The organism is Bacillus cereus group sp. BfR-BA-01430, from assembly GCF_022663115.1.
In the GTDB taxonomy this organism is placed as follows: domain Bacteria; phylum Bacillota; class Bacilli; order Bacillales; family Bacillaceae_G; genus Bacillus_A; species Bacillus_A cereus_BD.
In genome coordinates this window covers 115343-197630 of record NZ_JAKUEW010000007.1, presented here as the reverse complement: position 1 = coordinate 197630, position 82288 = coordinate 115343, and the positions used below count along the sequence as shown (strand labels likewise).

The window sequence follows — 82288 nt, the reverse complement described above, 5'->3', positions numbered from 1 at the left end:
TGATTTAGTAAAGAAAATGAATCGTCCGGATCAAGATGCCGATTTGAAAGCTGAAATTAAAGCGATTTATGAGGAAAATGAAGGTCGTTATGGCTACCGTCGCATTCGTGATGAGTTAACGAATCGTGGTCAAAAAGTGAATCACAAGAAGGTTCAGCGCATTATGAAAGAGCTTGGATTAAAGTGTGTTGTGCGTATGAAGAAATATAAATCCTATAAAGGGAAAGTCGGTAAAATTGCACCTAATATTTTAGAGCGTAATTTTTATACAGATGCCCCGAATCAAAAATGGGTAACGGACATCACAGAGTTTAAATTGTTTGGAGAGAAACTGTATGTATCACCTGTATTAGACTTGTATAATGGTGAAATTATTACCTATACAATTGGTTCTAGACCGACGTATTCACTTGTTTCAGAGATGTTAGAGAAAGCATTAGAACGTTTACCTGAAAACCACCAGCTACTAATGCATTCGGATCAAGGATGGCATTATCAAATAAGACAATACGTCCGTACACTTGAATCAAGGGGTATCGTACAGAGTATGTCTCGAAAAGGAAACTGTTACGACAACGCAGTAATAGAGAATTTCTTTGGGATTATGAAGTCGGAGTTCCTCTACATAAAAGAATTTGAAAGTGTAGAGCATTTTAAAATAGAATTAGAAAAATATATAGATTATTATAATACGAAACGGATTAAGGCAAAATTAAAAATGAGTCCGGTACAATACCGAACTCATTTTTATCAAGCTGCCTAATGAAATAACCGTGTCTAACTTTTAGGGGTCACTTCAACTCTCGCTCTTTTTTTGTTATGTACATTTATTTACTATTCTAATTCAATTGAAACATTCTTTTGAGGCATAAATGTAGAAATGGCATGTTTATAAATAAGCTGTTGCTTACCTTCTGTTTCCAATAAAACTGTAAAGTTATCAAATCCTTTAATTAATCCACGAAGCTGGAAACCATTTAATAAGTACAGCGTCACAAACGTATTTTCTTTACGTAGTTGATTTAAAAATTGATCTTGAATATTGATTGATTGCTTCATGTCGAATCCTCCTCTTTTTCTCTACTTAATTATTATTCGACTTTAGTTGGTGCTTTCCTTCTACATATCGCAAAATTTCTGCTGTTTTTTCACCATCTGTAACATCAAACCATGCCACATCCATTTTATTACGAAACCAAGTTAATTGACGTTTCGCATATCGACGTGAATTTGTTTTCAGTTGTGATATCGCCTCTTCTAACGAGACAGCTCCTGCAAAATAACGATATAGCTCTTTATAACCAATTGCTTGAATCGATTGACAATCTCGTACACCATTTTGATATAAGCGTTTCACTTCTTGCTCTAACCCTTGTCCCATCATAAGATCAACACGTAAGTTGATGCGATCATATAGCATTGTACGATCCATTGTCAAGCCAATTAAGACAACATCATATAATAATTCATGTTTTTGTTTTTCAAGTTGCTCACTCATTTTTTGCCCGGTTGTATGGAAAATTTCCAGCGCTCGAATCACGCGCCTTACATTGTTAGCATGAATACGCTTTGCACTTTCTGGATCTACTTCTTCTAACTTTTTATGTACAAATTCTGCACCTTGTTCTTCAGCTAACTTTTCCATTTTCTCTCTGTACGCAGCATCTCCTGCTTCATCTGTAAATTGATAATCATATAGAACAGATTGGATATAAAGGCCCGTTCCGCCAACAATAATCGGCAATTTCCCACGTTTTGTAATTTCTCGAATATGTCCGCGAACAAGCTCTTGAAATTCCGCTACAGAAAACGAATCTTCCGGATCCTTAATATCAACCATATAATGCGGAATCCCTTCCATTTCATCAGCTGTTACTTTAGCGGTCCCAATATCCATCGTACGATAAATTTGCATAGAGTCTCCGCTAATAATTTCACCATTCAATGCTTTTGCAAGTTCAATACTAAGCTTCGTCTTTCCTACAGCTGTCGGGCCAATGATGACAACAACTTTCTCACGTTGCTTTTCTCCCATATATTTCAACTCTCTTTATGTAATATACTCCATTTCGTCATTATATCCAATCTTACCAATTTTAACTGCTAAAATGCAAGGTCTTTCACTACGGTAAATGAAATTACATTAATAAAACTCTTACAATAGACATAATTTCTCCACTTCTTCATATATATGATAAAAAATATGATCGGAGAGGATAGTATGAATGTAAGACAAGCCCCTATTGATTTTGCAAAATTAACAAACGAACTTATTCTTGCTACATCAACAAAAGAAAAAGATTGCACCAAGGAAGAATTATATTTTGCGTTAAACTGTCTGCTTCGTTCCTTTCATACAGTAATTGATGAAGATTCATTATCCCCCCATTCACTACAATATATACAAAATCAATTTTGTAGCATGTATAAAATTATTACCGGTCGAACTATATATCCCTTTTAATATACCAAAAAATCTGTCAGAAAATTTCTGACAGATTTTTTCATTATATATTATTTTATAATTTTCACTTTCACATGTTTACGTCCCCATTGATCAGCAGTTCCATCAGAGCCAACTAACACATCAATACGGTTGCCTTTAATTGCACCGCCAGTATCACCAGCAATCGCTTCTCCATACCCTTCTACCCATACTTTTGATCCTAACGGAATTACATTCGGATCAACAGCAATCACCTTCATATTCGGGTTGGCTGTTAAATCATGACCCATTGCTGTTAATACTCGACCGCCATATGTACCATTTTCACTTGGATGAGCTGTATATGCTGTAGCTTCAACCGTTAGTTCACGTCCACCTGAAGGTGTACTTGTAGCTTTCGGTTTTGATTGCGCTACCTGCGTCTGTTCTTTTTCTTGTACCACCGGTTTTGATTGTGCTACTTGTGTCTGTTCTTTTTCTTGTACTACTGGTTTTGATTGTACTACTTGCGTCTTTGTTTGCACTTGTTTTACTGGCGCTTTTTCCTTTACAGGTGTTACAACTTTTACAGGCGCTTTCCCTGTTAAGAAAGGAGCATAAACATAAGCTGTTTTTCCATTATAATTAAATTGTAGCCAACCATTTTGTATTTGATTCGTTGTTTCAATCAAATCATCTTTCTTTAACGTACCGAGAATGTCTGAACTTGCGCTCATTCCTGCACGTACGTTCAATGCATTTGCAGTTACATAATAAATATTTTTCGTAAACGCTGCGCTTACGAATACATCCTTCCCATTCCATTTAATTTGTGACCATCCGTTTTCTGTATTTGCAACATGTAGTTCATGACCTTTTAATACTTTTCCTACAACTTTTGATTCCGTGGTTGGGTTTTCTCGTACATTGAGTACATCTGTTGTTACAACCGTTTCCGCCTTAGCAGAAGAATCATAAATTCCAAAACCAAAAAACGCCGCTATTGCTATACCAACTAATTTTTTCATGAATAGCCTCCATTCGCTTTGTTTTTGTGTCCTCATTATAACAACAGATTTTTTTTAATGGAGAAAATCACACAATTACAAACGATTCGTAACAAACTATTAATAGTCTGTAATATACATTTGAATATAAAAAATTACCTTTCTACCTTGTTTCACATCACTTTTAATAGATTTCCATCCTATTTTTTTACATATTTTTTTACATGAAACAAAACATTATTACCTTTTTATTACAAACCAAAAGGAAAATATTACATATGCAGTTACAAAAAGAACAGCTACTTTACTAAATAGCCGTTCTTTGTATTTTTATTATATTTTCTTTTTCTCTCTTCCTATCATAAGAGCGGAAATTATAGATTCCATTATGCTAGAAAGAATATATAACGGCAGTTTATTCATGAACATAATAACAAATGAACCTTCTTCTTTATTAAAAACAGCTATACTTTTGCATATCCCCTTTTTTCTTATCGTTCAGAATATTCTCTTTCCACAAAAAAATCTCAGCCTTTTCAATAGCTGAGATTTTTTATTAATAATAAGGTGAAATCATTAAGTACACAATAACACCCGAAAGACTTACATATAACCAGATTGGCATCGTCCAACGTACAATTTTACGATGGCGTGTTAATTGGTTTGTAAACCCGAACACAAGTGAGAATAAAGCGAGTGGTACGATAATGGCCGCCAGAAAAATATGTGTAATTAAAATAAAGAAATATACATATTTAATGACACCTTCTCCTCCAAAATGTGTTGCTGGCGCTAAGTAATGATACGTTAAATACGATACACAAAATAGCAAAGTTGTCGTAAATGCCGCAAGAATAAAGCCGCGATGCATTTTTACATTTTTCTTAATAATGGAGAATAATCCTGCTAATAAAAAAACAAATGTAAAACTGTTAAAAATGGCATTTAACATCGGTAAAATCGTTACATCAAAATGGACTTCTCCTTTATAACCTACAGGTCCAAAAAATAAAAATAAAATAATCGCATTAACAACTATAGAAAGCGTTATCACAATAGAAGCATAGCTTTTCTGATTTGTTGAATGATCCGCCAATTTGTTCACTCCCTCTTCTTTTCCATATGTATCATGAACTTCACTATTTTAACATATTATGCACAGTGAAAATGTGACAATACTTTGACACAAACAAGTTCAAGAAAGAAAAAAATCCTTCTTAACTCTCTTTCTTAAGAAGGATTTTATCGCTTATGAGCTGAAATAGCAATGCGATTAGTTTTTATTAAAAAACATATCGCTATACGCTTGAAAAATTTCAGACACTTGATATCCCATTAATAAAATGGCTGTTGCTGAAAAGAAACCAATCATAAGAAATCGAAACCACATGTAAATCTCCTCCTCATATTTAAGCTTATAAAGCATGCGCTATATTACAAGGCGGATAATCACAGTCTTCTTCTTCGCTTTCCTTTTTCTTTACAATTGCTGTGATAAAGCGAATCATAAAGAATAGGATAAACGGCTGTTCCCGATTACGTATATTGACATACTTGAAAATCGGCTCCTGCTGTAAATCCGACAGGGATGAGAAAGAATAGAACATATTATGCTCTTCCATATATAAAAGAACAATCTTCATACAAAACAATATTCCCAGAAAGGAAATAACATCTTGCCAATCTGTCGTATATAACATGTTATAGAGCTCTAATACGCACTCTTCCATCATCATCCCCCCTTCTTTTCAACTATTTTCCTCATATCTACATAAAAAGTCAAGAAAATTGCCTTATATCCACTATGAAAATATTGTTTTTATATCCTCCAACTGCACCTCTTGTTTTTGTAACAATTGCACTCTTAGCTCTACAAACATCTTTTGTTTCATTTGATACCTTTGAGCATATTTTGAATGCATTTTGTAATCAATCTGTTGCAACACATATCCTTCAATCCAAAGCTTACCTGCTTTCATTTTATTTACATATTTATGTGACCTAAGTTTTTCTTTTGGAATAAATTCACTGCTCGTTACAACAATATTCTTTGAGATCCCTCTTATTTCTACCTTTCCAGGAAATGTTACCGTTTCTTCTAAGGCTAACTCTATTTTATAATCTCCTAACAGAACTGGAAGCCTTGTTGCGAGAAAATAAAGATTTTTTTCTTCATTTTCTTTTGGCGGAACAATCTGATGTAGAGAAGTTAAAGACGATTGTTGCACTTTTTCTGTATTTATATTGTTTGTAGTACAATCATTTGCAACTTCTATAAGAGATCGGTCTTCCACAATTTTTGTAGATTTCAAATAGCAATGCGGCTGTTCAAAATATTGTTGAATCGTAATTACCAACCGTGAATCTATTTCATTGGATATTTGATTTTTATATACAAACATTTCTTCATCAATCCAATTTATAATGGGAGGCATAAGAAAATCTTTTATATCCCTCATAATCGAAAAAGGAGTTTTAACAAATTTAGAGTACCCCTCACATCCTGGATACATTTTTTTGTCTGCGAATTGTACAACTTTACATACAGCAGCTTGCTTAGAAATGATGTTGCTCATCTCTTCATAATTCATCCATGGTTTATTCATCATGTATCACTTCCTAACTGATGAATGAAATCGCATCTTTATCATTATGTATATATTTATTGTCAACGTTATATATGCCCTCTCTGCAAAAAAGGACATTCTCTTTTCACAAAAAGAGAATGTCCTTTTTCATTATAACCCTGTTACTTGTACTTGCTGTGTTTGTAATACTTTTACAGTAAGGTCTAAAACGATTTTTTCTCGAAGCTCTGTGAACGTCTCATTCAAATTAGTTGGGCAAGGTGAATAATCTAATTCAAAGAAAGCCGCACTAATTAATTCACAATATGGCTGTTCATTATAAAAAACAGTATTTTCGAAGTAGTATTTGTCAAGTCGCGACAAATCTCCATTATGAGGGTTGATAAAGCGAGAAGTAGCTTCAGACGAAGATGCGATAATTGGCAGTGTCGAAAAGTCTGCTTCTGTTAAATCAGCAAAACCAGAAAACGGAATATGTGCAATTCTATCAAGTAGCGCCGCATTACAATCACCAGAAGCATATTCAATATTTTTTCGAATGTAACCTTCTACAAATAGTTTCGCTCTTGTCACTTGACGAAAATTCGTACCAGGAATAGGAGTAAAGGCTACTGGTACTAATTTACATTGTGTTAAAAATGCATTTTTTAACACACGCTTAATCTCCGATGCTGCTGGATCTAATGGAACATTCGCTTCAACAACAATTTGAAGTGTTCTTTCCGCTAATACAACTGGAACTTTTACAATCGGTGTTCCTGGAGTAAGAATAGGCGTTGCTTCGGAATCTGACAGTGGAACTCTATTTTGCCCTGTCACTTCGCAAGGTACTTCAATTGGACATGGGTCTTCATTTTGGAAATTATTCATACTGATTCTCTCCTTTGTATCTTTTTAACCATAAGACTGGCTATGCTACTAACATATGTATTTTTTCTAGCCATGCATGGGTTAATAGCATAGTCACTTTTATCAAATTCGTTAGTAGAAAAGTCCATGAGCTCTATCTTTACTCTCTATTGTCTTCAATTAAAAACAATTCTTGATAAAATTTCGTTCCACCTTACATGAAATAGAATTTTAAGATACACTATACAAAACATAAAGATAATACATCTAGACAACTTTTTTTAGAGGAGTGTGATTTGCATTGAAGACTTTGAAGTTTTTCTTATGTACTGTACTGTTTATACTCAGCCTCACGACTATCCCTTTACAACCTACAGCATCTACTTTATCTTCTAAATTACTTGTTGGATACTGGCACAATTTCGACAATGGAACGGGCATCATTAAGTTAAGAGATGTTTCCTCGAAATGGGATGTTATCAATGTTTCCTTCGGGGAGACGGGAAGTGATCGTGCGACGATTGAATTTACACCAGCATATGGCAGTGAATCTGAATTTATAGCTGATATCGCTTATTTGAAAAGTAAAGGGAAAAAAATCGTCCTTTCTATCGGGGGACAAAACGGAGTCGTTTTACTACCTGATGTCGCTGCTAAACAGCGTTTTATCGACTCAGTACAAAAAATTATTGATAAATATGGATTTGATGGTATCGATATTGATTTAGAATCAGGAATTGTATTAAATGGAGATGATTATGACTTTAAAAACCCAAAAACACCTCAAATTATTCACCTCATATCAGCGATTCGGTCCATTTCTGAACATTATGGTCCTGATTTTCTACTAAGCATGGCGCCAGAAACAGCTTACGTACAAGGAGGTTTTAGCGCCTACGGAAATATTTGGGGCGCATATTTACCAATTATTTATGGTGTTAAAGATAAATTAACTTACATTCATGTTCAACATTATAATGCTGGCAGTGGAATAGGAATGGACGGAAATCATTATACACAAGGAACTGCCGATTATGAAGTTGCAATGGCAGACATGCTATTACACGGATTCCCGGTAGCAGGTAACCCAAATAACTTTTTCCCGGCTCTCCGAACAGATCAAGTGATGATTGGTCTTCCTGCAGCTCCTGCAGCAGCTCCAAGCGGAGGATATATTTCACCTAACGAAATGAAGAAAGCGCTGGATTATATTATAAAAGGCACCTCTTTTGGTGGGAAATATACATTATCTAATCCTGAAGGATATCCTGCTTTCCGCGGATTAATGGCCTGGTCAATCAATTGGGATGCAAAAAATAACTATGAATTTTCCAATACTTATAGAACATACTTTGATACACTTCATAATCTAAAATAATGTGAGTTACAACTCTAGAAACTTTTCTCTATTTATATTCATAACATACTTTCTTTATATCTCAGCATGTTAAAGTTTGCTACAACATATTGTCTCGCTACAAGTAAAACTCAGTTTAGTAGATTTTATCCGATATTTTAAGGCAGACTCATAATCGGTGGGGGAGAAAGCCCCCGCTGATTAAAGTTTCACTTGCATGATGTTATAGAAAAATTGCATAAAACAGTATTCTCTCCTCATTTTTTACCGACCTAACAAGATTGACAAATTTATACATATTTTATAACATATTGAATGATGTCTTTCTTATTCAATAATTTGTTCTATATCATAACGTATAATCATTATGAACAAATACATTATTCATCTCGCTAACTTATAGCATAGATACAAATTTTATATAGAATAATTGAAAAGACATCATTGTTATTTACAATCCTTTTTCATATCTTCTAATAATTCATGATGATTATGCGAAACAACGGAGGGATTTTTTATGTCTGTTTATGCACCTCATGAAATTGCCAATTTAGCTGCTGATTCAGGTAAGAAGAAAGCATTACTACCTCTATTTCCAATGCTTATTCTCGGCTTTTTTGGTGGCGCTTTCATAGCGTTAGGGTATTTGCTTGATATTCGTGTGATTGGGACAATGCCAAAAGCGTTAGGGTCATTTTCTACTTTTCTAGGGGCAGCTGTTTTCCCAGTTGGTCTTATTCTTGTTATTCTTGCTGGTGGCGAATTAGTGACAGGTAATATGATGACTATATCAATGGCTTGGTTTCAAAAGCAGATTACTTTTTTTAACGTTGTAAAGAACTTATTTATTATTACAATCTGTAACTTTATTGGCGCTGTCTTTGTTGCTTATTTCTTTGGACATATCGTTGGACTAACTGAAGGACAATTTTTAGCAAAAACGGTATCTATCGCACAATCAAAACTTCATGATACAGCTATACAAGCATTTTTTTCTGCTATTGGATGTAACTGGCTCGTTTGTTTAGCTGTTTGGCTCAGTATGGGAAGTAAAGAGTTTAGTGGGAAAATTATCGGCATTTGGTTTCCTGTTATGACCTTTGTCGCAATAGGCTTTCAGCACGTTGTTGCAAATATGTTTGTCATTCCAGCTGCGATCTTCGCTGGTCATTTTACTTGGGCAGACTATTTTCCAAACTTTATTGTTGTCTTTTTTGGGAATTTAGTAGGAGGTATGCTATTTGTAGCTCTTCCTTATTTCCTAGCTTATAAACAACAATCGAAAATAACAACGGCATCTACTGAAAAAAAATCGGTATCTGTTTAAATACAATCATCTATGCTTTATAAACAGCAATTTTACATCATGGACATAAACTATCGTATGGTAAATCGTATATCATACTTATAAAATATTGGATCAAATGGTATAATTCTCTTTATGAATGGGGAAAATAGTGCTGTTTTCAATACAAACAATGTATTTTTTGTGAATCTATCAGCGTACACTTGTTCTCCACACTTTTATGCGTTATAATAACAACTCAAATACAAATAGTATTACATACGAGGTGAAAAAAATGAATAAAACAGAATTAATTAAAAACGTAGCACAAAAAGCAGAAATCTCTCAAAAAGAAGCTACTGTCGTTGTACAATCTGTAGTAGAATCTATTACAAATACTTTAGCTGCTGGCGAAAAAGTACAACTTATCGGCTTTGGTACATTCGAAGTACGTGAAAGAGCTGCTCGCACAGGTCGTAACCCACAAACAGGTGAAGAAATGCAAATTGCAGCTTCTAAAGTACCTGCATTTAAAGCTGGAAAAGAATTAAAAGAAGCTGTAAAATAATCAGTAAAAAAACGAGCTAGTAAAGAACTAGCTCGCTTTTTTTACGCTTTCGAAAACCTTTCAAACACTCTCATTAGCTCTTCTATTGCCTCATCCCCATTGCCATCTTGAATTGCATGAGAAACACAATGATGCGTATGATTTTTGAGAATACTCATTCCGACTTTCTTCATCGCTGCATTAATGGCGGAAATTTGCACTAAAATATCCACGCAATATCGATCATTTTCAATCATATTTTGAATACCTCGAACTTGTCCTTCAATTCTCTTTAATCGATTCATAATTTGTTCTTTTTCTTTATCCGATCTATGCGTAGTAGCTGCTTTCTGTTCATTATGGCTCATTTTATCACCTTCTTAAAGTTTCAATTGTATTAACAAATAGATATTCATTCATACATTTATTTTCCAATCCATCTATATTGTAATATCATCTACTCGGAGTATAACATTTCTAGTATAAAATATACATACAGATATACTCTAATAAACATCTTCAATTCAATACTTCATTCCTATTATTAAACCTTAATAAGACTCTTCATACAAGTTTCCTTCTATTATATACATCCACGTTTTCAAAAATAGTTGTATGATTCATATTGGTGGAGAGCAAGAACTTATGATCCTTGTCAAAAGAATCATTTCATTCCTTCACTTACTATTCCATAAAACCCTTCATCAATTGGGCTTTTACGGGAAGCCCTACTTACTTCTATTTCGTTTCTTTGCTTGAGATGGGAATATAACTTCTCACAAATAGCGGAAGAAACGGGAACGATATTTTTCCTCAAAAAGAAAAAACGCTTCATCTTCCCCTTACTTCTTTTAAAAGTGGAAGATAAAACGATTCAAATAAGAAAATCGACTCGCTTGTTTCAAAGTTTCTAGTTAATAGATTTATAGCACGAAAGGTATAATGATTATATATAACTCACACATCTCTTAGTTATTTAAAGGAATAACTAAAGGATATTACTTACAAAGCGCAATCCTTTACTTAAAACCGCTGGGACTACTGATGCATGATTCTCTCCTTCTGCTTCATAAAAAGCAAATTGAAGCTTATGATTGTCCAGTTTGGATAAACGTTCTGATAATGCATTTGCATCTTGAAGCATATGGCCTCTTTCCGCTCCGCCGACTGTAAGAAAAACTCGAACCTCATCACTCATTTGATTCCATTTATCTATAAATTTCAATTCATTTTCAAGAATCAATTGATTGTTCCACCAAATGGAGGGACTGCTGATGAAATAATTTTGGAACGCACTGGTTTTTGTAAACAGAATATGCAGTGCAAATAATCCACCAAATGAATGTCCAAATATCGTCTGTTTTTTTTGATTAATAGTAAAGTTTTTCTCAATTTGTGGTTTCAATTCCTCTTGAATAAATGCTAAGAACTTACTTGCTCCTCCCGACTTCGGCCACGGTTTCCCATCAGGCTTCGGCGGTGCATCTACTGAGAGTGGATAAGGAGTAAAATCGTAACACCTTTCTGCACCCGCAAACACCCCTTCAATTGGATAGCCAATCCCAACAATAATAGAAGCGGGAACTCCTGTTTTTTCAGCCCTTCCTGACTGAACTTTCATCGCCTCTTGAAATGTTTGAAAGTATGCATTCCCATCTAATACATAAATGACAGGATATCCATTGTCTGGAGCTGGCTGCTTAGGCTTTGAAATATAAATTCGATATTTACGCTTCCCAATATCCGAATACATCTCCCATTGCTCTGCTCCAGAAACGATAACATCTTCTCTTTCTATATGTGTATTCATACGATTATCGCCTCTCTTTTTTCTTTTCTTAACTTGTCGCATATAAGTCTGTATCTTCTTCTTTCGTAACACTATCATACCCAAAACATACAGGGGCGCCATTGTAAGGATCTATCATAACGCGTGCATCAATATGAAACACACTTCTTAATACGTCGTTTGTAATGATTTCTACAGGGCTTCCCGTCTTCATGATTTTCCCATCTTTCATCGCAATAATCTCATCTGAAAACCGCGCCGCATGATTAATATCATGTAAAACCATTATAACCGTACAATGATGCTCTTTATTTAATCGTTCCACAATTTGTAGCACTTCTAATTGATGAGACATATCAAGATAAGTTGTTGGTTCATCTAATAAAAGAATTTCTGTCTCCTGTGCTAACGCCATCGCTAACCATACTTTTTGTCTTTGACCGCCTGATAAATTTGCAATTTGACGATTGCGAAATGCTGCTGTTTTTGTAATTTCCAAAGCCCATTCAATCATTTCTGTATCCTTGGATGATCGTTTATTCACATTGTTTCGGTGTGGATAACGACCATAAGAAATCAACTCCTCTACTTTCAGCTCTCCTGGCGCAATCGGATTTTGCGGAAGTAAAGCGAGTTGCTTTGCGATTTCTTTCGTTGGAATCGTATGTAAATCTTGATCTTGCAAATATACTTTACCGCTTTTTTGTTTTACAATACGTCCCATTGTTTTTAATAAAGTAGATTTCCCACAGCCATTCGGTCCTATAATGGTTGTTACCTTTCCTTTTTGTATTTCTACGTTTAAATCACGAAATACTATCAATTTCTCATAACTTGTTTCTAAACGTTCTGTACGTAATACTTTCACAATTTCTCCCTCCTCTTACGCTTTTGCTTTGTATAACAAATAGAGAAAATATGGTACACCAATAATGGAAATGACAATTCCAACTGGTAACTCTACAGGTGTAAAAATTGTTTTGGCAATAAAGTCTGAAACAATGACAAGTAACATGCCAATTGCACCGCATGTAGGAATGACATGCTTATGTTGAATGCCGACTAAACGTTTTGCAATATGCGGTGCCATTAATCCTACAAATCCAATACTTCCTGCAACAGAAACACAAGCGCTTACTAAGCCAATACTACTTAATAGTAAAATTGATTTTTCTCTCTCTACCGAAACTCCTAAACTCGTTATACTTGTTTCTTCTAATTGAAATAGGTCAAGCAAGTACGCTTTTCTTTTCACAATTGGAATTAAGATAATTAGCCACGGCAACATCGCAACAATATATTGCCAGTTTGAATTATATATACTTCCAGAAACCCAAACAGCAGCCATTTCAAAGTCCGTTGCTTTCATTTTTAACGATACATACGTAGAGAAAGCTCCAAATCCTGATCCGATCGCAATTCCTGTTAATAACAGACGCTGTGAATCCAATCTTCCATTTCGCCAAGAAAACATATAGATTAATATAGCTGCTCCTAAGCCGCCAACTAATCCAAACAATGGCATCATCATAATAGAAACCCAATCTGTACTCTTCATTTGTCCTTGAAAGAAAAACATAAAAATAACGATTGCCGTTCCTGCTCCAGCATTAACTCCTAAAATACCAGGGTCAGCTAATCCATTTCTTGTAATCCCTTGAATCACTGCGCCGGCAATCCCAAGACCTAGTCCTACGAATGCCGCAATTATAATTCGCGGAAGCCGAAAATCAAATATAACTAAGTCATGTTCAGGTACAGGATTAATCCGAAATATTGTTCGGAATACATCTATAATGGAAATATCAAAAGTTCCATTCGTTACACTCATATAAATGGCACTCAAAATAAAAAATATCGTAATCCCCATTGTCATGACATAACGCTTATGTAATCCTCTAAGCATGTTTCTCTCCTCCTCTTGTATGAATTAAATAAAGGAAGAAAGGAATTCCAATTAGAGAGGTAACAACTCCGATTGGTGTTTCAAATGGGTAATTTACAAATCTACTTACTACATCGCATAAAGCGAGAAAAACACCACCAATGACTCCTGCACAAGGAATAATCCATTTATAATCCACTCCGATTAAAAAACGGGTCATATGTGGAATAATTAATCCTACAAATCCGATTTTTCCAACCAGTGCAACAGCTGTCCCTGTCAATAATACAACTGCTATAATTGCAGTTATTTTTACAAAGTTTGTTCGTTGTCCTAAATTAATAGAAACCTCTTCTCCTAATGAAAGAATCGTAATAGATTTTGAAATGATGAGCGCTAACATAATCCCAACTATCCCGAAAGGAATTGCTAATTTGATTACATTTGGATCTACTTGATGCAACTTCGCGTTATACCACATACTAATATTTTGGGAAATTTGAAAATATGATGCAATTGCAGCCGAAGCACTACTTAAAAAGGTGCCTATAACAGTTCCGATAATCGCTAATCGAACTGGTGATAAACCATTTCGCAATAATGAACCAAAGCCGAAAACCATTCCTGCTCCCAGCGCCGAACCAAGCATAGAACATAAAATCATTTGAACAGAAGACATTCCTGGTAAAAACACCATACAAATGGTAATGACAAATGCAGAACCATCTGTTACACCCATAATAGAAGGGGATGCAAGATAGTTCCTTGTCATCCCCTGCATAAGTGCTCCTGATATGGCTAAAAATGCTCCTACTAAAAGAGCTGCAACTACTCTTGGTAAACGAGAAGTAATAATAATATTATGGTTTACATTGCTTGAATCGAAATGAAATAATGCATTCCAAGTTGTTTCAAAATCAATATTTTTCGCCCCATAAAAAATAGAAAGCATCATTGTAAATAAAATAAATATGGGTGCGAAACATAAAATTATCATTGGTACTGAATTTATTTTCCGCATATCATTCAACGCACCTTACTTATTGAATTATTTAGATAAATTTTTGACAGCTTCTTTTAAAAACGTTGTTTTACTCCAAGCAGTACCACCTTGTGCCATTGGATCAACAGCATTTATAAATACCTTTTTATCTTTTACAGCATTGATACTTTGCCAAATTGGATTACTTTGTAAGTCTTCTAATACTTGTGGTTTATCTTTATTCTCGCTCTTTTCAAATTGTAAGAAGATATAATCTGGATTGCTCTGAGCTAATTTTTCTAAAGAGATTGCTTCTTGTGCTTTTACAGACTGAATTTCTTCTGGAACAGTTAATCCTAAATCTTTATAAATAACAGGATTGAAGTATACACTTTCTGGATAAAGATATAAGTTACCAGCTCTTAGTCTAATAACAAGAATCTTTTTATCTTTTAATGTATCACCAATTTGTTCTTTCGCTTTTGCGGCATCAGCTTTGTAATCTTTAATAATTTTTTCCGCTTTATCTTTTTTACCAGATAAATCTCCCATTAATTTCAAGTTTTCTTCCCAATTTGTTGAAATATGTGACACTGGGAATGTTGGAGCAATCTTTGTAAACTTCTCAGCTGTTTCCGGCGGGAATTTTGAACTAGACGTAATTACATCTGGTTTTAGTTGAAGTAACGTTTCGAAATTCGGTTGCATTTTCTCCCCAACAGACTTCGCACCTTCTAAATCTTTTTCTAAATACTCAGGCAATTTCCCGCCTACTGTTATTGCACCTACTGGCTTAATACCAAGAACAGCTGCATCTTCCATTGACTCTAAGCTAGATGTTACGATATTTGTCACTTTCGCAGGCACCGTATATTCTTTCCCTAAATATGTAATTTTTCGTTTCTCATCTTTTTTTGTTTCTGTTGCTTTCGATGTTTGCTTCTGTTCCCCTGAACTTTTGTCTGCACTGTTACAGGCAGCAAGACCAATACTTAATACTGTCACCATTCCTAGTGTAAATAATTTCTTGTTCATTTGAATACTTCTCCTCCCAAATATTAAATATCACAAAAAATTGATATACTTTGCATTCTATATCTTTTTTCTAATCACACATCCCCTACCATACAATAAACTGCATGTATCCCACTTCCTCTATTCCGTAATCTTTTATTCTAATTGATAATGATAATGATTATCGTTATTAAGTATATATTCAATACAAAAATATTTCAAGAATGATTTGAAATATTTTAATAAAACACACAAAAAGAAACCTATTTATCTTTCTTTTCAGATAAATAGGTTTCTTTTTATTCTTTATGTAAAAACTTCACACATACTGGACTAGGTACAATTACATTCGATTGTACAAGTGTTAATTGTCCAGTATTCTTATTGCGAGAAAATAAAATAAGATTGTTAGAGCTTTCATTCGCAACAATAACAAAATGTTCTGTAGGATCAAGTGTAAAATCTCGTGGCCAATTCCCTTCCGTTGATATAGCCTCTAAAAATGTCAATTTTCCAGAATATTGATTGACTCGAAAAATTGCAATACTATTATGCCCACGGTTTGCTGCATATACAAATGCCCCATCAGAAGAAATTTGAATCGCACTTCCGTAGTTACTTCCGCCATACGCTTCAGGCAAAGCTGAAATAGATTGGATTTGTTGAAATTTTCCACTTTGTTTATCATATGTCAATACGATGACTTCTGAACTCAGTTCAGTTAATACATATGCATAGTTACCATTTGGATGAAACACAAGATGCCTTGGACCACTTCCTGGATGGACCGATAAGCTCTGTACCTCTGTTAACCTTCCCTCTTTTTCTTTATAAGTAATGAACTGATCGCTGCCTAAATCAACTGCTACGACATATGCTTCGTTAGGGGAAAATCCAGCATAATGAACATGTGGTTTTTCTTGCCTCTCCTTATTTGGACCAGAACCACTATGGTAAATAATCGATGCTTCTTCTACTATTCCATTTTCTCGATTCACCACATAAGATTGGAGTGTCCCTTTATGGTAATTTGCAGCCATCACTCTATTACCCTTTGAATTTATACTCACATGACACGGCGATGCTCCTTCAACCATTTGTCTATTTAATTCGGTCAGTTGTTTTGTGTTCGTGTCAATCAAAAAACTAACCACTCCGCCTAATTCATTGTTCTTTGCAACAGAATATAAATATTGATTATCATGACGAATCGCAAAATAAGTCGGATCTTCTATATGTACTACCACTTCTACATCTCTTATTTCCTTTGATTTCACATCTAAAATAAACCGATAAATCCCTTCGCTCTCTCCCTTTGTATACGTACCAATAAATCCAATTAACTCGTCTTGATTCATGGTCCCTATCCCCTCTGTATATGGTAAAAAATCCAGATAGCAAATTTTATTTTACTACCTGGATTCCTTTCTTACGCTCGTTCTTCAAACAATCGTGCTATTTCTATAATGACATGAGTAGCTTTTTCCATATTATCTACAGAAACGTACTCAAATTTCCCGTGGTAATTTTCTCCCCCTGTAAAAATATTTGGAGTCGGTAATCCCATATATGATAATTGAGAACCGTCTGTTCCCCCGCGAATCGGCTGAATATTTGGCTCGATATTTAAATTTTTCATCGCATCATAAGCAATATCCACAATCTCTTTTACTGGTTCGATCTTCTCAAGCATATTATAATATTGATCTTTCATCTCAAGAATAATATTTTCTTCGCCATATTTTTCTTGCATTTTCTCTGCAATTTGCTTGATTTTATTTTTTCGAGCTTCAAAATTAACACGATCAAAATCGCGAATGATGTAATATGCTTTACTTTGCTCTACATCTCCATTTAAAGAAAGAAGATGATAAAATCCCTCATACCCCTCTGTATACTCAGGTGCTTCTTCGGCCGGTAACTGACTGTGGAATTCCATCGCTACCTTACTAGCGTTTAACATTTTATTTTTTGCTGTACCTGGATGCGTATTATTCCCTTTAAAGGTGAGCTTAGCACTTGCAGCATTGAAACTCTCATATTCTAATCCTCCAAGTGGGCCTCCATCCATTGTATAAGCAAAAGATGCTCCAAACGCTTTCACATCAAAATGAGAAGGTCCGCGCCCAATCTCTTCATCCGGTGTAAATGCCACTCTAATCTTTCCGTGCTTAATTTGTGGATTATGTATCAAATAATTCATTGCAGTTATAATTTCTGTTAAACCAGCTTTATCATCCGCACCAAGAAGTGTCGTTCCATCAGTTGTAATAAGGGTATGTCCTTTATAAGACGGCAACTCTGGAAACTGCTCTGGTGTTAACACGACATTTAATTCTTCGTTTAATGTAATAGCTTTCCCATCAAAATTTTCATGAATTTGCGGCTTTACATTCTTCCCTGTAAAATCAGTTGCTGTATCTAAATGGGCTAAAAATCCAATTACAGGAACAGCTTTATCTGTATTTGCAGGAAGTGTTGCCATGACATATCCATTTTCATCCATCGTTACTTCAGTCAAACCAATTTGTTTTAGTTCTTCAACTAATTGTTTTCCAAACTCAATTTGCCCTGGTGTGGATGGTACTGTATGACTTTCTTCATTCGATTGTGTATCAATTTTTACATATCGTGTAAATCTTTCTATTAATTCTTGTCTCATCTATCATCACTCCCTTTTTTCTCCATCTCCTTCTATTATAATCCTTAAAACTAAATTTTTTAACTTTTTTGACTGTATTTATCTCATTTTTCCACACATATGCAACTTTTATTTTAAAAAGTAGAAGAATCCACTTTCTAAAATAAAAGTGGATTCTTCGCTACTGCTGATTCATGCAAACCATTCCATCATATGTCCTTCTACTCTTCAACTAGAAAAGTATAAACATCATTATAAATACAGCCATTCACTCGAACAATGTATTGGCCAGGCTTTTCAAATTGGATGGTATATTTATTTAACATAACTGCTTCAACATCACCTGAAAGAATATCAATACTTCTCCCACTCAGTATATACTTCTCATTTTGCTTCAAAGAGACTGTAATTGCGTTAAAGTTTTCATCCTCAAGCTCCGGTATTTTTGCAGCACTCACATTCGGTTCTAAAAAAAGTAATCCACTTAACCCAATTATTCCTGCTAAAGCCACCCCAGCAAATTTTTTCATTTTTTTCATTTTTATAACCTCCTTATCATTTTTATATAAGGGATAGACGCCCTTACACCACAAAGACTATACAGAATCCGCTCCAATGTAAACGTCTATTATATGACAGGTTTCTACACTATTTTTTATATTTGTATATAAATCCATCGTTTGGAATTTTGTCAAATTTAAAAGTTTTTTCTCCCCAAAAAATAAGTAACAATTATTCATATACCGCATAATTAATTATTAATTTAACATTCTAACAATAGTTGATAAAATGTAATTACCTCTTCAAACTTATCAGTTGGACATGCAATTCTAAATTGAACCCAATTCTTCATTATCTCTTCCCCTTCATGCAAATTTTATAACGCTTCTATCCATCCCTATACAAATATGCTACTACATAGATGAAATCCTTCATTCTTATGATGAAAAGATCGTACAAAAGAGTGTGAACGATTCACTCCCTTTGAAAAACACTTCTCATTTATTCTTTCTATATGTAATAGCATAATAATACCTGGATATGAACGGGGGATTAGAATGAATCAGAACAAATATAATTTCGACTGGAATCGACCTTCCAAAACAATTCCACTCTCCCTTATCGCAATCAAAAATGAATTGCAGAAAAAAAGCCAAATAAAAGCACCTTTACCTCCTGTATCAAAGTTAACCCAAGAGGAAAAATGGATGATTCATTATATTCAAGAGCAAACAAAACATTTAAATAAAAACAATGTAACGAGAACACGGGCTTATTACCAATTTTATGTAAAGTACCCTGAAATACAATGGGCTTTACTTGGACATATGGTCTCGCGCAATGGCGGCTGGAATATGACAGATTTAAAGGGGGATTTATATACAAGGCTATTATCGGAAAAGGATCAATTTGTCTTCTTCTCTTTCTTAGAGCGAGGAAACTGGTTCATCTTCCAAGATGTATATCCACAATTTTTATTGTACGAACAAAGCTTGAAACGGTCGAAAGCTCTCTTTTATCTCCTGCCTTATTTAAATGTTTCAACGTTTATGGAAACAATGTGGAACCATTTTTGGAAAACAGGTAACCGCTATACATTAGCCATAGCAACCATTATTAATGAACAAAGTTACTTAGAAAGACGAGTCATACAAAATGCTCATTTTAAAAAGATTGTCTTAAATAGCGTTGCATTTAAGCTTTTTGATTTCTTCCGTTTTAATCATATTCTTTTCCCATACTATGAAGATGCTACTCACAAAAAGACATTGCTTCTTGGTGACACGATGAAACATTTTACCTCTTTACATGAGAGAATTATGCTCGGTAAACGGCTATATACATTGCTATTTCATAATAAACAACGCTTAGCCAAAATTATAACTTGGGCACACAATCATCCACATACAGGATCTCGAAAAGATTACTGGCCACATTTATTTTCTAATGTAAATGAGTCTTTTTATCGGAAACTTTATCGACGTCGCATAAAAAAATGTCAATTACGGAAAGGGGCACATCGTGTATATAGTCCGGAATTACTATATGCTTGGCAAAACGTTACACATACAGAAGCTGAAAAAGGCGATTGGTTTACAGATTGGAGAATTGTGAACTACTTAATAGATAAAGGAGAACCTAACAATGGGGAAATTATGGATGACTATTGTAAAACACTTAAAAAAATTGAATTGGCTATTATGGCAAAGAAAAATATTTTTCTTAGAGAAGAGGAAGAATCAGAAGCATAATCATCTAGCGCTTATCGCTACAGTCATCCTCTCTTGTTTCATTGGAACGTATTTAGATTTTTTCTTCGTGCAAAAACAAATGTATCATTTTCCGATAAGACCTTTCCCCACCCTCTTTACAATGAATATCGCTTTTACATGTTTTCTCTTACCAACCTTTACTGTCATCTTCCTATATATATCCACCAATCTATCAACTCTTTCAAGAAGTCTCTTCATTATGTTTATTGGTATTTGTGCCAGTCTCTCTGAACGAATAGCTGAACATTTGGGATTGTTTACTCATAATGAAAACTGGCATCATTCGTATTCTCTTTTTGGATATATGCTGTTCTTTTTTCTCATTTGGAAATGTTATCAATGGCTGCGTGAATAAACTTATGTCCATTGTATATTCTATTTTAAGATCATTTTCTATAGGAATGACATGAAAGGGGGAAACAAACATAGTATCGCCTGCAAATAGCAACATACATTTAATACGCTTAAAAAGCATGGCAGTGATACGCCATGCTTAAAAAATCGCTGTAAACATATTGCTCTCTTTATTATTTTATCTGTAAATTCTCATACTTTTTCGATAACACGATCATTTTATTCACAATGTACTGTTCATCAGCATGTAGAGACTCAGTTGCAATTGATCGCAATATTTTATGATTCCCGATACAAATGCCTTCTTTCGCACGTAAAATCATAGATACCACATTTGCACCGTTACCAAATGCTATAAAGCGAAAATCAAACATGATGTTTCACTCTCTTTTTCTCAATCTAAACATTATTAGACGCAAACCATATTATTGATTCATCATTCCATCTTCCTCTTCTATTGCAATCCGTTTTCCTATTCCAAAAGCGTAAAAACTAATGACAACAATCGCTAAGAAAATTACTCCTACAATGAGTGAGACTCTTGTATCGTCATTAAACCACATTCCAATTAATACCATAATTAAAAAGGCAATTGTGACATAATTTGATACAGGTGCAAATGGCATTTTAAATGGATGATTCTCTATTTCATGCCCTTTTACTTTTCTAAACCGAATTTGACTTATTAAAATAACAAACCATGGAATCATACCAGGAAGTACACTTGCACTATAGACATATACAAATAAGTTTTTCGGTGCAATGTAACTTAATAGAACGCCAATTGCTAATCCAATTAACACGCCTATTGTACCGAATAAAGGAACACCATTACGAGAAATCTTTGTAAAATATTTTGGTGCTTGTCCGTTCCTTCCTAACGTATAAAGCATTCGGCCTGCACTGTAAATGCCACTATTACAACCAGACATTGCAGCTGTAATAACAACAAAGTTAATCAGTCCCGCAGCTGCTGTAATTCCAACTTTGGCAAATGTTGCAACAAATGGGCTTCCAATTGTATTTAATTGGTCCCAAGGATAAACCGTTACAATAACGAAAATAGCACCAATATAAAAGATTAAAATGCGCCAAATGGTACTTTGAATTGCTTTTGTTAATGTTTTCTGTGGATTTTTTGCTTCTCCAGCAGTAATCCCTATTAATTCAACACCTTGATAGGCACCAACAACAAGCGATAAAGCAAAGAAAAATCCTGACAGGCCACCTGTAAAGAAGCCACCGTGTTCCCAAAGATTCGATAATCCAATGGCACTCCCACCGTTACCAAGCCCAAAGAAAATAAGCCCAAATCCTGCAACAATCATTAATACAATCGTTACAATTTTAATCATCGCAAACCAAAATTCAAATTCACCAAATGATTTCACTGAAATTAAGTTTGCAGATCCAAGAATGACCATTGCGACCACACCTGGTATCCACGCTGGAAGATTGGGAAACCAATACTGCATATATGCTCCAACAGCTATAATTTCTGACATTCCGACAATAACCCATTGAAACCAGTTACTCCATGCTGTCATATAACCAGCTAATGGATGGATATACTTATGACCAAATGTCGCAAACGAACCTGTTCCAGGCTCTACATATAACATTTCTCCCATCGCACGCATAATAAAAAATATAAAAATTCCGGCAATTCCATAAGCAAGCATGACTGATGGGCCCGTCCATTGAATCGTGCTGGCTGATCCCATAAATAGACCAACGCCAATCGTACCTCCTAAAGCAATCATCTGAATATGACGCGCTTCCAATCCTCTTTTCAGTTCTGTATTTGCCACTTTCTTTCCTCCTCACCTATCATTTATAAGCAAAATATGGTATAACAAAAAATAAAACAAGCGTCATCTTCTCTCTTTTTCAACAAACAACTCAATAATTTAAATAATCAGAAATTTAATCCCTTATCTTCTTTTTCTAAAATACTTATTTTATAATAAGTTATTTATCTGAAAAATACAATTATTTTTTAGTTAGGAATCCGTATATCAAGAAACTAGAAAGTGTCATTAGAAATTCGGAACCTTTAAACCTTGTATTTATGTTAGTTATCTAAAATAAAGAGCAGTATTGAAAGTGGTTAATTATATATGTAAATGTGGGGGATGAATTTGAAAAATTTAACCTTTGTATATTTCCAACCAGTACTAGCCTCAATTGTAGTTTTACTAGTTTGTTTATTCTTATTTTTACTTTTCAAAAAAAACTTCGAAAAAAGCACAAAGATTTCTTGCATCATTTTTTCTATTATCGCTCTATACTTCAGTGGACTTTTAACTATTATTGAGGGAGCAATGATAGATGAATTTAACCTTAAAGGTAACCCCATTTCTTTCTATTTATCGCTCTCATGCATCATAATTTCTATTATGACATTCGTCTTAGCAATCATAAAATCAAAAACATACTAAGATTAGTAGGACAGAACACAATCATAGTCTGTCCTACTTATAAATGTAAGTTTAATGAAGGTGATGAACACTAATGGGTGTTTTTACAGCTGTTTTCGTAACAGGGGCAATTTTATTCCTTGCATGGAAAGTAGGAAAAAGAACTGAACAAATGTAAGTTCATTAGGCGTTGTCCCCGCAGCTCCTTTTAATAACGAAACCCCAAGGAGAAAATACATTTTTTCCTTGGGGTTTCGTTATTTTTAGATTATCTTCCTCAAACAAGCTGTTTTGGAAAAGAATACGTATTGACATTCCCTTCTATTTTCGTTCCATGCTAAAAATTAAGATGTCATCAAACAAAAAACAAACACCTTATTTTTTATAAATTAACATTAAGTTTCTATAATTTAATATTTTATGATATGATATTGATTTTTTATCACAGCAAAAGCAATTTTAACTCCTGTACAACCCACCTACATCACCCGCTTAAACATTTTCTCCAGTTCATAGGTCGAATGATGCACAATAATCGGTCTACCGTGCGGGCATGTGTAAGGGTTGCTTGTTGTGCGTAGTTCTTCTAGAAGTGCGAAGATTTGATCGTTCGTTAAATATTGATTTGCTTTAATAGACGCTTTACAGCTCATCATAATGGCTGCTTCTTCACGCAATTTTTTAATGTCTACTTTTTTCAATTTCACAACTTGTTGCATCATTTCATCAATGATTTCCGTTTCTTGCCCTTTTGGAAACCATATTGGATGCGAGCGAACGATAAAAGATTGATGGCCGAATTGCTCTAGGAATAATCCTACCTTTTTCAATTCTTCTAGTTGTTCTTCAACGCGTAAAAATTCGTTTAATGATAAATCAATACGATATGGGACAAGTAATTCTTGAACTTCTTGCGTTACTCGTCCTACTTTATCACGGAAATATTCATAGTTAATTCGTTCTTGTGCCGCATGTTGGTCAATCATATATAACCCTTTATCATTTTGAGCAAAGATATACGTTCCATGCATCTGTCCAATTGGATAAAGAGGCGGTAAATCATTCCCGTTCATTTCAATTTCTTCGATATTCTGCACGTCGGCCAATTCTTCTAATTCAAATTCTTCTTCATGATGGTCCCATTCTTGTTCGTTATGAGCCGTCTTTTCTTCGATAAGCGGTTTCGAAGTTAGTTGCCAATTTTCTTCTTCTCTTACAAGGGATTGTGGCGGTTGCCATTCTTGTTTTGGCTGTTGCCATAATTGCGGCGCTACTGTTTGTTTTTCTGCGCTTTCCTCTTCTTGCTTTTCATCCATTCCAGTCGGTAAGACGATATTAGGCATAGATGGTTCTTTTTGTTTTGTATGTTCAAAATGAAATTGTTCTTGAACACTCTCATCTTTTGTTTTTTTCTTCGTTGTTACGCCGGCATCTGGAATGAGCTGAACTTTTTTAAAGGCATCTTGCAATGTTTGTTCAATTAATTGCAGAAGTTCTTGTTCTTTACTGAAACGCACTTCCAATTTTGCCGGATGAACGTTAACATCCACTAACATTGGATCCATCTCAATGGACAAGAAACCAATCGGATAGCGACCGACTGGAAGCAATGTATGATATCCTTGCTGGATCGCCTTCATTAATACATAGTTTCGCACGTAACGACCATTTACAATTGTTGACATGTAATTGCGAGAAGCTCTCGTTACCTCTGGCAAAGTTACATATCCGCGAATGGTAAAATCTAATGACTCCGCTTCAATTGGAATCAACTTTTTCGCAACTTGAATACTGTAAATCGCTGCTAGTACTTGTCTTACATCACCATTCCCAGATGTGTGAAGTAATTTTTTCGCATTATGGAATAATTTCAACGACACTTCTGGATGAGACATGGCAATGCGGTACACAATATCTGTAATATTTCCGAGCTCTGTATGAATGGTTTTCATATATTTAAGGCGTGCTGGTGTGTTAAAAAACAAGTTTTGAACCGTAATATCCGTTCCTTTACGGCTCGCCGTTTTCTCCTGTTTTATAATCTCTCCACCTTTAATAATAAGATGTGTACCAGGTGCGTCTCCTGTACTTGTAACTAACTCTAATTCACTGACAGATGCAATACTCGGTAATGCCTCTCCTCGGAAACCGAGCGTTCTTATGCGAAACAAATCATTTTCATCTTTTATTTTACTTGTCGCATGGCGTTCAAATGCGACAATGCAATCTTCTTCAGCAATACCGTCTCCATTATCAATAATGCGAATTTTTGATAACCCAGCTTCTTCCAAGTGGATTTCAATAGATGTACTATTCGCATCGATGGAATTTTCCACAAGTTCTTTCACGACAGAAGCAGGACGTTCTACTACTTCCCCAGCGGCAATTAAGTTAGAGAGTTGTTCATCGAGTTTGCGAATTTTCCCCATCTACTTACTCATCCTTTCTTTAATTTCTTCTGTAAACGATACAGTTCATTTAATGCTTCTAAAGGTGTCATATCAAGTAAATCAATTTTTTTAATTTGTGCTAACACAGCGGTTTCCTTAGAATCAAGTACAGGTTTCTCTTGTTTTTCCTTTCGTTCTTCAGCTGCAAAGAATGAAAGCTGCGATTCTTCTACGATTTCTTCGCTCTCTTGTTGCATTTCTACTTCTTCTTTTATAACTGGTTGTTGCATACGTTCCGGCTGTTCTTTTATTTCCGCGCGTTTTGGAATTGTAATTTCTTCTTGTCCTTCTAGCTGAGCTAACACTTCTTTCGCGCGAGCGATTAAACTATCTGGAAGTTCTGCAAGTTGTGCAACATGAATCCCGTAACTTTTATCCGCTGCACCTTCTTGAATTTTATGCAAGAAGACAACTTTTCCGTCTTCTTCAATAGCGGAAACATGTACATTTTTTAAATGAGGCAAACTTTCTTCTAACACTGTTAATTCATGATAGTGCGTAGAGAATAATGTTTTTGCACCAATTTGGTCATGAATATGTTCGATGATTGCTTGTGCAAGCGCCATACCATCATATGTGGAAGTACCGCGACCAATTTCATCAAATAAAATTAAACTTCTTTCCGATGCATTTGCAATCGCATTTTTTGCTTCTAACATTTCAACCATAAATGTACTTTGACCGGAAATTAAATCGTCCGCTGCACCAATTCTTGTAAAGATTTGATCAAAGACTGGTAATACAGCTTCTGTTGCCGGTACAAAACAACCGATTTGCGCCATAATCGTAACAAGAGCCAATTGACGCATATACGTACTTTTCCCTGACATGTTTGGACCTGTAATTAAAAAGACATCCATATCTTCTGGCATCATACAATCATTTGGAACATACAGCTTGCCATTTAATACTTTTTCAACAACAGGATGACGCCCATCTTTTATAAAGATTTCACGTTTATTTGTTAATACAGGTTTTACAAATTGTTCTTCTTCGCTCACTGTCGCAAAGCTTTGTAATACATCTAATTCACTAATTACTTTTGCTAGATGCTGTAATTTTGGAATAAATACTTTCACTTCTTCGCGAAGCGCAGTAAATAGATCATATTCTAACTGAACAATTTTTTCTTCCGCTTCTAAAATTAATGTTTCTTTTTCTTTTAATTCATCTGTAATAAAACGTTCTGCATTCGCTAATGTTTGCTTTCGCTCATAACGTCCTTCTGGAAGGAAAGAAAGATTTGCTTTTGTGACTTCAATATAATAGCCAAAAATACGGTTGTAACCAATTTTCAACGATTTGATTCCTGTTATTTCACGTTCGCGTTTTTCAAGCTCTGCAATCCACGTCTTACCGTTTTTACTTATATAACGGTATTCATCAAGCTTCTCGTTATAGCCATCCTTAATGATATCTCCATCTTTCACAGACAAAGGTGGATTTTCTTGAATACTTCTACCTAGTAGCTCTGTTAGGGCTTCGCAAGGATCTGCCCCTTCAATTAGCTTTGCAGCATAAGAGTTGTCCAATAAGCTAATCGCTTCTAAAATAGCTGGTACTTGTTGTAATGAACGTTTTAATTGGAGTAAATCCCGTGCGTTTACACTACCGTAGGCAACTTTACCTGCTAAACGCTCTAAGTCATATACTTCTTTTAATTTTTCTTTTAAATCTTCACGTAAGAAATAGTCATTTACAAATGTTTCAACCATTTCTAAACGCTCTTCAATTTTTTCTTTTTGAATAAGCGGACGCTCCATCCACTGTTTCAACATACGACCACCCATAGCTGTTTTTGTTTTATCCAACAGCCATAGTAAAGAACCTGTCTTCTCTTTCGTTCGCAATGTTTCTGTTAACTCTAAATTACGTTTGGAATGCACATCAATTTTCATAAACTGATTTGTATAATAAATCTCTACCGGCTGCAAATGATCTAATGATCGTTTTTGTGTTCGAAGTACATAGTTGAATAACCGTCCGACTGCTGTTACTAACTTTGCTTGCGTTACTTTTTTAACAAGAGGTTCTAATCCTTCTGGAATTTTCGTTTCCTCTTCATATGAAACTGTCATCTTTAACGTGTCGGTCAACTTATTTAATTCATCTTTTGAAAATGTTGAATCTACAACAATTTCTTTTGAACCCGTTGCATACACTTCTAATAAAACATCTTCTACAGAACCTGTTAATAAAGTTACTGTATTTTGTCCAGTTGTTAAATCATTACAAGCTAATGCATATGAGCCATCCTCAAAATGCGTCAATGCCGCTAAAAAGTTATTTTCTTTTTCGTCAATTGTACGCCCTTCCATCATCGTCCCTGGCGTAATTAATTGGACAACTTCACGTCGAACGACACCTTTTGCTGTTTTTGGATCTTCTACCTGCTCGCAAATTGCAACTTTGTATCCTTTTTCAATGAGCTGCTCAATATAATTTTGCGCTGCATGGTACGGGACACCACACATTGGAATCCGCTCACTGCTGCCGCCATCACGACTTGTCAAAGTAATTTCTAGTTCATGAGCTGCTTTAACCGCATCTTCAAAGAACATTTCATAAAAATCACCTAATCTAAAAAATAAAAAGGCATCTTTATAGTCTGCCTTGACCTTTAAATATTGCTGTATCATTGGGGTATACTGCGCCATTTGTTTCCTCCATACTTTATTAAAAATGTGCTATATCTCTATATGCCGCACTTCACGGACAATGTTATCTCCTCTTTTAGGAGTCTTTCTTCATTATAGCATATTTTAATGAGGAATCATGTCCCTATAGCTTTCATACGTAAAAAGCTAGGAAGAACATTCTCCCTAGCTTTCCATTATTCTTCCTCTGCGTCAACAATAAAATTTGGATCTAATTCTTCAAATTCATCATCACTAACCTCAAATTCACTATCATCTTCTTGACATCCATTTGGATTTATACTCACACAAACTTTAGTCTCCCCGACTACTTCTGTAACAAATTCACGTTCTACCGTTACAACAATTTTGTTACCATTTGGCGAAATGATTGCTTCTAAACAATTTGGATGTTGAATGACACGAGCAATAATTTCGGAATCTTCCCCAGAAAAGTTTTTATCTCGATACCCAACATTTACTTCATCTGTGTAATTGATTCGTTCTGTTACCACTTCTGTTTTCGTATTTTCAGCAAATGAGTACCATGTATTCACATCATAATACCCTTCAATTTCTACGATTTTCCCATTTTTTCTCGCTTCATATGTGTGATTTATTACCCAACATCCGAGAATACTTGTCGGTTCATGATTCGATTCACATGTATGAGTCGATTTTGTATACTTACGTCCTTTTCCAACTACCGCCTTTGTAATGATCTCTCTGAATTCGGACATTCGGAACCCTCCTCAATCGCTATTCATTTAATCATATGCGGGACAATCGCGGAATGTGTCATTCTTTTTTTGAATCTGCTACTATAACTTGTGCTAGTCTTATTCGTTACCTTTTCACTACCTTCATTCCCTCCAACTTTCTGCAAATAAAAAGAGATGCCACTCGGACATCTCTTTTAACAACCGCAATTTCCTTTTTTACTTTCTATTTCTGCACCGGTTTCACCTTTCAGTACATCACCGCCCGTTGAAATTAAAATTTCATCTGTTACTTTATTAGAAATTGTGCTCGCTACAAGCTGTAGTAAATCATTTACATATGTTTGTGAAGATTTGAATTCCTGTACAACAGGGATACCATCTAGCCGATCTTGAAGAGCATCAATCTCTGCTTCTACTTTTTTCAAAGCTTCCCATTTTCCATAATGTTGCAAGTTTACAGCTTGTTTTTGCAATGCTTTTATTTCATCAATTGTGCGTTTTACATTTTCATTTTTATGAATTTGCGCTTCTGCGCGCTTGAAGAAATCTACTTCTTCTGTTTCAGAAATCATTTTTGCTAACTCTTTCGCCTGCTCAACAATTTCATCTTTTGTATAGACTTTCATTATTTCACCTCAATCGGCTCCTCAACTAATTCCCCGTTTAGAGACCAAGTTTTCGTTTCAGTAATTTTTACTTTTACAAGCTGACCGATTACAGATTTTGGTGCAACGAAGTTTACAAGTTTATTCGTACGCGTGTAGCCTGCAAGTACGTCTGGATTATTTTTACTTTCTCCATCAACTAATACTTCAACAATTTGTCCTTCATATTTCTTATTTTTCTTCGCAGAAAATTCATTTACGAGTTCATTTAAACGCTGTAGACGTTCTTTTTTCACTTCCATTGGTACATTGTCTTTCATTTTTGCAGCTGGCGTACCTTCACGTGGAGAGTAAATAAATGTGAACGCACTATCAAATTCTACTTCACGATATAAAGATAATGTTTCTTCAAATTGTTCGTCTGTTTCATTTGGGAAGCCAACGATAATATCCGTTGTTAATACTACATTAGGAATTGTCTTTTTAATTTTACGTACAAGTTCTAAGTACTGCTCACGTGTATATTTACGCGCCATAATCTTCAACATATCTGTGCTACCAGATTGTACTGGTAAGTGAATATGCTCTACTAAGTTACCACCTTTTCCAAGCACTTCGATTAAGTGATCGTCAAAGTCACGTGGATGGCTTGTTGTAAAACGAATGCGTGCAATATCAATCTTACGAAGTTCATCCATTAAATCACCAAGACCATATTCTAAATCATCAAAGTCTTTTCCGTATGCATTTACGTTTTGACCAAGCAATGTAATTTCTTTATAGCCATTTGCTGCTAAATGGCGAACTTCTTTAATAATATCCTCTGGGCGACGGCTTCGCTCTTTCCCGCGTGTATACGGTACGATACAATATGTACAGAATTTGTCACATCCATACATAATGTTGACCCAAGCTTTAATATCACCGCGACGTACTTTTGGAAGATTTTCGATTACATCTCCTTCTTTAGACCAAACTTCAACAACTGTCGCTTTAGAGAACATTGCATCTTTCAAAATATACGGTAATCGATGAATATTATGTGTACCAAATACCATATCTACATGTTGATTCTTTTGCATAATTTTGTTTACAACAGATTCCTCTTGGGACATACAACCACATACACCAATTAACAGATCTGGATTCTTTTGTTTCAATGGTTTTAAGTGACCTAGTTCTCCAAACACCTTATTTTCAGCGTTCTCACGAATCGCACAAGTATTTAATAAAATGACATCTGCATCTTCTGTTGTGAATGTTGGTTCATATCCAAGCGTTGTAAAAATACCAGCCATGACTTCTGTATCATGCTCGTTCATTTGACATCCATACGTACGGATATAAAACTTTCTTCCTTTCCCAAAATTACGAAACTCTTCTGGAAGACCAAAATCACGCTCGATTTTCACTTGTACTTTTCCACGTTTTTTCGCATCTTTTAATGAAGGTGGCTGATAAACATGTTCAAAGTACTTACTATAATCTTTTTCTTCCTTTTTCGTAGAAGCATTTGCTTGTTGACTTGCTAATCGTTGTTGCTCGTTCATGGGTAATCTCCTTTCAACCTTAAAACTCTACACACTTTGTAGTCTATTCTAGATTCATCTTAAAGACTAGGATATATAGTAAATAGCTCCCCCTTTGAAACTTGAACTATCTATATCACTAACCTATAACGTTGGAATCTTTGTTCCTATCAATAGACTTCCATTTTTGTTGTTTTCACCTTGTCCTAAAAAGCAGATTGCTTTATTTCTACACACACTACCATAGTATAAAGTGTTTAGCCAAATTTAACAACAAAGAGGCTGCACTCCTAAAGCAGATTATATCATGAGCGAACGTGATTTTTTTATACAACGATTTGATAATTATTTTATCATTCAGAATTTTCTAAGTAAACCTCTTTTAAAATGAAGCAAAAGAAGCTACCAATCGGCAGCTTCTTTTTTATCACATAAATTCAGCAACAAGCTCATCGAACATTTTTTGATCCATTTGCAAATCAGCTTGCACTAACGGCTGTTCACCATATCCTTGTACAAGATCTTGATAAGAAGGTTGTTCTGTATTTTGATAAATAAGTCCCGTTACTAAACCTTTGTTTTCCATCAATGTTTGCATTGCTATCATGCGATTTGATGGATCATATCCTTCTACAGTACTTAGTTTTGTTAAATTTTCTTTAAACCAATCATACGTATTTACTTTATTATACGTTACACATGGACTAAATACATTAATTAAAGAAAAACCTTTATGCTTAATACCAGCTTCAATGAGCTGTGTTAATTCTTTTAAATCACTGGAAAAGCTTTGTGCCACAAAAGTTGCACCAGCTGTTAATGCCATTTCCATAACAGATAATGCCGGCTCGATTGAACCTTGTGGTGTACTTTTCGTTTTAAAGCCGGCCTCACTGCGTGGTGAAGTTTGCCCTTTTGTTAATCCATAAATTTGGTTATCCATGACAATATACGTAATGTCAATATTACGACGAATAGAATGGATTGTATGCCCCATTCCAATCGCAAAACCATCACCATCACCACCAGATGCGATAACAGTTAAATCACGGTTTGCCATTTTCACTCCTTGCGCAATTGGAAGCGCACGCCCATGAATACTGTGGACACCATAAGAATTAATATAACCGGAAATACGGCCAGAACAGCCAATACCAGAGATTACGGCTAATTCATCTGGATTTAAGCCAACGTTTGCTGCTGCACGTTGAATCGCAGCTTGCACCGAGAAGTCTCCGCAACCTGGACACCAGTTTGGTTTGACACTGTTACGAAAATCCTTAAATGTTGCCATTTAATACAACCCCTTTTTTGCATTCGTTGTAAATTTCTTTTGGTAAGAATGGATTTCCATCATACTTTAATAGACTAGAAATCTTCTCACCATTGCCAAGGTTCATTTTCATAATGTTAGCAAGCTGAGCAGTTGCATTGTTTTCTACCACTACAACACGTTTTGCATGTTTCACTAATGGAAGCATTTCATCTGTTGGGAACGGATGAATTAAACGAACGTGAGCATGGTTTACTTTTAAGCCCTCTTGTTCTAAACGCTCCATCGCTTCTTCAATTGCACCACGAGTTGAGTTAAAACCAACTAATAACACATCTGCATCATCGTGCTTAACATTTTTATAAACAGGGGTCTTGAACTTCAAGTTCTTCATTTTACGAAGACGTTTGTCCATTTGTTCCTTACGATTTAAAGCTGATTCAGATGGCTTACCAGTTTCATCATGTTCTACACCTGTTACATGGTGAACACCATTTTTCATACCTGGTAGAACACGTGGCGAAATACCATCTTCTGTTACTTCGTAGCGCTTGAAATACGCTTTATTTTCACGCTCTGGTAATTCAGCTTGTAAATCAAGCTTACCGCGGCGAATTTCTACTTTCTCTAATTGCAGTGGTTCCACCGTTTGTTTTCCTAAAGAAAGTTGTAAATCTGTTAAGAAAATAACTGGAACTTGATATTCCTCAGCTAGGTTAAATGCCTCTACAATATCATAAAACGCTTCTTCTACCGTACTTGGTGCCATTACAATTTTCGGAATTTCACCATGTGTTCCGTAAATCATTGCCATTAAATCTGATTGTTCTTGTTTTGTTGGTAATCCTGTACTTGGACCACCGCGCTGTGTATCTACAATAACAAGAGGTGTTTCTGTAATACCTGCTAAACCAATTGCTTCCATCATAAGAGATAGACCTGGACCCGCAGATGCAGTTAGCGTACGTACACCAGCATAGTTGGCACCAATCGCCATCGTACAAGCAGCGATTTCATCCTCAGTTTGAATAACCGTTCCTCCTACTTTTGGAAGCTTTTTAATTAAGTATTCCATAATTTCAGAAGCAGGTGTAATTGGATAGGCAGACATAAAGCGGGCACCACCAGCTAATGCTCCAAACGCGATTGCATCATTTCCAATCATAAACATACGTTTTTTTCCATCAGCTTTTTCAAGCTGCATCATGTTTACTTTTTCACCAAGTAATTCTTTCATATATTGAGAGCCGCGCTTAATTGCCTCCATGTTCTTTTGAACAACTTGCTCTCCTTTGCGGCCGAAGATTTCATCAACAACCTCTAAATAAACTGTTTCATCTAATCCCAATATCGCACTAGATGCTCCGACAGCAACCATGTTTTTCATCAATGATGTACCTAATTCTGAAGCAATATCTGTAAACGGTATCACATATAGATTTACATCTGCATTTTCAGGGATAGTTGGATTAAACTTCGCATCTGCAACAACAATTCCACCTGGACGTAGCTCATGGAAATTAAAATCAATTGTCTCCTGGTCAAATGCAATTAAAATATCTAAGTCATCTGATATCGCGCGTACTTCCGTTGTACTTACGCGAATTTTATTATTTGTATGACCGCCTTTAATTCGTGATGAGAAGTGGCGGTAACCGTATAGATAATATCCTAATCGGTTTAATGCAATACAGAAGATTTCTCCTGTACTTTCAATTCCTTCACCTTGTTGTCCTCCAACTTTCCATGAAAGTTGACTAATCATCTCCTACACCCCTTTTGGCTGCATTCATTGTAGTGTATTTTTTTACAGTATTAGTTTAGCACTTTTTATACAAATAAACTACAATGTACACAAATTATACCTCTTCTGATTTCCCTGAATCTTTCGCATAATCTTAATTCGTCTACCATTCTAGCCCTACTATACAAAAAAATCAATCATTTGTTTTCAGTTTACATAAATATTCAGACTTTTCAGAACAAAAGTGTTTTTTATCCTTTAAAATGAAATACGCTCAACAAAATTCTCATATAAAAATCTTTCTACATCTGTTTCACTATATCGTTTACAAAGTTCATTTATTACGTGTTCATAACTTCGATATGCTTCTATTCCTACGACCATGTTTGTAATTCCATCAAAGTCTGAACCGAACCCGATATTTTTCTCTCCCCCGATCGAACATATATGTTCGATATGACGCAGTATATCGTCTATATATGCAGGCCGATGATTCACTAAAAATTCCGGAACAAAATTGATACCAATAACAGCGTTCTTTTGAATGAGCGCACGTATTTGTTCATCTTTTAAATTGCGTGGGTGCTGACAAAATTTATAGCAATTCGAATGTGATGCAATCGGATACTCAGCGATTTCCATCACATCCCAAAATCCCTCTTCATTTAAATGAGAAACATCTGTCCACAACCGGAATGTATTAAGCTCTTGTACAACTCTTTTCCCAAACGAAGTTAATCCGGCTCTTCTTGTTTCTAACGCTCCATCAGCTAATAAATTGGCATAGTTCCATGTCAAACTGGCAGAACGCACTCCTAAGTGATGAAATAAACGTAATTTCATCATGTCATTCCCGATCACTTCACATCCTTCTAATGTTAATATAGCTCCAATTTCATGTTTTAACAGCCGGTCGATATCCCCTTTTGTTTGTATAAACTTTATACCTGGCATGGATAAAATTTCATTATAAAATAAATCTACCATCGTTAAGGCGACTTGAAAACGTTCTTCATATAGTACAGTTTCCGGTACATATATTGCAAAACATTGTATGCTCCCTTTTCTCTGTTGTAACTGTTCAAAAGTAATATGTAACTTCGGGTCATTTTGAAAATCCTTTTCGCCTTTTGCTTTCCACAATTTAAATAAAACATCACAATGCGCGTCAAAAATTTTCAATTCGCGCCCCCCTTTTCATAAAAACAACCTGTTTGCACACATGCAAACAGGTTGTTCAAACTTAACGAGGTTCTACAATTAATTTTATCGCTGTACGTTCTTCACCATCAATCATAATATCTGTAAAAGCTGGAATGCAAATTAAATCTAAGCCACTAGGCGCTACAAATCCTCTTGCAATTGCTACTGCCTTTACGGCTTGATTCAATGCACCTGCACCAATAGCTTGGATTTCTGCTGTTCCGCGTTCGCGAATCACCCCAGCAAGTGCACCGGCTACAGAGTTAGGGACCGAAGTTGCTTTAACTTTTAATATTTCCATTCCTCGTTTCCTCCTCGTTTCTTATAAAAGTATTAGCGATTATTTCACTTTAACTTATATTCACGAGGAATGAGGCGTATTCCTGCTAAATTCTTATAATTTTTCTAAAAAATTAAAATATAATGTTTTTTCTAATTTTTTTAAGAGGATTATTCAAAAAACGGCTGATCATCATTAATTAATATACGTTCAATCTTTTTGGCCTTCCCTGTATTTGGATCGACATCAATTAATACCGCGCTTAGTTGTGTTCTCCCTTTTGTTACTTCAAAGCGAACAGGTAAGTTCGTTAAGAATTTTTTCAAGACTGCTTCGCGATCCATACCTAAAATGCCATCATACGGACCTGTCATACCAACATCCGTAATATACGCTGTTCCACTTGGCAAAATACGGTTATCGGCTGTTGGAACATGTGTATGTGTTCCTACTACGGCTGTTGCACGGCCGTCAACGTACCAACCAAGCGCTTGTTTTTCACTTGTTGTTTCAGCATGGAAATCAATAAAGATAATATTGGTACGTTTTTTCGCAATTGCAATCAATTCATCTACTTTTCGGAATGGACAATCAATTGGCGGTAAAAACGTGCGCCCTTGTAAATTAATAATCGCTACTTCTGTTCCATTGCAGTTGACAAAAATCAAACCATTTCCAGGCGTTCCTTCTGGAAAGTTAGCTGGTCTCACTAAATACTTGGCTTTATCAATAAATTCAAATATCTCACGATTATCCCAAGCATGATTTCCAAGCGTAACAGCTTGCGCACCACACTCTAGAAAGTTTCGATATATTTTTTCTGTAATACCGCGACCACCTGCTGCGTTTTCTCCATTAATAATCGTTACTGTCGGTGTATACTTTTTCTTTAATGCTGGTACATATTGTTGAATCATACCTCTACCAGGAGAACCTACTACATCTCCTACAAATAATATTCTCATGTCTACTACCCTTTCTATGTACTACTTTTTATTACCTCTTGTAATCGAACCATTTCGCTCACTTTACATGGAGTTTTACTCCATATGCCCCTATCAATCGGGCTTTTATCCCGCTATTTTAGGGCAGTAAGACTCCCATCTCAAGATTCAGAAAGAAGCAAGGAAGATAGGTGGGAGTAGGGCTGCCCGTAACAGCCCGATTGGTGAGGGCTCATAATCAGTGGGGGATGAAGAAAACCCCCACTGATTAAAGTTTCACTTTATAGGCAGTTCTACCGATACATTGTAAGCGATACCCTCTTGCTACTGGAAGTTTTACTTTATCTTACCCAATTCCAAACCAAAAAAATAAAGTGGTGTTTCACCACTTTATTTTGCATATTCCACTGCACGTGTTTCACGAATAACTGTTACTTTAATATGACCTGGATAATCTAGTTCATTTTCAATACGTTTTCGAATATCACGCGCTAAACGATGAGATTCTAAATCATCGATTGTATCTGGTTTTACCAGAATACGAACTTCGCGACCTGCTTGAATTGCAAAAGATTTCTCTACGCCTTCATAAGACTCAGAAATTTCCTCTAGCTTCTCAAGTCGACGAATGTAGTTTTCAAGTGTTTCACTACGAGCTCCTGGTCTTGCAGCTGATAATGCATCGGCTGCTGCAACTAAAACTGCAATGATAGAAGTTGGCTCTGTATCACCATGGTGAGAGGCGATACTGTTTATAACAACAGGGTGCTCTTTATATTTCGTTGCGAGTTCAACACCAATTTCAACGTGACTGCCTTCCACTTCATGATCGATTGCTTTACCGATATCATGAAGTAAACCAGCACGTCTTGCTAGTTTTTCATCCTCGCCCAGTTCTGCTGCCATAAGTCCTGTTAAGTAAGCTACTTCCATAGAGTGCTTCAGCACGTTTTGTCCATAACTTGTACGGTATTTCAAGCGACCCAAAATTTTAATTAAATCTGGGTGTAATCCGTGGATACCAACTTCAAATGTTGTTTGTTCTCCTACTTCACGAATATATTCATCCACTTCACGTCTTGATTTTTCAACCATTTCTTCAATACGAGCTGGGTGAATACGTCCATCCTGTACGAGCTTATCAAGAGCGATACGAGCTGTTTCACGACGAATTGGGTCAAATCCTGATAAAATTACTGCCTCAGGTGTATCATCAATAATAAGGTCGATACCTGTTAAGGTTTCTAACGTACGAATATTACGACCTTCACGCCCAATAATACGTCCCTTCATTTCGTCATTTGGAAGATTTACAACCGAAACGGTTGTTTCAGCAACATGATCAGCTGCACATCTTTGCATTGCTAAAGATAAAATCTCTTTTGCTTTCTTATCAGCTTCTTCTTTCGCACGAACTTCACTCTCTTTTACCATCGCGGCAATTTCATGAGAAAGTTCGTTTTCCACTTTCCCTAAAATGATCGATTTCGCCTGTTCGCGTGTCAGATTGGAAATGCGCTCTAATTCCGTTTGTTGCTTTTGAACTAACTCTCCCACTTTGCTTTCCAACTCTTCAATCTGCTGTTGTCTCGCTACAAGAGATTCCTCTTTCTTTTCTAACATCTGCTCACGTTTATCGAGCGTTTCGTCTTTACGATCAAGGTTCTCTTCTTTTTGCATTAAACGATTTTCTTGTTTTTGTAATTCGCTTCTACGGTCACGAATTTCTAATTCAGCTTCTGTACGAAGTGTATGAATTTCATCCTTTGCTTCTAAAAGCGCTTCTTTTTTAAGTGCCTCTGCTTCGCGATTCGCATCGTCTAAAATACGCTTCGCTTCATTAGCTGCACCATTAATCTTCGCTTCTGCAATAGACTTTCGAACAAAAAAGCCAACAACTGCACCGACTGTTGCAAGCAAAATGGAGATGAGTATCCAAACTGTATTACTCATGATTTCACCTCCTCTTGCTATGAATGAAAAAAGACTGTCGGCATGTACATCGAATTGCAACGTACAGCAAAGACTGTCGTCCCACTTTTTTAAGGGACTTTCTTCATTTCACAATTAAAATGTCATATTATTATTTCGGCAAGATTGAGATCTTACTCCGAATATTACTTCTCTTCTTGAGAAGAGTGTATCGTATATAAGAAAAAATATACATTCTCATTGTATCTATCGCATTTTTCGTTGTCAAGCGTTGTCTACTTTTACTTTCTTTACCTTTAACATTCAAATGTTCCGTAAACAAAAAGAAAATGTAGCACTATCTTTATAAATAATCTATATATACACCTAATATGTATAAAAAATAGTGAAACACCACCTGCTGAAAGCGCTGCTTACAAAATAAAATTTTACTCAGTGGCGTTTCCCCATCTTCCACTCATTATGTTGTGCTTTTGCGGGCACTTCGAAAATACCGGATACATTTATAAAAAAAAGACACGAAATCGTGTCTTTTTAATCAAGAATTGTGCTTTCTTCCATATTTTCAGGAGCAGAATCTTCACCAATTCCATGATGCTCACGAATAAAGAATGCAATTTCGTCTCTTATATCTGGATTTTCTTTTAAGAATTGTTTTGCATTTTCGCGTCCTTGTCCTAAACGCTCTTCATTATAGGCATACCAAGCACCACTTTTCTGAACGATATCCAGTTCAGAAGCCATATCTAAAATTTCGCCTTCTCTTGAAATACCTTCTCCGTACATAATGTCCACTTCTGCTACGCGGAATGGCGGTGCTACTTTATTTTTCACTACTTTTACTTTCGTTTTATTACCAACAATTTCATTACCTTGCTTTAATTGTTCGGCACGGCGTACTTCAAGACGTACTGTTGAATAGAATTTCAATGCACGACCACCTGGAGTTGTCTCTGGGTTCCCGAACATAACCCCAACTTTTTCACGAATTTGGTTAATAAAGATTGCAATTGTTTTTGACTTATTAATTGCACCTGAAAGTTTACGAAGTGCTTGTGACATTAAACGTGCTTGTAAACCGACGTGAGAGTCACCCATTTCTCCTTCAATCTCCGCTTTTGGTACAAGGGCAGCTACAGAGTCGATTACGATAATATCAATTGCACCGCTTCGTACTAATGCTTCGGCAATTTCTAATCCTTGCTCCCCTGTATCAGGCTGTGATAATAGTAATTCGTCGATGTTAACCCCTAATTTCTGTGCATATACAGGATCCATCGCATGCTCCGCATCAATAAATGCCGCTTGTCCACCTTGACGTTGCACTTCTGCAATCGCGTGTAATGAAACTGTCGTTTTCCCTGAGCTTTCAGGCCCGTAAATTTCAATAATACGACCGCGTGGATAACCACCAACCCCTAGCGCTACATCAAGCGCTAACGAACCGCTTGGTACTGTTGAAACCTTGCGTTCAGCTTGCTCTCCCAATTTCATAATGGAACCTTTACCGAATTGCTTCTCTATTTGTTTTAACGCCATATCTAACGCTGCTTGACGATCACTCATTCAAATTCCTCCTTAACTCAATTGCTAATCTTATTATACCTATTTTTATTTTAATTTGCCAACAAAAATCGAACATTTATTCGATTTTTTTATTTCCAGTTTATAAAAACGCATTTTTACCATAAAAAAGCTAGAAGAAACTTACATCTCTTCTAGCTTTTTGTATAAATGATAAAATCCATATTTCACAGTACGTTCACGAATTTGCTGACGGCTCCCACTTAAATGAAGCGGAAAAACTATTGTCGGTTCATCTTTTATTGCTAAACCGATAAATACAGTTCCAGGTTCTTTATTTTCTGAAGCAGCCGGCCCTGCGACTCCCGTAAAACTAATGCCAATATCCGATTTTAAAAGTAATTTTACATTTTCAGCAAGATCACGCGCACATTCTTCACTCACCGCACCTGCCGTTTGTAAAGTTTCTTCAGGAACGTGCAAAATATGCTGTTTTACATCATTGTGATAGCAAATTATGCCACCTTTAAAAATAGAAGACACACCAGCATTTTCCGTTACTTGATTACCAAAAAGGCCACCTGTTAAACTTTCAGCACAGGCTAGAGTGAAACCTTTTTTCTTCAATAACTCAATTGCCTTATGGTGAAGGAAATCTTGATTATAGCCGTAAAAAAACTCGCCTACTCTTTCTAAGATTACATGTTCTACTTGCTGAAGTAATACCTTCGCTTGCTCTACATTCTGATGTTTTGCAGTTAACCGCAACGTTACCTCTCCATCAGAAGCTAGCGGTGCAATTGTCGGATTCGTTTGGTTGTCAATTAAATCTTGTACTTTTACTTCTAACTGAGATTCACCAATACCGAAAAAACGAAGGACGCGAGAATAAATACGTTCACCAGTTGTTACATTACGTAAGAACGGATCTACATAGCTATTATACATTGGTTGCATTTCTTTCGGTGGACCTGGCAATAAAATATACACTTTTTCATTTTTATGTAATCCCATACCCGGCGCCATACCGTGATCATTTGCAAATACAGTTGAACCCTTTAAAACGAGTGCTTGTTTCTTATTATTCTCTGTGAACTCACGACCCGTTCGATTAAAATATTCACGAATCGATGTTAATGCCGCTTCATCATAAACAAGGTCTTCCTTAACAATAGACGCAATTGTTTCTTTCGTTAAATCATCTTTTGTCGGTCCGAGTCCGCCAGTAAAAATCAATATATTTGCACGTTTTTCAGCTGTGCGAATAGCCTCTTGTAGCCGCCTTGTATTATCACCTACTACAGTATGATAATAAACATTTATTCCAATAGAAGCTAATTTTTCAGATAAAAACTTTGCATTTGTATTTGTAATTTGCCCCAGTAATAATTCTGTTCCAACTGCAATAATTTCGGCATTCATTCCGATTCCCCCATAAACTGCTATTTTGAATTGACAAACACAGCTCTATTTTTCCAAAAGTAATCAAACCCAGAAATAACTGTAAAGATCAATGCAATCCATATAAAAATATCAGCAACTGGAATATAGATTAAATTTAATGGCACATCATGTAATAAATATGCTGAAATTGCAATAATTTGTGTCCACGTCTTGATTTTCCCTAACATATTAGCTGCAACAACTTCTCCAGTGCCAGCTAATACAAGTCGTAAGCCTGTAACTGCAAATTCACGACTAATAATAACAATTACAATCCACGCTGGTACATATTGCATTTCAACTAATGTAATAAGCGCCGCTGAAACAAGCAATTTATCAGCTAATGGATCCAGGAATTTCCCTAAATTTGTAACAAGATTATATTTTCTTGCTAAATGCCCATCAATCCAGTCAGTAGCTGATGCAATAATAAAAATAAGCGCCCCGATTAAATGTTGAATTGGTAAATCTACGTTTCCAATTGTATATGAACCCCAGTCAAAAGGCGCAATCATAATGACTAAAAAAATTGGAATTAAGCAGATTCGAGATATCGTAATTTTATTTGGTAAGTTCACAACTATTCCTCCATCATGTCACAAACATTTGTTCTATTGAAAAAAGTCATCGAAGCGATGACTATTATTGTGCAGGTTGTTCTCCCCCTAAGTTTTTAATCACCATTCTTTGGTGCAATGCCTCTTCAGCATTTAAACCGTAATTCACAACTTTTCCATTTACTTTAACTTCTGTATTCAGTGCATTACCGATATTTAATCGCACTTCTTTTTTCTCTGTTAAATTTTGTGGAACAGTTTGACCTGCTTCTAATGTCCCTTTATAAATTTCATTACCATTTTCATCTTTAATATCTACGTAAGTCGTTCCCTTAGCAGAGACTTCTAGTTGTAGTTCCTTATTATTAATTTCATACGTAGATACTTTCTCTTTTGTGCCAACTAGCTTTATCTCATCTTGCCTTGTCGGTGGTTGCTGCGCTTGTTGCTCAGCCTTCTTTTGCTCTTCTTTTTTTGTTTCATCCTGTTTTGCTTTTTCTTGTTTCAGTTCTTCCGCTTTTTCATCTTTTTTCTCATCTAATGGAGAATCCTTTGCTTTTTTCACTTCAATTTGTTCACTTTTGTTTTGTGCTACTGCACCATCATCTTTTGCAGTTACCCATTGGAAAACAAGCCAAATCACTACTCCTAACGCAATTACCAATAGTGCAATTAAGATTTTCGGCATATGATCTGCAATTGGAAGCGATGTTGCCTTTTGGATTGTCTCCTGTGTTTTTTGACCAGTTGATACTTGTGGTACATCATGAGATTCAGATTGTGGTATTGTACTTTGATATTCTACAAGCAATTCCTCTCCGTTTAACCCAACAGCATCCGCATATTGTTTAATAAATGCACGCGCATAAAAAGCTCCCGGTAATATGCTGTAGTCGCCCTCTTCAATTGTTACTAAATAACGCTTTTGAATTTTTGTAATCTCATGTAGCTGATCAATAGACAAGCCTTTTGCTTCTCTTGCTTCCTTCAGCTTTTGTCCTAATTCCGTCACTGCTAACACCTCAATATTTCTTTAAAAGTCAAACATAGAGAAATTATTTTGCGTTCCCTGCTCAATTTCATCTACTAAATTATATTGAATTTCTTCATCATAATCGTTACGCAATTCAATAATATAATCAAAATCATCAAGTGTGTATTCTGATTGACTCACAAATACATCTGGATGTTCTACAACTTTTGTTGCGGGCAACCTCATAATTTCACGTACAAGCTGCCAATGTCTTTCATTCGCGCGCTTTGTTGAAACAATCCCATCTAATATAAAAATATTATCGTCGCTATACTCATCTTCAATCAATTGACTACGTACCGTTTGTTTAATAAGGGTAGACGAAACAAACAGCCAACGCTTATTCGCACAAACACTTGCAGCAACAATAGATTCCGTTTTCCCAACGCGAGGCATTCCTCTTATTCCGATAAGTTTATGGCCCTCTTTTTTCATTAATTCTGCCATAAAATCAACAAGTAGCCCTAATTCATCCCGTACAAATCGAAATGTTTTCTTATCATCAGCATCTCGTTGTATGTACCTGCCATGCCTGATCGCTAGCCTGTCCCTGAGTTTTGGCGGACGATATTTCGTTACCGTTATATTATCCATCGTATTTAAAATTGATTCAAGCCTCGAAATTTGCTCTTGATTATCACACATAAGCAAAAGACCGCGCCTTGCATTATCCACACCATTAATTGTGACGATATTAATACCAAGCATACCGATTAACGAAGAAACGTCACCAAGCAAGCCAGGTCGGTTTTTATGTATTTCATATTCAAAATACCATTCAATCATCCAAGATCACTCCCCCCTTGCTTACTTTACACCTACGTACTATATTATATGATTTCATCCCAATAGGGAAGTTAAAAGTACAATGAAATCAATGGATTTTCCACATAAAAAAAAGAGAGGAGAATCTCCTCTCTTTTTTTATTTTTTTTGTACCAACTTTACCATTAGATTTGCAATTGTATGTTGTTCTTGTTCATCTGCCACTTTCCACAGCTCTGCTAATAGTTTTTCTTGATCATTGCGCGCTTCTACTTCATTTGCAAGATAATCCCCAACACGGTATGCCATATCTGAAACAACACCGCCCTCTAGACCTTTTCCTTGCGCCTGCTCTAAACGCTCTCCTAAAAAGCTTTTCCATTGATCAAAGTTATCTAATACTGACATATTAAGCACCTCACTACTATTGAGTATTACAATCATACTTAATTTGCACAGTTTTTTATCTTTTATGTATGTTTTTTAACAATGCCAGCCACCATTTACTCCAATAATTTGTCCTGTTATATAAGAAGCTCCTGGTGATATTAAAAAGGAGACTGTTTTTGCCACCTCTTCCGGGGAACCAATTCGTCCCACCGGAATTTCCTCTGCAATTCCATTTTTATCTTCTTCTGAGAATACACTTAACATTTCTGTCTCAATTGCACCTGGCGCCACTGCATTGACACGAATTCCACTTAAAGCCACTTCTTTCGCTAAAGCTTTTGTATATGCATTTTGCGCACCTTTTACCATGGAATATAACACTTCGCAAGAAGCTCCTATTTGCCCCCAAATTGACGAAATAATGACAACATTACCCTTTCTCCGTTGTATCATTGGTGGCAGTGCAAACGACATAAGTTTATACACACTCTTCACTTGTAATGCAATCATTTCATCAAGTTGTTCATTGGTCACATCAGTAACTAAGCCAAATATACTTTTTCCAGCTGCGTATACAATCGTTTCAATGGGATGATCAATCTGTTCCCACAATTTCTCTACTCCATCTGCACAGGCTAAGTTAGCTTGAACAGGAATAACTTCTCCAATTTGTTTTGCTAACTCCTTTACTTTGTCTTCATTTTTATTGTAGTGCATATATACTATATACCCATCTTCTATTAACTGCCTTGAAATTGCAAAGCCAATTCCTCCGCTTCCTCCAGTCACTAACGCATATTTCTTCATCTCTTAATCCTTTCTTCGAAGACATCTATTCATACTCTTCATTATAAATACCCCTCTTTACTTTTTAAGCATGACTAAAAAGTAAAGAGGGGTTCATTTTTATATAACAGACAACAGATTCCTCATGTTTGTATGTTATTTCTTCGGTAAGACTTGGCAAATACTCATTCTGTCTTCAACTAAAAATTCTTTTGCTGCACTTTGTAAATCTTGAACTGTTATGCTTTCTAAAGTAGATAATGCATCAAATAAACTCGTTTCATTAAATGCATATCTTGTAAATTGATTTGCAATGTATTCTGGTGAATTAAGAGAGCGTAAAAATCCTCCAATTTTCTTTTTCTTTACACGCTCTAATGTATTTGTATCAAGTTTATTATAATCTATTTGCAACAAAATTGCTTTCAATCGATCTGCTAATTCATCTGGCTGTTTTGTATCGCCCCCAACCATCGCAAACCCAAAGCTACTCTCTTCTGTATAATCATAAGAGAATGTTTCATCAATGAGCCCTTCATTATATAAGGACTCATAATGAGTTGACCCTTTTCCAAATAAATAATCTAAAAGTAACGTCAGTGCAATTTCTTGTTTTAAAAGCACCTCACCTTTTTCTTTTAGCCCTACTGCTTTAATTCCTACTAAACATTTTGGCGTTTGAACAGACATCGAAATCACTTTCTTTTTCTCATTTACTTCTTCTGGTTCACTTTCAAATGAACGAATAATTTCTGGCTGATTTTGATAATCTTTTTTCGCTTGATTTTCTCGTACTAATGCCATTGTCTTTTCTGGATCAACAGCTCCAACAACAAATAAAAGCATATTACTTGGATGATAAAATGTTTCATAGCACTCATACAATAAATCTTTCGTAATTTTACTTATCGATTCAATTGTCCCAGCGATATCAATTTTAATCGGATGTTTCACAAATAAACTATCAATTAACCCAAAGTATAAACGCCAATCAGGATTATCTTGATACATTTGAATTTCTTGACCAATAATGCCTTTCTCTTTTTCCACTGTTTTTTCCGAAAAGTATGGCTCTTGAACAAAATTTAATAATGTATTTAAATTTTGTTCTACATTGGATGTACATGAAAAAAGATACGCCGTTCTTGTAAAGGATGTAAATGCATTTGCAGATGCTCCTTGCTTACTAAACAACTGAAATGCGTCATGATCCTCTTTTTCAAATAATTTATGTTCAAGGAAATGAGCGATTCCATCTGGCACCCGAACCATCTCTTCTTTTCCAAGAGGAACGAATGTATTATCGATAGAGCCATATTTTGTTGTAAACGTCGCAAATGTTTTATTGAATCCTTGCTTCGGTAAAATATATACATCTAACCCATTTGGAAGCTTTTCATAATAAAGCGTTTCTTTTAATTGATCATAAGAGATTTTCTCCATCTATTCTCCCTCCGTTCCATGTAAAAAGTAAATCGTATCTAACTCAATTTGATTTGCGACCTTTACAATTTCTTCTTTCGTAACAGCTTCTATTCCAGTAATCCATTCTTCTACTGGACGTGTATGTTCCGCAATAATACCATGGTATAATAATTCAACGAAACCACGTGGTGTATCAATCGCTTCTAAAACTTGATTGCGAATTACACTTTTTGTTTGCTGAATTTCTTCCTCTGAGAAATCACCATTCTTCATCGCCTTCATCTGCTCTTTAATAATCGCAACCGCTTTTTCATAATTCTTCCCTTCAATTCCAGACATAACGAAGAGCAAACCTTTATGACTTTCAAAGCGTGAAGCTGCATAATACGCTAAACTATTTTTTTCCCGAACATTCACAAACAATTTGGAATGCGAAAACCCACCAAATAAACCGTTAAATAATTGTAATGCAAAGTAATCTTCATCACGATAGGTCACATATGTGCGATAACCGATATTTAATTTACTTTGTTTTAACTCTTGTTTCTCAACAATCTCTTTTTCTTCGTTATTTCGTTTATGAAGTACTACATTTTTTTCTTTCGGTACGCGTGGTGAAATGGAAAAATATTTACGAACGAGTTCAGCTGCATTGTCTGAAATATCGCCAATAATGTAAAGATCCATTTCATCTTCTGCTAGCACTTTTTGATAATATTGATATAATGTTTCACTTGTAATTAACGGAACATCTTCTTTTTTTCCGTTGGCACTTAATCGATATGGTTCGACTTTACACATTTCTTCAATGAGACGTTCATTTGCGTAACGCATTTTATCATCATATGTCGCTTCAATTCGTTGCAGAAGCGCTCGCTTCTCACTCTCTACAATAGACTGTAAAAAACCCTTTTCTTCAGTTGCTGGATGTAACACAATATCAGATAACATAGAAAGCGCTTTTTCAAACAGAGGCGAAGCATCTTGTAAATATTTCTCATTGGCGACATCCATGTAAATAGATATGATATGATCCTCACCTTTTTTACTTACATCTACCGCTAAAGAAGAACCGTATAATTCCTCTAAATATTGGCGAAGACGAATGACAGATGGCAATTTCTCGGTAGCGCTTTGTAAAACATAAGGCAAAATAGCACGCTCTGTCACAGTTTCTTCATTTAAAGGCGCCTTAAAGCGAAATACAAATGTATTTGTTTTATACTTATCTGTTGGAATGATATGTACTCGTAAACCACCTAACTCATGCATTTGCTGTTCCATCAATTTCATTTATAGCCCTCCTTTACCTATGTAGGAATATTCCTCTTCAATATACAGTTTTTAGAAATCAAAAATCAACTTTTCTTCCTTTTTCACTTTTAAATTCTTATATGCATTTCGATATTAAACATATTCTATGTCAAAAAGCCCGCACTAATGTGCGAGCTTTTTCAAACTTTGAAAAGATTATCTCTTTCCTTTTTCATATGGTGTTCCAAGCGCTTTTGGTGCTTCTGAACGTCCGACAAAACCAACTAGTGCTAAAATCGTAAACACATATGGCAAGATTGTTAAGAAAACACTTGGTATTTCTTTCAGTACAGGAATGGTTCCTCCCGTTACTCCAAGTGATTGTGCAAACCCGAAGAACAAGGCAGCTCCTAACGCCCCAAGCGGATTCCATTTCCCGAAAATCATAGCAGCTAGCGCTAAAAAACCTTGCCCTGTAATCGTTGCGCCTGAAAAGTTATTTGAGATAGACATGGCAAAGATGGCACCGCCAACGCCAGCAAACATACCTGAAATACAAACGGCAATGTAACGCATTTTATATACATGAATTCCCATCGTATCAGCTGCCATAGGATGTTCACCAACTGCGCGAAGACGAAGACCAAACGGCGTTTTATAAATAATATACCAAACAACAAAAGCTAAAATAATAGCAATATACGACGTTAAAGGTACACTGGTGAAAAATAATTTTCCGATAACAGGAAGATCCGAAAGCCCTGGAACGTCGATTTTTTCAATACGATATTGAATAAAATCAGTCTGACCTTTACCGAAAATTTTCTTAATCGCAAAAACAGTCAAACCAAGCGCTAAAAAGTTGATCGCTACTCCACTAACAACTTGGTCCGCACGAAATGTAATGGAAGCAACAGCGTGAAGAAGTGCAAACATCCCACCACCAATTGCTGCAAAAACAAGTGCGATCCAAGGGGTCATCGCCCCCCACGTATCTCCCATTAATAAAGTTGTCACAACACCAATAAATGCACCAAATAACATTAACCCTTCTAATGCGATGTTTACAACTCCAGAACGTTCACTGAACACTCCACCAAGCGCCGTAAAAATAAGTGGGGCCGCTGTATATAATGTACCTGTCACAAGAATGGCTAAAATATCTAAGAAGTTCATTTATTTCCCCTCCTTGCTCATGCGTGTAAGTGCCCAGCGTAAAACATAGCTACAAGCAACAAAGAAAATAATACATGCAATAATGACATTTATTAATTCAGATGGCACATCTGCTTCAAAGTTCATTTGCGGTGCTGCACTTTTTAAACCACCAAATAATAAAGCAGCAAGCAAGATACCAAATGGGTTATTTCCGCCAAGAAGAGCGACTGCAATTCCGTCAAATCCAATTCCAGTAAATGAGGACATCGCTGTCATATTTTGAAAGGTTCCAAGCCCTTCCATCGCTCCACCAATACCTGCAAATGCACCTGCAATTGTCATCGATAAGATGACATTACGAGAGACTTTCATACCAGCATATCGCGAAGCATGTTGATTAAATCCAACTGATTTTAATTCATAACCTAACGTTGTTCGATCTAATAAGAACCACATGAGAATCGCAATGAGAATCGCAACAAGAATCCCCCAGTGCAGACGTGATCCTTCTGTTAAAGAAGAGAGCCATTCAGATGCTAACGATGCACTTGGCTGAATATCATATGATTTTTCATTCGCTTCATGTAAAAAACGTTTAATGAGGTCATATGTCACATACAGTGCAATATAGTTCATCATAATGGTTACAATAACTTCATTTACTTTAAATTTCCCTTTTAAGTACCCTGGAATAAAGCCCCATAAACCACCAACGATTGCTGCAATTAAAATAGATAGCGGAATATGTAAGAACGCTGGTAATGACACTGCATAGCCGAACCAAACTGCTGCAAGCCATCCGACTAACAATTGACCCTCTACTCCGATATTAAATAGTCCTGTACGGAATGCAAAGGCAACGGAAAGACCAGCTAACACAAGAGGAATCATCGTACGAAGTGTTTCACCTATAGCTTGCGGATTTCCAACCATTCCTTCCCACAATGCTGCATATCCAACAATCGGATCATATCCGCTCACTAGCATAACAATGGCTCCTACAAGCAAACCAAAAAGAACAGATAATACAGGTACTAAAATATGAATCGTTCGCTCCGTTAAAAATTTTTTAGCCATTTGTACTCACCTTCTCTTCCCCTGTTCCACCAGCCATTAAAAGACCTAACTCTTGTTCATTCGTTGCTTTTGCATCAACAATTGCAACAATTCTTCCTTCATAAATAACAGCCACACGGTCACTTACATTTAAAATTTCATCAAGCTCTAAAGATACAAGGAGTACCGCTTTCCCTTTATCCCTTTGCTCAATTAATTTTTTATGAATAAATTCAATTGCCCCTACATCAAGGCCACGGGTTGGCTGTGCTGCAATTAATAAGTCCGGATTGCGATCTACCTCACGAGCAATAATGGCTTTTTGTTGATTCCCACCAGATAGCGCCCGAACCAATGTATATTCACTCGGTGTACGCACATCAAACTGTGCAATAAGCTCTTTCGCCTTTTTCGTAATAGTATTAAAATTTAAAATTCCTTTTTTCGAAAACGGATTTTTATAATATGTTTGTAAAACAATATTATCTCTTACGGAAAAATCAAGGACGAGTCCATGTTTATGACGGTCTTCTGGAATATGACCAATTCCTTCTTCTGTAATCCGTCTCACAGGCCAATTCGTTATCTCTTTCCCATTCATTGCAATAGAACCTGACTCAACTTTTCGTAAACCAGTAATTGCCTCTATTAATTCACTTTGTCCATTCCCATCAATTCCTGCAATACCAACAATTTCTCCTGCACGAACAGTTAAGTCAAGGCCTTTTACAGCAGGTAATTGACGTGCATCACGAACAACAAGATTCGCAATCGAAAGTACATCTTCCTTAGGTTTTGCGTCTAATTTTTCTGTTTTAAAATTCACTTGACGTCCAACCATTCGTTCCGCAAGTTTATGTTCATCTGTATTTGCAACGTCAACTGTACCGATTCCTTTTCCTTTTCGAATAATCGTACAACGATCACAAACTTCCATAATTTCTTTTAATTTATGAGTAATTAGAATAATAGATTTTCCTTCTTGTACAAGTTTTTTCATAATTTGAATCAGTTCATGAATTTCTTGAGGAGTTAATACTGCTGTTGGTTCATCAAATATTAAAATTTCAGCTCCTCGATAAAGCGTTTTTAAAATTTCAACCCGCTGCTGCATTCCAACTGAAATATCTTCAATTTTCGCATACGGGTCTACCGCTAGACCGTATTGTTCAGATAGCTTTTTAATTTCTTGTGCCGCTTCATCAACTGCAATTTTCCCCTTTTTCTTCGGTTCATTTCCAAGAATAATATTCTCTGTAACGGTAAAATTGTGAACAAGCATAAAATGTTGGTGAACCATGCCAATTCCAAAATCATTCGCAACATTAGGGTTTGTAATTTTTACAGGCTTCCCTTTAATTTTAATTTCTCCTTGCTCTGGTTGATACAGTCCAAAAAGAACATTCATTAGCGTTGATTTCCCTGCTCCATTTTCTCCGAGCAAAGCGTGTATTTCTCCCTGTTTTACTTGCAGCGTAATATCATCGTTCGCCACAATGCCTGGGAATACTTTTGTAATATTGTTCATCTCAATTACGTATTCCATTGTGTTCCTCCTTTTAGCAGGGAACAATCCCCCAATTACACTCTATGAAAAATGATTTGATAGATACAAAGGTTAGTTCTAAGAACTAACCTTTGTTATTTCTCTATCATTATTTCGTTAGAGAAGCCTCATATTCTTTGTACTCATCATCAGTTGCAGGTACTTTAATTTCACCAGCTGTAATTTTCTTCTCAAACTCTTCTATTTTTGTTAAGATTTCTGGATTTACTTTTTTCACATTGTCAGTTGTTTTCGCAATACCAATACCATCATCTTTCAAGCCGAATTCTTCTGTTTTACCGCCTTTTAATTTTCCATCTTTTGCTTCTTGTGCTACTTTTGCTACTGCAACGTCAACACGTTTTACCATAGATGTTAACGTTACATTTTCAGGCATACCTTCTTGATTTTGGTCACGGTCAACACCAATTACCCAAACATTTTCACCTTTTTTCTTACGGTTTTTCGCTTCTGTAAATACGCCATTACCAGTTGCACCAGATGCGTGATAAATTACGTCAACACCTTGACCATACATTGCTGATGCTAATACAGATCCTTTTTCTGGTTTATCAAATGCATCTGCATATTGTGAAACGATTTCAATGTTTGGATTTACTGCTTTCGCTCCAGCTTTAAATCCTGATTCAAACTTGTTAATTAATGGACTCTTTACTCCGCCGACAAAGCCCACTTTATTAGATTTTGTCGTCATTGCCGCCGCAACCCCAACAAGGAAAGATCCTTCATGGTCTTTAAATGTAATACTTGTTACATTTGGTTTTTCCACAACAGTGTCTACAATTGCAAATTGTTGTTTCGGATATTGATCTGCTACTTTTTCAATAGAGTCTTCCATTAAATATCCAATACCAAATGTTACATTATAATTTCCTTTCGCAAACTTTGTTAAGTTTGGAATATAGTCTGAGTCTTTACTTGATTGAAGGTAACGATAGCCTTCATTCTTTTTCAAATCATTATCTTTACCGAACTTTGTTAACCCTTCCCACGCTGATTGGTTAAACGATTTATCATCAACCCCACCAACATCGGTAACCATACCCACTTTAAAACCTTTACTATCTTTCTTGTCACTACTTGCTTTGTCTGAGTTACCACATGCCCCCAACACTGTACTTGCTGCTAACGTTAATGATAATAAAAGACCTGCTTTTTTCTTCATACTAGAAACCCCTCCTAAAATGATGTATATCTCTATTTATTATTTATGCTGCTGTCCCTTCCTTTTTGCTGTCACCTCCCTAAAAAGAAGCCGATTTACATACGTTTTCGTAATACATGGAAGCTAAATTTATCTGCTCTAAAATAATTAATAGAATACAAAATTGGTTCATCATTTTGATCGTAATGCATTTGTTTTAAAATCAGTAATGCTGTTTCTGGTTCACACTGTAAGATTGGTGATATTTTCGGATGATATCCCATCGGTTCAATATGAGCAACTGCATATGTGACGCGCTTATGCGTGTTATTATGTATAACAGTAAGCAACGACTCTTCATTATAATCTGATAAATCCGGCAATATTTCTTTTGATAATTTATCAACACAGTATACAACAGGTTCCCCATCTGCTGTACGAACACGCTCAATCATGACTGCTTCAAAACCTTCTTCATTATGAAACTTTTCTTTTTCTTCTTCTGTTAAACTTGTAGTAGATGATGATAAAAAAATAGTCCCCGGTGTTTTTCCAACGCTAGCAATCATATCGGTAATACTGGAAAGTTGTTCGATTCCAGAAGAGAACAACGGCTTTGCATTCACAAACGTTCCTACGCCATGTCTACGAATGACAACATTTTCTTCTTCCAAAATACGGAGCGCTTCACGCAAAGTTGCTCTACTTACACCTAGTTCCTTTGCTAAATCAAACTCAGAAGGTAACTTTTGCTTTTCTTTATATGCGCCACTTTTGATTTTCTCTTTAATATGATCGATCACTCGCAAATATAAATGTCGACTATCAGATTTAACCGACATAAGACTCCCCCCCATTCAATTATTCGACCTCTGATGTAAGACTTCTTTTCTCTTTTTTCTTCCGATGCTATAATTTGTCGAATAAATATTAATAGTTTTTTAAGACGAAATTTTCCATCTTTATTATATAAAAAAAACTTTGTACCATAAACATTCCTCAGCTAGAGAAAAAGTTCGGCACAAAGATTCCTCTTACATCCTTTGTTACACACTTTTCCCCTCATAGTCTAGCAATTTATGGTTGCTAGGTAGAAACTTATGGACCTTATTTCCAAGATTATATGAGGCGGTGATTCTTTTCGAAGTAATCTTACCACTTGCCCTCATATGTGTCAACAAAATTCAACATTTTTCCACAGTAAATATCGAACATTTAACAAAGCGAAATTAAAAGCATTCGTATTCTAGAGAACCTACCAAAATGTAAGCCTTTTCTTTTTCGCTATGTATAGTATATAACAAAAACACTATATAAAAAAGCCTAATTGTAAACAATTAGGCTTTTTTTATTAAGAACTCTGTTCTTGTATATCTTTAATTAACACTTCACGCGGTTTGCTTCCTTCATACGGTCCAACAACACCATTCATTTCCATCGCATCAATCAGACGTGCTGCACGCGTGTATCCCACTCTAAATCGTCGTTGTAACATCGAAACAGAAGCTGTTTGCATTTCGACAACAAGCTGTACTGCTTCGTCATATAATTCATCTTCCACTTCTTGTTTTGTTTCTGGTACATCTTGCGGAATCATATCTTCTTGATATTGCGCTTTTTGTTGTCCAATCACATACTCTACAACTCTTTCCACTTCATCATCTGATAAAAACGCGCCTTGTACACGCACTGGTTTTGACGCACCAATCGGTATAAAGAGCATATCTCCTCTTCCTAACAATTTCTCTGCGCCGCCGCTATCAAGAATCGTACGGGAATCTGTTTGAGAAGACACAGCGAAAGCAATACGTGATGGAATATTCGCTTTAATAACCCCGGTGATAACATCAACCGATGGACGCTGCGTTGCAATGATTAAATGAATGCCCGCAGCACGAGCCATCTGTGCTAACCGCATAATTGCATCTTCGACATCCGAAGACGCGACCATCATTAAATCAGCCAACTCGTCCACAATTACAACGATATATGGAAGTTCTTGTTGCTTCGCTTCTGATTGCTCATTATGATGTCTAATATACTCATTATAGCCTTCGATATTACGCGTTCCACTATGTGCAAACAATTCATAGCGACGTTCCATCTCACTAACAACTTTTTTCAAAGCTTGTGAAGCTTTCTTCGGATCTGTCACTACAGGTGTTAATAAATGCGGAACACCATTGTATACATTTAACTCTACCATCTTTGGATCAATCATCATTAACTTTACTTCGTGCGGTTTAGCACGCATTAAAATACTAACGATAATCCCATTAATACATACACTTTTTCCGCTACCAGTCGCTCCAGCCACCAATAAATGCGGCATCTTATTTAAACGGGCTAAGACAGCTTCACCTGTAATATCACGCCCAAGACCGATTAATAATTTTTCCTCTGGATGATTATTCGCCTTTGAATCTAGCACCTCTCTAAGTGTAACTACCGAAACTTCTGAATTTGGAACCTCAATTCCTACGGCTGATTTCCCGGGAATCGGCGCTTCAATTCGAATATCTTTCGCTGCTAAAGCAAGCGCTAAATCATCACTTAAACTAACAATTTTACTCACTTTCACACCCATATCAGGATACACTTCATACTTTGTAACTGCGGGCCCTTTATGTACTTTCGTTACTTTTGCTTTCACTCCAAAACTTTGGAAAGTTCGTTCAAGCTTACGAGCATTCTCATAGATTTTTTCATTTTCATTTGTCACTTGCTTATTCTTTGGAAACTTCAATATATCGATAGCAGGAAGTTCATAATCTTTATTTTCTACATTTGAAAATTGCATCGGCGGCGCTTTTGCATCTCCTTCTAACGATTCAACAATCTTCTCGCCGCGTTTCTTTTTCGGTTTTTCTTCGGGTGTATTTTGCACTTCCTCAACATCTGGAATAGGATGATCCATTCCTACTTCTTTCGGCAAATCCTGTTCTTCATGAATCGGATAATTCTCTGAGAAATTCGAAATAATTGGCGGGTCAATACTAATTTCTTCTATAGGCTCCGCAATCTCTTCTTGGGATTCAGAACTCTCATTTCTCGTACGTCTTTCTCTCTTTTTCTTTTCGGTTTGTTCAGCTACACGCTTCGATCTCCAATCTTTATAATCTCCTTGCATCACCTGAAATTGACTTCTTACCATTCTCCCTACCGGAGCTAATATTTCACCAATATGCTTATTTGTAATGCAGAGTATACCAAGAATGACAAGAATAATTCCAATGAGATAAGCTCCTACTTCATCAAATAAGAAATAGCATGTTGCAAACATTAGAGCCCCGAACATACCGCCACCTAAATGAATTGTGCCTGGACTCTTTTTCATCTCAAGAAAGAACAAGTCTTTTGTACTAACAATGACAGATGTATTTTCTACCGCTCCGTCTTTTGTAAGCAGATTAAATAATGTAATGTGACTAAACATTAATATCGCTAATACAATTAAATAAACACCGATTAGTCGTTTATGAAGAAGGTTGGGCCATCCACGCCTAATGACAAACGCAATGGATAACGCAATCACTCCTAATACACCAATTATGTACCATTCACCAAAGAAAAAGCGAAAAAATAACACAAACGATTTCCCTACAATACCTAGTTGTAAAATTGTAATGATTGAAAGTGCAAAAAGAGTCAATCCGACGATTTCGTAATACAAAGTTGGTTTTATCGTACGTCTTGCCTTTGATTTCGTCCCTCTTTGCTTTTGTTTTGCCATTTTTTCACCCCGTGTTCTAAAAATTAAATGTAACTGTTCGTCTGCTATTTTGTAACAATAACACTTTTATAAAAATAAAGAAGATAGGTACAAACTGTTACCTTCCGTAAAAGCACGACTTGTTCAACCAATAGTAAACGAAAAATAGAGAAAGTTTCTCTTTTATTTAGGTCTTTTTCTCTTCTATTTTTTACACTTCTTGTAAAATGCTACATAAACAGAAGAAAGCAGCCTATTCATGGCTGCTCAACCGTCTTGTTTTTTATATTATACCATAGCTTTTAGACAAAATCCTGCTTTTTACGAAATGGATATTCTCTGTCCTGGCTCATATTGTAAGTAGTGATCTGGATTTGTGCTTAGCAGGCGCACAATCGAATACGATTGATCTTTTTCTAAGTTCACTACCATTTCTACACCACTTACATGAATAACTTTTTGCCCTTCATTTTGCGAATAATCTGATGGATAAATGAGATGTTCCGGCATCATTGTGTATAAAATCATTGTAACAACTTCCCATCTTGATTTTTTCCTGTCGCTCTCATATCGATCAATTCATTCAATTTTTGAATCGCATCTCCTATTCCTCCCACATCATCGATTAAGCCGTATTTCACCGCATCGCCACCAATTACATTCGTTCCGATGTCACGTGTTAAATTTCCTTTTGCAAACATAAGCTCCTTAAAACGATCTTCTGTCACTTTAGAATGCTTTGTTACAAATCGAATGACACGTTCTTGCATTTTATCCAAATACTCAAATGTTTGCGGTACACCAATGACAAGCCCTGTTAAACGAATTGGATGAATCGTCATCGTTGCTGTTTCCGCAATATACGAATAATCTGTCGACACAGCAATTGGGACGCCAATGGAATGGCCGCCACCTAATACAAGAGATACTGTCGGTTTTGAAAGCGACGCTACCATTTCAGAAATAGCTAGTCCCGCTTCAACGTCTCCACCGACTGTGTTCAGTATTAATAATAACCCTTCGATTTTCGGATTTTGTTCGATTGCGACGATTTGCGGAATGATATGTTCATATTTCGTCGTCTTATTTTGTGGTGGCAATTGAACATGCCCTTCTACTTGCCCTACAATTGTCAAACAATGAATTTTAGACTCATTCATTTGCGGCACGTTCGTTTGACCTAGCTGTTGAATCTTCTCTATTACTGATGCTTCTTTTGCATCTCCTTTTGGTTCAGCTTCTGTTTCTTCATTTGTATAACGTTCACGCTCTGTCATATCGCATCCCCTTTCACTCGTATATACCTATTATTTCTTAAGTTGTAAATTTCATTCGAAAGGGATGAAAAAGAAAAAAGTCACCAGTAAAGGTGACCTTTTACACTTCCATAATAATCGGTAAAATCATTGGCTTTCTTTTCGTTTCTTCATATAAGAATTGCCCTAATAGTTCGCGAATATTTTGCTTCAACATAGACCATTCAATCGAATATTCTTTAATAGACTGTTCTACAATTGTACGTACAATGTCTGTAGATCTTTCAATTAATGCCTCTGATTCACGAACATAGACAAATCCGCGTGAAATAATTTCTGGGCCAGAGATTATTTTTTTCTCTTCTTTTCCAAGCGTTACTACAACAACTAAAATCCCATCTTGTGATAACATTTTTCGATCGCGCAGAACGATATTCCCAACATCTCCTACGCCTAATCCATCAATAAGAACATTACCTGCTTGTACTTTGCCAGCTGGTTTTGCCTCCTCATCTTCAAAAACAATTACATCACCTTTATCGACGATGAAAATATTTTCTCTTGCAATACCTACATCTTCAGCTAAATATGCATGCGCTTTTTGCATACGGAATTCACCATGTACGGGTATAAAATATTGCGGTTTCATTAAATTTAACATTAATTTTAATTCTTCTTGACTACCATGACCGGAAACGTGTACTTTTCTTTCGCCATAATAGACAACTTCTGCACCAGCTCTAAATAATAAATCGATAATTTTGGATACCGATACTTCATTACCGGGAATTGGAGATGCTGCGATAATAACTGTATCTCCCTTGCGAATGGAAATTTGTTTATGAGATTGCTTTGCCATTCTTGAAAGGGCTGCCATCGGTTCACCTTGACTACCTGTTGTTAAAATTGCCACCTTCTTCTCTGGGAAGTTATCTATTTCTTGCAATGAAATAACCATGCCATCCGGCACATCTAAATACCCAAGACGTCTTGCAATATCTACTACTTTCACCATGCTACGGCCAACAACCGCTACTTTACGTCCTGTTTCAGCTGCTGCATCAAAAACTTGCTGAATACGGTGAACATTGGATGCAAAAGAAGCAACAATGATGCGTCCTTCTGCGCCATAAAAAACTTTTGATATTTCGATACCAACTTCTTTTTCAGAACCTGTGTAACCAGGACGTTCCGCATTCGTACTATCAGATAATAAGCAGAGTACACCTTCATTTCCGATTTTCGCCATCTTTCCAAGATCTGCTCCGCTATTACCAATCGGTGTTTGATCAAACTTAAAATCTCCTGTATATACAATTGCACCTTTTGATGTATGGAAGCATACACCAACAGAATCAGGAATACTGTGCGTTGTTCCAAAGAACGAAACCGTTGTCGTATTAAATTCAACTTCCGAATTTGAATCAATTGTTTTTAAATCTACACGACCAAGCATTCCTGCTTCATTCAACTTTTCTTGAATTAATCCTACCGTTAACTTTGTTGCATATACCGGAATGGAGAGCTTACGCATTACATAAACAATTCCACCAATATGGTCTTCATGACCGTGTGTAATAAATAAACCTTTTACTCGCTCTTGATTTTCTATTAAATATGTAATATCAGGGATTACGATATCAATTCCAAACATCTCATCTCCTGGAAACATTAAGCCTGCATCAACGATAAAAATTTCGGAATCAATTTCGACGCAGTACATATTTTTTCCGATTTCACCTACTCCACCAAGAGCAAATACCTTTACAGAATCAATCTCTTTTCTCTTCATGTTGTTGCCTGGTTTAAAAATCTTGTAAACACTGATTTCACTAAAATTGTAGAGACACCAGGGAAACTCTACAACCACCATATATTCACCGTCCAAGACGAATGTCCTTACCGTTATGCGATATCATGTTCTCTTTCATTTTTTAAACCAGGTTTCACCTCTCTTTCATTTATATAAATCAAATATCTTATGCAATATCATATAAAAATGCCGTTAAATTGTATTTTTTTCCACTTTTGCTAAGCATACCCGTACTAAGCTACTTAGCCATATTATAACTGATATAAGAATTGGAACACAAGTTAAATCGTGAGAAAGAGAAGAAAGCATATAAAGTGAAACTTTAATCCGTGGGGTTTTCTTCATCCCCCACGGATTATGAGCCCACACCAATCGGGCTGTTACGGGCAGCCCTACTCCCACCTATCTTCCTTGCTTTTCTCTGCATCTTGAGGTGGGAGTCTTACTGCCCTAAAATAGCGGGATAAAGAGAATAAAAAAGAAAGGGAGCGTTTACATGGATTATCTCATTTTTAAATCATCTCCAAATAAAAAGATACGAGATGGAATTCTTCAATTACACGAAACAATTTTTAACCATTCCAATGACTTAATAAAACAAATGCAAAATAAACCAAAGTTACTCATTAATTTAGCTATGCACAATCAACAAGTGTTCGGTTATAAAATCGAATATGAGCTAAATGACGAAACGTTTTATAGTTGGTTAGGTGGCGTTGCTAATCATTATAGAAATCAAGGGATTGGCTCTCAGTTAATGAAAGCTCAACATCAGTTATTAAAAGAAAAGAGGTATTCTATCGTTCAGACGAAAACGAAAAATAAATGGCGTAATATGCTCATTCTCAATATTAAAAGTGGCTTTGATATTATAGGGACATATACCGATGAGACAGGGGAACCGAAAATTATGCTTCAGAAACTTTTATTATAAGTGTAATTTTTCCTCAAAATAAAAATGACCTAGCTGAAAACTAGGTCATTTTTATTAACGCGGGATTGATTGTATCACTTCTTGTAAAGTTACTCGTTCTTCTTCTGTTAGTGGAAGAAGTGGTAAACGCACAGAGCCTACATCTAAGCCAACCATTTGTAACGCTGTTTTTACTGGTGTTGGGCTCGGTGCCATAAATAATGAATCCGTTACTCTTACAAGTAATTGATGTAATGTTTGTGCTTTTTTAAAATCTCCTGATTGGAATGCTGAAATCATTTCTTGCATTTCTTTTCCAATCACATGAGAAGCAACAGATACAATACCTTTCGCTCCAACTGCCATAGCTGGTAACGTTAAACCGTCATCACCGCTGTATACAGCAAAATCGTCCGCTGTTTTTTCAATAATTTCTGTCATTGTTAATACATCGCCGCCCGCATCTTTAATTGCAACGATGTTTGGAATTTTTGATAAACGAACAACTGTATCAACAGAAATTTGAACAATAGATCGCCCCGGAACATTATATAGCATAACCGGAAGTTCAGTGCTCTCAGCAATCGCTTTAAAATGCTGATACATTCCTTCTTGACTTGGTTTATTATAATACGGCGCCACTAACATCACTGCATCGACACCAACTTCTGTCGCTTTTTTTGTTAGCTCAATAGAAGCATGTGTATTATTGCTACCTGTTCCAGCGATTACGGGTACCCTTTTATCGACAACAGATACGACATGGCGATATAACGCTACTTTTTCTTCTGATGATAATGTAGGTGACTCTCCAGTCGTTCCTCCTACCACGATTGTAGTTGTACCGTTATCTATTAAATAATTTACCAATTTCGTTGTCTTTGCAAAATCGATATTTCCGTTTTTATCAAACGGCGTTACCATCGCGGTTGCAATTGTCCCAAAATCTATCATGGTCTCACTCCTTATTGTTGTTCCAGTTGCTTTTCTTTAGAAAGCTCAAATGCACTATGTAATGCATTTACAGCCTCTACTAAATCTGTCTCTTTCACAAGCACCCAAATCGTCGTATGGCTATCTGCAGATTGTAAAATTTGAATACCTTTTTCTGCTAATGCAGTAACAATTTTAGCAGTAACCCCTGGAATGCCAGCCATTCCAGCTCCAACAATGGATACCTTTGCACAATGTTCCGTTACGATTGGTTCATATCCAAGTGTTCTTAATATTTCAATCGCACGACCTGATACATGATCACTCACTGTATACGCCACACCTGTTGGTGAAATATTAATTAAATCAACACTAATTCCTTCACTCGCCATCTCCTTGAACACTTGTTGCTGTAAGTCATATGCTCCATCTTTCGCAAGCACTTTAATTTGTGTCACATTCGATACGTGAGCAATCCCAGTAACAGGACGTTCCTCTACATCGCGCCCTTTCGTAGCACCATCATATGCTGCAATAAGCGTACCTTCGCTATCAGAGTACGTAGAACGTACGCGAAGCGGCACTTTCGCATGCATGGCAATTTCAACGGCGCGCGGATGAACAACTTTTGCCCCTTGATATGCCATATTACAAATTTCATTGTATGTTACAGTTTGAAGATGACGTGCATCTTTTACAATACGTGGATCTGCCGTCATTACACCTTCTACATCTGTAAATATATCTATATATTCCGCATGAAGTGCAACACCTAATGCGGAAGCTGATGTATCACTGCCTCCGCGTCCAAGCGTTGTCGTATCTCCAGCTTTCGTTTGACCTTGAAATCCTGTAACGACAATAACATCTACATTTTGTAACTCTTCATGTATACGATCGCAATTCATTTCAATAATTTTTGCATTCGTAAAGTCATCATTCGTTACAAAACCAGCTTGTGCACCATTTAGCGCTGCTGCTTTTATTCCGTTTTCATTTAGCATATTTGAGAAGACGACAGCTGAGATTACTTCTCCACATGATAATAATAAATCTTGCTCACGTTTTGAAATACTACATTTCTCTTGATTCACAAGATTTAATAATGTATCTGTCGCATATGGCTCGCCTTTTCGTCCCATTGCTGATACAACTGTAACTACTTTATAGCCAGCATCTAATGATTTTTTAATATGGTGAAGCGCATGCTTACGTCCATTTTCATCACGTACAGATGTCCCACCAAATTTTTGAACAATAATTTTCATCTTTGCACCTTCTCTTAGCCGTTTACACTAATTGTAATTTGATTAATCGTTCTGCAATTTGAACAGAGTTCCATGCAGCACCTTTTAATAAGTTATCAGATACGACCCAAAGATGGAATCCTTTTTCGTTATTTAAATCTTTACGAATGCGTCCAACGAATACTTCGTTTTTACCAACTGCAGTAGATGGCATTGGATATAGCTGTTCTGCTGGATCATCTTGTAATACTACACCTTCTGCACTTGCAAGTAGGTTCTTCAAGTCTTCTACTGTTACACCTTCTTGATCTACTTCTATATAAACAGACTCAGAATGACCTGATACAACAGGTAAACGGACACATGTTGCAGCAACTTCTAACTCAGGCATATGCATGATTTTTTTCGTTTCATTAATCATTTTCATTTCTTCAAATGTAAATCCATTATCTTCAAACTTGTCGATTTGTGGGATTGCGTTAAAAGCAATTTGGAAATGTTTTTTATCACCTGATACAGGTAAAACATTCGCTTTTACTTCTTCACCATTTAAAATCGCTTGTGATTGTTCATGAAGTTCTTGAATTGCAGCCGCACCTGCTCCAGATACAGCTTGGTATGTGGAAACGATTACTCGTTTTAATCCAAACTGCTGACGAATCGGCTCAAGAGCAACTACCATCTGAATTGTAGAACAGTTTGGATTTGCAATAATACCATTATGTTCTTTTAAGTCATTTTCATTTACTTCTGGTACAACAAGCGGCACATTTTCTGCCATACGGAATGCACTTGTATTATCAACAACGATCGCACCGCGTTTTGCTGCTTCTGGTGCAAATTGTTTCGATACAGATCCACCAGCACTAAAGAGTGCAATATCCACTCCCTCAAAACTTTCAGGAGTTGCTTCTTGAACGATGAATTCTTCTCCTTTAAATACAAGCTTCTTACCTGCAGATCGTTTCGATGAAAGTAACGTTAACTTTCCGATTGGAAAATCTCGTTTCTCTAAAGTATTTAACATTTGTTCACCAACTGCGCCGGTTGCTCCAACTACAGCGACATGAAAAGTTCTTTGCTTTTCCATCACTATGCCCCTTTCTAGATACCAATCCTTCTATACTTAGAATTAGAAGGAGCATAATCTCCTTCTAATCTTAATAACGTTAATTTTATCATATTCTGCAATAAGAATGATGGTTTCCGAAAAAATTGTCTGTTTTTTTTCGTTTTTTAATTCATATATCTGAATTTTTCCACAACAACCGGTTGTAATTGCTTCCCTTCTAACGCTTCTAGTACTGTATTTTCAAGCAATTCCATCCGAGCTACCATTGAATTTGGTTTTTTCTCTGGCGCATCTTGCCCAAATGGTACGAAGTATATATTTTTTGTTGCCATTAGGCGCATGAGATTAACGCCATTTAATCCAAGAGCATCATTTGTAGATACAGCTAACACAACAGGCTTTCCATTTCTAAGAGTAGCTTTCGCTGCCATTAAGACTGGTGAATCTGTCATCGCATTTGCAAATTTACTCATTGAGTTCCCTGTTAACGGAGCGATTACCATACAGTCTAGTGGAATCTTCGGACCAAGTGGTTCCGCTCCAACAATTGTATTGATTACTTTATGTCCTGTTATTTCTTCAATTTTATCAATCCACTCTGCTCCTTCGCCAAATCTAGTATTAGTTGATTGTACAGTATAGGAAACAACCGGTCTTACTTCGGCTCCTTCTGCAACTAACTTTTCTAAATGTGGCATCACTTCTTCATACGTACAGTGAGAGCCTGTGAATCCAAAGCCAATTCGTTTTCCTTTCAAGTTCATTTTTCATTCTCCTCTCTGGCCATCATATCTGCTTTTAATAACTGAGAAAGAACATTCGCCAAAATTTGCCCAGCTGTTTTTGGAGCAACAATTCCTGGAAGACCAGGTGCTAATAATGCCTTCACACCTCGTTTCTCTGCATAACGAAAATCCGTTCCGCCCGGCTTCGAAGCTAAATCGATAATTAATGTATGTGCTGGCATACGGGAAATCACACTAGCTGTTACAATAAGATGTGGAACTGTATTAATGACAATGTCAACATTCTTTACTTCCTTCCCAATATCTTGCATATAAAAAGGAGAAAACTGCATTTCTGTAATGCGAGCAATATGTTCTGAACGCCTTGCACCAACTTTGACATGTGCTCCTAATGATTGAAACGCTCTTGCGACACTCATTCCCGTTCGACCAAATCCTAAAACCATAACATTCGATCCGTGAATCGTATAATCTGTATGCTGAATAACCATCATTAAGGTACCTTCTACTGTCGGAATAGAATTATAAATAGCCACATCATCACGATCAAATAATTTTACAAGCTTTCGATTGGTAGTAGCTACAAGATTCTCCAAGTACGGCGTACCGATTCCTGAATATATAGTAAAATTTTCTGGTGTTTTTTCAACCTGTTCCTTAGTGATTGAAACTTTTTCATTAGAAAAGATCGTATCTACTTCTCCTTTTGCATTCGTTCCTGCTACCGGTAAAATAATCGCATCTAAAGAAGTGAAATCTAGATTTTGCATAGTCTCTTTTGCTGCCCCAGTAAAGCCATGATCTAATTGATCAAATCCTATTAATGAAAGTTTCGCATCAAGTTCGACCAACTTGCGAATTACCTCTAGCTGTCTTGCATCTCCTCCTATGACAGCAATGTGCATCTCAGTCAACATTCTCTAATTCACCTTCTTTTTCTTTCATTTATAAGAAAAATGCCTATTTTTTCTTTTTTCTCCACATCATATGTACCGTACGAGTTAGAGGTGATTGAAAAACAGAAAGCATCCGTGAATAGTTTCTACAGTGCATCTACAACCCCCTTACACCAACTATACTTGTATCCCGCTATTTTAGGACAGTAACAGCCCGATTGGTGAGGATTCATAATCAGTGGGGAATGAAGCTCTCCCACTGTTTAAAATTTCACTTTATCGCTAAACTTCTATCATCTTTCTACTAAATTGTGAAGAAATAAAAAAAGATAACCAAATTGGCTATCTTTTACTTTGATTTCGGATGATTTGCTAAATCAAAAATAATCATATCGTGGCCTACCTTCTTAATTCTACTCCATTCTACTCTAACTTCCTGTTGCTCTCTTTTAAAACCACCCCACTTTCCAACAGGAATAATGAGAGCTTGAATCTTTCCATCTTTCTCATTAATTTCTAAATCCGCATGCCCTAATACTCCCATCTTCTCTGCTCGTTCTAAGTCGACAATTTCTTTTCCGCTTAATTCACTTAACCGCATCATTCTCTCCTCCTTCAATTTCTGTAAAATACCGTTCTATAATAAGTACCCTATTCTATATATGTACAAAAAATAACAGAAATTTGATTGCCGCAAAACAAAAAACTGTATCTCGCATTCACGAGATACAGTTTTTTTGTTTATTTCATGCTTTTCGGTAACTCACCATTTGGACTAATTAGCGCTGCTGAAAATTCATTTGTGAATATATCACGAATCAATGCATCAACATTTGGTTTTGTCACGTTGTTAATGCTTTCGATAATTTCATCAAGAGAGCGATGTTTTCTGAGAAGCAATTCATTTTTACCATTACGACTCATACGACTATTCGTACTCTCTAAACTTAACATTAAATTCCCTTTTAGCTGCTCTTTACTATTCACAAGTTCTTTTTCTGTAATACCTGTATTTTTCAATGTGTCTAATGTTTCTTGTATTGTATCATACAATGTATCTAATTGTTGACTTCCTGTACCACCATAAATCGTTAGCATTCCTGTATCCTCGTAAGAAGAATGATAGGAGAATACAGAGTACGCTAGACCGCGTTGTTCCCGTACTTCTTGGAATAAGCGGCTGCTCATGCTACCACCTAAAATATTATTGAGTACGATCAAGTTATAAATATCGTCATGCCCCATTTGTAATCCTTTAAATCCTAAACATAAATGCGCTTGTTCTGTTTCCTTCTTGCGAGCGACTTTATTGAAATGGAAAATTGGGCTATGTACTTGCTCACGATTTGTTGTTCCCTCATAATTACCAAAGTATTGTTCTACCGTTTGTACAAACGTTTCATCAATATTTCCAGCAATTGATACAACAACATTTTCAGGTGTGTAATGATCTTTAATGTATTGTCGCAACGTGTCTCCTGTAAATGTTTCAAGCGTTTCTTCAGTTCCCAAAATTGGATATCCAAGTGGATGTGTTTCGTATGTTGCTTTCGTTAATATGTCATGTACAATATCATCTGGTGTATCTTCGTACATTTTAATTTCTTCAAATACAACCTTCTTCTCTTTTTTCAATTCAGTCTCATCAAATGTTGAGTTAAAGAACATATCCGCTAACACATCAAGCGCATATTTTGCGTGCTCATCAAGCACTTTTGCATAATAGCACGTGTATTCTTTTGATGTAAATGCATTTACTTGACCGCCGATACTGTCAAATGATTCCGCAATCTCTTTCGCGCTACGTGTCTTTGTACCTTTAAAAAACATGTGCTCCAAAAAGTGTGAAACCCCATTATTTTTCTCATTTTCATTTCTAGAACCTGCATGGATCCATATCCCAATTGCAACTGAACGCACAGTAGGTATATTCTCCATAACAATTCTTACACCATTCTTACAAGTATATTTTTTAATCAAAAAAACTTCCTCCTAATGCCAGTTTCTCTAAATAATCGCTATTATTTAATGATAACAAGTTTGCACATGAATGTCATGCAAATGTATTTAATCAATCCGTTTTTCATCCATTAATTCTGAAATATTTCCAAGCTTATATCCCTTGTTTTTCATTTGTCTAATCATCGAATCAAGTGCTTCCGCTGTCGAAGATGTAGGATGCATTAACACGATAGCACCTGGATGTATTTTCCGCATCACTCTTTGCAAAAGTACATCTGCCTCTGGTCGTTTCCAATCAATCGTATCAACTGTCCACATAATCGTCCCCATCTTTAAATCATCGGCCATCTTTACAACTTCATCGCGGAAACTTCCACTTGGCGGCGCAAACCATCGAACTTTTTGATTGGTCGTTGCTTCAATAATTTGATTTGTTTTTTGTAATTGTTCTTTTATTTGAGGTGTGGACAACGTTTTCATATCAGGATGCGTATACGAATGATTTCCTATCTCTTGCTTTTCATCTACAATCATTTTCGCAAACCTTACATTCTCTTTCACCCAGCGTCCTTCCAAAAAGAAAGTTGCCTTAACATTGTGCTTTTTCAACGTTTCTAATATGCGCGGTAAATATTCATTTCCCCAAGCTACATTGATTGTTAACCCAATCATTTTTTTCTGTGGATGACCACGATAAATAGGAGCAGGGGCTAAGTCTTCTAAATGAATAGTAGGTGATATTTCTCGAAATACGAGTTGTTTTTCATTAAATTTTTGCAATTTCTTCATATTCTTATAGGATGCTTCTACATCCACTTCTTTGCCATTATACCCTGGTGTTGCTTTCCAAATTTTATCAATCACTGCATTTTGCGGAGCAATAAAATATTGTTTAGCTTGCTTTTGAATTTCGGCATACAACTCATCATTGGCAAACACTGAGGATGAAAATAGCCCGGTACAAAATAAGAATGCTGCTAGATATATAAATATACGAGTTTTCATATAAACCCTCCCATTAACTATGCAAAAAGAGCCATATATTCTCTTCTTATCTTTGTTAATTTGAGCGTTATTATAAAAACTATACCTTGCTACATATAAAAATCTATATTATGTATATTTTTTTATATAACAAAAAAAGCCAGAAATCTGGCTTTTTTCTTCATTTTTATTCTTGTGTCGCTTCTTCTTTTGCTGCCTCTTTTTCTTGCTCTTCTTTTAGCAATACTTTTCTAGATAAGTTTACACGACCTTGCTTATCAATCTCGATTACTTTCACTGAAATTTCATCACCGATTTTCACAACGTCTTCCACTTTACCTACACGCTCAAGAGCCAGTTCAGAAATATGAACAAGACCATCTTTACCGCTGAACAATTCTACGAATGCACCGAATTTTTCAATACGTTTTACTTTTCCTAAGTAGATTTCTCCTACTTGCACTTCGCGAACGATATCTTCGATGATTTTCTTCGCTTTCTCATTCATCTGTTGGTTAATTGAAGAAATAAAGACTGTACCGTCTTGTTCAATATCAATCTTCACGCCTGTTTCTTCAATAATTTTGTTAATTTGTTTACCGCTTGGCCCGATAACATCACGGATTTTATCCGGATTAATTGCCATCGTAATAATTTTCGGAGCATATTCAGATAGCTCTTTACGAGGTGCAGCAATAACAGATAACATATGATCCAGAATGTGCATACGTCCAATCTTAGCTTGTTGTAATGCTTCTTCTAAGATTTCACGAGAGAGGCCATCGATTTTAATGTCCATTTGCAGAGCAGTTACACCTTTTGCTGTACCTGCCACTTTAAAGTCCATATCACCTAAATGGTCTTCCATACCTTGAATATCTGTTAAAATTGTATAATGCTCACCAGATTTCACAAGTCCCATTGCGATACCAGCAACTGGCGCTTTAAGTGGTACACCCGCATCCATCATTGCTAACGTACTACCGCAAATACTTGCTTGTGAAGTAGAACCATTAGATTCTAAAACTTCAGATACAAGACGTACTGTATATGGGAAATCTTTTTCAGATGGAATTACCGGTTCAAGAGCACGTTCTCCTAATGCTCCATGACCGATTTCACGGCGACCTGGTCCACGCATCGGTCTTGTTTCACCAACACTGAAAGAAGGGAAATTGTAATGATGCATAAAACGTTTCGATTCTTCTACACCAAGACCATCTAAAATTTGCACATCGCCTAATGCACCTAACGTACAAATACTTAATGCTTGTGTTTGTCCACGTGTAAATAGACCAGAACCGTGTGTACGAGGTAAAATGCCAACCTCTGACGCTAAAGGACGAATTTCATCACTCTTACGTCCATCTGGGCGAACTTTTTCAACGGTAATAAGACGACGTACTTCTTCTTTGACAATTTTGTATAAAATCTCACTTACTTGTCCTAATACTTCCGCCTCAACTTCTTGCTCTTCATAATGAGCAATGACACGTTGTTTTACTTCGTTAATTGCATCTTCACGCGCATGCTTTTCATGTACTTGAATTGCAGTATGCATATCTTTTTCTGCCATTTCACGTACAGCTTTTTCCAGTTCAGCATCCACTTCATAAAGTTTTACTTCCATTTTTTCTTTCCCGACAGCTTGTACAATTTCTTCTTGGAAAGCAATTAAACGTTTAATCTCTTCATGACCAAACATAATTGCTTCTAACATTGTTTCTTCAGGTACTTGATCAGCTCCTGCTTCTACCATGTTAATCGCGTCTTTTGTACCCGCTACAACAAGGTGAATATCACTTTTCTCTTGTTGTTCTACCGTTGGGTTAATAACAAATTTACCGTCAATGCGGCCTACTGTTGCTCCTGCAATTGGACCTTCAAATGGAATATCTGAAATAGATAATGCCAATGAAGAACCAAGCATAGCTGCCATCTCAGAAGAACAATCTTGATCAACACTCATTACAATGCTGACAACTTGTACTTCATTACGGAAACCATCTGCGAAAAGCGGACGAATTGGTCGGTCAATTAAACGACTTGCTAAAATTGCTTTTTCACTTGGACGTCCTTCACGCTTAATGAAACCACCTGGGATTTTTCCGACTGCATATAAACGCTCTTCATAGTTTACTGTAAGCGGGAAGAAATCTACATCCTTTGCCTCTTTTGATGCAGTTGCTGTAGATAGAACTGCTGTATCGCCATATCTTACTAATACTGCTCCATTCGCTTGTTTTGCAAGCTGACCTGTTTCAATTGTTAGCTGGCGACCAGCTAAATCTATCGAGAAGACTTGCTTTTCTTGACTCATTTAAGTACCCCTCTCAATTTAAAATATTCACTTCTTCTATGTAAATGGATTATATATCAAAATATTCTCCCTTTAGTATTACCGAAAATTAAGTAAGCTATAAAGAGTAGAAGATATATTTTTACCTAACAAAAAAGCGGGAAGATTCCCGCTTTTTTGACTATCGACGTAAGCCAAGCTTTGTGATTAATTCACGGTAACGTGTGATATCGCTATTACGAAGGTAAGTAAGTAAGTTACGACGTTTACCAACCATCTTTAATAGACCACGGCGTGAATGATGATCTTTCTTGTGAGTACGTAAGTGCTCGTTTAGAGTGTTAATTTGCTCTGTTAGGACAGCAATTTGAACCTCTGGAGAACCAGTATCAGTCTCATGAGTTCTAAATTGTGCAATGATTTCATTTTTACGCTCTTGTGTTAAAGCCATCCTATTTCACCTCCTAATAAGTAAACCCCCAATTCCCTAGCATGCGTCGGTGAGTCGCTATGCCAAGCAATGGTTGTCATAAAGTACATAACATAGAATACTACTTTTCATTGGAAAAAGCAAGCACATTCTTTTTTGTCTTAAAATATTCTTGTGCTGTATTTTTATCTTCAGCAATTTGTGCAACTAATTCATCGATGCCATGAAATTTCTTTTCTTCTCGAATACGCATATGCCATTCAACAGTAACAGTCTGATCATAAATATCTTCACTAAATTGGAATACATGTACTTCAATCGATAGCTGGCGCTCATTTTCTTTAAAAGTTGGTTTATATCCAATGTTACATACACCATCATGCCAATTATCATGAACCTTTAATCGCACTGCGTATACTCCAACAGGCGGCAATAAATAGTCACCATTTAAAGCAACATTGGCAGTTGGAAAACCAATTTGACGCCCACGTTTATCACCGTGAACAACTTTTCCTTCTACCGTATAAGGTCTACCTAAAATAGATGGAATTTGTTCCATTTCTCCATTACGAATGAATTTTCGTAACGCTGTAGAACTTACTTTTTCTTCTTGAAATTCAACTTTTTCAATCACGGTTTGTGTAAACTCCCCTCTTGCATGAAATGGCAAAGTCTCCATCGTACCTTTCCCTAAACGTCCATATGAATAATCAAATCCTGCTACTACGTGCTTAACATTTAGCCCAATAACATATTCATCGACAAACTGCTGTGGTAATAATCCGGCGAATGATTCATCAAATTTCACCACATATAGTAGGTCAATACCTAAATCTGCAATTACTTTTTCTTTCAAACTTGGCGGTGTAATATATGCCACATGTGCTTCTTTTTTCCCTAATACAACAGATGGGTGTGGATGAAATGTCATGACCGCACTTTTCCATCCTTTTTCATCCGCTATTTTTTTTGCCGTTTGAATTACACGTTGATGTCCTAAATGAATGCCATCAAAATATCCTAATGCCATTACAGTAGGTGGTAATTCTAGTTTATTTAAATCATGGGGATGAGTTAAATGAATGAGTTTCACGCTTGCGTTCACCTTTTTCTGTAATAATCCTTCTAATACTTCATTATAGCTTTAATTCTTGATTATTCACAAGTACTTTCATTGGCTTTAACATGCCTGGACGTTTTGGATGATGTTCATAAATCGCTAAACAATGATTATTACGGTCAAATACTGTAATAAATGGAGCTTCTGCCTGCAGTTCATTTTTTAAAAACATACCGTTTTTTATTTTTTCTGCTTGGTTCTCGTCTACCACTATTTTTGGAAACTTACTTAACGCTTCATCAATTGAAATAAAAACAGACTCTACTGTTCCATTTTGCATGTTTTCCTCAATTTCTTCAAATGATACGCAATCATGTAGCTGAAATTCTCCTGAAGCCGTTCTAACAAGATCAGACATATGTGCCGGGAATCCTAGTTTTTCACCAATCATAACTGCCAATGTTCTCACATACGTTCCTTTACTACATGTAACACGGAAACGGAATGAAATATTTGCACCTTCAAATGTTTCGCGGTCGTCAAGTAGTGTAAACTCATGAATTGTAATGGTACGAACTGGGCGCTTCACTTCTTGCCCTGCTCTCGCATACTCATATAATTTTTTCCCATTTACCTTTACAGCCGAATACATAGGTGGCACTTGTTCAAGCGTACCTGTCAATTCTGCTAGTACCGTTTCAATCTCCTTTTGTGTAATTGTGCGATTTACATCTTGTTTTTCAACTACTTCACCAGAAGCATCTTCAGTAGTAGTTGAAAATCCTAATGTCACTTCACCTTCATAAGTTTTTGTTTCACTTGTCAAAAATTGTGCAATCTTTGTAGCACGTCCCACACAAATCGGTAACACTCCTGTTACATCTGGATCTAATGTACCTGTGTGACCAATTCGCTTTTCACGTAATATTTTTCGCAACTTAAATACACAATCATGCGAAGTCATTCCTTTTGGTTTATGTAATAATACTACACCTTCCATATGTTCACCTCATTGTTATCCTTTTGCAAAAGTTAAGTAAATATGTTTCACTATGCTTGTCTACTTACATATCTAATATGTAAAACAAACTTTCTATTGAAAAAATGGATAGACAAATGTCTATCCATTATTCTTCACGTTTACCTTCTTTATTAATTTCATGTAAAAGTGTATCAATTCGATGACCATATCCGATAGATTCATCAAATTCAAAGGAGATTTCTGGTGTTTTACGAAGACGAATACGTTGGCCAATTTCTGAACGAATAAACCCTTTCGCTTTCGCTAAGCCTTTTAATGTATTTTCTTTCTGTTCTTCATCTCCTAAAACAGAAATATATACTGTGGCAATTTGTAAATCTCCACTTACCTTTACATCTGTTACTGTGACAAATCCAACACGTGGGTCTTTAATTTTGCGACTAATAATATCGCCTAATTCTTTTTTCATTTGCTCTCCCACACGGTTTGCACGTAATTTCATAACTATTCACCTCATTCAATACCATTCCAAGTGCGTTATCGTTCGTTCTATCTCCGGAAACGAGTCGATATACTCCAGTACACGATTCATTTCTTTCTCGCAGACAACGCGATTTGAGGATACAGAAACAATTGCAATTTCCGTACGTTGCCATACATCTTGGTGCCCCACTTCAGAAACAGCGACATTATATCGCTGTTTCACGCGGGTTAGCACACGTTGTAAAATTGCTCGTTTCTCTTTTAAAGAATGCACATCGTATATGATGCATTCGAATGAGAGTGAAGCGATAATCATCGCTTCACTTCTTCCATAATGAATGCTTCAATGATGTCTCCTTCTTTAATATCATTGTACTTCTCAATTGTAATACCGCACTCATAGTTTTGTGCTACTTCTTTTACATCATCTTTAAAACGTTTTAATGTATCAAGCTGTCCTTCATAAATGACAACGCCATCGCGAATAATACGCACGCCGCTATCACGCGTAATTTTACCGTCTGTCACATAACATCCAGCAATCGTTCCAACTTTTGTTACTTTAAACGTTTGACGAACTTCAGCTTGACCGATTACTTTCTCTTCAAATTCTGGATCAAGCATACCGCGCATTGCTGCTTCAATTTCTTCAATTACTTTATAGATAATACGATGCAAGCGAATGTCAACATTTTCAGATTCAGCTGTACGCTTCGCATTCACATCTGGACGTACGTTAAATCCAATTACAATTGCATTAGATGCAGAAGCTAAAATAATATCAGATTCTGTAATCGCACCTACGCCTGTATGAATAATTTTCACTTTAACGCCTTCTACATCAATTTTGCGAAGTGATGCAGCCATTGCTTCTACAGAACCTTGTACATCAGCTTTAACGATTAAGTTAATTTCTTTTACATCGCCCTCTTGGATTTGTTGGAATAAATCTTCTAGGCTTAATTTAGACTTTTCACCACGTTGCGCAAGCAATGCTTGTTGTGCACGTGATTCACCAATTTGACGTGCTTTTTTCTCGTCAGCAAATGCCATAAAGCGATCGCCTGCTTGTGGAACTTCATTTAAACCTGTAATTTCAACAGGAGTAGATGGTCCAGCAACTTTTACACGACGGCCAATATCATTTACCATTGCACGAACGCGACCGTATGTTGTACCAACAACGATTGGATCACCAACGCGAAGTGTACCGTTTTGTACAAGTAATGTTGCGATTGTACCTTTTCCTTTGTCAAGTTGCGCTTCAATTACAGTACCTGTTGCATAGCGATTTGGATTTGCTTTATATTCTTCTACTTCACTTACAAGAAGAATCATTTCTAATAAATTGTCAATTCCTTCACCTTTAATCGCTGAGATTGGTACAAAGATTGTATCGCCACCCCAAGCTTCTGGTACTAATTCATACTCCGTTAATTCTTGCATAACGCGATCTGGATTTGCTGCTGGTTTATCCATTTTATTCACAGCTACAATAATTGGTACTCCTGCAGCTTTTGCGTGGTTAATCGCTTCAACTGTTTGTGGCATTACACCGTCATCAGCTGCTACAACAAGAATTGTAATATCCGTTACTTGTGCACCGCGAGCACGCATCGTTGTAAACGCCGCGTGACCTGGAGTATCTAAGAATGTAATTTTCTTATCATTTACTTCTACTTGGTATGCACCAATATGTTGCGTAATTCCACCTGCTTCACCAGCAGTTACTTTTGAATTACGAATCGAGTCAAGTAATGTTGTTTTACCATGGTCAACGTGACCCATAATTGTTACAACAGCTGGGCGCTCTTTTAAGTCCCCTTCTTCTTCATCTTGCTCATCGATAAATGTTTCGAACTCAATTTCATCTACAACTACTTCTTCTTCTACTTCAATACCGTAGTCGCCTGCAATTAACTCGATTGTATCTTTATCAAGATCTTGGTTAATCGTTGCCATAATTCCTAGCATAAAGAGCTTCTTAATAATTTCAGATGGCTCCTTGCCAAGTTTGTTCGCAAGTTCTCCTACTGTAAGCGTTCCAGAGAAAGTAATTTTATCTGGTGTTTCTACAGTTTGCGCTTGCTGTTTTCCAGCAAAGTTCTCTTGACGTTTATCTTGATTTCCTTTGCCTTTTTTCTTTTTCTTATTGCTGTTCTTTTTGCTGCGAACAACCTTTTCTTCTACTTCAAACTCATCTGCAACAGAAGGTTTTTTCGCTTCATTATTATACTCATTATCTAATTTGTTTACTACTTCATCGTCTAACATTGTCATATGATTCGAAACCTCAATATTCATTTCTTTTAGTTTTGTAATAATATCTTTACTTGAAATATTGTACTTCTTTGCATATTCATATACTCGAATCTTACTCATACCTTCACCCCCGGTAAGTTGTATCGAGCATGCTACGCAGCTTTTTCGCAAAGCCCTCATCTAACACAGCTACAACGACTCGTTCGTCTCTCCCAATCGCATGCCCTAATTGTTGTCGATTTTCGACTTTTCTCATTGGTATGTTGTAGTACGTGGTTTTATCTGTGATGCGCTTTGTCGTGTTCGCAGACGCATCCTCAGAAAGCAATACAAGCTTCGCCTTGCCACTTCGTACTTCTTTTAAAACAAGTTCTTCACCCGAAATAATTTTTCGGGCACGATTTGCTAGGCCTAAAAACGATTTCCAATCGGACACTTATTTCGACTCCTTCTCAACAAGTTCAAGAAGTTTTTCATAGAGAGAACTGTCGATTTTCGCTTTTAGATGATGTTCCAAAATGTTCTTCTTTTGTGCTTGAAGAATGCATTCTTTGTCCAGTGACAAATATGCGCCGCGTCCTGATTTTTTTCCAGTTAAATCAATAGACACTTCACCTTCTTTGGAACGAACAATGCGAACGAGCTCTCGTTTCGGCTTCATTTCCTGCGTTACAACGCACTTTCGTAACGGAACTTTTCGATTGCTCATACTCATCACCTCTATTCGATTTCGTCTTCAACTGAATCGAATGCGATCATGTTGTCTTCTTCTGTTACAATACCAAGTTGTTTCGCATCAGACTCGCTTTTAATATCAATTTTCCAGCCCGTTAATTTTGCCGCAAGACGCGCGTTTTGTCCACGCTTACCAATTGCTAACGAAAGCTGATGGTCTGGAACGATAACAGTTGTTGCTTTTTCTTCTTCATTCACAAGTACTGATACGACCTGTGATGGACTTAATGCATTGGCAACATATTCTACTGGATCATTTGACCAACGAACAATGTCAATTTTTTCACCTTTTAGTTCATCTACAATGCGTTGTACACGCTGCCCTTTCGGCCCCACGCAAGAACCAACTGGATCAACATCAATATTCTCCGCATATACAGAGATTTTAGAACGATCGCCTGCTTCACGTGCAACAGAACGAATCTCTACTGTTCCATCATAAATCTCTGGAACTTCCATTTCAAATAAACGCTTTAGAAGACCAGGGTGTGTACGTGATACGTAAATCTGTGGTCCTTTTGTCGTTTTTTCGACTTTTGTAATGAATACACGGATGCGATCATGTGGTTTATATTGTTCATTTGGCATTTGCTCACTTACTGGTAAAAGTGCTTCCACTTTTCCTAAGCTTACATAAATAAAGCGAGCATCTTGTCTTTGAACAATACCGACCATAATGTCTTCTTCACGATCGCTAAATTCTGAATAAATAACGCCGCGCTCTGCTTCGCGTACACGTTGTGTGACAACTTGCTTTGCAGTTTGCGCCGCAATGCGTCCAAAATCTTTTGGCGTTACTTCAATTTCTAGTACATCACCATTTTGATAGTTTGGATTAATTTGTCTTGCTTCTTCCACAGAAATTTCAAGACGTGGGTCAAATACGTTATCAACAACATCTTTACGTGCTAAAACTTGAATTGTCCCTACTTCCGGATTAAAGCTAACTCGAACATTTTGTGCTTGGTTAAAATTGCGCTTATAAGCAGAGATTAAAGCTGCTTCAATCGCATCAATAATAATATCTTTGCTAATACCTTTTTCTGATTCTAATACGAGCAAAGCATCTAACAACTCAGTGCTCATGAGGATCCCCCTTCTAACTAAAACGTAACTGCAAGTCGCGCATTGGCAACTTTATCCATTGGAATTTGGATTTCTTTTTTACGTGTTTTAATCGTTAATAATAATGTAATTGTTGTACCATCATAAGAAAGCAATTTTCCTTCAAACATCTTTTCACCATCAATCGGCTCGTATGTTTTAATGGCTACTTGACTTCCTACAGCTTGTTCGAAGTCTTTTTCTTTCTTTAATGGGCGTTCCGCTCCTGGAGATGATACATCCAAAAAGTACAGATGAGGAATTGGATCCTCTTTATCTAAAGCTTCACTTAAACGTTCACTTACCGCACCGCATTCTTCAATGTCGACTCCGGTTTCAGAATCGATGAATACGCGTAGGAACCAGTCTTTTCCTTCTTTCACATATTCTACATCTACAAGTTCAAGATTTAACTCTTCAACAATCGGCTGCGCAAGTGCTTCAACAACTTCTGTGACTTTCTTATCCATAAACAGCCTCCTTCCTGCCGCCATGTACCATTTGAAAGAAAAGCCCTGCTTTATCATAAAGCAGCCTGTCTTATTCTTTCTTGTTAGCTAACAAAAGCCCCTGCCGCTTAGCAGGGAATATCTGTCTTAGTATTACCAAATTTAAGAAGTAAAACTTGTAACAAAATATGTATATACGACAGAAATGTCCCACCTACAATTGTAGGTAAAACATAGATAGTAACACGAAAGAGTGGGTTTCCCCACTCTTCTTTTCGAAAAATATACATGACATGGTTATCTCGGTTAATAGTGTACCATAGAAAATGTTGATTTGTAAAGACTTTTCCTACCCATTAGAACAGTGATAATTGGTTTTGATCTGGTAAATCCCCTAAACAACCTTGACTATCTAAATACTCAATAATTGTTTTAGAAAGCTTACTTCTTTGTTGCAGATCTTCTTTTGATAAAAAGTCGCCATTTTTACGCGCTTCTACAATACTAATTGCTGCATTTGTCCCAAGACCAGACACTGCGTTAAATGGAGGAATTAATGTATCTCCATCGATAATAAAATCTGTTGCATGCGAACGGTATAAGTCAACCTTTTGGAAAGAATAACCACGTTCACACATTTCTAATGTCATTTCTAATATAGTTAACAAACTCTTCTCTTTTGGCGAAGCATCCAATCCTTTTTGTGCAATTTCCTCAATTTTTGCACGAATTGACGCTGATCCTTTTGCCATTACATCTACATCAAAATCATCAGCTCGTACTGTAAAGTATGCTGCATAGAATAAGAGCGGGAAATGCACTTTGAAATAGGCAATGCGCACAGCCATTAATACGTAAGCTGCCGCGTGCGCCTTAGGGAACATATACTTAATCTTCTTACATGAATCAATATACCACCCAGGTACATTGTTATTACGCATTTCCTCTTCCCATTCTTCCGGCACACCTTTACCTTTACGCACTGACTCCATGATTTTAAAGGCCAATGACGGATCTAGCCCTTGATAAATTAAATACACCATGATGTCATCACGACAACCGATAACTTCACTTAATGTACATGTACCGTTATAAATTAACTCGTTGGCATTTCCAAGCCATACGTCTGTACCGTGCGATAGTCCAGAAATTTGGACAAGCTCGGAAAATGTTGTTGGTTTTGTTTCCTCTAACATCTGTCTTACAAATTTTGTTCCAAACTCCGGTATACCAAGTGTACCTGTCTTACAATTAATTTGTTCCTCTGTTACCCCTAAAGATTCTGGACTAGAAAAAATCTTCATTACTTCGGGGTCATCTGTTGGTATCGTCTTTGGATCAATTCCACTTAAATCTTGTAACATACGAATAACAGTTGGATCATCGTGTCCAAGTATGTCAAGTTTCAATAAATTATCATGGATGGAATGGAAGTCAAAGTGTGTCGTTCTCCATTCTGCTCCAACAGAGTCAGCAGGATACTGAATTGGTGAGAAATCGAAGATATCCATGTAATCTGGTACAACGATAATACCACCTGGATGCTGTCCAGTTGTACGTTTTACACCTGTACATCCTGCAACAAGGCGATCCACTTCAGCATTTCGGATTGTTAAATTATGATCCGACGCATACCCTTTTACATAACCGTAAGCCGTTTTCTCTGCAACTGTACCAATTGTTCCAGCACGATACACATAATCTTCACCAAATAGCACCTTTGTGTAGTTATGTGCACGCGGTTGATATTCTCCGGAAAAATATAGTGATAGGTAAGCATTTGATATTATCTCCAGCTTTTCCCCCACTCCACACCGTGCATGAGGCTTTCACACTCACACGGCGTTCCATCGTTAACTTTGTCGAAGTTTATAAACTAAGTTTTGGATTCCCTACTTCCGTTCTCAGCTTAATCAAGTCAGCCAACTAATCACTTCCTTATGAAGTTTTCGTTTCTCTTTTGTCATACACGAATCTGACTTTTGTAGGTTTTGTTTTCAACGTTAACGACTTGTGCCCTTCCCTCTGAAATGTTTTTATCCTCCGACTTATTGGTTATTCAGTCATCTTCGGCATTTCATTAAGCGGTACTACGGCACTACTGCCACTTTCGTAAAATGTGTTATAGCATCTGCCTTTCCACATACCATCGTCATCGAAGTGCAATCTTCTCTTATGTCGAAAGCTTCACACGTTCCACTATTCTTATCTGTACATAATCCCCTTAGGTTCCCCCTAAATTCCGCCAAGCTTGACTGTGCCTGTAACACAGTATGGATTTTCATAACCAAACGCTTACTCATCCACACTTGGAAGTCCTCTTTGGACCCCGTTATATTTCTATAACGTGACATTCACGAAAAGTCAGTCGAGGGTTCGTCCCAGTCATTCTACTGATTCTAACCATAGGGATTTTATAGACACCAGACCTATCATTCACAGAAGATTTATATCTCCCTTTCCTCGTCTTTTACGTTAGGGTGAACTTCAGCCTACTTTAACGGGCTTCAAACGATGTTGATGTTTGCAATATCGCTATCGCTTGCCGTAGCTTCAGTGAGGATGTTTCAGGACGTTACTCCATCATTCCATACTTCAGAATAGCAGTTCTACTAGCAGATGCTAGTGCTTAACCTTTTCAGTTAAGAACGTGTCACACTCAAATCAATATCCGGCACCTTATCTCCTTTAAAACCAAGGAACGTTTCGAACGGAATATCATGTCCATCTTTTTTATATGGAACATTACAGTTTGGACAATTTTTGTCCGGTAAGTCAAAACCAGATCCGACAGAACCGTCATTAAAGAATTCTGATTGCTTACACTTTGGACATACATAATGCGGGGGCAATGGATTTACTTCTGTAATTTCCATCATTGTCGCCACAAATGATGATCCAACCGATCCACGTGAACCTACAAGGTAACCATCTATAAGTGACTTTTTCACCAATTTGTGTGAGATTAAATAAATAACAGCAAAGCCATGCCCAATAATACTTTTTAATTCTTTTTCCAAACGAGCTTCTACAATTTCTGGAAGTTCTTCTCCATAAATACTGCGCGCCATTTTGTAACTCATATCGCGCGTCTCATCGTCTGCACCTTCAATTTTCGGTGTATACAAATCGTCTTTTACCGGATGAACCTCACCGATTAACGATGCAATTTTTTGTGTATTTGTGACAACAATTTCTTTTGCTTTTTCTTCCCCTAAGAAAGAGAAACAATCTAACATTTCATCTGTTGTACGGAAATATACCGGTGGTAAAGAATGACGATTTAACGGATTTGCACCGCCTTGCGAACTTACTAAAATTTTACGATAAATAGCATCTTCTGGATTCAAATAATGGACATTACCAGTCGCAACAACTGGTTTATCTAACGTTTCACCTAATTTTACTAAATTAGAAATGATCGTTTTCAATTGTCCTTCATCTCGAACTAATTCTAGCTCTACTAAATGTCGTAACACTTCTGGAGGCATTACTTCAATATAATCATAAAACTGCGCAATTTCTTCTACTTCTTCCGGTGCTTTTTGCATCATCGCTTCAAATACTTCACCTTTATCACAAGCTGTCCCTACTAATATACCTTCTCGATGCTTTTTCAATAACGATCTCGGTATTCGTGGTACACGATAAAAATAATTCACATGCGAATAGGAAATAAGTTTATATAAGTTTTTTAGCCCTTCATCAGACGTAGCAAGCAACGTAGCGTGACTTGGTCTTCCTCGTTTATACGAATCACCTTGTCCCATGCTGTCATTTAATTGGTCATGATATTCAAATCCTTTTTCAATAACCTCTTTCAGCATTTTCGCAAGTAAATATCCTGTTGCTTCCGTGTCATAAATCGCACGGTGATGCTGCGTTAATTCAATATCAAGCTTTTTACAAAGTGTATTTAAACGATGATTCTTCATGTCTGGGAATAGGAATCTAGCTAACTCCAATGTATCAATAACTGGATTCTTTGGTTTATCTAAACCACATTTTTTAAATCCTACATTTAAGAATCCCATATCGAAACTTGCATTATGGGCAACAAGTGTATGATCGCCCATCCACGCTTGAAACTTTTTAAATACTTCTCCTACTTCTG

The 82288-nt window shown here is 36.3% G+C and carries 74 protein-coding genes, 3 pseudogenes and 1 riboswitch (1 of these 78 only partly in view); of the genes and pseudogenes, 8 read left to right on the top strand and 69 right to left on the bottom strand.

Features of this window, described 5'->3' with window-relative positions; translation table 11 throughout:
• Positions 1-763, top strand: a 763-nt coding sequence (locus MR058_RS14255; RefSeq protein ID WP_242144613.1) for an IS3 family transposase, incomplete at its 5' end; no start/stop codon positions are given.
• A 71-nt stretch (positions 764-834) separates the two neighbouring features.
• Here MR058_RS14255 and hfq read toward each other — a convergent pair.
• Both hfq and miaA read right to left on the bottom strand, forming a co-directional pair.
• The gene (hfq, locus tag MR058_RS14250; protein ID WP_242144612.1) at positions 835-1059 is read right to left on the bottom strand and encodes an RNA chaperone Hfq; all 225 of its coding nucleotides are present in this window, start codon (positions 1057-1059) and stop codon (positions 835-837) included.
• Positions 1060-1084: 25 nt separating this feature from the next.
• Positions 1085-2035: a tRNA (adenosine(37)-N6)-dimethylallyltransferase MiaA gene (miaA, locus tag MR058_RS14245; RefSeq protein WP_242144611.1), complete on the bottom strand. Its 951-nt coding sequence runs from the start codon at positions 2033-2035 to the stop codon at positions 1085-1087.
• Between the two features lie 186 nt (positions 2036-2221).
• Here miaA and MR058_RS14240 point away from each other — a divergent pair, with 186 nt between their 5' ends.
• Positions 2222-2464, top strand: coding sequence for a hypothetical protein (locus MR058_RS14240; protein ID WP_242144610.1), 243 nt, complete (start codon positions 2222-2224; stop codon positions 2462-2464).
• A 50-nt stretch (positions 2465-2514) separates the two neighbouring features.
• Here the strand turns inward: MR058_RS14240 and MR058_RS14235 are convergent, their stop codons facing one another.
• The 5 genes from MR058_RS14235 to MR058_RS14215 all read right to left on the bottom strand — a co-directional run bounded on the left by MR058_RS14235 (position 2515) and on the right by MR058_RS14215 (position 6890).
• Entirely contained in the window at positions 2515-3453 is a 939-nt protein-coding gene (locus MR058_RS14235; protein WP_242144609.1) for a 3D domain-containing protein, read from the bottom strand.
• A 535-nt stretch (positions 3454-3988) separates the two neighbouring features.
• Complete coding sequence (locus tag MR058_RS14230) at positions 3989-4528, bottom strand: DUF420 domain-containing protein (protein ID WP_242144608.1); 540 nt, start codon at positions 4526-4528, stop codon at positions 3989-3991.
• A gap of 319 nt (positions 4529-4847) precedes the next feature.
• A complete protein-coding gene (locus tag MR058_RS14225; protein ID WP_242144607.1) occupies positions 4848-5168 on the bottom strand; it encodes a hypothetical protein in 321 nt (106 codons plus the stop codon).
• A gap of 66 nt (positions 5169-5234) precedes the next feature.
• On the bottom strand, positions 5235-6038 hold the full coding sequence (locus tag MR058_RS14220; protein WP_242144606.1) for a DUF7852 domain-containing protein: 804 nt from the start codon (positions 6036-6038) through the stop codon (positions 5235-5237).
• Positions 6039-6170: 132 nt separating this feature from the next.
• Positions 6171-6890, bottom strand: a complete 720-nt coding sequence (locus MR058_RS14215) for a CsxC family protein (RefSeq protein WP_242144605.1) — start codon at positions 6888-6890, stop codon at positions 6171-6173.
• A 280-nt stretch (positions 6891-7170) separates the two neighbouring features.
• Between MR058_RS14215 and MR058_RS14210 the strand changes: the two genes are divergently transcribed.
• From MR058_RS14210 to MR058_RS14200, 3 genes are all read left to right on the top strand, one after another.
• Positions 7171-8247 (top strand): chitinase, encoded by a 1077-nt coding sequence (locus MR058_RS14210; RefSeq protein ID WP_396021447.1) that lies wholly within the window; start codon positions 7171-7173, stop codon positions 8245-8247.
• A gap of 496 nt (positions 8248-8743) precedes the next feature.
• Positions 8744-9553, top strand: a complete 810-nt coding sequence (locus MR058_RS14205; protein WP_242144604.1) for a formate/nitrite transporter family protein — start codon at positions 8744-8746, stop codon at positions 9551-9553.
• Between the two features lie 253 nt (positions 9554-9806).
• Positions 9807-10079, top strand: a complete 273-nt coding sequence (locus MR058_RS14200) for an HU family DNA-binding protein (protein ID WP_242144603.1) — start codon at positions 9807-9809, stop codon at positions 10077-10079.
• A 41-nt stretch (positions 10080-10120) separates the two neighbouring features.
• On the opposite strand, the gene MR058_RS14195 is transcribed toward MR058_RS14200, so the two are convergent.
• From MR058_RS14195 to MR058_RS14150, 10 genes and pseudogenes are all read right to left on the bottom strand, one after another.
• Positions 10121-10426 carry a metal-sensing transcriptional repressor gene (locus tag MR058_RS14195; RefSeq protein ID WP_242144602.1) on the bottom strand — a complete coding sequence of 102 codons (306 nt, stop codon included), beginning with the start codon at positions 10424-10426 and terminating at the stop codon, positions 10121-10123.
• Positions 10427-11046: 620 nt separating this feature from the next.
• Positions 11047-11868 (bottom strand): alpha/beta hydrolase, encoded by an 822-nt coding sequence (locus MR058_RS14190; protein WP_242144601.1) that lies wholly within the window; start codon positions 11866-11868, stop codon positions 11047-11049.
• 28 nt (positions 11869-11896) lie between these two features.
• Positions 11897-12715 carry an ABC transporter ATP-binding protein gene (locus tag MR058_RS14185; RefSeq protein WP_242144600.1) on the bottom strand — a complete coding sequence of 273 codons (819 nt, stop codon included), beginning with the start codon at positions 12713-12715 and terminating at the stop codon, positions 11897-11899.
• Positions 12716-12730: 15 nt separating this feature from the next.
• Positions 12731-13723 carry a FecCD family ABC transporter permease gene (locus tag MR058_RS14180; RefSeq protein WP_396021448.1) on the bottom strand — a complete coding sequence of 331 codons (993 nt, stop codon included), beginning with the start codon at positions 13721-13723 and terminating at the stop codon, positions 12731-12733.
• Positions 13724-13745: 22 nt separating this feature from the next.
• Entirely contained in the window at positions 13746-14753 is a 1008-nt protein-coding gene (locus MR058_RS14175) for a FecCD family ABC transporter permease (RefSeq protein WP_242144598.1), read from the bottom strand.
• 27 nt (positions 14754-14780) lie between these two features.
• Positions 14781-15749: an iron-hydroxamate ABC transporter substrate-binding protein gene (locus tag MR058_RS14170; RefSeq protein WP_242144597.1), complete on the bottom strand. Its 969-nt coding sequence runs from the start codon at positions 15747-15749 to the stop codon at positions 14781-14783.
• A gap of 278 nt (positions 15750-16027) precedes the next feature.
• Positions 16028-17086: a lactonase family protein gene (locus MR058_RS14165; RefSeq protein ID WP_242144596.1), complete on the bottom strand. Its 1059-nt coding sequence runs from the start codon at positions 17084-17086 to the stop codon at positions 16028-16030.
• 71 nt (positions 17087-17157) lie between these two features.
• Positions 17158-18390: a peptidase T gene (pepT, locus tag MR058_RS14160; protein ID WP_242144595.1), complete on the bottom strand. Its 1233-nt coding sequence runs from the start codon at positions 18388-18390 to the stop codon at positions 17158-17160.
• 200 nt (positions 18391-18590) lie between these two features.
• Entirely contained in the window at positions 18591-18908 is a 318-nt protein-coding gene (locus MR058_RS14155) for a hypothetical protein (protein WP_242144594.1), read from the bottom strand.
• 242 nt (positions 18909-19150) lie between these two features.
• Positions 19151-19222: pseudogene (locus tag MR058_RS14150) on the bottom strand (VOC family protein); the annotation flags it as partial.
• A 205-nt stretch (positions 19223-19427) separates the two neighbouring features.
• On the opposite strand from MR058_RS14150, the gene MR058_RS14145 reads away from it, so the two are divergent.
• Together MR058_RS14145 and MR058_RS14140 are read left to right on the top strand one after the other, a co-directional pair.
• On the top strand, positions 19428-20621 hold the full coding sequence (locus MR058_RS14145) for a DUF2515 domain-containing protein (RefSeq protein WP_242144593.1): 1194 nt from the start codon (positions 19428-19430) through the stop codon (positions 20619-20621).
• Positions 20515-20997, top strand: a complete 483-nt coding sequence (locus MR058_RS14140) for a CBO0543 family protein (protein ID WP_242144592.1) — start codon at positions 20515-20517, stop codon at positions 20995-20997. The genes MR058_RS14145 and MR058_RS14140 overlap by 107 nt, the downstream gene beginning before the upstream one ends.
• 172 nt (positions 20998-21169) lie before the next feature.
• Here the strand turns inward: MR058_RS14140 and MR058_RS14135 are convergent, their stop codons facing one another.
• The 31 genes from MR058_RS14135 to MR058_RS13985 form a co-directional block, all read right to left on the bottom strand.
• Positions 21170-21370, bottom strand: a complete 201-nt coding sequence (locus MR058_RS14135) for a hypothetical protein (protein ID WP_242144591.1) — start codon at positions 21368-21370, stop codon at positions 21170-21172.
• A 51-nt stretch (positions 21371-21421) separates the two neighbouring features.
• Entirely contained in the window at positions 21422-22807 is a 1386-nt protein-coding gene (locus MR058_RS14130) for an amino acid permease (RefSeq protein ID WP_242144590.1), read from the bottom strand.
• A 1088-nt stretch (positions 22808-23895) separates the two neighbouring features.
• Complete coding sequence (gene mutL / locus MR058_RS14125) at positions 23896-25845, bottom strand: DNA mismatch repair endonuclease MutL (protein ID WP_242144589.1); 1950 nt, start codon at positions 25843-25845, stop codon at positions 23896-23898.
• A gap of 8 nt (positions 25846-25853) precedes the next feature.
• A complete protein-coding gene (gene mutS, locus MR058_RS14120; protein ID WP_242144588.1) occupies positions 25854-28523 on the bottom strand; it encodes a DNA mismatch repair protein MutS in 2670 nt (889 codons plus the stop codon).
• Between the two features lie 176 nt (positions 28524-28699).
• Positions 28700-29242, bottom strand: a complete 543-nt coding sequence (cotE, locus tag MR058_RS14115; RefSeq protein ID WP_242144587.1) for an outer spore coat protein CotE — start codon at positions 29240-29242, stop codon at positions 28700-28702.
• Positions 29243-29418: 176 nt separating this feature from the next.
• Entirely contained in the window at positions 29419-29850 is a 432-nt protein-coding gene (locus tag MR058_RS14110) for a YlbF/YmcA family competence regulator (protein ID WP_242144586.1), read from the bottom strand.
• Positions 29850-31379 (bottom strand): tRNA (N6-isopentenyl adenosine(37)-C2)-methylthiotransferase MiaB, encoded by a 1530-nt coding sequence (gene miaB / locus MR058_RS14105; RefSeq protein WP_242144585.1) that lies wholly within the window; start codon positions 31377-31379, stop codon positions 29850-29852. Before miaB ends, MR058_RS14110 begins: the two co-directional genes overlap by 1 nt.
• Positions 31380-31785: 406 nt before the next feature.
• Complete coding sequence (locus MR058_RS14100) at positions 31786-32652, bottom strand: 2-oxoacid:ferredoxin oxidoreductase subunit beta (RefSeq protein ID WP_242144584.1); 867 nt, start codon at positions 32650-32652, stop codon at positions 31786-31788.
• A complete protein-coding gene (locus MR058_RS14095) occupies positions 32639-34396 on the bottom strand; it encodes a 2-oxoacid:acceptor oxidoreductase subunit alpha (RefSeq protein ID WP_242144583.1) in 1758 nt (585 codons plus the stop codon). Before MR058_RS14095 ends, MR058_RS14100 begins: the two co-directional genes overlap by 14 nt.
• 237 nt (positions 34397-34633) lie before the next feature.
• The gene (locus tag MR058_RS14090) at positions 34634-35557 is read right to left on the bottom strand and encodes a dipeptidase (protein WP_242144582.1); all 924 of its coding nucleotides are present in this window, start codon (positions 35555-35557) and stop codon (positions 34634-34636) included.
• A gap of 61 nt (positions 35558-35618) precedes the next feature.
• A complete protein-coding gene (gene spoVS, locus MR058_RS14085; protein WP_000404341.1) occupies positions 35619-35879 on the bottom strand; it encodes a stage V sporulation protein SpoVS in 261 nt (86 codons plus the stop codon).
• A 149-nt stretch (positions 35880-36028) separates the two neighbouring features.
• On the bottom strand, positions 36029-36823 hold the full coding sequence (locus MR058_RS14080) for a TIGR00282 family metallophosphoesterase (protein WP_012094869.1): 795 nt from the start codon (positions 36821-36823) through the stop codon (positions 36029-36031).
• Between the two features lie 369 nt (positions 36824-37192).
• Positions 37193-38755 (bottom strand): ribonuclease Y, encoded by a 1563-nt coding sequence (rny, locus tag MR058_RS14075; RefSeq protein ID WP_242144581.1) that lies wholly within the window; start codon positions 38753-38755, stop codon positions 37193-37195.
• A 513-nt stretch (positions 38756-39268) separates the two neighbouring features.
• Positions 39269-40300: a recombinase RecA gene (gene recA / locus MR058_RS14070; RefSeq protein WP_242144580.1), complete on the bottom strand. Its 1032-nt coding sequence runs from the start codon at positions 40298-40300 to the stop codon at positions 39269-39271.
• Between the two features lie 141 nt (positions 40301-40441).
• A complete protein-coding gene (locus tag MR058_RS14065; RefSeq protein ID WP_242144579.1) occupies positions 40442-41680 on the bottom strand; it encodes a competence/damage-inducible protein A in 1239 nt (412 codons plus the stop codon).
• A 20-nt stretch (positions 41681-41700) separates the two neighbouring features.
• Positions 41701-42279, bottom strand: a complete 579-nt coding sequence (gene pgsA, locus MR058_RS14060; protein WP_242144578.1) for a CDP-diacylglycerol--glycerol-3-phosphate 3-phosphatidyltransferase — start codon at positions 42277-42279, stop codon at positions 41701-41703.
• Between the two features lie 64 nt (positions 42280-42343).
• Positions 42344-43270, bottom strand: coding sequence for a helix-turn-helix domain-containing protein (locus tag MR058_RS14055; RefSeq protein ID WP_242144617.1), 927 nt, complete (start codon positions 43268-43270; stop codon positions 42344-42346).
• 21 nt (positions 43271-43291) lie between these two features.
• Entirely contained in the window at positions 43292-44077 is a 786-nt protein-coding gene (locus MR058_RS14050) for a DUF3388 domain-containing protein (protein ID WP_242144577.1), read from the bottom strand.
• 138 nt (positions 44078-44215) lie between these two features.
• Positions 44216-44464 carry a DUF3243 domain-containing protein gene (locus MR058_RS14045; RefSeq protein WP_242144576.1) on the bottom strand — a complete coding sequence of 83 codons (249 nt, stop codon included), beginning with the start codon at positions 44462-44464 and terminating at the stop codon, positions 44216-44218.
• 75 nt (positions 44465-44539) lie between these two features.
• Positions 44540-45253, bottom strand: a complete 714-nt coding sequence (ymfI, locus tag MR058_RS14040) for an elongation factor P 5-aminopentanone reductase (RefSeq protein ID WP_242144575.1) — start codon at positions 45251-45253, stop codon at positions 44540-44542.
• Positions 45254-45388: 135 nt separating this feature from the next.
• On the bottom strand, positions 45389-46675 hold the full coding sequence (gene yfmH, locus MR058_RS14035) for an EF-P 5-aminopentanol modification-associated protein YfmH (protein ID WP_242144574.1): 1287 nt from the start codon (positions 46673-46675) through the stop codon (positions 45389-45391).
• On the bottom strand, positions 46676-47950 hold the full coding sequence (yfmF, locus tag MR058_RS14030; protein WP_242144573.1) for an EF-P 5-aminopentanol modification-associated protein YfmF: 1275 nt from the start codon (positions 47948-47950) through the stop codon (positions 46676-46678).
• A 177-nt stretch (positions 47951-48127) separates the two neighbouring features.
• Entirely contained in the window at positions 48128-49087 is a 960-nt protein-coding gene (locus tag MR058_RS14025) for an ABC transporter permease (protein ID WP_242144572.1), read from the bottom strand.
• Positions 49088-50146, bottom strand: coding sequence for an ABC transporter permease (locus MR058_RS14020; RefSeq protein WP_242144571.1), 1059 nt, complete (start codon positions 50144-50146; stop codon positions 49088-49090).
• Positions 50139-51671: an ABC transporter ATP-binding protein gene (locus tag MR058_RS14015; RefSeq protein WP_242144570.1), complete on the bottom strand. Its 1533-nt coding sequence runs from the start codon at positions 51669-51671 to the stop codon at positions 50139-50141. Before MR058_RS14015 ends, MR058_RS14020 begins: the two co-directional genes overlap by 8 nt.
• A gap of 109 nt (positions 51672-51780) precedes the next feature.
• Positions 51781-52857, bottom strand: coding sequence for a BMP family lipoprotein (locus MR058_RS14010; RefSeq protein ID WP_242144569.1), 1077 nt, complete (start codon positions 52855-52857; stop codon positions 51781-51783).
• 95 nt (positions 52858-52952) lie between these two features.
• The gene (locus tag MR058_RS14005; protein ID WP_242144568.1) at positions 52953-53678 is read right to left on the bottom strand and encodes a GntR family transcriptional regulator; all 726 of its coding nucleotides are present in this window, start codon (positions 53676-53678) and stop codon (positions 52953-52955) included.
• Positions 53679-53881: 203 nt separating this feature from the next.
• A riboswitch (purine riboswitch) is annotated at positions 53882-53983 on the bottom strand.
• A 204-nt stretch (positions 53984-54187) separates the two neighbouring features.
• Positions 54188-56569 (bottom strand): DNA translocase FtsK, encoded by a 2382-nt coding sequence (locus tag MR058_RS14000; protein ID WP_242144567.1) that lies wholly within the window; start codon positions 56567-56569, stop codon positions 54188-54190.
• A gap of 300 nt (positions 56570-56869) precedes the next feature.
• Positions 56870-57076 carry a YlzJ-like family protein gene (locus tag MR058_RS13995; RefSeq protein ID WP_242144566.1) on the bottom strand — a complete coding sequence of 69 codons (207 nt, stop codon included), beginning with the start codon at positions 57074-57076 and terminating at the stop codon, positions 56870-56872.
• On the bottom strand, positions 57073-57825 hold the full coding sequence (locus tag MR058_RS13990; protein WP_242144565.1) for a ClpP family protease: 753 nt from the start codon (positions 57823-57825) through the stop codon (positions 57073-57075). Before MR058_RS13990 ends, MR058_RS13995 begins: the two co-directional genes overlap by 4 nt.
• Before the next feature lie 100 nt (positions 57826-57925).
• Positions 57926-59596 (bottom strand): ribonuclease J, encoded by a 1671-nt coding sequence (locus MR058_RS13985; protein WP_242144564.1) that lies wholly within the window; start codon positions 59594-59596, stop codon positions 57926-57928.
• Between the two features lie 517 nt (positions 59597-60113).
• On the opposite strand from MR058_RS13985, the gene MR058_RS13980 reads away from it, so the two are divergent.
• Positions 60114-60551, top strand: coding sequence for a GNAT family N-acetyltransferase (locus tag MR058_RS13980; protein ID WP_242144563.1), 438 nt, complete (start codon positions 60114-60116; stop codon positions 60549-60551).
• A 54-nt stretch (positions 60552-60605) separates the two neighbouring features.
• On the opposite strand, the gene dapA is transcribed toward MR058_RS13980, so the two are convergent.
• The 21 genes and pseudogenes from dapA to MR058_RS13875 all read right to left on the bottom strand — a co-directional run.
• Positions 60606-61484, bottom strand: a complete 879-nt coding sequence (gene dapA, locus MR058_RS13975; RefSeq protein WP_242144562.1) for a 4-hydroxy-tetrahydrodipicolinate synthase — start codon at positions 61482-61484, stop codon at positions 60606-60608.
• A gap of 11 nt (positions 61485-61495) precedes the next feature.
• On the bottom strand, positions 61496-62731 hold the full coding sequence (dapG, locus tag MR058_RS13970; protein ID WP_242144561.1) for an aspartate kinase: 1236 nt from the start codon (positions 62729-62731) through the stop codon (positions 61496-61498).
• A gap of 22 nt (positions 62732-62753) precedes the next feature.
• Complete coding sequence (gene asd, locus MR058_RS13965) at positions 62754-63800, bottom strand: aspartate-semialdehyde dehydrogenase (protein ID WP_242144560.1); 1047 nt, start codon at positions 63798-63800, stop codon at positions 62754-62756.
• Between the two features lie 146 nt (positions 63801-63946).
• Positions 63947-64546 (bottom strand): dipicolinate synthase subunit B, encoded by a 600-nt coding sequence (locus MR058_RS13960; protein WP_012094895.1) that lies wholly within the window; start codon positions 64544-64546, stop codon positions 63947-63949.
• A complete protein-coding gene (dpaA, locus tag MR058_RS13955; RefSeq protein ID WP_242144559.1) occupies positions 64543-65445 on the bottom strand; it encodes a dipicolinic acid synthetase subunit A in 903 nt (300 codons plus the stop codon). Before dpaA ends, MR058_RS13960 begins: the two co-directional genes overlap by 4 nt.
• Before the next feature lie 328 nt (positions 65446-65773).
• Positions 65774-66025 (bottom strand): YlmC/YmxH family sporulation protein, encoded by a 252-nt coding sequence (locus tag MR058_RS13950; protein ID WP_041810486.1) that lies wholly within the window; start codon positions 66023-66025, stop codon positions 65774-65776.
• A gap of 140 nt (positions 66026-66165) precedes the next feature.
• On the bottom strand, positions 66166-67404 hold the full coding sequence (locus MR058_RS13945) for a M16 family metallopeptidase (protein WP_242144558.1): 1239 nt from the start codon (positions 67402-67404) through the stop codon (positions 66166-66168).
• A gap of 87 nt (positions 67405-67491) precedes the next feature.
• Positions 67492-68391, bottom strand: coding sequence for a polysaccharide deacetylase family protein (locus MR058_RS13940; protein ID WP_242144557.1), 900 nt, complete (start codon positions 68389-68391; stop codon positions 67492-67494).
• A gap of 166 nt (positions 68392-68557) precedes the next feature.
• Complete coding sequence (gene pnp, locus MR058_RS13935; RefSeq protein WP_242144556.1) at positions 68558-70690, bottom strand: polyribonucleotide nucleotidyltransferase; 2133 nt, start codon at positions 70688-70690, stop codon at positions 68558-68560.
• A gap of 160 nt (positions 70691-70850) precedes the next feature.
• A complete protein-coding gene (rpsO, locus tag MR058_RS13930; RefSeq protein WP_001229392.1) occupies positions 70851-71120 on the bottom strand; it encodes a 30S ribosomal protein S15 in 270 nt (89 codons plus the stop codon).
• Between the two features lie 100 nt (positions 71121-71220).
• The gene (gene ribF, locus MR058_RS13925) at positions 71221-72192 is read right to left on the bottom strand and encodes a bifunctional riboflavin kinase/FAD synthetase (RefSeq protein ID WP_242144555.1); all 972 of its coding nucleotides are present in this window, start codon (positions 72190-72192) and stop codon (positions 71221-71223) included.
• Between the two features lie 43 nt (positions 72193-72235).
• On the bottom strand, positions 72236-73159 hold the full coding sequence (truB, locus tag MR058_RS13920) for a tRNA pseudouridine(55) synthase TruB (RefSeq protein WP_242144554.1): 924 nt from the start codon (positions 73157-73159) through the stop codon (positions 72236-72238).
• A 127-nt stretch (positions 73160-73286) separates the two neighbouring features.
• Positions 73287-73643, bottom strand: a complete 357-nt coding sequence (gene rbfA / locus MR058_RS13915; RefSeq protein WP_012094903.1) for a 30S ribosome-binding factor RbfA — start codon at positions 73641-73643, stop codon at positions 73287-73289.
• Between the two features lie 15 nt (positions 73644-73658).
• Entirely contained in the window at positions 73659-73940 is a 282-nt protein-coding gene (locus tag MR058_RS13910; protein ID WP_242144553.1) for a DUF503 domain-containing protein, read from the bottom strand.
• Positions 73937-76006 (bottom strand): translation initiation factor IF-2, encoded by a 2070-nt coding sequence (gene infB, locus MR058_RS13905; RefSeq protein WP_242144552.1) that lies wholly within the window; start codon positions 76004-76006, stop codon positions 73937-73939. Before infB ends, MR058_RS13910 begins: the two co-directional genes overlap by 4 nt.
• 4 nt (positions 76007-76010) lie before the next feature.
• Positions 76011-76322 (bottom strand): YlxQ family RNA-binding protein, encoded by a 312-nt coding sequence (locus MR058_RS13900; protein ID WP_017151266.1) that lies wholly within the window; start codon positions 76320-76322, stop codon positions 76011-76013.
• Positions 76323-76595, bottom strand: a complete 273-nt coding sequence (gene rnpM, locus MR058_RS13895) for an RNase P modulator RnpM (RefSeq protein WP_242144551.1) — start codon at positions 76593-76595, stop codon at positions 76323-76325.
• Between the two features lie 11 nt (positions 76596-76606).
• The gene (nusA, locus tag MR058_RS13890) at positions 76607-77707 is read right to left on the bottom strand and encodes a transcription termination factor NusA (RefSeq protein ID WP_012094908.1); all 1101 of its coding nucleotides are present in this window, start codon (positions 77705-77707) and stop codon (positions 76607-76609) included.
• A 17-nt stretch (positions 77708-77724) separates the two neighbouring features.
• Positions 77725-78195, bottom strand: a complete 471-nt coding sequence (gene rimP, locus MR058_RS13885) for a ribosome maturation factor RimP (RefSeq protein WP_012094909.1) — start codon at positions 78193-78195, stop codon at positions 77725-77727.
• A 335-nt stretch (positions 78196-78530) separates the two neighbouring features.
• A pseudogene (locus MR058_RS13880) lies at positions 78531-79946 on the bottom strand (PolC-type DNA polymerase III); the annotation flags it as partial.
• An 885-nt stretch (positions 79947-80831) separates the two neighbouring features.
• A pseudogene (locus tag MR058_RS13875) lies at positions 80832-82288 on the bottom strand (PolC-type DNA polymerase III) (its annotated part continues 1441 nt past the right edge of the window); the annotation flags it as partial.

Bases quoted from the DNA above. Each gene is read 5' to 3' on its own strand.
- hfq (WP_242144612.1), bottom strand. From the start codon at position 1,059: ATGAAGCAATCAATCAATATTCAAGATCAATTTTTAAATCAACTACGT.
- miaA (WP_242144611.1), bottom strand. From the start codon at position 2,035: ATGGGAGAAAAGCAACGTGAGAAAGTTGTTGTCATCATTGGCCCGACA.
- MR058_RS14240 (WP_242144610.1), top strand. From the start codon at position 2,222: ATGAATGTAAGACAAGCCCCTATTGATTTTGCAAAATTAACAAACGAA.
- MR058_RS14235 (WP_242144609.1), bottom strand. From the start codon at position 3,453: ATGAAAAAATTAGTTGGTATAGCAATAGCGGCGTTTTTTGGTTTTGGA.
- MR058_RS14225 (WP_242144607.1), bottom strand. From the start codon at position 5,168: ATGATGATGGAAGAGTGCGTATTAGAGCTCTATAACATGTTATATACG.
- MR058_RS14220 (WP_242144606.1), bottom strand. From the start codon at position 6,038: ATGAATAAACCATGGATGAATTATGAAGAGATGAGCAACATCATTTCT.
- MR058_RS14215 (WP_242144605.1), bottom strand. From the start codon at position 6,890: ATGAATAATTTCCAAAATGAAGACCCATGTCCAATTGAAGTACCTTGC.
- MR058_RS14205 (WP_242144604.1), top strand. From the start codon at position 8,744: ATGTCTGTTTATGCACCTCATGAAATTGCCAATTTAGCTGCTGATTCA.
- MR058_RS14200 (WP_242144603.1), top strand. From the start codon at position 9,807: ATGAATAAAACAGAATTAATTAAAAACGTAGCACAAAAAGCAGAAATC.
- MR058_RS14195 (WP_242144602.1), bottom strand. From the start codon at position 10,426: ATGAGCCATAATGAACAGAAAGCAGCTACTACGCATAGATCGGATAAA.
- MR058_RS14190 (WP_242144601.1), bottom strand. From the start codon at position 11,868: ATGAATACACATATAGAAAGAGAAGATGTTATCGTTTCTGGAGCAGAG.
- MR058_RS14180 (WP_396021448.1), bottom strand. From the start codon at position 13,723: ATGACAATGGGGATTACGATATTTTTTATTTTGAGTGCCATTTATATG.
- MR058_RS14175 (WP_242144598.1), bottom strand. From the start codon at position 14,753: ATGCGGAAAATAAATTCAGTACCAATGATAATTTTATGTTTCGCACCC.
- MR058_RS14170 (WP_242144597.1), bottom strand. From the start codon at position 15,749: ATGAACAAGAAATTATTTACACTAGGAATGGTGACAGTATTAAGTATT.
- MR058_RS14165 (WP_242144596.1), bottom strand. From the start codon at position 17,086: ATGAATCAAGACGAGTTAATTGGATTTATTGGTACGTATACAAAGGGA.
- pepT (WP_242144595.1), bottom strand. From the start codon at position 18,390: ATGAGACAAGAATTAATAGAAAGATTTACACGATATGTAAAAATTGAT.
- MR058_RS14155 (WP_242144594.1), bottom strand. From the start codon at position 18,908: ATGAAAAAAATGAAAAAATTTGCTGGGGTGGCTTTAGCAGGAATAATT.
- MR058_RS14145 (WP_242144593.1), top strand. From the start codon at position 19,428: ATGAATCAGAACAAATATAATTTCGACTGGAATCGACCTTCCAAAACA.
- MR058_RS14140 (WP_242144592.1), top strand. From the start codon at position 20,515: ATGGGGAAATTATGGATGACTATTGTAAAACACTTAAAAAAATTGAAT.
- MR058_RS14135 (WP_242144591.1), bottom strand. From the start codon at position 21,370: ATGTTTGATTTTCGCTTTATAGCATTTGGTAACGGTGCAAATGTGGTA.
- mutL (WP_242144589.1), bottom strand. From the start codon at position 25,845: ATGGGGAAAATTCGCAAACTCGATGAACAACTCTCTAACTTAATTGCC.
- mutS (WP_242144588.1), bottom strand. From the start codon at position 28,523: ATGGCGCAGTATACCCCAATGATACAGCAATATTTAAAGGTCAAGGCA.
- cotE (WP_242144587.1), bottom strand. From the start codon at position 29,242: ATGTCCGAATTCAGAGAGATCATTACAAAGGCGGTAGTTGGAAAAGGA.
- MR058_RS14110 (WP_242144586.1), bottom strand. From the start codon at position 29,850: ATGAAAGTCTATACAAAAGATGAAATTGTTGAGCAGGCGAAAGAGTTA.
- miaB (WP_242144585.1), bottom strand. From the start codon at position 31,379: ATGAACGAGCAACAACGATTAGCAAGTCAACAAGCAAATGCTTCTACG.
- MR058_RS14100 (WP_242144584.1), bottom strand. From the start codon at position 32,652: ATGGCAACATTTAAGGATTTTCGTAACAGTGTCAAACCAAACTGGTGT.
- MR058_RS14095 (WP_242144583.1), bottom strand. From the start codon at position 34,396: ATGATTAGTCAACTTTCATGGAAAGTTGGAGGACAACAAGGTGAAGGA.
- spoVS (WP_000404341.1), bottom strand. From the start codon at position 35,879: ATGGAAATATTAAAAGTTAAAGCAACTTCGGTCCCTAACTCTGTAGCC.
- MR058_RS14080 (WP_012094869.1), bottom strand. From the start codon at position 36,823: ATGAGAATATTATTTGTAGGAGATGTAGTAGGTTCTCCTGGTAGAGGT.
- rny (WP_242144581.1), bottom strand. From the start codon at position 38,755: ATGAGTAATACAGTTTGGATACTCATCTCCATTTTGCTTGCAACAGTC.
- recA (WP_242144580.1), bottom strand. From the start codon at position 40,300: ATGAGTGATCGTCAAGCAGCGTTAGATATGGCGTTAAAACAAATAGAG.
- MR058_RS14065 (WP_242144579.1), bottom strand. From the start codon at position 41,680: ATGAATGCCGAAATTATTGCAGTTGGAACAGAATTATTACTGGGGCAA.
- MR058_RS14050 (WP_242144577.1), bottom strand. From the start codon at position 44,077: ATGATTGAATGGTATTTTGAATATGAAATACATAAAAACCGACCTGGC.
- MR058_RS14045 (WP_242144576.1), bottom strand. From the start codon at position 44,464: ATGTCAGTATTAGATAACTTTGATCAATGGAAAAGCTTTTTAGGAGAG.
- ymfI (WP_242144575.1), bottom strand. From the start codon at position 45,253: ATGAAGAAATATGCGTTAGTGACTGGAGGAAGCGGAGGAATTGGCTTT.
- yfmH (WP_242144574.1), bottom strand. From the start codon at position 46,675: ATGGAGAAAATCTCTTATGATCAATTAAAAGAAACGCTTTATTATGAA.
- yfmF (WP_242144573.1), bottom strand. From the start codon at position 47,950: ATGAAATTGATGGAACAGCAAATGCATGAGTTAGGTGGTTTACGAGTA.
- MR058_RS14025 (WP_242144572.1), bottom strand. From the start codon at position 49,087: ATGAACTTCTTAGATATTTTAGCCATTCTTGTGACAGGTACATTATAT.
- MR058_RS14020 (WP_242144571.1), bottom strand. From the start codon at position 50,146: ATGGCTAAAAAATTTTTAACGGAGCGAACGATTCATATTTTAGTACCT.
- MR058_RS14015 (WP_242144570.1), bottom strand. From the start codon at position 51,671: ATGGAATACGTAATTGAGATGAACAATATTACAAAAGTATTCCCAGGC.
- MR058_RS14010 (WP_242144569.1), bottom strand. From the start codon at position 52,857: ATGAAGAAAAAAGCAGGTCTTTTATTATCATTAACGTTAGCAGCAAGT.
- MR058_RS14005 (WP_242144568.1), bottom strand. From the start codon at position 53,678: ATGTCGGTTAAATCTGATAGTCGACATTTATATTTGCGAGTGATCGAT.
- MR058_RS14000 (WP_242144567.1), bottom strand. From the start codon at position 56,569: ATGGCAAAACAAAAGCAAAGAGGGACGAAATCAAAGGCAAGACGTACG.
- MR058_RS13995 (WP_242144566.1), bottom strand. From the start codon at position 57,076: ATGATTTTATACACAATGATGCCGGAACATCTCATTTATCCATCAGAT.
- MR058_RS13990 (WP_242144565.1), bottom strand. From the start codon at position 57,825: ATGACAGAGCGTGAACGTTATACAAATGAAGAAACAGAAGCTGAACCA.
- MR058_RS13985 (WP_242144564.1), bottom strand. From the start codon at position 59,596: ATGAAGAGAAAAGAGATTGATTCTGTAAAGGTATTTGCTCTTGGTGGA.
- MR058_RS13980 (WP_242144563.1), top strand. From the start codon at position 60,114: ATGGATTATCTCATTTTTAAATCATCTCCAAATAAAAAGATACGAGAT.
- dapA (WP_242144562.1), bottom strand. From the start codon at position 61,484: ATGATAGATTTTGGGACAATTGCAACCGCGATGGTAACGCCGTTTGAT.
- dapG (WP_242144561.1), bottom strand. From the start codon at position 62,731: ATGAAAATTATTGTTCAAAAATTTGGTGGGACATCTGTACGTGATGAA.
- asd (WP_242144560.1), bottom strand. From the start codon at position 63,800: ATGGAAAAGCAAAGAACTTTTCATGTCGCTGTAGTTGGAGCAACCGGC.
- MR058_RS13960 (WP_012094895.1), bottom strand. From the start codon at position 64,546: ATGAACTTGAAAGGAAAACGAATTGGCTTTGGATTCACAGGCTCTCAC.
- dpaA (WP_242144559.1), bottom strand. From the start codon at position 65,445: ATGTTGACTGAGATGCACATTGCTGTCATAGGAGGAGATGCAAGACAG.
- MR058_RS13950 (WP_041810486.1), bottom strand. From the start codon at position 66,025: ATGCGGTTAAGTGAATTAAGCGGAAAAGAAATTGTCGACTTAGAACGA.
- MR058_RS13940 (WP_242144557.1), bottom strand. From the start codon at position 68,391: ATGAAAACTCGTATATTTATATATCTAGCAGCATTCTTATTTTGTACC.
- pnp (WP_242144556.1), bottom strand. From the start codon at position 70,690: ATGAGTCAAGAAAAGCAAGTCTTCTCGATAGATTTAGCTGGTCGCCAG.
- rpsO (WP_001229392.1), bottom strand. From the start codon at position 71,120: ATGGCTTTAACACAAGAGCGTAAAAATGAAATCATTGCACAATTTAGA.
- truB (WP_242144554.1), bottom strand. From the start codon at position 73,159: ATGGAAGGTGTAGTATTATTACATAAACCAAAAGGAATGACTTCGCAT.
- rbfA (WP_012094903.1), bottom strand. From the start codon at position 73,643: ATGAAATTACGTGCAAACCGTGTGGGAGAGCAAATGAAAAAAGAATTA.
- MR058_RS13910 (WP_242144553.1), bottom strand. From the start codon at position 73,940: ATGATTATCGCTTCACTCTCATTCGAATGCATCATATACGATGTGCAT.
- infB (WP_242144552.1), bottom strand. From the start codon at position 76,006: ATGAGTAAGATTCGAGTATATGAATATGCAAAGAAGTACAATATTTCA.
- rnpM (WP_242144551.1), bottom strand. From the start codon at position 76,595: ATGAGCAATCGAAAAGTTCCGTTACGAAAGTGCGTTGTAACGCAGGAA.
- nusA (WP_012094908.1), bottom strand. From the start codon at position 77,707: ATGAGCACTGAGTTGTTAGATGCTTTGCTCGTATTAGAATCAGAAAAA.
- rimP (WP_012094909.1), bottom strand. From the start codon at position 78,195: ATGGATAAGAAAGTCACAGAAGTTGTTGAAGCACTTGCGCAGCCGATT.